Source organism: Eubacterium sp. 14-2 (assembly GCF_000403845.2).
Taxonomy (GTDB): domain Bacteria; phylum Bacillota; class Clostridia; order Lachnospirales; family Lachnospiraceae; genus Petralouisia.
In genome coordinates this window covers 2,086,466-2,201,808 of record NZ_KE159567.1, presented here as the reverse complement: position 1 = coordinate 2,201,808, position 115,343 = coordinate 2,086,466, and the positions used below count along the sequence as shown (strand labels likewise).

Below are 115,343 nucleotides of genomic sequence, written 5' to 3'. Positions count from 1 at the left end.
AAAGAGACAGGGGGATTATCCTGCCTTCCGTATCGAATTTTGCCGTTACTTCAACAAATACTTTTCTTGCCATATGCACACCTCAGCAGTGATATTTTTCCGGAAACGGACGCAGTTTAATTTCTGCAGAAAGATCCGGGATGGATTATGTGGTCTTCTTTTGGATTTAAGGAGGAAAGCTGCCTGTCAGAAAGCAGAAGGCCTTTCTGTACGGAAAAATAACCGAAACGGTTTCGGATGGCGTCTATGGTATGCTCCAGTGTTTCCTGTTTCTGAATGGCTGCCGGTTCCGGTAACAGGGAAAGCTGTTCATTTTCCTTTCGTGACAGATTGCAGGCACGGACACTGAGGGAACGGACAGGTTTGCCTGATATGTGACTGTGCTTATACAGCTCAAAAGACTTTTGAAACAGTGATTTTGCAGTCCTGTTGGGGAAGGCAAGCCTGCCCTGTCGCTCATAACTGCATAATTCATTGTCCCGGACGCCGATCTGCACTGTGCTGCAGACAAAATCATGTTCACGCATTCGTGCCGATACGCTTTCGCACAGTACCATAAATGTGATGCGGATATCCTCATCGGTAATAAGGTCACGAGGGGCAGTAGTGCTGTTGCCGATGGATTTAATCAGAGGCTTTGCGGCAATATCTGACACAGGAGAGGTATCCAGCCCATTGGCAGATATCCACAGCATGACACCGTTTTGGCCAAGAATGCTGTGCAGGAAATCCCGGTCTGCCCGGGCAAGGTCTCCGATTGTCCGGATATCGTATTTTTGCAGTTTTTTTTCTGTTGCAGGTCCTGCAAAGAGCAGATCTCCCACAGGCAGGGGCCAGACAATTTCCCGGAAATCTTCTTTTGTGATAACTGTTGTGGCGTCCGGTTTTTTCATATCGCTGCCCAGCTTTGCGAATATTTTATTGTAGCTTACTCCAACTGAAACCGTGACGCCCAGTTCAGCTTTTATCCGTTTCCGTAGTTTATCTGCAATTGTTTTTCCATCGCCGAACAGATGAGTGCTTCCGGTAACATCCAGCCAGCATTCGTCGAGACCGTATGGCTCCGCCTGATCGGTGTATTCGCTGTAGATTTCTCTGGCAATCTGTGAATATTTCATATACAGCTCATAATGAGGCGGTACAAACAGAATGTCCGGGCATTTCTGCCTGGCCATCCACAGAGGGTCTCCCGTGGCAACACCGCAGGCTCTGGCAGCATAGTTTTTCGCCAGTACAATTCCATGTCTGGCCTCCGGGTCACCGGCAACTGCCACGGGTTTCCTGGCCAGCGAAGGATGATACAAACATTTCACGGAAGCATAAAAATTATTTAAATCTGAGTGTAAAATAACTCTTTCCATAAAAACCTCCCGGATAACACAGAACATGTGTTTTGTGCTGTTTATTATATACCGGACCGGGCGGCAATGCTACCGGTAATTAATGGGGATAAAACCAGCTGTATCCGTACACAGGGAATTACATGGCGTATTCTTTTTTATAACAGGACTTTACACCGGACAGGCATTTTGGTATAATATGGGCAGTTATAAAATATGAAGAAAAGAGATGACGGGAAATGATGGTTTTTATAATTGGAGGCGTAGTGCTGGTTGCAGTGATTGTTGCAGTGATATCTTCTGTGGCCGGAGCAGTAGCCGGAGTGGTAGATGAAGATACGGAAGATTAAAATTTCTGAATACTGCATACAGAAATGATGGGAATTATCGTTATGAAATAATGGTAATTCCTTTCTTTGTCTTATAGGATTAGGATGTCAAAAGGGTGCGTCGCACCCGCTCTATAGCATATATTGATGTGCAAATACATTTGCAATAACAATATATGCTATGAGCGTAGCACCAAAGGTGCTTTTGACACCCTAATCCTTATAGGAAAGACCTTGTCAGATTATGCGCTGCAGAGATGACATTTACCGCTGCGCAGTCCGCTTACACGCGGAACAGGAGAACGGATGTTGAAAGAGCATATTATAGACAGAATTCAGCCGGGCAGCATAGCAGAGGAACTGGGAATAGAGCCGGGAGACGTGCTGGTGTCCGTCAATGACCATGAAATAGAAGATGTATTTGACTATCATTATTATACCGATGAAGAATATCTCACTGCCATAATCCGCAAAAAGGACGGAGAAGAGTGGGAGCTGGAAATAGAAAAGGAATACGAGGAAGATCTGGGCATTGAGTTTGAAAACGGACTGATGGACGATTACAGATCCTGCTGTAATAAATGTATTTTCTGCTTTATTGACCAGATGCCGGAAGGGATGCGGGATACGCTGTATTTTAAGGATGATGATTCCCGCCTGTCCTTTCTTCAGGGGAATTATGTGACCCTTACCAATATGAAAGAGCATGATCTGGAGCGGATTATCGCCTATAAACTGGGGCCCATTAACATATCAGTACAAACCACCAGTCCAAAACTGCGCTGCAAAATGCTGAATAACCGTTTTGCAGGAGAAGCCTTAAAAAAAATAGACCGGCTGTATGAGGCGGGAATTCCCATGAATGGCCAGATTGTCCTCTGCAGGGGAGTGAATGACGGGAAGGAACTGGAAAGAACCATTACAGATCTGATGAAATATATGCCGGTGATGGAGAGCGTGTCGGTGGTTCCGGTGGGACTGAGCAGATACCGGGAAGGGCTGTATCCTCTTGAGCCTTTTACAAAACAGGATGCCAGGGAGGTGCTGGAGCTTATCCACCGCTGGCAGGAGATATGTTTTGAAAGACAGGGGCTGCATTTTATTCATGCCAGTGACGAGTGGTACCTGCTGGCAGAACAGGAGCTTCCGCAGGAAGACAGGTACGATGGCTATCTGCAGCTGGAAAATGGTGTGGGAATGCTGCGGCTGCTGCGGCAGGAGTTTGCAAAAGCCCTGGCAGAAGCCGGCAGAAAAAAGGGCATGAAAGAATCCCGGAAGACAGATAAAACAGAGAAAATCACCATTGCAACGGGAGTTCTTGCAGCTCCCATTCTGCAGGAACTGGCAGAATCCTTTCAGCAGATATTTCCGGAAAAAGAGATACAGGTCATCCCTGTTGTGAATCATTTTTTCGGAGAACGGATTACGGTTTCCGGACTTCTGACGGGACAGGACATAATTGCACAGTTAAAAGGCAGAGTTTCAGGCAGCAGACTGCTTCTGCCCTGCAATCTCCTGCGCAGCGGCGAAGAGGTGTTTCTGGACGACATTACGCTTTCTCATCTGGAAAATGCTTTACAAGTGAAGACAGATATTGTAAAATCAAGCGGACAGGATTTGGTGTCGTGTTTGATGAGAGAGTTAGGAGAGTGAAATGAGTAAACCAGTAGTTGCAGTAGTGGGACGGCCCAATGTGGGAAAATCCACGCTGTTTAATGCTCTGGCCGGAAAGCGTATTTCCATTGTGCAGGATACGCCGGGAGTGACCAGAGACAGGATTTATGCAGATGTTACATGGCTGAATACAGCGTTTACCCTGATTGACACAGGGGGGATTGAACCGGAAAGCCAGGATATTATACTGTCCCGGATGCGGGAACAGGCTCAGATTGCCATTGATACAGCAGATGTGATTCTTTTTATGACGGATGTGCGCCAGGGGCTGGTGGACGCGGATTCCAAAGTGGCCGATATGCTCAGACGTTCCAGGAAGCCGGTGGTACTGGTAGTGAACAAGGTGGACAGTTTTGAGAAGCTCATGCCCGATGTCTACGAGTTTTACAATCTGGGAATCGGAGACCCGGTACCTGTTTCAGCCGCTTCCAAACTGGGAATCGGAGATATGCTGGATGAAGTTGTAAAGCATTTTCCCAAAGAATCCCAGGATGAAATGGAGGACGACAGGCCCAGAGTTGCCATTGTAGGCAAGCCCAATGTGGGAAAATCCTCCCTGATTAACCGGCTGGTGGGAGAAGAACGGGTGATTGTATCGGACATTGCGGGAACCACCAGAGACGCCATAGATACGGAAGTTATCTGGCAGGACAGGGAGTATGTGTTTATTGATACGGCAGGTCTGAGAAGAAAAAGCAAAATCAAAGAAGAACTGGAGCGGTTCAGTATTATACGCGCGGTGACGGCTGTGGAACGTGCAGACGTGGTGGTAATCGTCATTGACGCCACAGAAGGCGTAACCGAGCAGGACGCAAAGATTGCAGGCATTGCCCACGAGCGCGGAAAAGGAATTATTATTGCAGTGAATAAGTGGGATGCTGTCGAGAAGGATGACAAAACCGTTTATAAGCATACGGAGCGGATTCGGGAAATCCTGAGTTTCATGCCCTATGCGGAAATTCTTTACATTTCAGCAAAAACGGGACAGCGCACCAGGAAGTTATTTCAGATGATTGATGTGGTACTGGAAAATAATTCCATGCGGGTGGCTACAGGCGTATTAAATGAAATCATGTCGGAAGCAGTGGCCATGCAGCAGCCCCCCTCGGATAAGGGCAAAAGGCTGAAACTGTTTTATATTACGCAGGTTGCGGTAAAACCGCCCACCTTTGTGATTTTTGTAAATGACAGAGAGCTGATGCATTTTTCCTATACCAGATATCTGGAAAACCGCATCCGGGATGCTTTCGGATTTCAGGGAACCTCGTTAAAATTTATTATTCGGGAAAGAAAGGATGGGTAGCATGGTTGTAAACAGGATAATCTGTCTGGCCATCGGTTATATTTTCGGCCTGTTTCAGACAGGATTTATTTACGGGAAACTGCATCATATTGATATCAGGGAATATGGCAGCGGAAATGCGGGAACCACCAATACCCTGCGGACGCTGGGCTGGAAAGCAGGTCTGGTTACCTTTCTGGGAGATGCAGGCAAGGCAATTCTGTCCATGCTGCTGGCCTGGATTCTGTTTCATGAAAAGTATCCGGGGCAGGTAAGCCTTCTGGAAATGTATGCGGGACTTGGAACGGTACTGGGACATAATTTTCCTTTTTACATGAAATTTAAAGGAGGAAAAGGCATTGCCTGTACGGCCGGATTTCTGATTACCTTTTATCCGCCTCTGGCAATTCTGTGCCTGCTGGTATTTGTGGTGACAGTTGCGGTAACAAGATATGTTTCCCTTGGCTCCATTCTGGTATCTGTCTGCTTTTATATACAGCTGATTGTATTCGGACAGATGGGATATCTGTGGGTGGATAAGGAACTGCTGCCGGAAACTTATGTGGTGGGAGCAGTTTTCACAGTTCTGGCAATCTGGCGCCACCGGGCCAATGTGAAGCGTCTGCTGACCGGAACAGAAAATAAATTTTCCATCAGCAGGTCAGGCAGCCTGAACAAAAGCAAATAAACTTCCGCACAGACGCAGGATAAAGGAAGACGAAGAATCTCGCACAGGCGGGATTCTTTTTTCTTCTACAGGAAATACCCTGTCATACTAATAAATGAAAGTACCGTTTTTAAGGAGGAACCGTAATGCTGGAACCGGGAACCATTCTGGAAAACCGATATGAAATACGAAAGATACTGGGAAACGGGGGCTCTTCCCGTGTTTATCTGGCATATGACAGGGAAACATGCAGGAATCGGGCAGTCAAGGAACTGGACAGGTTTTCGCATGGCCGGATACATACCATGGAACATGGGGAAGCAGATCTGATACGGAAGCTGCAGTATCCCTATTTTCCGGAAATTGAAGAAGTGATGGAGCGGGAAGGACGCTGCTATATCGTGATGGAATATCTGGAAGGAGAAACCCTGGCTCAGGTTCTGGAGCGTTTGGGCCCTCAGCCCTGGCAGCAGGTGGTTGTCTGGGCAAAAGATATGTGTCTGGTACTGGGGTATCTCCATCACTGTCAGCCCCCTGTAATTTACCGGGATATGAAGCCGGCCAATATTATGCTGCAGTCCGGCGGAAATCTGCGGCTTCTGGATTTTGGAGCAGCTCTGGAGCTGTCAGGGCAGGAAACAACGGTCAGCCTGGGAACCAGAGGTTATGCGGCGCCGGAACAGCTTGCCGGGGAATCCGTGGACGCCAGGACAGATATCTATGGCCTTGGGGCCACCATGTATCATCTGCTTACTGGCCGGGATCCCTGCAGGTTTCCCTGCGGGCAGTATTCTGTCCGCCGCTGGAACCCCAGACTGCCCCGGAAACTGGCCGGAATTGTCCGAAAATGTACCCGTTCCCGTCCAAAGGAGCGGTACAGTTCCTGCGAGGCGCTGCGGGAAGCGCTGGAGCGTATCTGAAAATCACCTGCAGCTATTTCCTGCGGACAGTCCGGAAGAATCCGGGAAGGGAACGACAGTTTTAAACATACAATGGAAATCTTTGCAAATAAGAGAAAGTTATGGTACAATAATCAGGTTAAAAACAGAACATGTGTATCAAAATTTTGAAATAAAGTAAGGAAGGAAAATAAAATGGCAGAGAATCAGGAATACGGTGCCGGGAATATTACCGTATTGGAGGGACTGGAAGCGGTAAGAAAAAGGCCGGGCATGTATATTGGAAGTGTGTCCCGCAAGGGCCTGAATCATTTGATTTACGAAATTGTAGACAATTCTGTGGATGAACATCTGGCAGGATTTTGCGATACCATATCTGTAACACTGGAGGCAGACGGCTCCTGTACCGTGGAGGACAATGGCCGGGGAATTCCCGTGGGAATGCATGAAAAAGGCATGTCTGCGGCGCGGCTGGTGTTTACCACCCTCCATGCAGGAGGAAAATTTGACAATGACGCCTATAAGACCAGCGGCGGTCTTCACGGCGTGGGTTCCTCCGTGGTGAATGCATTGTCCACATATCTGGACCTGGAAGTATATCTGGGAGGAAAAATATATCATGACAGATATGAGAGGGGAAATCCGGTTCTGGAGCTGGATCAGGGGATGCTGCCGGTGACCGGAAAAACCAAAAAGACGGGAACCAGAATTAATTTCCTGCCGGATCCGGAAATTTTTGAAAAAACTCGTTTCAAGGAAGAAGATGTGAAAAGCCGCCTGCATGAGACGGCTTACCTGAATCCCAGGCTGACCATTATTTATGAGGACAGGCGGGGAGAGGTCACAGAACATCTGGAATTTCATGAGGAAGAGGGAATCAGCGGTTTTGTGAAAGACCTGAACCGAAAAGCGGAAGCTGTCCATGACGTGGTGTATTTTAAAGGGGAAAATGAAGGGATTACAGTGGAGGCTGCCTTTCAGTACATCAATGAATTCCATGAAAATGTGCTGGGGTTCTGCAATAATATTTACAATGCGGAGGGCGGCACCCATCTGACGGGATTCAAAACCATATTTACCACGGTCATCAACAATTATGCCAGAGAACTGGGAATTTTGAAGGAAAAAGATTCCAACTTTACCGGAGCGGACGTGCGCAATGGCCTGACAGCGGTGATTTCCATCAAACACCCCAATCCCCGGTTTGAGGGCCAGACCAAGACAAAACTGGACAACCAGGATGCGGCCCGGGTCACCGGAAAAATAACCGGAGAGGAAATACAGCTTTATTTTGACAAAAATCTGGAAAACCTGAAAAAAGTCATTGCCTGTGCGGAAAAAGCAGCCAAAATCCGAAAGACAGAGGAAAAGGCGAAAACAAACCTGCTGACCAGACAGAAATTTTCCTTTGATTCCAACGGAAAACTGGCCAACTGTGAAAGCCGGGATGCTTCCATCTGCGAGATTTTTATTGTGGAGGGAGATTCTGCCGGAGGTTCTGCTAAAACTGCCAGGGATCGGAATTACCAGGCAATCCTGCCCATTCGGGGCAAGATTCTGAATGTGGAAAAGGCCAGTATCGACAAAGTGCTGGCCAATGCGGAAATCAAAACCATGATAAATGCCTTTGGCTGCGGTTTTTCTGAAGGCTATGGCAATGATTTCGATATTTCCAGGCTGCGCTACGACAAGATTATTATTATGGCGGATGCGGACGTGGACGGAGCCCATATTTCCACCCTGCTGCTGACTTTGTTTTACCGGTTTATGCCGGAGCTGATTTTTGAGGGACATATCTACATTGCCATGCCTCCGCTGTACAAGGCCATCCCTTCCAGAGGAGAGGAAGAATATCTGTATGATGATATTGCGCTGGAAAAATACAGAAAACGCCATAAAGGCCCCTTCACCCTACAGCGGTATAAAGGTCTTGGAGAGATGGATGCAGACCAGCTTTGGGAAACCACCCTGAATCCGGAAACCAGGATTCTGAAACGGGTGGAAATCGAAGACGCCCGAATGGCCTCGGATGTAACGGAAATGCTGATGGGAACAGAAGTTCCGCCCCGGCGGGAGTTTATACATGAACATGCCCATGATGCGGAGCTTGATATATAGGCAGATGGAAAAATATTGTTTCTGAAACTGACAGTCTGCTCAGTTTGCTGAACATCTGCAGAAAGGAATTACCATGCAGGAAAAGGAACAGATTATCCGAACGGAATATTCGGAATTAATGCAGAAATCATACATTGATTATGCCATGAGCGTGATTATTGCAAGGGCATTGCCGGATGTGCGGGACGGTCTGAAACCGGTACAGCGCAGAACGCTTTACGATATGCACGAACTGGGCATCCGGTACGACAGGCCCTACCGGAAATGTGCCCGCATTGTGGGAGATACCATGGGTAAATACCATCCTCATGGAGACAGCTCCATCTATGAAGCCCTTGTGGTAATGGCACAGGAATTTAAGAAAGGACTGCCTCTGGTGGACGGACACGGAAATTTCGGTTCCATTGAGGGGGACGGGGCAGCGGCCATGCGTTATACGGAGGCCCGTCTGCAGAAAATCACTCAGGAAGCCTATCTTGCGGATCTGGATAAGGATGTGGTGGATTTTGTGCCCAACTTTGATGAAACAGAAAAGGAGCCTTCCGTTCTTCCGGTAAAGGTACCCAATCTTCTGATAAACGGAGCGGAGGGAATTGCAGTGGGTATGGCTACCAGTATTCCGCCCCACAATTTTTCCGAAGTGATTGAAGGAGTAAAAGCCTTTATGAAAAATCCGGACATCACCGCAGCAGAACTGATGGAACACATCAAAGGGCCGGATTTTCCCACCGGAGGCATTGTGGTAAATCAGTCAGATCTTCTTAAGATTTATGAGACAGGAACAGGAAAAATAAAAATCCGCGGGAAAGTGGAAATCGAGCAGGTAAAAGGGGGCAGGCAGCGGCTGGTGATTACGGAAATCCCCTACACCATGGTGGGGGCCAATATCGGAAAATTCCTGATGGATGTGTATAATCTGGCAGAGAGCCGGAAAACCAGTGATATCGTGGACATTTCCAACCAGTCCTCCAAAGAGGGTATCCGTATTGTACTGGAGCTGAAAAAGGGAGCGGATGTGGAAAATCTCTGCAACATGCTCTATAAAAAAACAAGGCTGGAAGATACCTTTGGCGTCAATATGCTGGCAGTGGCAGAGGGACGTCCGGAAACCATGGGACTTGTGCCGATTCTCCGCCATCATGTGAATTTCCAGTATGAGCTGGCCACCAGAAAATACAAAACCCTTCTGGCCAGGGAACTGGAGAAAAAAGAGGTGCAGGAAGGATTAATCAAAGCCTGCGACGTTATCGACCTGATTATTGAAATCCTCCGGGGTTCCAAAAATATAAAAGATGCCAGAGACTGTCTCATGAACGGAAATACGGAGAAAATAAAATTCCGTTACAAAGGCTCTGAAGCAGATGCCAGACAGCTTTGTTTTACCGAGCGTCAGGCCAATGCCATTCTGGAAATGCGGCTGTATAAGTTAATCGGTCTGGAAATTGAAGCATTGATGAAAGAGCATGAAACCACCCTTTCCAATATAGCAAAATATGAGGAAATTCTCGGCAGCCGAACCGCCATGGCCAAAGTGATTATCAAAGAATTAAACCGGTTCCAGAAGGAATACGGACAGGCCCGCAAAACTGCCGTTGAAAATGCCGGAGAAGCAGTTTATGAGGAAAAGAAAGCGGAAGAACTTCCGGTGGTGGTCCTGATGGACCGTTTCGGTTATGTGAAAACAGTGGATGTGTCCACTTATGAGCGGAACAAAGAAGCGGCAGATGGAGAAAACAAATACATTATTTCCTGTATGAACACAGACAGGCTCTGTATTTTTACCGATAAGGGACAGGTGCACACCGTAAAAGTTCTGGATCTGCCTCACGGGAAGTTCCGGGACAAGGGGACGCCTCTGGATAATGTAAGCAATTATAACAGCAATGAGGAAGCAATGCTGTTAGTCAGCAGCCTGAGCGGCCTTAAGGGCCGGAAACTTCTGTTTGCCAGCAGCGGCGGAATGCTCAAGCAGGTCAGCGGAGAAGAATTTGACATATCCAGGCGTACTGCGGCAGCCACTAAATTAAATGAAGGAGAAAAACTTCTTCTGGTACAGATCCTGGCAGAGGAAGAAGAGGAAACCATTGTCATGCAGACAGAAAAAAACATGTTTCTGCGTTTTCTGGCTTCCGATGTGCCGGAGAAGAAAAAAGGCGCTGTCGGCGTCCGGGGCATGAAAATTGACGAAAAGGACAGTCTGGCAGCAGTGTACCTGCTGGGACAGGAAGAAAGTACCATTACTGTGAAAGAAAAAGAAATTGCACTGCACAGGCTCAGGCTGGCCAACCGGGACGGGAAAGGCGTGAAGAAATAGAAGAAAGGAATAACACTGGAAATTTCCCGGCAGGTATGATAGAATTTTAACGTTGGTACGAATCAGGCGTCAGAAAATACGCAGGTTCGGAAAGTGAAAAGAAAAACACAGGTGGGGACATGGAAAAAGAAACAGATGTTATAATTGTGGGTACAGGAGCAGCGGGGCTGTTCTGCGCACTGCAGCTGCCGGAGAGAAAAAAGGTAACAGTCATCACCAAGGATGAAGTGGAAAACAGCGATTCCTTTCTGGCCCAGGGCGGAATCTGTGTTCTGCGGTCAGAGGATGATTTTGACGGATACTTTGAAGATACCATGAAGGCAGGACATTACAAAAACAACAGAGATTCCGTGGCAATGATGATTCGCAGTTCCGGTGAAATCATTGATTTGCTGCTGAAATACGGGGTGGAATTTGAGCGCAGGAACGGAGAACTGGTATACACCAGAGAAGGAGGCCACTCCAGGCCCAGAATCCTGTTTCATGAGGATATTACCGGTAAGGAAATTACCGGGAAACTTCTGGCCCAGGCGAAAAGCCGCGGAAATATTACGATTTACGAGCATACGGAAATGATAGACCTGCTCTGTAAAAATAATATTTGTTATGGTATAGCAGCAGTGGACAGCCAGGGAGAGATTCTGCCGGTCCGGGCAGAGCATACGGTGCTGGCCTGCGGCGGTATTGGCGGACTCTATCGCCATTCCACAAATTTTGCCCACCTGACCGGAGATGGGATTGCCCTTGCTCTGCGTCATAAAGTACAGCTTCAGGATGTGAATTTTGTACAGATACATCCCACCACTTTATATTCGGAAAAGCCAGGCAGGAGATTTCTTATTTCCGAGTCTGTCCGGGGAGAAGGAGCGGTTCTTTATAATGCAAAAATGGAGCGGTTTGTGGACGAGCTTCTGCCAAGAGACGTGGTGACAGCGGAGATTGAAAAACAGATGAAGGCAGATGGAAAACCTTATGTATGGCTGTCCATGGAGCATATTGCAAAAGAAGATATTTTAAGCCATTTTCCCAACATTTACCGGAGATGTCTGGAGGAAGGGTATGATGTGACAAAAGAGTGCATTCCGGTGGTACCGGGACAGCATTATTTTATGGGAGGCATTCAGTCGGATCTGGAAGGCAGAACATCCATGAAAGGTCTGTACGCAGTGGGTGAGACAAGCTGCAACGGTGTGCATGGAGCCAACCGGCTGGCCAGCAATTCCCTTCTGGAGAGTCTGGTATTCGCAAGACGGGCCGCTCTTGATATTGGTTTGGGGGAAATACCGGACGGTTCCGAAAACAGGGAAACAGGACATATGCTTAAAAAGGTTTCCGCAGCTCAGGAACCGGAAGAATGCCTGTTTCAGCCGGAAAATTACAGGGACATGAAAAAGCTGCGGCAGGAAAACAGAGAACTGGTGCAGAAAGAAATAGAGAGGATGAGAAAAGAATATGAACAACAGCATAACCATGAAATTAAATGCGGATGAACTGATTTTACAGGCGCTGAGAGAGGACATTTCCAGTGAGGATGTAACCACCAATGCTGTGATGCGGGGACCTCAGAAAGGAGAAGCACAGTTAATCTGCAAGCAGGATGGAGTGCTTGCCGGGCTGTTTGTATTCCGGCGTGTATTTGAACTGCTGGACGAAACAGTTTCTGTGGCATTCCATTTTACAGACGGTGACAGAGTGAAAAAGGGAGATTTGATTGGAACAGTAACAGGCGATATCAGGGCCATTCTGTCGGGCGAGCGGACAGCGTTGAACTTTCTGCAGCGTATGAGCGGAATTGCCACTTATACAAATTCCATTGCTTCTCTTCTGGAGGGGAGTAAGGTGAAGCTGCTGGATACCAGAAAAACCACCCCAAACATGCGTATTTTTGAAAAATATTCCGTTAAAATCGGAGGCGGTTATAACCACCGTTATAATCTTTCTGACGGAGTTCTGTTAAAAGATAACCATATCGGAGCTGCAGGAGGCGTAAAAGAGGCAATTCAGATGGCAAAAGAGTACGCGCCTTTTGTACGCAAAATTGAGATTGAATGTGAGACTCTGGAAATGGTACAGGAAGCTGTGGAAGCAGGAGCAGATATTATTATGCTGGATAACATGACTGTGGAGGAAATGCAGAAAGCCATTGCTGCAATTGACAAAAGAGCAGAGATAGAATGTTCCGGAAATGTGACCAGAGAAAACATTGAGCATTATATCTCTCTCGGCGTAGATTATATTTCCAGCGGAGCGCTGACCCATTCCGCGCCTGTTATGGATATTTCTCTGAAAAATCTTCATACGGTATAAACAGAGAGATAATCCGGAAAATTTTCATGGGATAAAAAGGAAAGAAAATGGAACAGGAGAGCAGATTATCGGACCGGATTGCAGACAGCGTTCTGTCCATGATTACAGTGGAAAAAAGGTTTTTGCCGGGAAGCAAACTGCCCAATGAGAACATACTTTCGGAGGAACTGGGCGTAAGCCGCACCACTCTGCGGGAAGCCATACGGATTCTGGCTACGGGAGGAGTTCTGGAAATCCGCCGCGGAAGAGGGACTTTTGTACGGGAAGACTTTAAAATCAACCGGCCGGAAGAACTGTCCTCTCTGAATCAGGCCAGAGTGAACGCCAGAGATTTGTATGAAATGCGTCTGATTTTTGAACCTGAGGCTGCCTACTATGCAGCTTTGCGGGCTACGGAAGAGGAAATTCAGCGGATTCTTGCGTTGGGAGCGGAAATTGAACAGCGCATACACCAGAAAAAAGACCGGACAGAAGTAGAACAGTCTTTCCACAAATCCATTGCGAAAGCAACCCACAACGAATTTATGAATCAGCTTATGCCGGTGATTTATGAGGGAATCAACAGGGGAGTGAGACTGTCAGAATCTCATGAAAAAGCAGTGCAGGCCACACTGGTGGACCACAAAATCCTGATGGATTTTCTGAAAGAACGAAATGGGGAAGGTGCAAGAAATGCCATGCGCATTCATATTCTACATGCCATGGAGCAGCTTCCCATGGAATAAAAATTAAGAAGTACAGCTGGCGGAAATGAAGTTTATTGCTCCATAATCCCCTTGCATACGTCAAAATGTGCAATCTCCTCAGGATTGAGGAAATTGCACATTTTGTTCTGTCAGGTTTTCAGTAAGGCTCTGTGGGCCTGCAGCGTTTTTGAAATGGTTTCAAGCAGCAGAGGAATGTCGATGGGCTTGGTGAGATGAGCATCCATGCCGCTTTCTCTGGACATCTGTTTGTCGCTTTCAAAAGCATCTGCGGACAGGGCAATAATGGGAATGCTGGACAGAGCCGGATCTTCCAGTCTGCGGATGGCTTTGGTGGCATCCCATCCGTTCATGCCGGGCATCTGAATATCCATCAGAACCAGGTCATAGTCGCCCGGAGAGGACTGTCCGACTTTTTCCACAGAAATACTTCCGTCCGTGACAGTTTCCACATGAAATCCCATTCCCTGAAGGATTTCCGATTCGATTTCCAGGTTGGCCATATTGTCGTCTACCAACAGGATTTTTTTATTCAGCAGGTTGGCGAATCCTTCTTCCGAATCTTCGGCGGAAAGAGGATGAGCCTGTACCCGGAACCGGAGTGTGATGGTAAATGTACTTCCTTCTCCTGGAATACTGTCAATCTGAATGTGTCCGCCCATCATTTCCACAAGATTTTTTACGATGGCAAGGCCCAGCCCGGTGCCATGAATACCGCTGAAGGTGGTGTTTTTTTCACGCTCAAAGGGTTCAAAAATATGTTTCAGGAAATCCTTATGAATGCCAATGCCGTTGTCCCGAACCGTAAACTGATAGACTGCGTAACCATTTGGAAATTTTTCCAGTTCTGTTACAATCAGATCCACTTTGCCGCCGTCTTCCGTGTAGGTAATGGCGTTGTTGGTCAGATGCATGAGTATCTGTTTCAGTTTTTCCTGGTCGCTGTAAATATCGGAATGTTTTACATCTGTGGTGTACAGATTGAATGTGATGTTTTTATCTGCCGCCAGAGACAGCTGATGCTCATGGGTATCCTGTACAAGATCGCACAGATTGCATTCAGATTCTGAAACACGGGTATCGTTGGACTCAAACCATGAGATTTCCAGTACCTTTTCAATCAGGCTCAGAAGCTGTTTGCTGGAATGTTCAATTTTATTCAGATAATTTTCAGTAGCTTCCCGGCTGTCAATATGTTTGCGGGCAAGGGTAGTAAAGCCGAAAATTGCATTCAGAGGTGTCCGCATGTCATGGGACATGTTGGAGAGGAATGTATTTTTGGCAGTAATTGCAAGATTGGCATTTTCCAGTGCATGTTCGAACATTTTTTTCTGTTCAATTTCCCGCCGGATTTCTTCATCAATTCTCCGGTAGCCCATTACAATCTGGGAAATGTGGTCTCTGCTGCTGACATTTACAATGCGAAGCTGCAGATATTGTATTTCTTCCTCCCGAAGAATACGGTAATTTACATAATAAGTCTTGTTATTCACCAGTTTTTTACGAATATATTCCGGTGCGGTTACTTTGATAACATTGTCCCTGTCTTCCGGATAGACCCAGGTATTGATGTAATCTGCGGTATACCAGTCGAAATCTTTTACCTGAAACTTTTTCTCAAACTGCCGCTCTGTCCGATCGCTCAGACGATAGGGCAGGATGCGGTTGGTATCCAGGTCAGCATAGAGAATAGATTCATAATTAACGCTGAGTCCTTCAATCACTTCCAGACGGCGCAGATGTTCCTGATTAATCAGTCTCCGTTCTTTGTCATATTCTTCTATCAGGGTCTGAAGTTTCTGTTCCCTCTGATTGGTTTCATTCAGTAAAATTGTCCGTTCCGTAATCTGCCGCTGTCTTTTTTCTGTGGCGTCTCCCAGAAAGACGTAGAAAATTCCTCCTATGGAATCAATATGTATGTAATGACCGTAATCTTCAATCCAGCGGATACTTCCGTCTTTGCGGGTAATCCGGTATTCCACATAGTCCAGGTCATACTGGCTGTCAGCAATCTGTTCCCGGATACTCTGTTCTACCATGTCCAGGTCTTCAGGATGTACGATACCCCGGAAAGAATTATCGGTCAGCTGTTTGAATTCTTTCAGTGTCTGGCACTGGAAAATCCGCAGCAGCGCCTTGTTGGCATAGATGATTTCTTCTCTGCCTTCTGCATGATAAATCAAAAATCCCCCAGGCATTTCATCCATAAAGTTTATTATTTCAAAAGCAGTTCGTGCGCTCTGGGAATCCAGTAAAGCAGGAAATTCTGTCTGTCGGCACTTTTCCATTAAATCTTCCATATCTATGTCGTGATTTTCCGGGATGCTCAGCAGATTCAGGATGTGTTCAATTAAGTTATGATTTATGTTCTGTTTGCTCATACTAACTCTCTCCCTGAATTTGTAATCCAAAATCATTCCATATTTTAGCATGTATTACAGGGAAAGTCAATGAAACGAAAGAAATGTTATACAACTGCATTGACAGCAGACAACTATGAAGGTATAATAAGCATAATGATCTTACCGGAATGTCATATATTTTAGTATTTTGCAGCAGGAGGATATTTTCTGTAAGAGAAAGAAAACAGAGAGAAAGAGGTAGAGAAAATGAGAAGTGACAATGTGAAAAAAGGGATGCAGCAGGCGCCCCATCGTTCCCTGTTTAATGCGCTGGGATTTACCAGAGAAGAAATGGACAAACCGCTGGTTGGAATTGTAAGCTCCTATAACGAGATTGTTCCGGGACATATGAATCTGGACAAAATTGTGAATGCGGTAAAGCTGGGAGTAGCGGAAGCCGGCGGAGTTCCGGTGGTATTTCCGGCCATTGCAGTCTGCGACGGAATTGCCATGGGACACACGGGAATGAAATATTCTCTGGTAACCCGTGATCTGATTGCAGATTCCACGGAATGTATGGCCCTGGCCCACCAGTTTGATGCGCTGGTGATGGTGCCTAACTGTGACAAAAATGTGCCGGGACTTCTGATGGCAGCAGCGAGAATCAATGTACCCACTGTATTTGTGTCCGGCGGTCCCATGCTGGCAGGCCATGTAAAGGGAAAAAAGACCAGCCTTTCTTCCATGTTTGAGGCAGTGGGCTCTTATGCAGCAGGCACCATGACAGAAGAGGATGTCTGTGAATTTGAGGAAAAGGCATGTCCTACCTGCGGATCCTGTTCCGGCATGTATACGGCCAATTCCATGAACTGCCTGACAGAAGCCCTGGGCATGGGCCTTCCTGGAAATGGAACCATTCCGGCAGTGTATTCCGACCGGCTTCGGCTTGCCAAACATGCAGGTATGGCAGTGATGGAAATGTACAGAAAAAATATCTGCCCCAGGGATATTATGACAAAAGAGGCTGTGTTGAATGCCCTGACTGTGGATATGGCTCTGGGCTGTTCTACTAACAGTATGCTGCACCTTCCGGCCATCGCCCATGAGATTGGTTTTGATTTTGATATCGGATTTGCAAATGAAATCAGTGAAAAGACGCCGAATCTCTGCCATCTGGCTCCGGCAGGCCCCACTTATATGGAGGATCTGAATGAAGCCGGGGGCGTTTATGCGGTGATGAACCAGCTGGCGGAGCTTAATCTGCTGAACACAGACTGTATGACGGTTACCGGACGGACCATGGGAGAAAATATCAGAGGCTGTGTCAACCGGAATCCGGAAGTAATCCGGCCCCTTGACAATCCTTACAGTAAAACAGGAGGCCTTGCTGTATTAAAGGGGAACCTGGCGCCGGAGGGAAGCGTGGTGAAACGCTCTGCAGTTGCACCGGAAATGATGGTACACGAGGGACCTGCCCGTGTATTTGACTGTGAAGAAGACGCTATTGCAGCCATCAAAGGCGGGAAAATTGCGGCCGGAGATGTGGTGGTAATCCGTTATGAAGGGCCGAAAGGCGGACCGGGTATGCGTGAAATGCTGAATCCCACTTCTGCCATTGCAGGCATGGGACTGGGTTCCACCGTTGCGCTGATTACAGATGGACGTTTTTCCGGAGCCAGCCGGGGCGCTTCTATCGGCCATGTTTCACCGGAAGCGGCAGTAGGCGGAACCATTGCGTTGGTGGAAGAAGGAGATATCATCAAAATCAATATCCCGGAAATGAAACTGGAGCTGGATGTACCGGAGGAAATCCTTGCAGAACGAAGAGCAGAGTGGAAGCCCAGGACTCCAAAAGTTACGGAAGGCTATCTGGCAAGGTATGCACAGATGGTTACCTCAGGGGCAAAAGGCGCGGTTATGAAAAAAGAACTGTAAAGGAGTCGGTATGTTAAGAATTGGATGTCATCTGTCTTCTTCCAGAGGCTTTCTGGCCATGGGAAAAGAGGCGGTGAAAATTGGAGCCAACACCTTTCAGTTTTTTACCAGAAATCCCAGAGGCGGAAAAGCCAGGGAACGGAATCCGGAGGATATTGCCGCTTATCTGGAATTTGCAAAGGAACATGGAATTGCACAGATTCTGGCCCATGCTCCCTATACTTTAAATGCCTGTGCAAAAGACGAAGGGCTGCGTCAGTTTGCATACGATATTATGTGTGATGATCTGAGCCGGCTGGAGTATTTTCCGGAGGCCATGTATAATTTTCATCCGGGAAGTCATGTGAAGCAGGGAGCAGAACGGGGCGTGGAACTGATTGCTGATATGCTGAACCGGATAAATGAAAAGGAATACCATGCCTGGATTTTACTGGAAACCATGGCGGGAAAAGGCACGGAAATGGGACGGAATTTTGAAGAACTGCGGGCGGTTATCGACCGTGTGGAAGACAGCAGCCGCCTGGGCGTCTGTCTGGATACCTGCCATGTGTTTGACAGCGGTTATGATATTGTAAATCATCTGGAAGAGGTAATAAAAGAATTTCAGAGGGTAATCGGTCTGGAGCGTCTGAAAGCCATGCATCTGAACGACAGCATGTATGGTCTGGAAAGCCATAAGGACCGTCATGCGAAAATCGGAGAGGGAAAAATTGGTCTGGAAACCTTTCGGGCCATTGTCACTCATCCCGCTCTGTGCAGCCTTCCTTTTTTTCTGGAGACGCCCAATGATCTGGAAGGATATGGAAGGGAGATTGCATTGCTCAGAAAAATTTCAGACAATTCATAAAAGCCATTACCGGAAGTTACATAACTTCCGGTAATAGTTTTTTCCAGGACTTGACTTTCTGAATTTTCCCATGTTATTCTTGGAATCAGAACTATATTTTTCCAGAATAAGAGGGAGGAAGTTGATGAAACGCAGGAAAACATTTTTTATGCTGCTGTTTTTCATGTTGGCGCTGCCTCTGGCGGCGAAGACCTTCGGCAGAGAAATGCGGGAAGTGCACGGTGCCCCACAGGAGCGGTACTATTATAACCAGCTTACGGAAGAAGGGAAAAGGCTTTATGATGCCATGTATCAGATGTATGAACAGGGCATTTTCAAAACCGGAACCGGAGATTATGACCTGGCAGCCAACCAGTGTGTGACAGGGGAACAGCTGGAAAGCTATGCCAGTGGAAACAACGGGCTGCTGTCTGCCATGGGAGCAGCCAGAGACGCCTTTTATGCAGATTATCCTGATATTTTTTATGTGGATTTTTCGTATCTTTCCCTGCGTGTGACCAGGGACGGAGGGGGAAATTATCATGCCTGGCTGGGATCCGGCAGAAGCAGCGACTATTATGTAAAGGGATTTGAAAACAGTCAGCAGGTGGAAGAAGCCATTGCGGCATATGAGGCCAGAGCAGAGGAGATTGCACAGGGGGCCAGGAGTCTTTCTGTAAAAGAGGGGGAGAATCTGACAGAGCAGCAGGTAAAGTATGTGCATGACGAAATTATACAGCACACCTCTTACCGGTTAGAAGACAGCTGCAAAAAGGAAAATGCGGGACATATCAGGACTGCCTACGGAGCTCTGGTCAAAGGAGAAAGCCTCTGTGAAGGTTATGCCAGAGCCATGAAATCCGTGCTGGACAGGCTGGGAATTCCCTGCGTGCTGGTTCAGGGCATGTATCAGCTCACCAGAGACCAGGGAGAACTGCATATGTGGAATTATGTACAGGTGGACGGTCAGTGGTACGGTGTGGACGCAACCATGGATGATCCTGTTGTTCCTGTGCCCAATGAGAACGGGAATGGCTTGGACGGGGGAGAAAGAACCATGTATCTTCTCGCAGGGGCAGATGTTATGGGCAGGCGCCATATACCCAACGGAGTTATGTCAGAGGCAGAGTTTGAATTTACATACCCTGTGCTGGAAGGACAGGGGCCTTTGTTTGAGGAAGTTGTAAACAGCAACGGTTTAACGGTCAGTTACAGTGAAGGAATGCAGTCTGGTCTTCCCACAGGAATATTTAAGGTGAGCTATCAGGGAATGGGGGCCTCCAAAGCCATTGAAACGGGCAATTATATCCTGATGAAAGAGACGAAATATTATGAGGAGTCGAAACGGTGGGAGTATGGAGAGTGGGCTTACTGTCTTCCGGATGTATATCCCAGCATGAACGATACGGAAACAGAGCTGACCATGTATGTGCCGAATGCTCAGTTTGTGGAATTTGCCGTGACCCGTGAAAATCCGGGAAATTATGACGGAAATAACGGGGGCAGTCTGGAGAATCTTACCTTTCATGGAGATCCCCTGTTATTTGAGGCGAGTTCTGAAAAACTTTTCAATCCCAATGGAACCTATACGCCGCCTCCTTATGTGCAGAAAGCAGAACCGGCCATGACCGGGAATCTGGAAATTGAAAAAACCCATCATCTGAAGATTACATATGACGATACGTTAAAACTTGCAGACGATGCTGCTGAAGCAGGTATTACCCTGTCTGTCAGAGAGTCAGATACCACTGCCATGCAGTATTGTAAAGTTGAGAATTTTACCTGGGACGGAGACAGGACGGTAGAGATGGATTTTACACCCAGTAAAATGTGGCTGGACAACAGTATTACCTATCGTTTTGGCCTTACCGGACTGGTGGGGACAGACAGTGGAAAAGTGCCGAATGCGTTCAGTTATTCAGCTGCTTACAGAAGCTGTATCTGTGCATATCGTACCAAAGGGTATTTTTATAATGTATGGGGAAGGCCGTCTCTTCTGGAACAGTCAGATCTTTCCTGCAAAAACTGGGAGAGCTGGGAGACAGAGGATGGATCAGGCCTTACACCTGAGATGGTAACCGGACTCACCCTGGTGGCTACCACAACCACCCAGGCACAGGCAGACGCTATGAACGAGCTGGTGGGAAGTACATTTCCGGGGGAACAGGTACTGAAAAGCGAGACATATAATATTAATTTTCTCACCTGTAAAAAGAATGTGGTACAGCTTGGAGATTCTGTTCGGGTTAGCGTTGGATTTCCGGCGGGATACGGGCCTTCTGATGAAGGAGTAACGTTTAAAGCCTGCCATTTTATCAGGAACAAAGCAGGAAAAATTGTCGGGGTGGAAGAAGTACCCTGTACGGTTACACGTTATGGTCTGGTAATCACATGTAAATCTTTCAGTCCTTTTGCCATTATGGCCGTGGAAGATAAAGACGATGGCAAAACTCCTGCCAAATCAGTGCTTGTAAGCAATACTGCAGGAGGCAGCATCACAGGGGCAGAAGAAGGAATTGTTACGCTGCAGCAGGGGGAGAGCCGTACATTTACCATTCAGGCGGCGGACGGATATGTAATAGACCAGCTTGTGGTGGGCAGTATCTGGCAGGAAATTACAGATAACAAATCCATGACCGTGGAGATTAATTATGATTCTCTGGAATCCGGAGACGTGATAGACGCAGCTTTTGCGGCGGAAAGCGTAAAAGCCAGAGAGGCACAGCGGGGGGAAACACCGGTACAGCCCCGGCCTGTTCCGGCGGAACTTCAGTTTTCTTCCAGAAAGATTACAGTGGCGGAAGGTCAGGGATTTGAACTTGCACCTCAGATTACGGAGAAGGAAGGAATTCACACTTATCAGTGGTATAAAGACGATGTGCCGCTGAATGGAAAAACAGGCAGGACACTGACCGTTTCCTCTGCTTCTGCCAGAGACGCCGGAACTTATACTCTGGTGGTGACCTCTGCTTCCGGAGCAGCAAAAGTTACATCTGCGGATGCGGGATGTAATGTGACAGTACAGGGACGGAGTCAGGAGCAGCCTGATCTCCAGCCGGGAATGAGTTCCCAGACAGTTACGCTGCAGACAGTGGAAGGGGTAAGTGTTTCCTCCGATACCACCAGCCGGGTAAAACTGAAATGGAAAAGCGTACCGGGTGCCCAGGGATATGAGGTGTTCCGCTATAATCCTTCCAAAGGCAGGTTTGTGAGGATTAACACAACAACGGGTCCTTCCTATACGGACAGAAAGAAAACTGCGGGAAAGGCATATCGTTATAAAGTCAGAGCATACAAAAAAAGCGGAGGCAGGACATATTATGGCAATTACTCCAAAGAATCCAAAGTGATTGTCAAACCAAAGTCGCCCACGAAACTGTCCCTCAAACGCCTTTCTGCCAAAAGTGTGGAGCTGTCGTTTAAACCGGTGAAGAATGCAAATACTTATCAGATCAGCCAGTATAACAAAAGCAGCAGAAAGTACAAACTGGCTTATCGGGTAAAATCAAAAAAACTGTACAAATATAATGCCAGAACGAAGAAATGGAAGTATCTGAAAAAAGTAAAAACAAAGAGCGGAAAGCTGGTGTGCAGTATCACAGGGCTGAAAACTTCAGATAAAAATCTGAGATTCCGCATAAGGACAGAATGTTCCAGATACAAATATAAAACCCAGTACAGTACATGGAGCAAAACAGTTACCGTGAAGTAACGGGACCATGGATTTATCCGGAGTGGGAACGGGAGTTCTCCTGAAGGTTATCAGCATTTGGGGAAATCAGAAAAAACACTTGAAGTTTTTCAGAACCCATGTTAAAATGAGTTCCATGCAAAAGCAATGAAGGTGTTAAGTAGAGAACTGTACTGCTTACAGAGAGAGAGGATCACCGGCTGCAAATCCTTTTAAGAGAAGACAGGAATCGAATTTCCCACCGGAGCTGCATATCTGAAACAGGTTTCAGGAGTAGGATATGACGTAGCCTGCACGTTACGCAGAAAGAGTGTCCGGTATCCCTGTATTCGGAAGAATGCAGCAGAAGGAAACCGGAAAATCAGGGTGGTACCGCGGAATATTTCGCCCCTGTGCAGTTCTCTGCACAGGGGGTTTTTTTATACTAATGTGGGCCTGCCCACTTTATAAAAAGGAGAATGATTATGAAAGAAAAGCTGGAACAGATTAAGACAGAAGCAGTCCGGGAGATTCAGAATTCTGACGGACTGGCAAAATTAAATGATGTAAGAGTTGCGTTTCTGGGAAAAAAGGGAGAGCTGACGGCTGTTTTAAAAGGAATGAAAGACGTGCTTCCCGAAGAACGCCCGATAGTGGGACAGCTTGTGAATGAGACAAGAGAAAGTATTGAAAAACTCATTGAAGAGACAAAAGCCAGGCTGGAAGCGGCAGAACGGGATCTGCGGTTAAAACAGGAAGTAATTGACGTAACCCTTCCGGCCAGAAAAAATCCTGTGGGACACCGTCACCCCAATACCATTGCCCTGGAAGAGGTGGAACGCATTTTTATTGGTATGGGATATGAAGTGGTGGAAGGCCCGGAAGTGGAATATGATTATTATAATTTTGAGGCTCTGAATATTCCGGCCAACCATCCGGCCAAAGACGAGCAGGATACCTTTTATATCAACGACAGGATTCTGCTCCGTACCCAGACTTCTCCGGTTCAGGTACGGGAAATGGAAAAAGGGAAGCTGCCCATCCGCATGATTGCACCGGGCCGGGTGTTCCGTTCCGACGAAGTGGACGCCACTCATTCTCCCTCTTTCCACCAGATAGAAGGGCTTGTGATTGATAAGCACATTACCTTTGCAGATCTGAAAGGAACACTGGCAGAATTTGCAAAACAGCTGTTTGGAGAAGAGACAAAAGTAAAATTCCGTCCCCATCATTTCCCCTTTACAGAACCCAGTGCAGAAGTGGATGTTACCTGCTTTAAATGCGGTGGAAAAGGCTGCCGGTTCTGCAAAGGCTCCGGCTGGATCGAGATTTTAGGCTGTGGAATGGTACATCCGAGAGTATTGGAAATGAGCGGCATTGATTCAGAAGAATATTCCGGATTTGCATTTGGAATGGGACTGGAGCGAATCGCACTGCTGAAATATGAAATTGACGATATGCGTCTGCTGTATGAAAATGACGACCGCTTTTTGAGACAGTTCTGAACCTGTCAGGATAAATTATTGAAAATCAGAGAAAGGAATCAATTATTATGAATACATCATTATCATGGATTAAGGCATATGTTCCGGAACTGGATGTGACCCCTCAGGAATACATGGACGCAATGACCCTTTCCGGTTCCAAAGTGGAAGGTTATGAGAAACTGGACCAGGATCTGGAAAAAATCATCATTGGACAGATTAAGAAAATAGAAAAGCACCCGGATGCAGATAAACTGGTAATCTGCCAGGTGGATGTGGGTGCCGGGGAAGACATACAGATTGTTACCGGAGCCCCCAATGTAAAAGAAGGACAGAAGGTGCCTGTGGTACTGGACGGAGGGCGTGTGGCAGGAGGCCATGACGGAAAGAAAACGCCCGGCGGCATCAAAATCAAAAAGGGAAAATTAAGAGGCGTTGCGTCAGAGGGGATGATGTGCTCCATTGAAGAACTGGGCTCCAGCCGGGAAATGTATCCGGAAGCACCGGAAGAAGGCATTTACATTTTCGGTGAAGATGCACCGGTGGGAGAAAGCGCTGTTCGTGCACTGGGACTGGACGATGTGGTGTTTGAATATGAAATCACGTCCAACCGGGTGGACTGTTTCGGAGTTCTGGGCCTTGCAAGAGAAGCGGCAGCCACATTTGACAGAAAATTTCAGCCCCCGGTGGTGCCGGAGACAGGAAACAGTGAAAATGCAGCAGATTATATCAAAGTTACGGTGGAAGATACGGAACTCTGTCCCAGATACTGCGCACGGGTGGTAAAAAATATCAAAATCGCTCCATCGCCGGAGTGGATGCAGCGGCGTCTGGCTTCCCAGGGGATCCGGCCCATCAATAACATTGTGGATATTACCAATTATGTGATGGAGGAATATGGCCAGCCCATGCACGCCTATGACCTTGATACCATTGCCGGAAAAGAAATTGTGGTAAGAAGGGCATCAGAAGGAGAGAAATTTGTGACTCTGGACGGACAGGAACGCACCATGGATGAATCCGTACTGATGATCTGCGACGGAGAAAAAGCCGTGGGAATTGCCGGAATTATGGGCGGAGAAAATTCCATGATTACCGACAGCGTACAGACCATGCTGTTTGAGGCAGCCTGCTTTGACGGTACAAACATCCGTCTTTCCAGCAAAAAAATCGGCCTGCGTACAGATGCTTCCGGAAAATTTGAAAAAGGTCTGGATCCCAACAATGCACTGGATGCCATCAACCGGGCCTGCCAGTTAATCGAAGAGCTGGGAGCCGGAGAAGTAGTGGGCGGTGTGGTTGACGTATACGGAAAAGTAAAAGAAGGCAGAAGAATTCCTTTTGATGCTCAAAAAGTCAACCGGCTGCTGGGAACGCAGATTTCAAAAGAAACCATGATTGGCTACTTTAAGAAAATCGATCTGGACTATGATGAGGAAAAAGACGAGGTTCTGGTACCCTCCTGGCGGCAGGATCTGGAATGTCTGGCAGATATGGCGGAAGAAGTGGCAAGATTTTACGGATATGACAATATCCCCACCACACTGCCCAACGGAGAAGCCACCACAGGAAAACTCTCCTTCAAGCTCAGAGTGGAGGAAGTGGCCAAAAATGTGGCTGAATACTGCGGGTTCAGCCAGGGGATGTCGTATTCCTTCGAGAGTCCGAAAGTATTTGACAGGCTGCTGATTCCAAAAGACAGCAGTCTGCGTACAACAGTGGTGATTTCCAACCCGCTGGGAGAGGATTTCAGCATTATGCGTACCATTTCCCTGAACGGAATGCTCACTTCCCTGTCCACCAACTACAACCGGCGGAATAAAAATGTACGTCTGTATGAGCTGGGAAATATTTATCTTCCCGGACAGGTGCCTCTCACAGAACTGCCGGAAGAACGAATGCAGTTTACCCTTGGCATGTATGGAGAAGGGGATTTTTATACCATGAAAGGCGTGGTGGAAGAATTTTTTGCCAAAGCAGGGCTTACCGGAAAAGAAATCTATGACCCTGATTCTCAAAAACCATTTCTTCATCCGGGCAGACAGGCCAATATTTTGTACCAGGGAAAGGTTCTGGGATATCTGGGAGAACTTCATCCCCAGGTGGCAGACAATTATTCCATCAAAGACCGGGTATATGTGGCCGTGATCGACATGCCGGAAATTGTAAAACTGGCCAACTTTGACCGAAAATATGAAGGGATTGCCAGATTCCCGGCAGTAACCCGCGATATCAGCATGGTTATGAAGAAAAATATTCTGGTGGGAGAAGTGGAGAAGATATTTGACGCCAAAGGAGGAAAATATCTGGAAAGCTATGAACTGTTTGACATCTATGAAGGAGCTCAGATTAAATCAGGCTGCAAATCTGTGGCATATTCTCTGACCTTCCGGGCAAAAGACAAAACACTGGAAGAAGCAGACTATGCGCCGGCGATGGAAAAGATTTTGAAAGAGCTGGAAGCACTGGGCATTGAACTGAGGAAATAAATCGTATGGATGTGAAAGATTTTTATTATGAGCTGCCAGAGGAACTGATCGCCCAGGATCCGCTGGAGGACCGTTCCGGGTCCCGTCTCCTGGTACTTCACAAAGAGACGGGAGAAGTGGAGCACAAAGGGTTTCGCCATATTGTGGATTATCTGAATCCAGGAGATTGTCTGGTGCTCAACAATACCAGGGTAATTCCGGCAAGGCTTTATGGAGAACGGGAGGGAACACAGGCCAGAATAGAGATTCTGCTGCTGAAAAGAAGAGAAAATGATATCTGGGAAACTCTGGTAAAGCCAGGGAAAAAGGCAAAACCCGGAACCAGAATTATGTTCGGCGGCGGCCTTCTGACGGGAGAAGTGTTAGAGATTGCGGAAGAAGGCAACCGGCTGATTCAGTTCACGTATGACGGGATTTTTGAGGAGATTCTGGACCGGCTGGGTCAGATGCCTCTGCCTCCCTACATTACCCATCCCCTCCAGGATAAGAACCGCTATCAGACCGTCTATGCCAGAGAAGAAGGATCGGCAGCCGCACCTACCGCCGGACTGCATTTTACACCGGAACTTCTGGAAGAAATCCGCCGGAAAGGAATTTCCATTGCGGAAGTAACGCTCCATGTGGGCCTTGGTACGTTCCGTCCGGTGAAAGCAAAACAGGTGCAGGATCATCATATGCATTCGGAATTTTATCAGATTGATGAGACAGCGGCCGGAATCATCAATGAAACGAAAAGCAGAGGCGGCAGAATTATCTGCGTGGGAACTACGAGCTGCCGTACCATTGAATCTGCGGTAAAATCTCTGCAGGCAAAAAAGCAGCAGGAGGGCGGAACCCCTTCAGAGGGAGTGGCAGTACAGGCAGGCAGCGGCTGGACAGACATTTTTATCTATCCAGGGTATCAGTTTCAGGTGCTGGACGGACTGATTACCAATTTTCATCTGCCGGAATCCACGCTGGTGATGCTGGTATCAGCCCTTGCAGGAAGAGAACAGGTTATGAAAGCCTATGAAACGGCAGTGCAGGAAAAATACAGATTTTTCAGTTTTGGAGACGCCATGCTGATTATCTGATCTGCCATGCCGGCAGGAGAGGAACAAAAGGGTGGAAGAATCTGCAGATTCTTTCACCGTCTGCCTGTTTGTGCAAAACCCACAGAGGGGAGGAAATTATGAAGAAAATCAGAATACGAAAATTTTTTATCTGTCTGCTGGCAGTTCTCTGCATTACAGCATCAGACTGTATGCCGGTGTATGGGGCAAAACTTCCGGCTTTGAAGGTAAAGGGAACACAGCTGGTAAATGATAAGGGGAAAACGGTTCAGCTCAGGGGAGTCAGCACTCACGGTCTGTCCTGGTATCCCCAGTATGTGAATCAGAAGGCTTTTTCCTGGATGAAGAAGAACTGGAAGATCAATACGGTACGTCTGGCCATGTATACCAGTGAATACAACGGATACTGCACCGGCGGCAAAGCCAACAGAAAGATGCTGGAGAAACGGATTGACCAGGGCGTGAAATGTGCCGCAAAAGCCGGACTGTATGTGATTATTGACTGGCATATTCTGAGTGACGGCAATCCCGGAACTTATGAAAAAGAAGCAGTGGCCTTTTTTAAGAAAATGGCTTCAAAGTATAAGAATTATACCAATGTGATTTATGAAATCTGCAATGAACCCAATGGAGGGACTTCCTGGTCAGATATCAGAACTTATGCCGGGAAAGTGGTAAAGGCCATCCGCTCCAGAGATAAAGATGCAGTGATTCTGATTGGAACTCCGAACTGGTCTCAGGACGTGGAGCTGGCAGCTCAGAACCCTGTCAGAGGAAAAAATCTTATGTATACCCTGCATTTTTATGCGGGAACCCACGGGGAATATCTGCGGCAGAAAGCTCAGGCGGCGCTGGATCAGGGGCTGCCCCTGTTTGTATCGGAATTCGGTATTTCCGATGCTTCCGGAAATGGGGCGCTGAACAAATCAGAAGGCAGCCGATGGATGAAGTTCCTGAACAGGAATAAAATCAGTTATGTGGGATGGAATCTTTCCAACAAAGGGGAGAGCTCCGCACTGATTAAGTCTGACTGCAGCAATACCTCCGGATGGAAAAACAAAGAACTGACTCCCTGGGGGAACTGGCTGGTAAAACAGTTCAGACAGAAATAAACTGCTTTGAAAAGCGTGGTTTTATGCACCGGAAAATGGAGCACTTGAAAAAATTTCCCCCAGATACAGCTCCCGGTAATAATCCAGCTCATCGGCAATAATTTCATCCAGCACCTGCATACCAAGGAGTTCTACAGGCGCCCTGTCATCCGTCAGAATTAAATTGCCGGATTGCCGGGGCGCCATCTGGCCCCAAACCGTTTCCATCATATCAGAAAGGGCTGCATCTGTCAGAGCTTTTCTTTCTGTTTCAAAAGTTTTCAGTACGTCAGGAGACTGGAATGCAAAAACTTCACAGTTGGTACCTCCGCTTACGGGAGCAGTATAGACATGTTCAAATACGGAACCCATGGTATCACAGAGATAATCGTTGATGGAATGTTCGGAACGGGATTTCATATTCATATTTACCACCATTACCCCGTGGGGAGCCAGATGTTCCCGGACTTCTGTAAAAAATTCCACGGAAGACATCTGAAAAGGAATGGTGATATCCTGATAGGCGTCCACCATAATCACATCATAGGTTTTATCGGAAGCAGCAAGGTAAGAGCGTCCATCGTAGACAGACACCTGAACAGAGTCCGGCAGTTCAAAATATTCCGAAGCCAGGTCAGCAATTTTTCTGTCGATTTCCACACCTTCAATGGAACAGCCTGGAAAATATTCACTGCAGTATTTTGCAAAAGTTCCGGTGCCAAGTCCCAGAATGAGGATACTGCCGGGGTTCTCAGCAGAAATGCCCGCCATCAGAGGAGCAGCCAGAGCGTAATCGTAATACATGCCGGTGAGCCTGGAATCCTTCATCAGGACAGACTGAACGCCAAACAGCACATTGGTGGAAAGAATCACAGAAGAATCCGATTCTTTTACCTGCAGATAATTGTAGATGGATTCGTCTTCCAGGGTAATATCCTGTTCCCAGAATGCAAAACTGTAACTGGAAGAAGTGAGGCCCAGTGTGAGAATCAGTACAGCTGTTAAAATGCATGTTACCATTTTTTTCCGCATGGAAACAAAATAGACAATACTGATAAGGGCCAGGACACCGGAAAAAATCAAAAAGGTGACGGCAGTTCCCACCGAGGGAATTGTCACAAAAGTAGGCAGGAATGTACCGATAATGCTTCCGATGGTGTTTAAGGCCCCAAGCTCACCCACGGTTTTTCCGTTGTTGTCAAGGCTGTTTACCGAATATTTTACCAGAGAAGGGGTAACAGTTCCAAGGAGTACGCAGGGAAAGGCAAACACAGCAAGACAGGCAGAAAGAGCTGCCCATACCAGAAAATTTCTGGTGACAAATGCTGCAAGAAGCAGAGAAATCCCCCCGATCAGATACCTTCCTGCAAAAGGAATCAGCGCAATCCAGACAGAGGCCAGAAGAAGCCTTCCATACAGCCTGTCCGGAGAGGAGGTTTTGTCTGCCAGACGTCCGCCCCACACATTGCCCAGAGCCATGGCAATCATAATGACGCCGATGATCACGGTCCATACAATCTGGGAAGAACTGAAATAAGGAGCCATCAGGCGGCTTGCGCCCAGTTCCACTGCCATCACGGACATGCCGGAGAAAAATTCTGTGACATACAGAAAATATTTGTTGCCTGAAATGTTTTTTTCGTTCATAAATTACCGCCTTTTATGATTATTTTGTATGGCAGGAGAAATATCCGTATGATAAAAAATATTTTTGAAGTTTATGAAAATAAAATTTCCATCCTGCGCATTCTTATTCTAACATAACCGGAAGAAAAATAGCAAAAATTTTTAAAATATTGTATAAAAGAAAAGAAACGGTTCATACTATTATCATCCGAACAGGACAAATCCCCCACTTGCCCTGAGCGGTAAAAGCAGAATGCTTTGAACCAAAGATAAGGTTAAATACTTATCCTCCCCTTTTTAAAATCCCCTGTAAGGCTTTGCCGGACGGGGGATTTTTTTCTTCTGCTTCACAAGTTTATAAAAAATTCCTTTGAAAAACCGCAGGAAATGGTTTATACTATGATAAGTATGTACAGTTCAGGTACAGAATAGAACAGTGGTAAAGGATGGTATTTAATATGGCATTATTAGAACAGTGGAAAGATATTGCATACAATCAGGAAACCAACAAGGGAGAACTTCAGAGATTCTGGCAGAGATATTTTCTTCTGGAGAAGGGTGTGTATGAGCAGCTGCTGGAAAATCCGGATCAGCCGGTGGAGGGAACAGTAAAGGAACTGGCGGAAAAATATGAACTGTCCATTATGGATATGACGGGATTTCTGGATGGAATTAATGACAGTCTGATTACCCCCAATCCAATTGAAGAAATGGAAGAGGACACCAGAGTGAGTCTGGCCTTTGACAAGGAAAAACTCTACAAAAACATGGTGGATGCAAAGGCAGACTGGCTTTATGAACTTCCTCAGTGGGAGAAGATTTATGACGAGGAAACCAGACACAGGTTGTATCTGGAGCAGAAGAAATCCGGTACAATTATAAAAGAAGACAAAATTTATCCCAATGATCCCTGTCCCTGCGGCAGTGGCAAAAAGTACAAAAAGTGCTGCGGAAGAAATAAATAAAAATCCCTTTACAGATGAGGGAAAAAGGATTATAGTAATAAAGAACTGAAACAGACAAAGCGCTGACAGGAAGAGTAAGCTGCGAAATGCCGGGTTTCTTCTATATATATTAGGAAGAAAAACAGGCAGAGAGAACCGTCGAAGAACAGATTTGCTGTTCGGGAGCTGGAAACGGTTTGGCAGGAAACAGCCGAAGACTACCCTTGAGCAGGCCAAAAGCCCGGTGACTCCGTTATCGTCAAAATGAGAGGCTTTGTTTTCAAAAATCCGGAAACGGAGCAAGCAGGGTGGAACCGCGTATATTACGTCCCATGCAGTACGACAGTATTGCATGGGATTTTTTATTCTATAGGAAATTCCTCTGGATTTCCTATAGAATAAAAGACAATTATCGCACTGCGGCGGAAAAGAAATATGTCACTAAAGTGACCCGCCGCAGGCGGAGAATCCTGCAAAGCAGGATTCTTTGGTCTTCTACAGGAAAGACCTTGTTACGCTAACGCGTGAAAGTGTCTTTCCTGTAAGATAAAAAACAATGATACGCAGGTCATCTGCCAGGAAAGGAGAAATTATGTGTAAGATAAAAAAATGGATGGAAACCTTAACAGATGTTGTGGAAATGACCAGAAAGGAGTATGTGCTGGCAATTACCACCAGCCTGCTGGGAGGAATTGTTATAGGTTATATCTTTGCACCCCGGCGTATGAAATATACTACCATTGGCAGTCACAATGGAAGTAAAAACAGAAATAACGGGAATGGGTACAAAGATGATTTCCCGGAAGAATGGGAAGAACCGGACGAGGAAGAAGACGTGGTTCATTTTAATTAGATAACAGAGGAGAATACCGAATATGAAGATTACATTAAAAGATGGTTCCGTGAAAGAATACAGCGAAGGAAAAAGTGTATATGAGATAGCGCTGGATATCAGCGAAGGCCTGGCCAGAATGGCATGCGCCGGGGAGGTGGATGGAGCCACCGTTGATTTGCGGACTGTCATTGACAGAGACTGTGAGCTGAATATTCTGACACAGAAGGATCCGGAAGGAATCCGCACAGTCCGCCATACCTGTTCCCATGTGCTGGCAGAAGCTGTAAAGCATTTATTTCCCAATGCAAAGCTGGCAATCGGGCCTTCCATAGACGAAGGATTTTACTATGATTTTGAGGCGGAACCCTTTTCCAGAGAGGATTTGGACAATCTGGAAAAAGAAATGAAAAAAATAATCAAAGCCGGAAACCGGCTGGAAAAATTCACCCTTCCCCGGGGAGAAGCCATTCAGTATATGAAAGACAGGGAAGAACCCTATAAGGTGGAACTGATTGAAGATTTGCCGGAAGACGCGGAGATTTCTTTTTATAAACAGGGGGAAGGATTTACCGATTTATGCGCAGGCCCTCATTTGATGAGCACAAAGCCCATTAAAGCATTTAAGCTGATTTCCTCTTCTATGGCATACTGGAGGGGAGATTCTGGTAAAGCCCAGCTTCAGAGAATTTACGGTACGGCCTTTGCTGCGAAGGAAGAACTGAATGCTTATCTGGAACACCTGGAGGATATTAAGAAACGGGACCACAACAAACTGGGCCGGGAAATGAAATTGTTTACCACCGTAGATGTGATTGGGCAGGGACTGCCTCTGTTAATGCCCAAAGGAGCCAAAATCATACAGACCATGCAGCGGTGGATTGAAGACCTGGAGGACAACGAATGGGGCTATATCCGGACCAAAACGCCTCTGATGGCAAAGTCTGATCTGTATAAGATTTCCGGTCACTGGGATCACTATACAGATGGAATGTTTGTGCTGGGAGAAGAGGAAAAAGACAAAGAAGTAATGGCGCTGCGTCCTATGACCTGTCCGTTCCAGTATTATGTATACAAGGCAGAACAGCATTCCTACCGGGATCTGCCTCTGCGCTACGGAGAGACTTCCACTTTGTTCCGCAACGAGGATTCCGGAGAAATGCACGGACTTACCCGTGTCCGTCAGTTCACCATTTCCGAGGGCCATCTGATTGTAAGGCCGGACCAGATGGTGACAGAATTTAAGAACTGTATTGCTCTGGCAAAGCATTGCCTGTCTGTGCTGGGCGTAGAAGAAGATGTGACGTATCATCTGTCCAAATGGGATCCGGAAAACAGGGAAAAATACATTGGTGAGCCGGAAGTCTGGGAAGAAACACAGCAGCATATGCGTGATATTATGAATGAACTGGGCATAGAATATACAGAAGAGACAGGAGAGGCTGCATTTTACGGGCCGAAAATCGACATCAACGCCAGAAATGTCTATGGCAAGGAAGATACCATGATTACCATTCAGTGGGACGCATTGCTGGCAGAGCAGTTTGAGATGTATTACATTGATCAGAACGGGGAAAAGGTTCGTCCTTATATTATTCACAGAACCTCCATGGGCTGTTATGAGCGGACACTGGCATGGCTGATAGAAAAATATGCCGGCAAATTCCCCACCTGGCTGTGTCCGGAACAGGTAAGAGTGCTGCCTATTTCCGACAAATATGAAGCGTACGCGGCAGAAGTGGAAAAAGAATTAAAGGCAAATGGTATTTTGTGCACCACAGACAACCGTTCTGAGAAAATCGGTTACAAAATCCGGGAAAGCAGACTGGAAAAAGTTCCCTATATGCTGGTAGTGGGACAGCAGGAAGAAGCAGATAAAACCGTATCTGTCCGCAGCCGGTTTGCAGGAGATGAGGGGGTAAAACCTCTGGGAGATTTTATCAGTCAGATCTGCCGGGAAATCCGCACAAAAGAAATCCGGAAAGAAGAAATTTCGGAAGAACAGAAAAAATAACAGGTACCAGGGATAACAGTATGAAATTTAATACAGCAGGCGGTGTATAAATCATTTTAAATTTTCCAATACTAATACAGCGGATACTGAGCCTGAGGGCCGGATGTTCCGCAGGATTGTTGTGAGTAAGAAAGGAGATTTAAAATGACTCAGTTAAAATGTTCTGTAAAAAACTGTATGTACAACGAAGAACACCTCTGTTCCAAAGGGGATATCACCATCGGCGGCCGTGATGCCTCCAGACCAAATGAAACCTGCTGTGAAAGTTTCCGGGAGAGAACAGACAGCATGACAAATGCAGTTACAGGCACTCCCAGCAGAGACATCAGTGTCAGATGCCAGGCAACCAACTGTAATTTTAATGAGAACTGCCAGTGCAGCGCCAGAGAAATCGGCATTGCAGGAAGCGGCGCCTGCAGCTGCGGAGAAACAGAATGTGCGAGCTTTGACTGTCATTGCAGATAACTGCGCATAAAATTCTTTTGCCGGAAATCAGTAAAATTCCGAACGTTTGGCCTGTGCTGCGTGGGCAACGGTGCAATTGTGTCTTAAATACAGGCAGATTATGGCTGAATTGTTTAAAAATTTGTTAAATTTCGAAAAAAATACTTGTATTATGGAAAAACAGGAAGTAGAATAAATCTGGAGCGAAAAATTCAGAATTCTTCTTCCTGTTTTAAGCTCAGGAAAAATACGAGGCCTGCCGGAGGAAGAGAACAGATATGTCTTATGGAGGACAGAAATGAGAAAGAAATCTCATATATCACTGGCAAAATATATTGTAGACAGCCTGGAAGAACAGGAACTCATGAAGCATAAAAAAGCATTTTATCTGGGCAGTATCCTGCCGGACTGTAAACCATCTTTTATTACGGTAAAGCATGAAATGGAAGGAACTTTTCCAAAAGTGCAGCATAATCTGGAAGAACTTGTGGAGAGACAGCGGAAAGATCAGATCAATATGCGTGTATTTTACCGGAATCTGGGAGAAGTGATTCATTATATTGCAGATTATTTTACCTTTCCCCACAATCCCCATTATCCCGGAACCCTGCGGGACCACTGTATTTATGAGGAACATCTGAAGAAAAGGTTAAAGGAATACATTCAAAGCGGAGAAGCAGAACGGAACAGTGCATGGATTCATGCTTCTGTGAGCAGCCTGAACAGTACGGAGGCCATTTGCAGATTTATCCGGAAAGCCCACGAAATTTATGTGAAACGGAAGAATTCTGTCGAAGAGGACTGTCTCCATATTGTACTGCTGTGCCATCAGGTGGTAGCGGCGGTAATCCGGCTGATCAAAGGGGAACAAACGCCCGGCGTACTGCCCGCAGCCAGTTAAAAAACAGGAGAAATGTCGAATAAAAGCAGTTTGTGTCGAAATGTCCTGTAAAAAAATGACGATTTTAGTTTGCTTTTTTCCCGTAAAAATAATACAATAAAGAAGGGGAAAGAGGAGCTATAGAAGATGAATCATCTATCGGAGCTGAAGAGAGAGATCGAAATTGTACGAAAGGAATTGGATGTAGCGGTCCAGGGCGATGAGTGGGCGCCGGAATGTTATCAGGTAAGCGTGCGGCTCGACGCACTCATTGAAGACTACATGCAATACGAAGAGAAAATTCGGCTGTTGAGCTACAGCTGAATCAGGGGGACAACAGAATATGGAAATGCCGGCAGCAGCCGGCGCCATTCCAGGAGAATGGGCAGCAGGGCCGGGGACGTACCGGCCCTTTTGCTGTACCGGGACAGGATACCACAGAAAATTGCCGGAAAAAGTGAAAAAAATATTGACATATGACGAAATATGATAAAGAATATAGAGTAAGACAATTAAGAAAATGAGGACAGTAATATGGGAATTGGAAAGACAAAACGAAAGCTCGTAAAATCAGTTGCAGAATTAAGAGATGCCGATTATTCCGCGGAACCGGAGCTGAGTGATATTTACCGGCGACTGGTAAATGGGAGAGAACAGTTTTCAGATGTTCTCAGAAAAAATATCCGTGCTGTGATGCAGATTAGTTCCCTTGATCTGACCATGCAGCATGAGACAGATAAGATTCTGGAAATTTCCCGGAACGTGGCCAGAGCTACCGAAGTTATTTTCGGAACCAGTACCGAACAGGGGGCAGTGGAAGGGCATAATTCTCTGGAAGAACTGACCAATACGATTATCCGGGTATCAGAAGATATGGAAGAAGTATACCGGAAAATTGAAGAAGGGCAGTCAGAACTGACCTTCATCCGGGATCTTTCCAGCAATGCCATTGAGATATCCAGAGAAATGCGCAAAGACATGGATGATCTGCTGGAAGTGATCAATAACATGAACGAAGTAATCGCGGGAATAGAAGCCATTTCCATGCAGACGAACCTGTTGGCTCTGAATGCGTCTATTGAGGCGGCAAGGGCCGGAAAATTCGGCAGAGGATTTGCTGTGGTGGCAGATGAAATCCGTGCTCTGGCAGAACAGACCCAGAAGCTCACAGGGGATATGGGAGAATTTGTGGAAGGTATCCGGGGTGCTTCCAGAAAGAGCGCCGGCAGTACCACCAATACCATAGAGGCTTTTGGAACCATGACGGAGAAGATTGGAACCGTGTGGGAGATTAATGAAGGGAATCAGAAGCGTGTATCCCAGGTCAGTGAAGCTGTCACTTCTCTGGCGGCAGTCAGCGAGGAAATCAGCAGTACCATGGCAGAAATGGAAAATCAGCTGAGAAACAGCACAGATTTTATGCAGCAGATAGGGAAAGAGCTGATGAGTGCCAAAGAACCGGTGGTGGAGATTGAAGGTACACTGGATGATGCGGTGAAACAGATGGGCAGGATGGCCGAAGATGCTTTTTTCCATTTGAAGAACCGGGAATTTGCCGACTATATTCAGACGGCCATTACAGCCCACAGGAACTGGATTACCAATCTGAAGAAAATGGTGGAAGAACGGGTAATTGTGCCCCTGCAGCTGGATTCTTCCAAATGCGGGTTTGGACACTTCTATTACTCCATCACACCGGACATTCCAGGCATACAGGAAATATGGGAAGCTCTTGGAGAAAAGCATCAGAAATTCCATGGATTTGGCTCAGAAGCCATACAGGCGCTGTTTGATGAAGATTATGCCAGGGCAGGACAGATTTGCAGGGAGGCAGAAGAATATTCCAGAGAGCTGATCTCTGATATGGAAAAAATTCAGCGGATTGCAGAAGACTGATGGTTATAACAGGAATACATACAGAGAAAGAAAATGAATTTTCATTTTCTTTCTCTGTTTTTTTGTCCGTGATTTATTCATTTTCCCTTTATTTTAAAGGTATTCAGAGGGATTTTTCATTCAGAGCCCACCGGAGCCCCGGAAATTTTCTATTGCTTTTTTCCCTGTGATGGGCTAGAATGGAATAAAAGTGGAGAGAAGTGGTAGAAAAGGGTGCTAAGTGGTGGATAAGTGGATAATAATGTGGAAAAATCCCACGAAACGACAAACCGCCCGGACCTGACTGTCAGAAGGTGATTTCTATGTTCATGGGTGAATACAATCACACAGTTGATACAAAGGGCAGACTGATAGTTCCATCCAAATTCAGAGAATTGCTTGGAGATGAATTTGTAGTGACAAAGGGACTGGACGGATGTTTATTCGTGTATTCCGGGGAAGAATGGAAACTTATCGAGGAAAAGTTCAGGGAAGTATCACAGTTTTCCAAAGAAGCCCGAAAATTTGCGAGGTTTTTCTTTGCAGGCGCAGCAAGCTGCGAAGTAGACAAGCAGGGGCGGGTACTGCTTCCGGCAGTTTTAAGGGAATTTGCCGGAATTGAGAAAGAGGTTGTTCTGGCAGGAGTTCTGAATCATATTGAAATCTGGAGTAAGGACAGATGGCAGGAGAACAATGAATATGACGATGTGGGAGAGATCGCAGAGCATATGGCAGGTCTGGGGCTTACCCTTTAATCCGGACAGTCCGGAAGACAGGAAAGTGTCCCGGCGTCTGCAGAGAGAAAAGAAGTGTTCACCAGACAGGAAAGGAAGTCCATGGAATTCAAACACAAATCCGTACTCTTAAAAGAGACAATTGAATATCTGAATATCAGACCAGACGGAATTTATGTGGATGGAACACTGGGCGGCGGCGGACATGCTTATGAAGTCTGCAAACGTCTGTCTCCCAAAGGCAGGCTGGTGGGAATCGACCAGGATGAGGATGCTGTAAAAGCGGCCAACCGAAGACTCTCGGAATTTGAAGACAGAGTACAGATTATCCGGAGCAATTACCGACAGATGCGGAGTGTTCTGGAATCCTGCGGAATCGGGCAGGTGGATGGAATTCTGCTGGATCTGGGAGTATCTTCCTATCAACTGGACGATCCGAAACGCGGCTTTACTTACCGTGTGGAGGAAGCACCGCTGGATATGCGTATGGACAAACGACAGCAGTTTACGGCCGGAGAGCTGGTTAATACTTACAGTGAAATGGAGTTATACCGGGTAATCCGTGATTATGGAGAAGATAAATTTGCCAAAAATATTGCAAAACATATTGTAGCAGCCAGGGCAAAGAAAGAAATAGAGACAACGGGAGAGCTGACTGAGATTATCAAAGGAGCAATTCCGGCCAAAGTACGAATGAGTGGAGGCCATCCGGCAAAGCGTACGTTCCAGGCCATTCGGATTGAACTGAACCGGGAACTGGAGGTGCTGGAGGAATCCCTGGGAGACATGACGGACATGCTCAGTCCCGGAGGAAGAATATGCGTTATTACCTTTCATTCTCTGGAAGACCGGATTGTGAAGAACTTTTTTAAGAAAAGTGAAAAACCATGTACCTGTCCGGATGATTTTCCGGTGTGTGTATGTGGAAAAGAATCGTTGGGAAAGGCAGTAACAAGAAAGCCTGTATTACCATCCGAAGAAGAAATTGAATATAATCCCCGCGCAAAAAGTGCAAAACTCAGAGTATTTGAAAAGCGCCGGGATATCAGGCAGAAAAGATTGGAGTGAAAACAGTGAGACAGCAGGGAAATACACCACGCAAGGAAAAAACTGTAAGCTATATAGATGGAAATACCGTAAGAAAAGTACAGCCCAACCCAGGAAGACGGAGTGAGGAAACTCATCAGGAATTTGTGGAACAGCAGAAGCTGAACCGGGAACAGCGGGAGCGGAAGCGGGCTCTGCGGGCAATGGCCAGGAGAAATCAGGAACGTGCCCTTCAGATGAGTCCGGGATATGTGCTGTTTCTGGCGGCGGCTACCATGATTATGGTGGCAGTTTCCGGTGTTTATCTGCACCTTCAGGCGGAACTTACCGGGAGAATCCGGCATGTGTCGTCCTTAAAAGGCGAGCTGCTGAATCTGAAAATGGATAATGATGCGGAGCAGAAAAGGATTGATAAATCAGTGAATCTTGAGGAAATCCGTAACAGGGCCACTGGAGAACTGGGTATGATTTACCCCTCCAAAGACCAGATTATTTATTTTGAGGTAGACAGTACGGATTATATGAATCAATATCAGGATATTCCGGCAGAATAATAGAAGCAAATCTCAATTCCGTACAAAGAAGGTAGGACTATTGGCAGAGAGAAAGAGAAGACCCGGAAAAAAGAAGGAACCCACGAAATTTTCCAGAAAAATGAAAAAGAAGCTGCTGGTAATGTTTTCATGCGTTATGGTAATGCTGTTTGCACTGATCGGAAGACTGACCTATATTGAACAGGTGAAAGGCGAGGAATATAAGAAGCAGGTGCTGAGTCAGCAGGGCTATGAGAGCCAGAGCATTCCTTTTCAGCGAGGGGAAATCCTGGATTCCAAAGGGACCGTACTGGCCAGCAGTGTGGATGTGTACAATGTGATTCTGGACTGCAGGCTGATCAATGAAGAAACTTATGATCTGGAAAGCAGGAAGAAAATAAAAAAATATGTGGAACCTACGGTGGAGGCTTTGCTCCAGTGCTTTCCGGATGTAACAGAAGAAGAGGTAATGGCTGCTCTGACAGAGAAGGCGGACAGTCGTTATTTTGTTTTGCGGAAAAAACTCCACTACGAAGAAATCCGGGAATTTCAGGAGCTGGAATCCAAAGTGGATAAAAAGGGAAAAAAGGTAAATCCCAATGTACAGGGCGTGTGGTTTGAGAAAGAGTACCAGAGAGAATACCCTTACGGTAATCTGGCCAGTAAGGTTCTGGGATTTACCACCTCAGGTAACGAAGGAATCGGTGGTCTGGAGGATTATTACAACGACGTTTTAAACGGGATTAACGGACGTCAGTACGGATTTCTCAATTCGGACAATAATTTTGAGAAAACCATCAAAGACCCCATTAATGGCAGAACCCTGATTCTTACCATGGACCTGAATATACAGAAGATTGTACAGGAGCGGATTGCAGAATTTCAGGAAGAACACCGGGACGAAGAACACGAAGGGCCGGGCAGTAATCAGACGGGCGTAATTGTAATGAATCCCCAGAATGGAGAAATTCTGGCCATGTCGGACAGTCTTGTATATGATTTGAACAATCCCAGAGATTTGTCCCTTTACTACACAGAAGAAGAAATCAATGGATTCAGTGAACAGGAACAGCTGGATAAGCTGAATAAAATCTGGCAGAATTACTGTATTACCTATACTTATGAGCCCGGTTCCACCACAAAGCCTTTTACAGTGGCTACTGCACTGGAAACCGGGAAGACCAGAGAGTGGTATGACTGCGACGGTGTGGAAAAAATAGGCGGCCACGAAATTCACTGTGTGCAGCGTTCCGGTCACGGACCTCAGACCATGGAAGAGTCACTGATGAATTCCTGCAACGATGCCATGATGGCCATGGCCTTTGAGGTTGGAAAAGAGGCATTTTACAAATATCAGAATATTTTCAATTTTGGCCTGCGCACCAACATAGACCTGCCGGGAGAAGCCAGAACAGATACTTTGATTTACACGGTGGATAATACCAATGACACTTCTCTGGCCACCAATGCATTTGGACAGAATTTCAATGTAACCATGGTACAGCTTGCATCTGCATTTTCTTCTCTGATTAATGGGGGCTATTATTACCAGCCTCATCTGGTGAAGAAAATTGTGGATGACAATGGAAATACGGTACAGTCTTTTGATAAGACGGTTCTGAAACAGACCATTTCCAGACAGACCAGCGACACCATCAAAGAATATCTGTACAAAACCGTGTCGGAAGGCACCGGAAAAAGTGCAAAAGTGGCGGGCTACTCCATGGGAGGGAAAACCGGTACAGCCCAGAAGGGAAACAGGGATGATAAGAAATATGTAGTGTCCTTTATTGGTTTTGCCCCGGTGGAAAACCCGGAGGTACTGGTCTATGTGGTAATTGATGAAGCGAATGTGATACTGGAAAAACAGAGCAGCGCCCTTGCCACAGAACTGGCAAAGAGAATTTTTACAGATCTTCTTCCTTATATGAACATATTCCAGGATGAAGAAACAGAAGAGCTGGAAAACCCGGAAGGAACAGAAGGTATGCCAGAGGGAGAAAATCCGGAAGGAAATGAAGGCGGAAATCCGGAAGGAAACGAAGGCGAAGGCACACCGGAAGGCGGAAATCCGGAAGAAAACGGAGGCGAAAACACACCGGAAGGCGGAAATCCGGAAGAAAACGGAGGCGAAAACACACCGGAAGGCGGAAATCCGGAAGAAAACGGAGGCGAAGGCACACCGGGCGAGGGACCGCCGGGACAGGGCGGAGAGGAAGGAGGAGCAGGCCAGCCTGAGAATCCGGGCGGAGACGAATATCCGGCAGAAGGAATACCGGAGGCCATGCCGGAAGGCGGTGAAGAAGCGCCGCCGGAAGAATAGAAGAAAAACAGTTCAGCAGGCGGACAGAGCTGTTGCTGATAAAAATGGTACATAACCTCATGATATCTGTAATAGATTATAGTAATTATAAACGTGAGGTTACTGTATGTTCCGTAATAAAACCTTTAACCGTAAGAAATTACTGGTTGTTTTTACCATAGTTATGCTGATTTTGTCCATTCTGGTGGGAAGGCTGGTATATCTGATGATTTTCTGCTCGGAATACTATGGGAAGAAAGCGGAGGACCTGCATGAAAGGGAACGGGATATCAAAGCGGCCAGAGGCAAAATTATTGACGCCACAGGAACGGTTCTGGCCACCAATCGGACGGTCTGTACGATTTCCGTTATTCACAGTCAGATAAAGGATCCGGAAGAAGTGATTCGCGTACTTACAAAAGAACTGGAACTGGAGGAAGCGGCTGTTCGCAAGCGGGTGGAAAAGGTAAGCTCCATTGAGCGGGTGAAATCCAATGTGGATAAAGAAGTGGGTGACCGTATCCGTAATTATGGACTGGCAGGGGTCAAGGTAGATGAAGATTACAAACGTTATTATCCCTACGGTACGCTGGCCAGCAAGGTTCTGGGATTTACCGGAGGGGATAACCAGGGGATTATCGGCCTGGAAGTGAAATATGAAGAGTACCTTAAGGGAAAAAGCGGAAAAATTCTGACTCTGACGGATGCGCGGGGCATTGAAATGGAAAATGCCGGAGAACGAAGGCAGGAACCTGTGGACGGGTATAACCTTCATGTAAGCCTGGACTATAATATTCAGATGTACTGTGAGCAGGCTGCAAAAAAAGTAATGGAAGCCAAGTCGGCAGACGGGGTTTCGGTAATCGTTATGAAGCCCGACAACGGCGAGATTCTGGCCATGGTAAATGTTCCGGAATTTGATCTGAATGACCCTTTTACACTTCCGGAAATGTCGGAGGAGGCGGAAAAGAATAAGCAGGATTTGCTGAATCAGATGTGGAGAAATCCCTGTATCAACGATACTTATGAGCCGGGTTCCGTATTTAAGATTATTACCACCGCATCTGCTTTTGAAGAAGGCGTAGTATCCCTGAGCGACCAATTTTTCTGTCCGGGATATAAAATGGTGGAAGACAGGAGAATCCACTGTCATAAAAGAACCGGCCACGGTTCCGAGGATTTTACACAGGGAATTATGAATTCCTGCAATCCAGTATTCATCGAGCTGGGCCTGCGGCTGGGCGTGGATAATATATACAAATATTTTGAGCAGTTCGGACTTTTAAGCCGGACAGGAATTGATCTTCCGGGAGAGGCAGCCACCATTATGCACAATAAAAATAATGTGGGGCCGGTGGAACTTGCAACGGTGTCATTCGGACAGTCTTTTCAGGTTACGCCCATTCAGCTTGCCACAACAGTTTCTTCCTTAATTAATGGAGGAAAACGGATTACGCCTCATTTCGGCGTAGCAGTAAAAGACGACCAGGGAGAACTGATTGAAACCCTGCAGTATGACGTGCAGGAGGGAATTGTCAGCAGTGAAACTTCTCAGGTACTGCGTACAGTGCTGGAAAAGGTGGTAGCAGAGGGAAGCGGAAAACGGGCTTTTATAGAAGGTTTTTCCATAGGCGGTAAGACAGCTACTTCCCAGACTCTGCCCAGAAGCGCCAATAAATATATTTCTTCCTTTCTGGGATTTGCTCCGGCAGATAATCCCCAGGTACTGGCGCTTGTGGTCATCAACAATCCCCAGGGGATTTACTATGGAGGCACCATTGCGGCGCCGGTGGTAAAAGAGATTTTTTCCAATATTTTACCTTACCTGGGCATTGAGAAGGAAGTGGATCCGGCCAAAAAGGAACAGGCACTTGAATAATGCATGGAAAGGTTTTATAATAAGCAGGATTGCAGAAACGCCCCTGCAGAGGGGCAGGTTTTGAGATACGATAAAAAAGAAAGATACGGTGAGAATAAAACATCGTAAAACAAAGAGGTGTAGAGAAAATGGAACAGAGAGTAATAGTTCCGGTGCTGATTGCGTTTGCAATTACGGCTGTACTGGGTCCGGTAGTGATTCCGATTTTGAAAAAATTAAAGGTAGGACAGACAGAGCGGGAAGAACTGAAATCCCATCTGAAAAAGGCAGGGACTCCCACCATGGGCGGCCTGATGATACTGGCTGGCATTGTGGTAACTTCCCTGATTTATGTGAAAGATTATCCAGAGATTCTGCCCATACTGTTTGTAACGGTAGGATTTGGAATTATCGGATTTCTGGACGATTATCTGAAAGTGGTACTGCGGCGCTCTGACGGACTTTTACCCTGGCAGAAGATGGCAGGACAGATTCTGGTGACCATTGTGTTTATTTACTATATGATTCGGTATACCCAGGGAGCTGAAAAAATGCTGATTCCCTTTACCGGTGGTTTTGAGCACGGAGTTTATCTGGATCTGGGATGGCTGGCAGCTCCTGTTATGTTCCTGGCCATTCTGGGAACGGTAAACGGGGCCAATTTTACCGACGGACTGGATGGCCTGGCTTCCAGTGTGACAGTGCTGATTGCAACCTTTTTCTCTGTGGTGGCCATCGGAACAGGCAGCGGAATAGAACCTGTGACCTGTGCGGTTGTGGGAGCTCTGCTGGGCTTTCTTCTGTTCAATGTGTATCCTGCCAGCGTATTTATGGGGGATACCGGTTCTCTGGCACTGGGAGGGTTTGTGGCTTCCACTGCATATGTGCTGCAGATGCCGATTTTTATCCTGATTGTGGCATTTATTTACTGGGCAGAGCTGCTGTCGGTTATGATACAGGTAACTTATTTTAAGAAAACAGGCGGAAAACGTATTTTCCGTATGACCCCCATACATCACCATTTTGAACTGGGCGGATGGTCTGAAACGAGAATAGTGGCAGTATTTTCCATTATCACTGCCATGTTGTGTCTGATTGGGCTGCTGGCTCTTTAGGAGGGATAGGATTGAACCTGAGTGGAAAGAAATTTTTGGTTGCAGGAACCGGTATCAGTGGAATTGCAGCGGCAGAGCTTCTGGTGAAACACCACATTCCGGTTGTATTATATGATGAAAACAGTCAGCAGAAGGAAGAGGAAATCCGGGGAAAATCTCCGGTATTGCAGGAAATTGCCATATTGCTGGGAGAACTGCCGGAGCACATACCGGAGGAATATGACATTGCAGTGTTAAGTCCGGGAATTCCCACCGATGCGCCTTTTGTGGAACGAATGAGAGCTAAAGGAATGGAAATCTGGGGCGAGATTGAGCTGGCCTGTGCTTTTGAGCGGGGCCGGATTCTTGCCATTACCGGAACGAATGGAAAAACCACAACCACTTCTCTGCTGGGAGAAATTTTAAAACATGCCGGTCTGGATGTAAAAGTGGTGGGAAATATCGGGGTTCCCTATACAGGCCTGGCGGCAGATACCAGGGAGGAATCTGTAACAGTGGCGGAGATCAGCAGTTTTCAGTTAGAGACCATACATGAATTCTGTCCTCAGGTTTCTGCGATTTTAAATCTTACACCGGATCATCTGAACCGACATTATACCATGGAAAATTACTGCCGGATCAAAGAGCGGATTACTGAAAATCAGAAAGAAGATCAGTTCTGCGTTCTGAATTACGAGGACGAAAGGCTGCGGAAATTTTCAGAACAGGTAAAAGCCAGAGTTATATTTTTCAGCAGCAAAAGGAAGCTGGAGGAAGGTTATTATCTGGAGGGAGAAACGATTGTTCAGGCCTGGAACGGTATCCGAACGCCGCTGTGCGGCATTGGGGAACTTCAGCTTCTGGGCAATCACAATTATGAAAACGTAATGGCGGCCGCGGCCATGGCAGCCGCAGTGGGCGTTTCTCTGGAAAAAATAAAAGAAGTTCTGGTTACTTTTACAGGAGTGGCGCATAGAATAGAGTATGTGGGGATGAAAAAGGGGGTTCGTTTTTACAACGATTCCAAAGGCACAAATCCGGATGCCGCCATTCAGGCTGTCCGGGCTATGAAATGGCCTGTTCTGCTAATTGGAGGAGGTTACGATAAAGATTCTGAATATGATGAGTGGATTCATGCATTTGAGGGAAAAGTAAAGAAGCTGGTGCTGCTGGGAGCTACCAGGGAGAAAATCAGGGACACGGCAGTCCGTCTGGGTTATCCGGAGCAGGATATTATCTTAACAGACAGTCTGCAGGAAGCAGTCAGCACATGTGTGGATTATGCAGATACCGGGGATGCAGTGCTGCTTTCTCCGGCCTGTGCAAGCTGGGGAATGTTTCGGAATTATGAAGAACGCGGGGATATGTTCCGGGAACTGGTAAAGGCCCTGGAGAGGTAACAGTGAAAATAAGTTGTTCCGGCAGTTAAAGGCCGATATTTAACCCGCGGAGTAATAAGTCAGGAGTGCCGATATGGGTAGAGAAAGAAAGACGGACAAAAGACAAAAAAATATCCGCTATTTTGACTATACGCTGTTGTTGATTGTGTTTTTTCTGATATGCTTTGGTCTTGTCATGTTGTACAGCACAAGTGCTTATAACGGGCAGTTAAAATTTAAAGATGGTGCATATTATCTGAAAAAACAGCTTGTGGCAGATATTTTAGGTGTCATTGCCATGCTGATTGTGGCGAGAATTGATTATCGTGTCTGGAAAAATTTCTGGCTTCTTGCTTACATAGCGGCCTTTGGTCTCTGTACGCTGGTACTTTTTATAGGAGATACCATTCAGGGCGCAAAACGATGGCTGGATTTGAAGGTGGTCAGTTTTCAGCCTTCCGAGCTGGCAAAACTGGCAGTCATTGTGTTCCTGGCCACGATTATCAGCCAGATGCCCCGGCAGATGGGGAAATTTTCTTCTCTGATAAAAGTAATGGTAATTGTGCTGCCCATGGTTGCCATTGTGGCTACTGAGAATTTAAGTACAGCTATTATCATACTGGGAATCGCCATTTCCATGGTGTTTGTGGCCAGTCCGAAATATATGCAGTTTTTTGTTGTGGGAGCGGCAGTGCTTGTTTTCGGCGCCGCCTTTATCATGTTGGAATCCTATCGTGCGGAACGTCTGCAGATCTGGCTGGACCCGGAAAGCCATGCGAAGGGATATCAGACCCTGCAGGGCCTGTACGCCATCGGCTCCGGCGGCCTGTTCGGCAAGGGCCTTGGCGGCAGTATGCAGAAACTGGGATTTGTGCCGGAGGCCCAGAATGATATGATTTTTTCCATCATCTGTGAAGAGCTGGGCCTGTTTGGGGCTGTCAGCGTGATTTTACTGTTTGTGATTATTATCTGGCGTTTTATGGTAATTGCCAGCAATGCTCAGGATTTGTACGGGGCGCTGCTTGTAACGGGAGCCCTCGCCCATATTTCCATACAGGTTATTCTGAATATTGCCGTTGTGACCAACACCATACCAAATACAGGAATTTCCCTGCCCTTTATCAGTTATGGAGGAACCTCGGTGGTGTTTCTGCTGGCAGAAATCGGACTGGTGCTAAGTGTTTCCAGGGGAATCCATCTGGAACAGGAGTAATATATGGGAAAAGGAAGAAGAAAAAAGAAGAACTGGCAGTCTGCGGGGCTGACCTTTCTTATCATTTTGTTGCTGCTGGCCATCGGAGCGCTGATTGTCACAAAAGTATTTACCGTGGAAAAAGTAAAGGTTACAGGAAATGAGCATTATCCGGATGAAACAATCCGGGAATGGATGCTGGATGATGAATACTGCTGGAACAGTCTGTATGTGTATTTTAAGTATAAATTTGTGGAACCAAAGGAAATGCCTTTTGTGGACAATATGGAGATTTCTCTGAAATCTCCCCACACCCTGGAAATTACAGTCCAGGAAAAGGCATTGCTGGGACGGGTCTATATTGATACTCTGGGGCAGAATGCCTATTTTGACAAAGATGGATTTGTGGTGGAAATGTCCTCGGAGGTAATTGAAGGAGTGCCGAAAGTAAGCGGACTGGATGTGGAGCAGATTGTACTGTATGAAAAACTTCCAATTAAAGGGAAAGATATTCTGAAAAATCTGCTGTCCCTGACACAGATGCTGAAAAAGTATGAGCAGGTACCAGATAATATCAAATATGGAGAAGAAGGAAACTATGTTCTGAATTACGGCGATATTACAGTTCTGATCGGACAGGCCCGAAAACTGAATGAGAAGGTGGTGCGGCTTTCCTATATTTTGCCGGAACTTCAGGGCAAGAAGGGAACACTGCATCTGGAAGGATGGACGGAAAATACCACAGATATTACCTTTGAAGAAGCGAAATAACAGTTCAGACGCGCCATGCGCAAAGGCGCTTACAGGGCATTCCCGCTGCCATGCAGCTAACTTTGCTTATTACGAGGCGCTCCGTCCATAGCCGTTCCCATGCATAAGCATGCGAGCATGCTATGCTCATGTGCCGGCTATGGCTGAACTGTTACAAAAAAATTCGCAAATTTCAAAAATGTTATTGATTAATTCCCGAAAAAATTATACTATATAGTATAAGAGTTTAAAGTGGGATTAAATAGAAAGAGTTCATATAGAGGACAAAAGGAGGAAGAACCTTGCTTGAAATAATGACGACAGAGGCAGATTCCAGTGCAAAAATCATCGTAATCGGTGTGGGTGGAGCTGGAAATAATGCAGTCAATAGAATGATTGAGGAAAGTATCGGTGGTGTTGAGTTTATTGGAATCAATACGGACAAGCAGGCATTAACGCTCTGTAAGGCACCTACTCTGATTCAGATCGGCGAGAAGCTCACCAAAGGGCTTGGAGCGGGAGCCCAGCCGGAGATTGGAGAAAAGGCCGCAGAAGAGAGTATTGACGAACTGACTGCCGAGATTAAAGGTGCGGACATGGTATTCGTTACCTGCGGAATGGGCGGCGGAACCGGAACAGGAGCAGCGCCGGTGGTTGCAAGGATTGCAAAGGAAATGGGCATCCTGACCGTCGGAGTTGTGACAAAGCCTTTTAAGTTCGAAGCAAAAGCCCGTATGGTCAATGCCATGGGCGGTATTGAGAGGCTGAAAGCCAGTGTGGATACGTTGATTGTGATTCCCAATGACAAGCTGTTGGAAATTGTGGACAGACGGACTACCATGCCGGATGCCCTGAAGAAGGCCGATGAGGTATTACAGCAGGCAGTACAGGGAATTACGGATCTGATTAATGTACCTGCCCTGATTAATCTGGACTTTGCAGATGTACAGACTGTCATGAAGGATAAAGGAATGGCACATATCGGTATTGGTATGGCTAAAGGTGATGATAAGGCTACGGAGGCTGTGAAGCTGGCAGTGGCAAGTCCGCTGTTAGAGACCACCATTACCGGGGCGTCTCATGTTATTATCAATATTTCCGGGGATATTTCACTGATGGATGCCAATGATGCGGCCAGCTATGTGCAGGATCTGGCAGGAGACAATGCGAATATTATTTTCGGTGCGAAATTCGACGAGACCATGGCAGATGAGGCAATTATCACAGTAATTGCTACCGGGTTAGAAGATGCGGCTGCAGCGCCAAAAGTAATGTCAGGAATGAAGTATTCTCAGACTGCAGCGACCAGAATGCCGGCTGCAACAAGAGCTTCATCCAACAGCCTGGGAACAGCGGCGCGTCCGGCTAATCCTTATGGTACTGCTCAGTCTGCTGCTGCCAGCAGTAATCTGGGAGTTACCGCATCCACTCTGGGAATTCAGAGACCCAGAAAGCCGGAGAGCAGTGTACCGGAACGGGATATCAAGATTCCGGAATTTTTGAAAAATACGAGAAAATAAAAGATACATAGTTTTACTTCACCGGCTGAATGCGGATACAGAATCTGTATTCAGCCGGTGAAGTAACAGATACAGTGGAAGCTGCTGCATGAACGAGTTCCCTCCCTGCCTTTTCCCGATGGGAAAGGCGGGGAGGGAATTTGTGGATGGAGCAGTTTTTTATTCTACAGGAAATACCTTGTCACACTAAAGTGCGAAAGTGTCTTCCTATAGAATAAAAAAACAATGATGCGCAGCTCGCGGGGTTGATGTTTATTGCTGCGCAATCCGCTCGCGCGCGGAGAATGCGCATGGCGCATTCTTTTTTATTCTATAGGAAATGCCTTGTCACGCTAATGTGTGAAAGTATTTTCTGAACAATTTCTCAATATTGTTAAAAAAATAACAATTCAGTATTGACAAAAAATTAACAATCTGTAAAATAGAGTATGAGAAATGTATTTTTTTCAGTACAATCCTGTATCAGGTATGCAGTCACTGGAGAGTGAGTGCAGGGGTAACTGTAGTAATATGAAATCAGAAATTAAGACAGGGGGATTTTACCATGGCTACAGAAAGAAAAGATATGTATCTGCCGGAAAGAGAATTTGTGGAACAGGCGAATATACAGAGCCGTGCAGAGTATGAGAGAATGTGGAAACAGTCCATTGAGGATCCTGAGACATTCTGGGGTTACATTGCCAAAGATTTTCACTGGTTCAAGCCCTGGGTCAAAGTGTACCGGGGTGAACCGGAAATCGGGGATAATGAATGGTTTATAGGCGGAAAGACGAATATTTCCTATAACTGTCTGGATGCTCAGATTGAAAAGGGAAGAGGAGACAAGGTTGCCCTTCTGTTCCAGGGAGAACCGGAAGCGGACTGTAAACGTTTTACCTATAAAGAGCTGCTGAAACATGTATGCCGGTTTGCAAATGTACTTAAGAAAAACGGTGTGAAAAAAGGTGACCGGATTGCCTTATATCTGCCCATGATCTGGCAGCTTCCCGTGGTTATGCTGGCCTGTGCCAGAATCGGTGCGGTACATACGGTGGTATTCGGCGGATTTTCTGCTGAGGCTCTGGCAGACAGGATGCTTGCCTGCGGAGCCAAGAAACTGGTAACCACCAATGGTTACTGGCGCGGCGGGAAAAAGATAAATGCCAAGGCAAATGTGGACCGTGCATGTATGTTATGTGCCAGTGCAGGACTGACCATTGACGATGTATTTGTGGTAGACCGAATGGTGGATTTTGACGTGCCCTATATTGTGTATCGCGATACTTCTCTTTCCAAAGAACTGATGCTGGAAGAAATTTCAGATTTCTGTCCGGCAGAGAAAATGGACGCGGAAGATCCGCTGTTTATTATGTATACCTCAGGTTCTACCGGAAAACCAAAAGGAACTTTGCATACCACAGCAGGTTATATGGTTTATACTTATACCACATTTAAGTATATTTTTGACTATAAAGAAGAGGATGTGTTCTTCTGTACTGCGGATATCGGCTGGATTACAGGCCATTCCTACATTGTATACGGCCCTCTTTTAAACGGTGCCACCACAGTGCTGTATGAGTCCGTTCCAACGTATCCGGAGCCGGACCGGTTCTGGCATATTATTGATAAATTTAAAGTAACCACGTTTTATACTGCTCCCACTGTTATCCGTTCTCTGATGAACAGGGATATCAAATGGGTGGAAAAGCATGATTTATCCAGCCTCAGGCTGCTGGGGTCTGTGGGAGAACCCATCAATCCGGAAGCATGGCAGTGGTATTACCACTATGTAGGCCATGATCACTGTCCCATTGTGGATACCTGGTGGCAGACAGAGGCGGGAGGCATTCTGATTTCCGCAATTCCGGGAGCCATGGGACTGAAACCGGGAAGTGCGGCACTGCCGTTTTTTGGAGTAAAACCGGTGATTCTGCGGGCGAGAAATTCCGGCGATGAGCCGGCAGAAGAGGCAGAGGTAAATGAAAAAGGAGAGCTGTGTCTGGCGTCCAACTGGCCTGGAATCATGCGGACTCTCTACGGAGAACCGGAACGGCATATCAGCGGATATTATACGCAGCAGCCGGGATATTTCTTCAGCGGTGACGGTGCATACAAAGATGAAGACGGATATTTCTGGATTACCGGAAGAATTGATGATATTGTAAATATTTCCGGACACCGCCTGGGTACCGCAGAGGTGGAAAAGGTACTTTGCTCCCATCCCGGTGTGGTGGAAGCCGCAGTGGTGGGATATCCCCATCCGGTAAAAGGAGAAGATCTGTACGTTTATGTGGTTACCTCTGCAGAATGGGAAGGAAATGACGCACTGCGCGATGAACTGAAAAATCTGGTAAGGCAGGAAATCGGGCCCATAGCCATTCCGGGTAAAATCCAGTTTGTCCAGGAAATGCCGAAAAACCGCTCCGGTAAGATTGTGCGGCGTATCCTTCGTAAGATTGCTTCAGGAGTGGGAAATGAAATTGACGCTTCCATGCTGAACATTCTGGCAGAGCCAGGTATTGTGAAAATAATTGATAAGGAACGTATTGTATAGAAACAAAGTGGGCAGGCCCACTTCAGCTCCCCTGACGCCTCACTCATGAGGGGCCTGGACACTTTGTGCGCCGAGCACAATTGCGAAGCAATATGTTACCTCTTGTGCGAGTGCGCATATTATTTTTATCTTATAGAAAAGATACTTTCACACTTTAGCGTGACAAGGTCTTTCCTATAAGATAAAAAAATTCTGCTTTGCAGGATTCCCCGCTTCACGCGTTAGCGTAACAGAGTCTTTCCAATAGGATAAACAAACCCCCGCATTTTGCTGCGGGGGTTTTTGCATGGAACGTTTCTGCTGTTTTGCAGTAAGTACAGTTTTATATCATAAATTCTGATTTTTCTGTCAGATTCTGTAAAAGAATTTTTCCGGAAGAGGACAACGGTTTGACAAAAAAATCTCCGGTTTCATCTTATACTGTAGGGTATCAGGCTCAGCCTGGGGAAATATCAGACAAGGAGGGAGCGGGTGGAATATGAACTGTATGCAGACGTCTGGTTTCTGACAAATTTTCTTATGGACAGCCTGGCCCTGGTTCTGGCAGGTAAACTGATGCGTCAGCCGGTTCGTCCGGGAAGACTGCTGCTGGGGAGTTTTACAGGGACAGCCGGATCCATGCTTTTTTTTCTGGGGCTGGAAAACTATACCCTGTACCGGATTTGCGTCCATTTTCTGGTAAATCCCCTGATGGTGTATCTGTGTTACCGAAGCAGGAAAAAGGAATTTTTATGTCAGTGGGCCATTACTTATGTGGCATATGTTCTGCTGGGAGGCGTATTGTCCTTTAGTATGGTCGGCAGAAAAGGAAGCGGATATTTTCTGGTCTGCCTGGCGGGGGCTCTGCTGTTTCTTGAGGCAGCCGGGAGGGCGCTGAGACATGTAAAAGGAGAAAAAGAGACTCTTTATGACCTTCTTCTGGTAACCGGAGAAGGAAAACTTTCTGTAAAGGGTTTTTACGATACGGGAAATCTGCTGACAGATCCTCTGGGGAATCGGCCGGTACATATTATAAAACGGGAAATCCTGCAGAGTCAGATACAGAAAGAACAGCTTCTCACGAGACTGATTCCCTATCATTCACTGGGACAGGAATCCGGACTTCTGGAAGCGGTGACTCTGGAGGGAATGTACATTGTCAGAGAAGGATGTCCTCTGTACCTGAAAAAGCCCGTATTCGGTCTTGCAGATGAAAAGCTGTTTCAGGATGACAGATGTGATGTGATATTAAATGGAAAATCCATGGAAAATTAAAGGAGGAAAATTATGTACATAAAAATTGCAATACCGCGGCATTTTCATCTAAAGCTGATACCCAGCCTGCGCAGTCTGCTGATGATGAAAAAAGGGGATGTCCACTATATCGGAGGAGCGGAAATTCTGCCGCCGCCGCTGGAAGCGCGGGAGGAAAACCGCTGTATTCAGATGCTGGACGGAGAGGAATCGGAACGGGCTAGAAGCATTCTCATTGAGCATAATCTGCGGCTGGTGGTGTACATAGCAAAGAAATTTGACAATACAGGCATCGGAGTGGAGGATTTGATTTCCATCGGAACAATCGGCCTGATTAAAGCTATCAACACCTTTAATCCCACCAAAAATATCAAACTGGCCACCTATGCTTCCCGTTGTATCGAAAACGAAATTCTGATGTATCTGCGGCGGAATAACAAGACCAGAATGGAGGTATCCATTGACGAGCCTCTGAATGTGGACTGGGACGGAAACGAACTTCTTTTGTCGGATATTCTGGGAACAGACGAGGATATCATTTATCGTGATATTGAGACAGAGGTGGAGAAAAATCTGCTGAAAAAGGCAGTGGCAAAACTTTCTGAACGGGAACGGGCTATTGTGGAACTGCGGTTTGGGCTGAACCACGCCCAGGGAGAGGAAATGACCCAGAAAGAGGTTGCAGACCTTCTTGGTATTTCCCAGTCCTATATTTCACGTCTGGAAAAAAAGATTATGAAACGTCTGAAAAAAGAAATCGTAAAATTTGAATAAATGTGGTAAAATTTATCATGAATACAAATTTATACAAAGGAGATGGTAAAGTGAAACTTGAATTTTTGGGGGCTGCCCATGAGGTGACAGGAAGCTGCCATTATGTGCAGATGGGAGATGTCAACCTGCTGGTGGACTGCGGAATGGAGCAGGGAGCAGATTTATATGAAAATCAGGAGATACCGGTAAATACGGCCGAGATTGACTATGTGCTGATTACCCATGCCCATATTGATCATTCCGGTCTGCTGCCGCTTCTGTACAGCCATGGATTTCGGGGGAAAGTCTATGGCACCAGAGCAACCGTGGAACTGTGCAATATTATGCTGAAAGACTCGGCTCACATTCAGATGTTTGAGGCGGAATGGAAAAACCGGAAGGCAAAGCGTGCAGGACGGCCTCTGGTGGAGCCCATGTATACCATGGATGACGCAGTGGGGGTACTGGAGCATTTTATTCCATGTGAATATGGGGAAATAATTACCCTTTGTCCGGAAATTACCATTCGATTTGTGGACGCGGGCCATCTTCTCGGTTCATCCAGCATTGAAATCTGGGGAACAGAAGAGGGAAAACAGGTAAAACTTGTATTTTCCGGTGATGTGGGACACGGCAACAAGCCCTTAATCCGCAATCCCCAATATATTCGGGAGGCCGATTATGTGGTTGTGGAATCCACCTATGGAGACCGTCTCCATCAGGATCCGCCGGATTATGCAAAAGAACTTGCACAGGTGTGCAAAGATGCATTTACCAGAGGAGGGAATGTGGTGATTCCGGCTTTTTCCGTGGGCAGAACACAGGAAATGCTGTATTTTCTGCGGAAAATCAAAACGGAGAGCCTTCTGCCGGAATTTGAGGATTTTGAGGTGTACATAGACAGCCCTCTGGCAGTGGAGGCCACCAGCATTTTTCATAAAAATGTGAAAGAATGTTTTGATGAGGAGGCCCTGGAACTGGTGCGCAAAGGGAAGAACCCCATTAGTTTTCCGGGACTTAAGGTGGCTGTTACCAGTGATGAATCCAAAATGATTAATTTTATTGAAAAGCCCATTGTAATTATTTCTGCTTCCGGTATGTGCGAGGCAGGACGGATTCGCCATCATCTGAAACATAATCTCTGGAGAAAAGATTCCACGATTCTTTTCGTAGGTTATCAGGTACCGGGCACCCTTGGAAATATGCTGCTGAACGGAACAAAAGAGGTAAAGCTGTTTGGTGAAACGATTGAGGTTCATGCAAAAATCCAGAATCTGGCCGGAATCAGCGGACACGCAGACCAGCAGCATCTGCTGGAATGGGTGAAGGCCTTTGGGGAAACGCCCAGACGGGTGTTTGTGGTACATGGGGAAGACAGTGTGTGCGACACCTTTGCTTCTCTGATTACAAAGGAAACAGGGCTTACGGCCACAGCTCCCTACAGCGGAGACATTTATGATCTGGAAAAAAATGTCTGTCTGGCAGAAGGAAGCCGGGAAAAGAAAGTACGGCAAGCAAAAGAGGCCCATGGAGTTTCCAATGTTTTTGCAAGGCTTCTGGCGGCCGGAGAACGTCTGCTGGCAGTTATCCGCAAATCAGAAGGACGGCCAAACAAAGAGCTTGGAAAGTTTGCAGACCAGATTAATTCTCTCTGTGATAAGTGGGAGTGACAGAGAGATAGTTTTTCATATTTTTTAATGCAGATTTTTCCAGTCTGCTGACCTGGGCCTGGGAGATGTGGATTTCTTCTGCCACTTCCATTTGTGTTTTGCCTTCAAAGAATCGCAGCCTGATGATATAATTTTCCCGCTCATTCAACCGTTTCATGGCGTCACTTAAGGAAAGTTCTTCCACCCAGGTTTCTTCTTTATTTTTTTTGTCACTGATCTGATCCATCACATACAGGGTGTCTCCTCCGTCGGTATAAACCGGGTCATAGAGGCTGACAGGACACTGAATGGCGTCAAGGGCAAATACGATATCCTCTTTTGGAATGTCAATTTCTTTTGCAATGTCTTCAATGGTAGGTTCCCGGGAAAGCTCTTTGGACAGCAGCTCTCTGGCATGGATTGCTTTGTACGCGGTATCCCGCAGGGAGCGGCTTACCCGGATGGAATTGTTATCCCGCAGGTAACGCCTGATTTCACCGATAATCATGGGAACTGCATAGGTGGAAAATTTTACACCGATATCCGGATTGAAATTGTCAATGGATTTGATCAGCCCGATGCATCCGATCTGGAACAGGTCGTCCACGTTTTCATTACTGTTGGAAAAACGCTTGATTACACTTAAAACCAGACGGAGATTACCCTTGATATAAGCCTCGCGGGCTTCCATATCCCCCGCCTTGATGCGGGAAAATAAATCGCTCTTTTCTTCCTCTTTTAATACGGGGAGTTTTGCAGTGTTGACTCCACAGATTTCTACTTTATATGCAGCCATGATGTTACCTCCGGAAAGTTTTGATGTATTAAAAGAATGTACTTAATTTGCTACTTTTATTCATGAAATTTTCATGGTATAATGTACAGGAGAGCAATGAGCAGTGTCTGAACCTGCAAAAGCAGATGTGTCATGCCGGCATGAGTACAGTTGTCTTTTTACAGGTTCGGACAGGGTGAAAGCCCGTGAGCGAGAGAAGCTCAGAGGCTCACGAGCTTGGCACAGCGAGGTTGAAAGATAACCGAAGAATTTGTTGTTAGGAGACAGATAACGATGAAAGATGCCATTGATAAAAGAAATGAACGGGAGAGAATTGCCAGAAGTATTGTAAAACGCAGGAATATCGTGTATATTTCCAAAGAGGAACTGGAACGCAGGAAGCAGGAAGAAGCCAGACAGCAGGACAGGGAAGCGGCAGAACAGCTTGCAAAACGACTGAGAGAAGATGAGGATAAGAAAAATGCCGGTGAAATAGAGCGGCTTCTGGCAGAACAGAAAATGCTGGAGGAGCAGCTGGCAACAGGAATGGATGCCACCGGAAAACATCCCATGGATGATATAACACAGGAAAGAGTAGAGGCGATTTTAAGTGAAAAAAGCAGGCAGCTGCAGGATATTATTTCTGCCAGCAGTATTACGCTGGCACAAAAAAGTGAGCCGGTGGAGGTATCTGTACCGGAAACAGATCAGGGGGATGTCCCCGGAACAGAAACAGACATTGAGGAACCTGATATTTCAGCTCTGGAAGCAGATATGGGAGAAACTTTATCAGCTGGAGAAATGGGGCAGGCGGAGCATATTCCGGTAGAAGGGGAACCGCAGGAACTGCCGGCTGAGATGTATCAGGAAGAACTTCCGGTAGAGGAACAGGAAAATATGAGTGCTCCGGTTTTGGAGCCGGAGGAACTAAAGGAGCCGGCAGGGGGAGGCTTTGGTGAAGAACCGGAGCCGGCAGAGAAGGGAGAGGCAGAATTATGAAGCAGTTAAAGGATGGAACGGAAACTGCCCGCGATAATGAGAAAGACTGTAAAAACGTTTCCCTGAGCGAAACCTGGCCCCAGGACGCTCAGAATGAGCTGGAAGAGTTCATTGAGCAGCAGGGTATTTATATCCGTCAGTAAGGCATGTGCGTTGTGGCTGTCTGTGTGCCGCTGAATCCTGAGTCTTTCTTCCGGGCGGTCAGGAATGCTTTTGGAGAAAACCCGTAAAATTTGCGGAATGCCCGTAAAAATGTGGAGTAATCGGAAAATCCGCACAGGGAAGAAGCCTTTAAAACGGGTGTGCCCTCCTGAATCAGGTCTTTGGCATGTAACAGACGTTTCTGCTGAACATAGGCGTGAAGGGTATATCCGGTATGTTCTTTAAATTTGTGCATCAGATAATATTTGCTCACATAAAATTGACGTGACAGTGTTTCGTTGGACAGATCTTCGCCCAGATGCAGACTGATGTAAGTCAGAATGTCAGCAATCTGCCTGTCATACCTGGAAGCGGAAAAGTCTGGCTGGGAGATTTCCGGCAGAAAGATACGGTTCAGATATACCATAAACTGCAAAAAATATGCCTGACTCAGAGCTTCATGACCAAATTCCGTACTGGTGAGAGAGGATTCAAGCTGCTGCAGGATCGTCTGCATGTCTGCCTGCAGACGATGATTCAGCCGAATCAGATTAAATCTTTTTTCAGTTGCTGTAGTAAAGCAGCGGGACAGGTCACAGGAACGGTCTTTCTGCTCCCGGATAAAGTCCGGCTGCAGCCAGATCACAACACGTTCGTATGCGGTGCCGGGGTCAATAACCGGCTTGTGAATGTCGTGGTTGTTAATTAGAAGAATATCCCAGGGCTTAAGGTCATAAGCCTTTCCCTCTACAAAGTAGGTAACATTCCCGGATAAAAATATGATAATTTTGTTAAAATCATGGTAATGGAATTCAAATTCCTGATTCTTTTTTTCTTTTAAATGAAACAGACGGAAATTCTGATGAAGATATCCGGTCTGTTTTTCTTTTTTTTTCTGTGATACAGCATTCATATTGCGTTCTCCTCAAGCCAGTGTCATCCGTGCTCCTCCCGCATAGCGGGCCCCACCTCAAGCCAGTGTCATCAGGGCTCCTCCCGCAAGCGGGCCCCACCTCAAGCCAGGGTCATCAGGGCTCTTCCCGCAAGCGGGCCCCACCTCAAGCCAGTGTCATCAGGGCTCCTCCCGCAAGCGGGCCCCACCTCAAGCCAGTGTCATCAGGGCTCCTCCCGCAAGCGGGCCCCTCCTCATGACAGATTATACAGCACTTTTTGCAGTATTTCAAGCAATATATTTACTGTTATATGCGAAAAGAAAGAGATAAAATAAGTTTATAAAAAAGGAAGGGTATGAATTCTCACGTTCCGGCATATGCTGAACAGGAAAGAAAGGGTGGAATGTATGGACAGTATTACATTGAAAAAATACCATGGTCTGGGAAATGACTATCTGGTACTGGATCCTAACAAAAATGATCTGGTGCTGCAGACAAGAAATATTGAGATGATCTGCCGGAGGAATTTCGGTGTGGGTGCGGATGGGTTACTGTATGGGCCGATTATGGAAAATGGAAAGATAAAAGTACGCATTTTTAATCCGGATGGTTCTGAGGCGGAAAAGAGCGGAAATGGCGTACGGATTTTTGCAAAATATCTGCTGGATGCAGGATATGTAAAGGAAAGAAAGTTCAGCCTGAATACTCTGGCAGGAGACGTGGAAATTGAATTTGTGAAAGAAGACGGAAGCCTGATGCGGGTGAATATGGGAAAACCGGTGTATGCTGGACAGGAAATGCCTCTGACTGGTCTGCAGGGTGAAATTGTAAATGCTCATCTGAGATTTCATGACAATGATTACAACACCACCTGCCTGTCTGTGGGAAATCCCAACTGTGTGATTATGATGGAAGAAGTGACGCCTCAGAAAGCGAAATCCCTGGGACCTTATGTGGAAGAAGCAGAGTATTTTCCCAATCGTACCAACATGCAGATATGCAAAGTAATTGACCGGAAAAATATTGCCATTGAAATATATGAACGAGGTGCAGGCTACACGCTGGCTTCCGGAACCGGAGCCTGTGCGGCGGCGGCAGCGGCAAAGCGGATGGGACTGACAGACGATAAAGTGACGGTGCACATGCAGGGAGGAGATCTTCTGATAGAAATGGAGGAAGATGAAACCATTTACATGACAGGGAGCGTGGGAACAGTGGGAACTGTCATTCTGGCAGAAAACTTTTTTGCCTGAGGGACAGCTGAAATCTGCTGAGATGAAGATTTCCTTTTCATCAGAAATGAGAGGATAGTAAAAGTCTGTTTTTTATTGAAAAATGTGGTTATGCGGCGGGTGAATTTGTTGCAAAGAGGCCCGGCCCAGGCGGAGAATCCTGCAGAGCAGGATTCTTTTTTCTTCTATAGGAAATTCCTCTGGATTTCCTATAGAAGAAAAAAACAATGATGCGCAGCTTGCGGAAATGAAGTATTGCTGCGCAAAACAGATAGTAATAGAGAAAAATATGTGTTAAGATAATAAGGCAGATATCCGGCAGTATATATGCGGGACGAGACAGGAGGGGTGAATATGGGCCTGCTTTGGGAGCTTTTTTTCACATTTTTTAAAATCGGCATTTTTACTTTCGGCGGAGGATATGCCATGATTCCCCTTATTGAGCACGAATGTGTTGAAAAAAGGTTATGGATTACTTCTGATGAAATGATGGATATTACGGTTATTGCTGAATCCACGCCCGGACCTGTGGCAATTAATTGCGCAACCTATACGGGATATAAAAGAGCAGGAATCAAAGGGGCAGTCAGTGCAACCATTGGAATTGTACTTCCTTCATTTGTCATTATTCTTCTGATTTCCACATATATGGACCATCTGCTGAAGTATGAACCGGTGGTAAAAGCCTTTAAAGGTATCCGTGTGGCAGTGGGAGTCCTGATAGCCCAGGCTGGTCTGACAATGATAAGAAAGACAATGAAAAGAACATCTCATAAATATATAAGCCTGGGGATTATCACCGGATTTTGTATGCTGGTAATGGTATTGAATATGTTACAGATAAAATTTTCAACCATATATTTCATTATATTTGCAGGTTTTTCCGGGTTTTGTATATGCAGTCTGGCAGAAAAGAGGGCGGAAACATGATATATTTACTTCTTTTTACAGAATTTTTAAAAACAGGTCTGTTTTCTTTCGGCGGAGCATATGGGGCCATTCCTGTTATACAGGAGATGGTCTTAAAAAATGGCTGGATGGATGAAGCAGCATTTGCCGATATGATTGCGGTCAGCGAGTCAACGCCAGGCTCCATTATGGTAAATGCCGCAACATACATCGGAAACAGCCAGGCAGGATTTTTCGGAGCATTCGTTGCAACGACAGGCGTGGTACTGCCGTCATTTGTAATCGTACTGCTGCTTGTTGCTCTGTTTCAGAAGCTGATAAAACACCACAGAGTACAGATGGCTTTAAAGGGTATAAAATTGTGTCTTATGGGTGTTATTACAGGGACAGGCTTATATATGTCAGGTTCAGTGGTTCTCATATCTGAAGGAGAGGAAATGATGGATTACAGGGCCCTGTTTGTGCTAATTATACTGGTGGTTTTTTCAGCAGCCTTTTTCCTGAAAAAGAAACAGACAGTTTCTCCCATATTGCTGATTGCAGTTTCCGCAGTAATGGGATGTGTCCTGTTTTAAATAAATTTACTGAGAAAGTTTTTGATGCTCTTTTCATCCTGACTGTTCTGTGGTATATTTTCAATAGCGTATGCTGATTTGATTTTTGAAAGGAGAGTGATGTATTTACAGGGAAATCTGGTTCTGTGGAGACTGTCAGCAGGGGAATAATGAGAAACTATGGGCAGGAGTGAATGGGGATGGTGCACTGTAACGGGAGAAGTACAATAAAATAAGAAGAAACAGTAAAAAAGTGGGTGACATTTTCCCTGCTTTTTGTTATGATATAGGAAATTAGTTACATTTTATGGAATGCAGCCCTCCGGAAGAGAAAAAGGGGCGTTTTCATAAGCAATAAGAGTTACAGGAGAGATTTTATGGAAAAGATATTGGATGTGATCAGCAAACAGGTGATGGAGGCCTTAAAGGCCTGCGGTTACGACGAAAAATATGGTAAGGTGACGTTGTCTAACCGGCCGGACCTCTGTGAATACCAGTGCAACGGCGCCATGGCTGCCGCAAAGGAGTACAAATGTGCTCCCTTTCAGATTGCAGACAGAGTGGCAGAGCAGTTACAGGGCAATGAGATGTTCGAATCAGCAGAATCGGTAAAACCGGGATTTTTAAATCTGAAAGTAAGCCCGGAGTATCTGGCAGAATATCTGCGTCAGATGGAAGCGGACGAACAGCGGCTGGGCTGCAGTAAATGTGAACATCCCAAAACCATTCTGATAGATTATGGCGGACCGAATGTGGCAAAACCCCTCCATGTGGGACATCTGCGTTCAGCCATTATCGGGGAGAGTGTGAAACGGATTGGACGGTTTATGGGCCATAATATGATTGGCGATGTACATCTGGGGGACTGGGGCCTGCAGATGGGGCTGATTATTACAGAATTGAAGGCGCGTAAACCGGAACTTGTGTACTTTGATGAGAACTATACGGGGGAATATCCCGAAGAACCGCCCTTTACCATTTCTGAACTGGAGGAAATCTATCCTGCTGCCAGTGGGAAATCCAAAGAAGACGAAGCCTATAAGGAAGCGGCCATGGAGGCGACTTATGAGCTGCAGCATGGCAGAGCAGGTTATGGCGCGTTGCTGAACCATATTTTAAATGTGTCCGTCAGCGATCTGAAGCGCAATTATGAAAATCTGAATGTATCCTTTGAATTGTGGAAGGGAGAATCTGACGCCCAGCCTTACATTCCGGATATGGTGGAGAAAATGAAAAAAGACGGATACGCCTATATCAGTGAAGGGGCGCTGGTGGTGGATGTGAAGGAAGATACAGATACCAAAGAGATTCCTCCCTGTATGATTTTAAAGTCAGACGGAGCTTCTTTGTATAATACCACTGACCTTGCCACCATAGTATGGCGTATGCAGGATTACCGTCCGGATGAGATTATTTATGTGGTGGACAAGCGGCAGGAACTGTATTTTACCCAGGTATTCCGCTGCGCAAGGAAGACAGGACTGGTGGGGCCGGAAACGGAACTGACTTTTCTTGGCTTCGGCACCATGAACGGGAAAGACGGAAAGCCCTTCAAAACCAGAGAAGGAGGCGTAATGCGTCTGGAGTATCTGGTGTCCGGTATCAACGAGGAAATGTACAAAAAGATTGCGGACAATCACACGGTAGAGGAAGCGGAAGGCCGGGAAACGGCAAAAACAGTGGCGCTTTCTGCCATCAAGTACGGAGATTTGTCCAATCAGGCTTCCAAAGACTATATATTTGATATTGAAAGGTTTACTTCCTTTGAAGGAAATACGGGACCTTATATACTTTATACCATTGTACGGATGAAATCCATCCTGAAAAAATACCAGGAGTTACGGGAACTGCCGGAACATGCCGCAATCCTTCCACCTCATTCTGACAGTGAGAAATCACTGATGCTGGAGCTTGGCAAATTTAACGGTATGATGGAAAATGCATTTGAGGAAAAAGCGCCTCATAAGGTGTGCGCATACATTTACGACCTGGCAAATGCTTTTAATCATTTTTATCACGAAACGAAAATTATGGCGGAACCTGACGAAATGATACAGGCAGGCTATATAAAATTACTGGAGCTGACAAAAAAAGCGCTGGAAATCTGTATTGATGTACTTGGCTTTGAAGCGCCGGAAAGGATGTAGAATTATGAAGAAATATGACGTAACAGCACTGGGAGAATTATTGATTGATTTTACTTATACCGGAGAATCTGAACAGGGGAATTCCCTGCTGGAGGCCAATCCGGGCGGAGCGCCCTGTAATGTACTGGCATTGCTGAACAAATGTGGAAGAACCACGAATTTTATTGGCAAGGTTGGAAAAGACCAGTTTGGTTATCTGCTGCGGGATACGCTGGAGGATTTGAAAATCGGTACAGCAGGCCTTTGTTTTGATGAAGAAGTGAAAACCACCCTTGCTTTTGTAAAAACTTTTGAAAACGGAGACCGGGATTTTGCATTTTACCGGAATCCGGGGGCAGATATGATGCTGACGGAAGCAGAAGTGGATGAGGAGCAGATTAAAGACAGCCGGATTTTCCATTTTGGAACGTTGTCCATGACCCATGAAGGGGTGTGCAGAGCCACAGAAAAGGCGGTGAATGCCGCAAAGGACAACGGAGTTCTGATTTCTTTTGACCCGAATCTTCGGATTCCCCTCTGGAAAGATCTGAGTCTTGCAAAAGAAAAAATGGAATACGGTCTGAGTAAATGTGATGTATGTAAGATTTCTGAAGAGGAAGTGGAATTCCTGACAGGAGAGAAGGACATTGAAAAGGGAGCAGGGATTCTCCGGGAAAAATTTCCGGTAAAACTGTTTCAGGTAACAGCAGGTGCAGAGGGAAGTTATGCATTTTATAAAGATCTGGTGGTGTATAAACCCAGCTTTAAGTTAGGGGGGACCATTGAGACTACCGGAGCGGGAGATACCTTTTGCGGAAGTATCCTCCATGGACTGTTGTACCGGGAGATTGACAGCCTGACGAAAGAAGACCTGGAGCAGATGCTGACTTTTGCAAATGCGGCGGCTTATCTGGTTACCACCAGAAAAGGAGCCATTCGTTCCATGCCGGAGACGGATGAAGTACATAAAATTATAAACGAAAATACATAAGCAGCAGAGGAGCAGCGTTGAAAATTATCAGGCCTGTAAGAACCGGAAATAAATGAATTCCAGCAAAAGCAGTGCAGTCAGGGAGTGCTTATGATTACGATTAAAGAAATTGCATCGATATTGGGAATCAGCCCTACAACCGTGTCAAATGTTGTAAACGGGCATACAGAGAAAATGTCTCCTGCCACAAGGCAGAGAATTGAGGAGGCACTGATACAGTATGGGTTTCAGAAAACTGTTCATCGGGAAGAGTACGGAAAGGCGTTGAAGCTGATATCGGTGGATTTCTGTCTTCGATACAAGGAAAGTGTTTTTACGGATCCGTTCTGTGCGGAACTGTTAAACGCTATATGCATGAAGCTGCAGGAATACGGCAGGTATCCGGTCTGCGGAATTCCCAAAGATGAGCAGGATATTTTTCATAAACTGCAGGCCCGCAATATAGAAGGGGGGATTGTGATTGGATTTGACCCCTGGGAATGTCAGGAATTTGCAGGAAGAGTAGGAAAGCCTCTGGTGTATATTGACTGCGGAGAGGGAGAATATGACAATGTTGGAATTGCAGATTATGAAGGCGGAAAACGGATTACGGAATTCATGCTGAAGCAGGGACACCGTAAAATAGCCTTTTTCTGTGACAGGAAAAATCCGGTATCCAGCACCTTTGAGCGGTTCCGGGGATATTGCGACGCTCTGGAAAGTTACGGCATTACCTACAGCAACAAAGACTACTATTATCTGCCTGCAGGCAGAAATCTCAGGCGGGAAGCGCTGCGCAATTTTGCCCTCAGGTCCAGAAAAGAAGGATACACAGCCGTGTTTGTGGTATCAGATTTACTGGCCAACGAAGCCATCAGTATTTTTTTCGGAGAGGGGCTGAAAGTACCGGAGGATATTTCTGTGGCGGGGTTTGATGATAATATTTATGCCCGGCTGAGCAGGCCCATGCTTACTACAGTCCGTCAGTCGGTGAAGGAAAAAGGAGAAGAGGCAGTGAAACTTCTGGTACAGAGAATCCGGGGAGAGGAGATTATTGCCAGGTCATTTAAGCTCCCGGTGGAGCTGATTGTAAGGGAAAGCATACGGAATATTAATTAAATCAGGGCCGAAGGGCCTGTATGAAAAAGGAATCCTTTTATAAAGGATTCCTTTTTTGTATAAAATATACATAAAGACTTTATTAAATTTGTATAAAAAATTGGTTATGCACATAATATGTTGCAAAACAAAACATAACTAAATAAAATTAGCAATGCAAAGAGCAAGGTTCCAACAGAAAATTTGTTTAAAAAGACGAGGAGGTAAAAAATGGCAAAGAAAAAGAAAAAAGTAATGGCATTATTCCTTGCTGTGACAATTGTCTCAGGGCTTTTGCTTGGCGGATGTGGCGGCAAAAAGGATGATGCAGACGGAAAGGTTGTGATCGAGCTGGTCCACTACAAACCGGAAGCAGTGGACGTATTTGAAGCACTGGAAGAGAAATTTAATGCGACTCACGACAACATTAAACTGGTGATTGATTCGCCGAACGATGCCATGGTTATTCTGAAGACAAGATTTATCCGGGAAAACAATCCTGATATTATCGGAATTGGCGGAGATATCAACTACTCCAACTTCCTGGATGCAAAAATGCTGATGGACATTTCTGATTTTGACGGTCTTTCAGACATCAAGGAGAATTATCTTACTACAAATAAAGATCTGGAATATGTTCCTCAGGAAGGCGTTTATGCAGTGCCTTACATGGCGAACGCGGCAGGTGTTCTCTATAACAGAGATATGTTTGAAGAACACGGATGGCAGATTCCAACCACCTGGGAAGAGTTCAACCAGCTCTGTGAAACGATTCAGGCAGAAGGAATCCAGCCGCTTTATTTCGGATATAAGGACACCTGGACCTGTCTTGCACCATGGAATGCCATTGCAGTAAACCTGTGCAGCACAGACATTGCATATCAGGTAAACAGCGGTAACGCCACATTTTCAGAAGCATATGAAGAAATTGCAGTGAAAGATAAAGAACTTCTGAAATACGGACAGTCCGATCCGGTGGCATACAGTTACAACGATGCATGTACCGCTTTTGCAAGAGGACAGTCAGCCATGTATGTAATTGGTAATTATGCAATCCCCCAGATTAAATCCGTAAATCCGGATATGAACATTGACTCTTTTGTATTCCCGGCAAGCAGCAACGCAGAAGAAAACATCCTGAATTCCGGTAACGACCTGATGTTCTGCGTGATGGAGGACTGTGAACATAAAGAAGAAGCCTATGAAGTATTAAGATTTCTGTTGGAAGACGAAAATATTCAGGATTACCTGAACGACCAGAGTGCAGTACCGTGTAAGAAAGGTGATTTTGAGATTGCTCCGGAACTGGACGGCATGAAAGAGTACATAGAAAATGGAATCGTTGCGGACTATCAGGACCACCATTATCCCAGTGAGATGGCGGTAGACGCCATGATTCAGACTTATCTGTTCGATAACAGCAGCAATGCACTGGACACCTTCCTTACCAGATTTGACAAAGAATGGGTAAGATATAATAAAGATATTATCAGTAAAGTGCAAAAATATCAGGAAAAGGGGGAATAGACCATGGGAAACGAAGGAAAGAGAGATAAATTGTGGACGAAAAACGATAAGATTTTTCTTGGAATGCTGATTCCTGTGTTGATTCTGTTCTTTCTGTTCAACACCCTTCCATTATTAAAGGGTTTTTATTACGGTCTTACCAATTACAAAGGCTATGGCGATTATGACATGGTAGGCCTTCGGAACTTCAAAGATTTATTTACAGACCTGCGTGTGGGCAAATCCTATCTGTTTACGTTTAAGTATGCAGTAGTTATGACCATTGCAGTTAATATTATCAGTTTAATCCTTGCTCTGGGATTAAATCGTGAAATACGGGGAAAAAGTACGTTACGAGGAATTTATTTTGTACCGAATATATTGGGAGGACTGGTTGTAGGTTATATTTTCAGCTTTGTATTTACATACATCCTTCCGGCAGTGGGAGAAGCAACCGGAATCGGTTTTCTTCAGAACAGTATGCTTGCAAGTACCAAAACCGCATGGATTGCCATTGTGATTGTAGGTGCATGGCAGGGAATAGCAATGAATACGATTATTTACATATCAGGACTGCAGACCGTTCCGGCAGAAGTGTATGAAGCGGGAATGATTGACGGTGTCAGCGGATGGAAAAAATTCTGGAGCCTTACCTTCCCGTTGATTCTTCCGTTCTTCAGCATCAACCTGGTGCTCTGTATGAAAAATGCACTGATGGTATTCGACCAGATCATGTCTTTGACAAAGGGCGGTCCGTCTCAGAGTACAGAATCCATTTCCTACCTGATTTACAACAACGGTATGAGCGGCGGACAGTTCGGTTTCCAGAGTGCGAACGCATTTGTATTCTTTATAGTAATCGTAGTAATTTCGTTCCTGCAGATGAGATTCTTAGGAGGTAAGGAGGAGCAGTTATAATGGGAAAAAAAGATAAAGGAAGCGAAGGAGCAGTCGGCGGCAAGGCCGTGAATAATATAATCAATATACTTTTGGCAATTGGCTGTCTTACCATATTATTTCCTCTTTATATGACAGTTATCATTGCTTTTAAGAAACCTTCGGAAATGACCAATGACGTGGCAGGAGCCCTGGGATTCCCCTCAAGCTGGAGTTTCAGCAATTTTACAGAGGCAATGCGCGTAACAGATTTCTGGCGTTCTCTGGGCAACAGTTTGCTGCTTACCGGCGTAACAGTTATTATCTGTATCCTGCTGCATTCTCTGGCAGGTTATGTAATCGGAAGAAAAATGGCGAAACTGAAAGTGTTTAAGGTATCCTACTTCTACATTGTAAGCGGTATGTTCGTACCTTTTGCAGTGCTGATGATGCCTCTGGTAAAACAGACTTCTCAGTTTGGGATTGCAAACCGTTTTGGTGTTATCGTGTTGTATGTGGTATTCTTCATGCCCATGAACATTATGCTGTATTCCGGATACCTGAAAAATATCCCCATGGCGCTGGAGGAAGCAGCCTGCGTGGATGGTGCGAGCATATGGCAGACTTACTGGAAAATTATTTTCCCGAACATGAAGCCCATGCATGCAACAGTAGCAGTGCTTACTGCAATGAGCACATGGAATGATGTTATGACTCCGCTGGTTATCATGTCAGGAAGCGATGTCAATACCCTTCCGCTGGCACAGCTGAATTTCCAGTCACAGTTCGGAACCAACTACAACCTGGCATTTGCATCTTATCTGCTGGCATTGCTGCCGATTCTGGTTTTCTATATCATTTGCCAGAAACAGATTATCAACGGTGTTGTAAACGGTGCAGTAAAATAAAAACAGAATAAAGGAATATACGGTATGGACTTAAAAAACAGCTATTACGAACTTTATGGAAGAAATGAAATTACCGAATACCGCTGGGGACAGTTAATGTCCATCCTGGAACATGCCGCAAAAACCCGTCCGTCTGCCCTGAAAAAGGCAGACGGGAACGGGAATGACTGGTATCAGTCGGAAAAAATGGTTGGCATGATGCTTTATGTGGACCGGTTCAGCAACAATCTGGAGGAATTCGAGAAACGGATTGACTATATTGCAGAACTTGGGATTACTTATGTGCATTTCATGCCACTTTTAAAATCCAGGGAAGGCAACAATGACGGAGGTTATGCGGTATCAGATTACCTGATGGTGGACGATAAATTCGGAACCATGAAGCAGCTGGAACGGGTAATGAAGCTCCTGAAGGCAAAAGGAATCCGCACCTGTATTGATTTTGTGCTGAACCATACGGCAAAAGAACATCTCTGGGTACAGAAATACAGGGAGGGAGATCATGATTATGACGATATGTATTTTATGTTTGATGATGATACCATTCCCAAAGAGTATGAAAAATATATGACGGAAATTTTTCCCGGAGTGGCTCCTGGAAATTTCACCTGGTATCCTGATATTCAGAAGTATGTAATGACCAGGTTTTATGAATTCCAGTGGGATTTGAATTACAGAAATCCGCAGGTGTTTAACAAAATTGTGGAAGTAATGCTTACCCTTGCCAATAAAGGCGTTGACATTTTCCGTCTGGATGCGATACCATATATGTGGAAAGAACCGGGAACCCCATGTATGAATCACCCCAATGTACATAAACTGCTGGGCATGATGTATGAGATTGTACAGCAGGTATGTCCCGGCGTGGTATTTCTGGGAGAGGCTATTGTGGAGCCTTATGAGATTGTGAAGTATTTTGGAAACCAGGAAATGAAGGAATGCAACGTAATGTATAATGCCTCCTTCATGGTATTGCTCTGGAATTCCCTGGCCACCAGAGATGTACAGCTGATGGAACGTTCCCTTTCCATTGATTATGGGATTCCGGACAGCGGTACATGGATTAATTATGTACGCTGTCATGATGACATCGGATGGGGATTTGAAAAGGAGATTCTGAAGAATCTGGGGCTGGATCCGGAGCTCCATAAACAGTATATCATACAGTTTATGGAAGGGAGATATCCGGGCAGCTTTGCCACAGGGGAACTGTATGAATATAACCCGGTGACACAGGATGCCAGAAACAGCGGAACACTGGCTTCCATGTGCGGGTTAGAGCAGGCTCTGCGGGAGAAACACATGTACAAAACAGAGCTTGCAGTAAAAAGGATTCTCCTGCTCCATGCCATGGTAATTTCCTATACGGGAATTCCGTTGCTTTACAGCGGGGATGAAATCGGGCAGCTCAACGACTGGGGCTATAAGCAGGTGCCGGAACATGCGGCAGATTCCCGTTGGCTTCACCGGGGTGTGATGGACTGGGAAGCAGCAGAGAAACGCACGGATTTTGCCACAGTTCAGGGACAGATTTTTACGAAAATACGAAATATGATAGAGATTCGCAAATCCAGTGAATTATTCAGCTCCGAATATCGGGCAGTTCCGGTGAAAACCGGAAATCCGGCAGTATTCTGTTTTCATAAGGCAGATAAAATGCTGGTGCTTGCAAACTTTTCAGAGCAGGAGCAGTGGGTGGATTCCAGTGCATTTGACTGGTTTGGTCTGCCCGGAGAAATGCAGGACCTTATTACCGGAAGATATGTCAGATCTTATAACAACCGGGTACAGTTAGGTCCCTATGAATATCTCTGGCTTGTGTGAATTTCCGGTATCCCAGACAATCCATATCCCATTTTCCGGTTGCGGTGTATTCGTTATCATTATTACGATTAGAAAGGCAAGTTAATTTATGGCAATTATTATCAAAGACAATGTATTTACCCTTCAGACCAGAAACAGCACGTATCAGATGAAGGCAGACAGCAAGGGCGTCCTTCTGCACACCTATTATGGGAGCAGGACGGACGAGACAGATTATTCCTATATGATATCCATGGCAGACCGTGGATTTTCCGGGAACATTTATGAAGCCAGAGAGGACAGAACCTATTCTCTTGATTTTCTGCCTCAGGAATTTCCGGTGCGGGGAAGCGGAGATTACCGGATAAGCTGTATGTATGCGGATCTGGGAACCGGTGTCAGGGACTGCCTTCTGTTTTTTGACAGTTACCGGACGTTTCATGGGAAGTATGGACTGGAAGGCCTTCCGGCAATGTTTGCTTCTGAGGAAGAGCCGGTTGACACACTGGAAATAATTTTAAAGGACAGCCAGGAAGAATTTTATCTGCATCTGTATTATGGAGTGTTTGAAGAACACGATATTATTACAAGAGCAGCAATGGTGGAGAACAGAACAGACCGGGAAATACGATTGTCAAAAGTTCTGTCTGCCTGTCTGGACATGGATCACAGCGGCATGGATCTGATTCATTTTTACGGACGTCATGCGGGAGAGCGGGAAATGGAGCGGGTTCCTCTGTTTCACGGTGTTACGGAACTGAGAAGTACCCGCGGGACTTCCAGCCATCAGCATAACCCCTTTGTGATTCTTGCGGAAAAAAATACCACGGAAGAACTGGGGGACTGCTATGGATTTTCCCTGCTGTACAGCGGCGGATTCCATATGCATGCCGAAGTGGATCAGTTTCATCAGACCAGACTGGTAATGGGCATTGATGATTCCGTATTTACCTGGAGCCTGCAGCCAGGAGACTGTTTTACAGCGCCGGAAATTGCCATGGCTTACAGCAATAAGGGACTGTCTCAACTGTCCCATTGCTACCATAACGGTTTTCAGAAAAATTTAATCCGGAGTAACTGGAAGGATAAAAGACGTCCCGTTCTGGTTAATAACTGGGAAGCTACTTACTTTGATTTTAACGCGGAAAAGATTCTGAAAATTGCTGAAGAGGCGGCAGAGCTGGAACTGGATATGCTGGTGCTGGACGATGGCTGGTTTGGAAAACGGGACGACGATTATTCAGGCCTTGGGGACTGGTATGTGAATGAGGACAAGCTGGGCTGTTCCATGAAAGAACTGGCGGACAAAGTCAATGAACTGGGACTGATGTTCGGCTTATGGTTTGAACCGGAAATGATTTCAGAAGACAGTGATCTGTACCGGAGTCATCCGGAATGGGCCATGGTGGTTCCCGGCAGGAAGCCTGTTCGGGGAAGATCTCAGCTTGTTTTGGATATGAGTCGTGAGGATGTGAAAAATTATATTAAAGAACGGTTGTTTGACATACTGGATTCTGCCAATATCCAGTATGTGAAATGGGATATGAACCGCTCTGTGGCAGCGGCCTACAGCGCACTTCTGCCCAGAGAGCGGCAGGGAGAACTGCGTCATCGGTATGTACTGGGCCTTTATGAAGTAATGGAGGCCATGCTGGAGCGCTATCCGGATTTGCTGCTGGAAGGCTGCAGCGGAGGCGGAGGCAGGTTTGATGCCGGAATGCTCTATTATGCGCCTCAGATCTGGTGCAGTGACAATACAGACGCAATTGAACGTCTGAGTATTCAGTACGGAACGTCTTTTGGTTATCCCATGTCTTCCGTATCTGCTCATGTGTCTGTATGCCCGAACCATCAGAATGGAAGGGTAACGCCTTTTCAGACAAGGGGAATCTGCGCCATGCAGGGAACCTTTGGATATGAGCTGGATTTAAGTAAAATGACAGAGGATGAGAAGACGGAGGCAAGAGAACAGATACGCACATTTAAGAAGCGTTACCGCTTATTCCAGTTTGGGGATTATCACAGAATTACCTCTCCCCTGGAAAACCGTGATTTCACTGCCTGGGAATATGCGGATAAGGATGGAAAAGAAGCATATCTTGGTGTGGTTTATACCGATTTGCACGGAAATCCGGCTGCCCAGTCTGTGAAATTCCGGGGACTGCGCCCGAAAGGGGTTTATTCCATGTGGAAAAACAATGAACCTGCAGGGACTTTTACCGGGGCTGCACTGATGAACGGCGGAGTTCTTCTGCCCGTTCCGGTGGAAAATTATGATTCCTGCCAGATTTATATTTGTCTGGAAGGAGCAGAAACGGAATAAGTTTGAAATGCATATGAAACAGGGATACTGCAAAAGGGAGTGCGGTATCCCTGTTTTTATTCTACAGGAAATTCCTCCGGATTTCCTGTAGAATAAAAAACGATGATGCGCAGCTCGCGGGGGCGATGTTTATTGCTGCGCAATCCGCTCGTGCGAATAGAAAATGTTACTGCGTGACCGCACTCGGCGCAGCAAACCGTCCAGGTCCCTCATGAGTGAGGGATTCAGGGAGCCCCTGCGGACCTGTCCGCTTTGTTCTCTTATAGGAAAAAAATTTGTCACGCTAACGCGTGAAAGTATCTTTCCTATAAGAGAAAAATAATATGCGCACTCGTGCGAATAGAAAATGTCACTGCGTGACCGCACTCGGCGCAGCAAACCGTCCAGGTCCCTCATGAGTGAGGGATTCAGGGAGCCCCTGCGGACCTGTCCGCTTTGTTATCTTACCGGAAATATTCAGGCGGGAAAGGCCATGCAACAGATTGTTGCTGGCGTATCCGGCAGAAACGTGATAGGATGAAAACAGCAAATTTAAGAAAGAAGGGCCGGATAATGAGTTGGAGAGAGGAAAATGCTTCAGGGCAGGAACTGCCAAAAGAACAGGAAATGGTTCAGAGCCTGGGGAAAAAAATAAAATATTTTCGGGAACAGAAACCTTATACCCAGTCGGAACTGGCAGAGAGGCTGGCAGTGACCAGGCAGACGGTGTCCAGCTGGGAGAGAGACAGGACGCTGCCGGATGTGTATATGCTGCAGCAGATTGCAGCTTTGTATGGTATGACGCTGGATGAATTTATGGAGGGAACAAAAGAAGCAGAAGTGACCATGCCGAAAACACCGGGACGTCTTCTGGCTGCCACCGGAGCGGTAATATTCGGATATCTGGTTGCCGGCGGAATGACGGGACATCTGTATGTGGATTGTGTGGTAATTATGGTAATCATCGGCGTCTTTATCCAGTTATTTCTGCATTTGTTTTTTTCAGGCAGCGTAAAAACAGGGAATTTTTCCATGCTGGCAGGGTACGACGGCAAAGTGGAATATAATCTGGAAGAAGTGAAAAAAGTGCTGATTCAGATGGATGTCCATATCAGCTGTATTTCTTTCGGAACCATATTGTTGTTTGGAATCTCCGCATTTCTGGAAGAAAGCAGATGGGAACTGACAGAGATCATTCTGATTTTTGCCTATTGTGTGGATTTGTGCGTGGTACCGGTATTTTACAATTACCGCAGTATAGACAGAATACTGGTAAGAGAGCTGGACAGACGTATTACAAAGGCGGGATACTTTTCTGTTGTCTGTTTTCTCGTACAGGTGCTGGGCTTTGTGGCTGTTACTTTTGCAAAAACAGAGCTGCGCAATATGCAGAATAATTCCCCGGAATCTGTGGGATATATAGGATGGACCCTTCTGTTTCTGGTGATTGTCGTAGCAGAACTGCTGTACGAACAGCACCGGGTAAAAAAGAAAATTACGGAAACCGGAAGTTACCGGCCAGGAACGGTATTCTGGCTTGGCACAGTTTCAGCCGGGGCAGTGACGGTTCTGATGTTTTTCAGGTAGGATTTTTCATAATAAAAATTTCAGGATGAATGTTTTTCCTGTAAAATGACATGCATATTTGGTGAAAAAAAGCGGAAAATAATTTTGACAGGCAATGTTGCACATGACAGAGTTAATATTGCCTGATACAGACAAGCGAAAGGAGATTTCCATGAACCAGATATCAGAAAAAGAATTATCCGCTTTAAATGATTTGCTTACCGGTGAGGAGCTTCTGATTAAAAAGTTTCAGGTGCTGGCAGACAACTGCAGCGATTCGGAAATAAAGGCAAAATTTACTGAAATTTCCAATGAACACAAGGAGCATTTCCGTTCCCTGTATTCCCAGTTAAGTTAAGCACCCCGGAGAATGCCTGTGTTTAAAGTCACAGGATGAAGGAAATCATGAGAAAAGGAGAAAAATCATGCAGCAGTCATTTTATTCAGAAAAAGAAATGTTTGCGGATGCGCTGACCGCAGAAAAAACAGCCACAACCTTGTACAATACCTTTTCCAATGAATGTGTTCATGACAATGTGAGAAACGCCATTCTGGACTGTCTGGAGAAAGAGCACAACATCCAGAACGAAGTGTTTGGCATGATGCATGAGAGAGGCTATTATCCAACGCCCTCTGCCGAGACACAGAAAGTAGACGAAGCAAAACAGAAATTTGGACAGTGTATGCAGAACTTTTAGACAGAGAATGCCGGAACAGCAGAAATTATGTTCCGGTATTCTTTTTTATTGCTATTTAAAACTATATATTGTATAATGGTTACTGTTTAAATGGGTGCCATGTACTATGAAACGGAATGGCAGGTACCGAAATTAATCATGTATCATGTGCCGAAAGAACGAAGCTCGGCCAAAAGGAGGCAGTGTTATGCGTCAGCCTGATGAGGCGGTAAGTGAGCTGATTCATGAGCAGATTACAGAAGAACAGCAGGAGAGTATATTACAGAATCAGCAGAGGAAGCTGGAACAGGACAAACGGGAGTTTGAACGTGAGAAGAAAGAGTTTTATCTCAGGAAAAGGATGGAAGAAAAACGTCTTGCAGAGGAGGCCCGGCTGTTTCAGATGAAATGGAAGATACTGGAGAGTGAATTGAAGAAAGTTACCATGGAAAAACAGGAGATGGACAGAGAGAAAGAACAGTTCGGCAGAAGAACCGGAGGATTTTATTCCCAGGCGGTGTCTGGCAGTTCGGAAGCGGGAATGTTTTTTTCCGGTGTGAACAATGAGCTTGCCTTAAAGAAACGCTATAAGGAACTGATTAAGATTTACCATCCCGATAATCTTGCAGGGGATACCGGTACCCTTCAGATTATCAACAAGACCTATGATATATTGAAGAAACAGTTTTCCGCATAGAAGACAGAGAACTGCTTTTGTTCAGCAGAGGTACATCGGGAGGAACAGATATGAAGCAGCAGGAAATCATGAAAGTTTTGCAGGAGTACCATACCCCTGCATATGTGTTTGATCTGGACGCACTGGCCAGACGTCTGAAAAAAATTTCATCTGCTCTGAAACAGGATAAGATGGATTTGTGCTATGCCATGAAGGCAAACCCCTTTTTAACAGGGGCCATGGAACCTTTTGTGGAGCGGTTTGAGGTATGTTCTCCGGGAGAATTCCGGATCTGTGAGCGGGAGAAGATTCCCGTGGAACGTCTGGTGATTTCCGGCGTCAATAAAGAACCGGAAGATATTCTGCGGATTGTAACAGAGTATCAGGGCAGAGGGATTTTTACCATTGAGTCCCAGCAGCAGCTGAAACTGCTGTCAGACTGTGCCCGGAAAACGGGATATCATATAAAGGTACTGGTACGCATCAGCAGCGGCAACCAGTTTGGTGTGGACAGGGAACTGGCCATGCATATACTTACTGAGCAGGAAAAGTATCCGGAGCTTTCTTTCCAGGGGATCCAGTATTATTCCGGTACCCAGAAAAAGAGCCTTTCTCTGACAGAACAGGAGCTTAAGAGCCTGGATGAATTTTGTCAGGAAGCGGAGGAAAAAGGGCATACGGTGAAGGAACTGGAATACGGGCCGGGATTTTGTGTGCCTTATTTTCAGTCGGATTCGGAAGAATGCCTGGATGAACTGCTGGAAGAATTTCGGAAACTGGTCCGGAATATGGAATTTGGCGGGAAGATCACACTGGAAATGGGAAGGTTTCCGGTGGCGGACTGCGGCAGCTTCCTGACCACCATTGTGGACCGGAAAGACACCCAGGGACAGATTTATGGTATTGTAGACGGAGGAATCCATCATCTGAATTACTATGGACAGACCATGGCCATGAAACTTCCCCATGTGCAGCATATCAGCAGAGATGCCGCAGAAAACCAGGCAGAGGAAAAATGGAACCTGTGCGGTTCTCTTTGTACATCAGCAGATGTGATTGTGAAACAGTTTCCGCTGATCGGCGGAAAGGTGGGAGATGTGCTGGTATTTGAACGGGTGGGCGCCTATTCGGTAACAGAGGGAATCAACCTGTTTCTGAGCAGAGATCTGCCGAAGGTGCTGTTTTATTCTGATGAACAGGGAATACAGCTGATACGGGATACGCAGGAAACAGACAGAATCAACAGCGGTAACTTTTAACACATGGTAAGGATAATTGCAACCGTCAGGTTACAGGCATTATCTTAATGTATGACAACAGGAAAGGAAGAAAATATGGAAAAATTACTGGAAATTTTAGAAGACATTCAGCCGGATGCAGATTTTGACACCTGTGAAACACTCATTGATGACGGAGTTCTGGACTCCTTTGCAATTTTATCAATTGTAAGTGAGCTGCAGGAGGAGTTTGGAATTTCCATTACTCCCGCAGACATTATACCGGAAAATTTTAATTCTGCCAGAGCACTGTGGGCCATGGTAGAGAGACTGCAGGACGAATAGGAGCGGAGGCAGTTCTATGTCATTGATTTCTATGGAATTTACGGTGTTTGTGCTTTTTTCCGCGGCGGGGTATTATCTGATACCCCGTAAATACCAGTGGATGTGGCTGCTGGGATTCAGTTACGTTTATTATATCAGCGGAGGAATCCGGGCTGCCTGTTTTCTGCTGTTTACCACAGTGACTTCCTGGCTGGCCGGCATCGGAATGGAAAAGGTTTCCGGGCAGGAAAAGGACCGGAAAAAAGCAAAACAGAAAATGAGGCAGATTGTGGCATGTGCCCTGATTCTGAATTTTGGAATCCTGGGAGTATTGAAATATACAAATTTTGCCATTGACACCGTCAATCATCTGGCCGGTGCGGAACTTGACATGATGCAGCTTTTGCTGCCTCTTGGAATATCCTTTTATACCTTTCAGTCCATGGGGTATATTCTGGACATATATTGGGGCAGGACGAAAGCGGAACATAATCTGTTCCGTTTTGCTTTGTTTGTATCATTTTTTCCCCAGATTCTGCAGGGGCCTATCGGCAGATTCAGCAGTCTGAGCACTCAGCTGTATGAGAGCCATTCTTTTGACCGGAAGCGTACGGAGCAGGCGGCGCTGCGGATTTTATGGGGATATTTTAAGAAAATGGTGATTGCGGACAATGCGGTGATTTTTGTCGATGCCATTTTTGACCACCCGGATATTTTTGACGGGCTTGGCGTGGTGGGCGTGCTGGCATACAGCATACAGCTTTACTGTGATTTTTCCGGCGGTATGGATGTGGTAATCGGAATCGGGGAACTGTTCGGCATAAAACTGGATGAAAATTTCTGTCGTCCCTATTTTGCAGTTTCCATTACGGATTTCTGGCACCGCTGGCACATTACCCTTGGAACCTGGATGAAAGACTATGTATTTTACCCTGTGTCTCTGTCCGGCTGGATGAAAGGGTTTTCCGGATTTGCCAGGAAAACATTCGGAAAACAGACCGGGCGTACCCTTCCCATCTGTCTTGCCAATATCATCGTGTTTCTGGTAGTGGGAATCTGGCATGGCGCAGCCTGGAAATTCATCATATATGGACTTTACAACGGACTGATTATTGCTTTCAGCGGCCTGATGGCCCCTTCTTACCGGAAATGGAAGCAGGCCCTTCATATATCCGGAGACAGCAGGGGATTTCATCTGTTTCAGATAGCAAGGACATTTATTCTGGTAAATATCAGCTGGTTTTTTGACCGGGCGACAGATGTGCCCTCCGCTCTGCTCATGATGAAAAATACACTGACTCGTTTTGATCTGCGCCAGATTCTGGATCCAGGCATTGAGATTGGGGAGGCCAGCGGGACTACTTATACCATAATAACCCTTGTGGTGATTCTGGGCGGATGCCTTCTGGTGTTTGCTGTAAGTCTGCTGGAGGAACAGGGAAGGAAGCTGCCGGAAATTTTTGAGAAACAGCACTGGCTGGTAAAGTCTGCAGTTTATCTGTGTCTGATTCTGGCGTTGCCGGCGCTGGGACAGCCTTCCGGAGAGGCAGGAGGATTTATCTATGCACAGTTTTAGGAAAATCAGAATACCGGCAGCAGTGGTTCTGCTTCTGCTGGCGGTAAATCTGGGACTGAATTATATCCTGATACCGGCCAGCTATGTGAATTTCATGATTCATAAAGGGGTCAGCCAGGCCCATGACACGGTGTTTTTAGGAACTTCCCATGGGCTGAACGGAATCAGTCCCAAAATTGTGGAGGAGCAGAGCGGAGAGAAAGCCATTAATCTGTGTATGGGAGGGGAGTACCCAAGAGATGCATATTATCTGCTGAAAATGGTCTGTGAAAAAAGTGTGCCGAAAACCGTAGTGTATGAACTGGATTTTGGCTACTGGTGTACGCCGGAAGGACAGAGAGGGGATTTTAACCGTATTTATTATGAAATGCCCTGGTCTTTGGTAAAGGCAGAGTACCTGCTGGCCAAGGAGTGGAAGCTGGATTTCCGGGCAGTTCTGTTCCCCTGGTTCTATTATCGGGGGCAGTTTCGGGATGTGAAGAAAATTGTGTCCCTTAAACAAAGCAGGGAATACCGAGATCATGAAGAGGCAGTTTTTCAGCTGGACGGATATGGTTATATGGACGGATTTATGCGCAACCGTCCCATACCGGGAGAGAAGCCGGAAGATAATCTGGTACTCTGGAATGAAGAGGAGCGAAACGAAGATTCTTTTCGGTATTTTGAAAAAATGGCAGATTTCTGTAAGAAAAAGGGAATCCGTCTGGTGGTTCTGACTACTCCGGTTCCTGGAGCAGCCCTGGATAAATATGGGGAAAATTTTCAGGAGGCAGATACCTTTTTTACGGAATATCTGGAACAGATGGGGATTGATTACTGGAATTACAACCGCCCTGGAACCAGAATTGAGAATTTTGATGACAGTCTGGATGCTTTTACGGATTATGAAGGACACATGAGTGCGGGGCAGGCCGAGGCATTCAGTGTACAGTTGGTGGAGGATATTTTATGAAAAAAGCAGCAGATGTAATAAAGGAAAGTATCAGAAAAATTCTGGGGATTATGGTACATGATTTAAAAAAAATATTTACCAATCCCATAGCAGCCATTGTGGCAGTGGGCGTATTGATTCTGCCTTCACTGTACGCCTGGTTTAATATCAGGGCAAGCTGGGACCCTTATGGAAGTACCAATAACCTGGCAGTGGCGGTGGCAAGTGTGGACGAAGGAACCACTGTTCAGGGTATGGAGCTGAATATTGGCGACAGCATTATTGAAAGTCTGACGGGAAATGATCAGATCGGGTGGAAGTTTACAGATCAGGATGAGGCTGTGGCCGGGGTAAAGAGCGGCAAATACTACGCTGCGGTGGTGATACCGGAGGATTTCAGTCAGGATATGACCAGTGTGCTCAGGAAAGATATCACAAGGCCTCAGATTGAGTATTATGTCAATGAAAAAAAGAATGCCATTGCGCCGAAAATTACGGACAAAGGAGCCGGTGCTATTCAGCAGCAGGTGAACGAGACTTTTATTTCCCAGGTTGTGACCGTGATGGGTGAAACAATGATGAAGATTGCGGAAGGCGTTTCTGAGGCTGAAGGGAAAATAGACGAAAAGCTCTTTGAAAATGTGTCTTTGTCCGATAATATTCTGTCGGTGGAACATGCCATAGAGACCATGAAGAACCTGAATGTATCCATTGACAGCCTGGTGGGGACCATTGATGCTTTCGGCGAGACTTCAGAAGCCCTGGACAGCCTGGTGGAGTCCTTAAGAACCACCATTCAGATTACGGATGAAAGTTTGTCGGAGCTCAGGGACAGTCAGGAGGATTTCCGGAAAAGTGAGTCGCTGGAACATATTTCCGGCGCAACTCCCGGCGTGTATGACACGGTTTTGGATGGGGTAAACAACAATCTGGATAATCTCATCAGCCGGCTGGAAGTTCTGGAAAAAAATCTGGACGAGGATTCTCAGTCAGCGCTGGCAGCTTTGTCAGCCATGAAAAATCAGATTGCAGGAATCAAAAATATTAACAGCGGACTGATTGATATTTTGAAGGGGAATTCCCTGTTATACAGCCTGCAGGGGGTAAAGGAGCTGGTGGGAAAACTGGAAGAGGCCAATACCTCTCTGACAAAAGCGGAATCTTCCATTGACCGGGCCATTCAGCTCCTGAATGAGGACAAGGACGCATCCGAGTCTGTAAGGCAGCTTCGGGATGAGCTGAATGAGGCTGCAAATGCCATGCATACTGCCCTGGAGGGGTATCGGAATCTGGTGCGCGGAGAAATGGAAGGCATTGTGTCAGATATGAATGGAAAGCTGGCGGCTATCCGCTCAGAACTGGCTTCTGTAAAATCTCTGGCGCCCATAGCGGATAACACCATAAAAAGTGCGGGTACTGCCATGGATTCTCTGGGCAGCTCCATGGATTCTGTGGCAGAAGTGCTGAAAAGCTCCAAAGAACTGGTTTCCTCCGGAATCACCAGTCTGGAAAATGTGAAAGAGGTACTTAAGAAAGTCCAGGAAGGATCTGAAAAGAGCCTGGTAGACAGTCTGAAAGAATTCCTTCTGGAAAAATTTGGAGTGGATCTGGACGAATACGACAATACGCCGGAAGCTATCGGCAGTTTTCTGTCCTCTCCGGTAGAGCTGAACACGGAGAAGGTTTATCCTATTGCCAATTACGGCTCTGCACTGTCGCCTTTTTATTCCATACTTGCCATGTGGGTAGGCGGACTGGTGCTGGTTTCCATTCTGAAATGCAAGGCAAAGGATGATGAAACTCTGGCAGTCAGCAAATACAGGCCTTTTGAACTGTACATGGGACGTTATCTTATTTTCATGATATTTGCGATTTTGCAGAGTGTGATTATCTGTCTGGGAGACCTGTACTGGCTGAAAATTCAGTGTCTCCATCCCGGACTGTATATTTTTGTGGGAGTTGTGGCAGGTATTGTATTTTCCAATGTGATTTATACCCTGACCATTACTTTCGGGGATGTGGGAAAAGCTGTCGCAGTAGTCCTGCTGGTGCTGCAGGTGGCGGGAGCAGGCGGAACCTTTCCCATTGAAGTCACACCTGGTTTTTTCAATAAAATCAATCCGTTTCTGCCGTTTACCCATGGGATGAACGCCATGCGGGAAGCCATTGCGGGATTTTATGGGAATACTTATATCGTCAGCCTGCTGAAACTGTTTGTATATTTCCCCATTTTCTTCCTGTTCGGTACGGTATTCCGCACACCGCTGATTAAGCTGAATAACTTTTTTGAAGAACATCTGGAAGACACGGGAATTATGTGAGAAAGACACGGAGATTATGGAAAGTCAGACATGGAGGAGTTTATATGAAATGGGAAAAATACACCATTCAGACCACCACCCAGGCAGAGGATTTTGTCAGCAGTATGCTGGCTGACCTGGGAGTGGAAGGGGTGCAGATTGAAGACAATATCCCTTTGTCAGCGGAAGATAAGGAAAAAATGTATATTGACATTCTTCCGGAACTGCCGCCGGATGACGGAAAGGCACAGGTAAGTTTTTTTCTGGAGACCGGACAGGAACATGGGCCTCTGTTAGAGCAGATAAAGGAAGAACTGGAATCCCTGCGTCTGTTTGTGGAAATTGGGGAGGGAACCATTGCCCAGGGAGAGACAGAAGACAAAGACTGGATTAATAACTGGAAACAGTATTTTAAGGCCTTTACCATTGAAAATATTCTGATTAAACCCACCTGGGAGCCCTTGCCGGAATATGCAGACGGCCACATTCTGATTGAGATAGATCCGGGCACCTCTTTTGGAACAGGAAAACATGAGACTACTCAGCTCTGTATCAGACAGCTGTGCCGTCATCTGAAAGAGGGGGACCGGGTGCTGGATGTGGGCTGCGGAAGCGGTATTCTCTCCTTGGTCTGTCTGAAACTGGGAGCGTCCCATGTGACCGGGACGGATATTGACCCCATATGCATACAGGCTTCCCTGGATAATCGGTATCTCAATCGCCTGCCGGAAGAAAACAGCCGGTTTTTGCAGGGAAATCTCATAGAGGACAGCACATTGCAGGAACAGGTTGGACAGGAGTATGATATTGTGGCTGCCAATATTCTGGCAGATGTGATTATTCCCCTGACGCCGGTAATCCCCCATCATCTGAAAAAGGGCGGGATTTATATTACCAGCGGTATTATTGACTTTAAGGAAGAAGCAGTAAAAGACGCCATTCAAAATGCAGGACTGACCATTCTGGAAGTGACCCGTCAGGGAGAGTGGGTCAGCATTACTGCTGAAAACAGGTAGACAGGAGAGAACTATGTTTCAGTTTTTTGTAGCACCGGAGCAGATCGGAGAAAAAGAAGCCTTTGTAACAGGAAGCGATGTGAACCATATTCGGAATGTACTTCGCATGAAACCGGGGGAACAGATGCGGATCAGTGACCAGCAGGGCAGAGATGTTCTCTGCGAGATTTCTCAGGCAGACGGGGAAAAGATTACCCTTAAAATTTTAAAGTCCTGTGAGGGCACGGAGCCTCCGGTGAAAATCACCCTGTTTCAGGCGCTGCCCAAGGGAGATAAGATGGAGCTGGTGATTCAGAAGGCTGTGGAGCTGGGGGTCAGTGAAATCATTCCGGTGGCCATGCGTAACTGTGTGGTGAAGCTGGATAAAAAGCGGGCGGAAAATAAATGTATCCGCTGGCAGGCCATTGCAGAAAGTGCGGCAAAGCAGTCAAAACGAAGTATCATTCCCAGGGTGGGACCGGTACACACCTTTGAAGAGGCGGCAGAATATGTCCGCACCATGAATGTCCGTCTTCTTCCCTATGAACAGGAGCGGGGGATGGCCCATACCAGGAAGGTGCTTGGAAATCTCGAAAAGGGGGCGTCCATCGGAATCTTTATCGGGCCGGAGGGCGGGTTTGCTTCCGGAGAGATTGAGATGGTAAAGGATGATATGGAGATTATTTCTCTGGGAAACCGCATACTGCGTACGGAGACAGCCGGAATGGCAGTTCTTGCCATGCTGGTTTATGAAATGGAGGATTAAGATGGGAGCATATTTTGATAATGCGGCCACCACCCGCTGTTCTGACGGGGCAAAAGCACGGATTATTCAGGCATTGTCGGAGGATTACGGCAACCCTTCCTCTCTTCATACAAAAGGAATGGAGGGGGAAAATCAGATTCGGAAAGCCAGGGAACAGATCTGCAGGACGCTGAAATGTAAGGAATCAGAACTGATTTTTACTTCCGGCGGAACAGAATCCAATAATCTGGCTATTTTGGGTGCGGCCATGGCAAACAGACGCAGAGGGATGCATCTGATTACCACGGAGGTGGAACATCCGGCAGTATCTGCTCCCATGAAATTCCTGGAAGAACAGGGGTTTACCGTTACCAGACTGAAAGTGGACCGGGACGGGCTGATATCTCCGGAAGAACTGGAGCAGGCCATCCGGCCGGAAACCATTCTGGTGTCTGTGATGTATGTCAACAATGAGATTGGAGCTGTGGAGCCTGTAGAGGAGGCAGCCAGGGTGATTCACAGAAAGAATCCGGAAACGCTGTTTCATGTGGACGCCATTCAGGCTTATGGAAAATATCTGATTTATCCAGGCAGACAGGGCATTGATCTGATGTCAGTCAGCGGCCATAAAATTCACGGGCCAAAAGGCGTGGGTTTTTTGTATGTCCGGGAAAAAACCAGAATAAAGCCGGTGATTTACGGTGGAGGACAGCAGAAGAATATGCGCTCCGGGACAGAAAACGTACCTGGAATCGCGGGACTTGGGCAGGCTGCCCAGGAAGCCTGTGAAATGCTGTCAGAAAAACAGGAGTATATGTATCAGCTGAAAGAGAGATTTCTGGCAGGACTGGAGGGACTGGAGTGGGCCCATGTGAACGGAAGAACCGGACGGGACAGCGCCCCTCATATTATCAGTCTCAGCGTGGACGGTGTGCGCAGCGAGGTGCTTCTTCATGGACTGGAAGAAAAAGGGATTTATGTATCTGCCGGAAGTGCCTGCGCATCCAACAAACCAGCCCCCAGCGGTACCCTGCAGGCCATTCACGTAAAACGGGAATACCTGGATTCTACCATACGAATCAGTTTCAGCGGAGAGAATACAATAAACGAGGTGGACGAATGCCTGGATGTTTTAAAGAGTCTGGTTCCCATGCTCCGGAAATACACCAGACATTAGAAAACCGGGATGGGAGGAATACATGTTTAAAGCATTTTTAATAAAATACGGAGAAATCGGCATTAAGGGAAAAAACCGCCATCTGTTCGAGGCCGCCCTGGTACAGCAGATAAAATATGCGCTGAAACCGGTGGAAGGAGAATTTTCCATAACCAGAGAACAGGGACGGATTTATGTGGAAGCACTGGGGGAGTATGATTACCAGGAAACACTGGAGCATCTTAAGTGTGTGTTTGGGATTGTGGGGATCTGCCCTGTGGTGATTGTGGAAGATGAGGGATTTGAAAAGCTGGCAGAGGATGTGATTTCTTATCTGGATCACCGTTATCCCGATAAACATATGACGTTTAAGGTACACACCCGCCGGGCAAGAAAAAATTATCCGCTGTGTTCCATGGAGGCAAATGCATTGCTGGGCGAACGGATCCTTGAGGCCTTTCCGGAAATGAAGGTGGATGTACACCATCCGGATATTCTGGTGAATATTGAAATCCGAAAAAAAATCAATCTCTATTCAGAAGTGCTGCCGGGGCCGGGAGGAATGCCCGTGGGTACCAACGGCAAGGGTATGCTGCTGCTGTCCGGAGGAATCGACAGTCCTGTGGCAGGGTACATGATTGCAAAACGCGGAGTAAAAATTGACGCTGTTTATTTTCATGCACCGCCTTATACCAGTGAACGTGCAAAACAGAAAGTGGTGGATCTGGCCAGAATTGTGGCGAAATATGCGGGGCCCATTTATCTGAAAGTGGTGAATTTTACAGATATCCAGATGTATATTTATGAGCAGTGTCCCCATGAGGAGCTGACGATTATCATGCGCCGCTATATGATGCGGATTGCAGAGCATTTTGCGGAAGAAACAGGTTCCCTGGGGTTGATTACTGGAGAGAGTATCGGGCAGGTGGCAAGTCAGACCATGCAGTCTCTGGCGGCCACAGACGAAGTTTGCAGATTTCCGGTGTACCGCCCGTTGATTGGATTTGACAAACAGGAGATTATTGCCGTTTCAGAGAAAATCGGCACTTATGAGACGTCGGTTCTGCCTTATGAAGACTGCTGTACGATTTTTGTGGCAAAACATCCGGTTACAAAACCCAGTCTGAAAGTAATCAGGCGTTCGGAAACTCATCTGAAAGAAAAGATTGATGAAATGGTACAGACTGCCATTGAGACAGCGGAGACGATTATAGCAGAATGATTGTTGCTGTGAAGAGAACGGGACAGGTTATTCTGACACACCGGATGGGGCACTTCTTCTGGAAAAGGGGAAATTCCCACATAAAAACCCCCATGGATTCATGGGGGACACCGGTGTATCTCAGATTAAACCAGATATGGCTTTAAGGCTTCCATAATCTCATCTACTTCTGACTCTGCATGGATTGCCAGGTCAATGGGCTTGGAAAGGTCAAGGCTGAAAATACCCATAATAGATTTTGCATCAATCACATATCTTCCGGAAATCAGATCGAAATCGAACTCAAACTGAGAAATGGCATTTACGAAAGATTTCACCTTATCAATGGAATTTAAAGAAATCTGTACTGTTTTCATGTAAGAACCTCCTTTATAATACCTGCCCCAGGGATCATATCCGGTAAATACAGGTAATTATTTGAAATATTTTCTATTATACTACCGTCTTTCATGAAAAAAGTCAATGGTACCATAACCAATTTCACAAATAAATGCAACAGGTTTTTCGGCAATTTGCCCTTGAGAGAGGCCTGTCAGCAGAGAGAAAAAGAAAGGGTTTGTAATATGAGAAAAGCAGCGTTGCACAATCTGGGATGTAAAGTAAATGCGTATGAAACGGAAAGCATGCGCCGGATTCTTACAGAAGCCGGATATGAGATTGTTCCTTTCGAGGAGCCGGCAGACGTTTATGTAATCAATACCTGTTCCGTTACAAATATGGCAGACCGGAAATCCAGGCAGATGCTTCACCGTGCCAGAAAAAGGAACCCGGACAGCGTGGTGGTGGCGGCAGGCTGTTATGTACAGACCTCAAAAGAACATGCCCAGGAGGATGAAGCCATTGATATTCTGATAGGAAATAACAGAAAACATGAACTGGCAGGTTTGCTGGAGCGTTTTTTTTCAGAAAGGGAAAAACAGAAAAAAGAGACACAGCCCGCACAGGAGGAAAAAGAATCCTCCTGCGTTCTGGTGGAAAACATTGCAGAAGAAAGGATTTACGAGGAGTCTGGCGTAAACTGGGCCGGAGAGCACACAAGAGCCTTTGTAAAAGTACAGGATGGCTGTAATCAGTTCTGCAGTTACTGCATTATCCCCTATGCGAGAGGAAGAGTGAGAAGCAGGAACCTGGAAAATGTCCTCCGGGAAGTGGAATCTCTCGCCGCCAACGGATACCGGGAGGTGGTGCTGACAGGCATCCATCTGAGTTCCTATGGAACAGACCAGAGGCAGCCGGACTCTTCGGCAAAGGAAGAAGTCAGTCTGCTGACCTTGATTCAGAAAGTCCATGAGATACATGGAATTGACCGAATTCGTCTGGGATCTCTGGAGCCGAAAATTGTGACAGAAGAATTTGTCCGGAAGCTGTCAGAACTGCCGAAGCTCTGCCCCCATTTCCATCTGTCGCTGCAGAGCGGCTGTGATGCCACTTTAAAGCGAATGAACCGGAAATATACCTGTGCAGAGTACGAAGAAGGGTGCAGACTGCTGCGGAAGTATTTTACACATCCTGCTGTTACCACAGATGTAATTGTTGGGTTTCCAGGAGAAACAGACGAAGAATTTGAAATCACGCGAAAATTTTTACAGAAAATCGGATTTTTTGAGATTCATATTTTCCGATATTCCCGCAGAGAGGGAACTCCTGCGGCCAGAATGGAACATCAGATCCCGGAGCAGGTGAAAGCCGGGCGAAGCGATGTGCTTTTTACAGATCTGTCCCGGATGAACCGGGAGTTTCTGGACTGGTATCAGGGACGGGAGCTGGAAATTCTCATGGAAGAAGAAATATCTGTGGAGGGGAAAAGATATTTTCTGGGACACACAGAGGAATATGTGAAAGCTGCGGTTCAGCTGCCGGACGAAGCAGAGTGGAATCTGGAAAATAAACTGGTGAAGGCCAGAGCTGTGTCAGTGCTGACGGAGGATGTGCTGCTGGCAGAACTTACGGAAGGAGAGTAAGTTTTAGCAGTTGAGATGTTTCCCGCATGAATGGGTACATCATACAGCCTGTGGAGAAATTTAAAAAAATTGAAAAAAGTGCTTGACTTTCTGGTGCATTGTATGTATAATGAATTTGTTGAGTTTTGGAGAACAAAGTCAAAGTATGGCTCGTTGGTCAAGCGGTCAAGACGCCGCCCTCTCACGGCGGAAACAGGGGTTCGATTCCCCTACGAGCTGTTAAGCTATAATTGAATAGCCCAACCCGAAAAAATACTGGAAACCTTAATTTTATGTGGTTTGCAGTATTTTTTTGTCTTTTCAGAATAGACAAAATGCCGGAAATGCCTGAAAACAGGCACTTTCGGCATTTCGTACAGATAAATGACAGCCGCGTCATAACAGGTGAAGTTTCCTCCCGGACCTGCCGGACGGATGGCCCTGTTAATTTCCCAGGAGCCCTTTCACAATCAGAAACAGTATTAATACAGGCAGGATAAAGGTCAGATAAGGACGGATCCATGCAGGCAGCTTCATGCCGTTGCCTGTATTGGCCTCCGCTCTGTAATTTTCAAAGCCCCAGCCGAACCGTGCCACACAGAACAGAAGGTAGCAGAGAGAACCGATGGGCAGTATCAGGTTGCTTACCAGAAAGTCCTCCAGATCCAGAACGGTACTGCCTTCTCCAAGAGGCTGCAAAGCAGACCACAGGTTATAGCCGAATACACAGGGCAGAGATAAAAGGATAATAGCCCCAAGGTTGATCAGACAGGACTTTTTTCTGCTCCAGTGAAACAGATCCATACCACAGGAAATGATATTTTCAAACACGGCCAGTATGGTGGAGAAAGCAGCAAAGGTCATGAAGACGAAAAACAGCGTGCCCCAGACACGTCCGCCGGCCATTCCGTTAAATACATTGGGCAGGGTGACAAAAATCAGTTTTGGTCCCATATCCGGACTGATACCGAAAGCAAAACAGGCGGGAAAAATAATCAGGCCGGAAACAAGAGCCACGAAAGTGTCCAGGATGGCAATATTGACAGATTCGCTCAGGAGCCGGTGGCTTTTGTCAATATAGCTGCCGAAAATTCCCATGGCGCCGATTCCAAGGCTAAGGGTGAAAAATGCCTGATTCATGGCTGCGGTAATGGTTTCCCATACGCCCACTTCCCTCATTCGCTGTAAATCCGGCAGCAGATAGAATTTCAGCCCTTCCAGACTGTTTTCCAGTGTACAGCTATGTACTGCCAGAAGAATGATAATGGCAAGCAGCATACTCATCATAACTTTGGTGATTTTCTCCACACCTTTCTGCAAACCTCTGGAACAGATGAAAATGCCGGCGGCCACAATGATAATCATGGCAGATGCCAGAATCCGGGGACTGGAGAGCATATCCTGAAACATCTGTTCCACCTGTCCGGCATCCTTACCATGAAATTTACCGGTGAGCATCTGATAGAAGTAATAAAGCATCCATCCTGTTACCGTGGTGTAAAACATCATCAGAAGATAGTTGCCGGCCATGCCAAGATAACCGTTCAGATGCCATTTGTGCCCTGGTTTTTCCAGTTCCTGAAAACTTCTGACAATGCTTTTCCTGCTGGCCCGGCCTACGGCAAATTCCATGGTCATAACCGGAACGCCCATGACAATCAGGAAAAACAGATAGAAAAGGACGAAGATACCTCCTCCGTACATGCCGGCCACATAAGGAAACCTCCATACGTTGCCGATTCCGATTGCACATCCTGCGGACAGTAAAATAAATCCAAGACGGGAACCTAATTTTTCTCTTTCCATTATTCTGTATCGACTGCAGAAACAGTGTCTGCAGCCATTTTCTCCTTCCATAATATTTTCAGAAAAATTCAGGTTTCAAAAAGGTACGCGGTACAAAAGCTGTTACGTCGCCTGAATTTCACTTATAATCATCCTGCATATTGTCTGCAGGAATGAAACAATAATGTTACCTATTATAGCATAAATGAATAAAAATGGAAATAAATTTTTGCTCTCTCCGTTAAAATTGCAGACATTTCCGGGAAGCACGTTGACTTTTTTATGAAAATGTATTAAAACAATAATAAAACGGCATAGATAGAATTTGCCAAAAACACTGCATAATGAGGAAATAAAATGGCGAGTATCAGAGAAGTAGCACAGGAAGCAGGAGTAGGAGTGGGAACCGTATCCCGTGCCCTGAACGGTTCCGGTTATGTTTCATCCGAGACAAGGAAAAAAATTGAAAAAGCAGCCAGAAAGCTGAATTATACACCAAATGAACTGGCAAGAAATCTTTACCATAACAAAACGGGAATTGTAGGAGTGATTGTACCGGATCTGAATCACCCTTTTTTTGCTTCCCTGGTGAAATATATTGAAATGGAATTATATGAGCAGGGCTACAAAACCATGATCTGCAATACAGTAGGAATCAGCAGACGGGAACAGGAATACCTGGATATGTTAGGGCGGAACATCGTGGACGGGATTATCACAGCCTCCCATGGACTGGAAGTGGAAGAGTACCGCAAACAGGTTAAACCCATTGTTTCCATTGACCGGGATCTGGGCCCCCGGATTCCCCTCATAGGCTGCGATCATGCAAAGGGCGGAAAACTGGCGGCGGAACTGATGCTTAAGGCGGGCAGGAAGAAAATATACCTGGTTTCCGGAGTTTCCCCTAACGTTATGGCAAATGACAGGTACCTTGCTTTTATCCAGAGGATGGAGGGAACGGGAGTCACTGTTCTCAGGGAAGTCATGGAATGGAATATATTTCACTGGGATGCACACTATAAAATGGCGGAGGAAATATTCCATAATTATCCGGATATTGACGGAATATTCGGAGGGGATCTGGCTGCCATCGCCTGCCTGAACATGGCGCAGAAAAGAGGCCTGCGGATACCCCAGGATATTTCCATAATCGGTTTTGACGCCACTGAGCCTTCTAATATGGTATATCCACGGCTGACTGCAATTCGGCAAAACGTAGAATTATTGGCAGAGGTTTCCGTAAATACCCTGCTGGATATCGTGGAACAGCGAAAAAATGTGCCCCATCGGCTGATTCTGGACGTGGAAATTCAGTCCGGAGGAACGACATAATGGGAATTTTTTAGTGAAATTGTGAAAAAATCAAAAACAAAATTTAGTGAAAATAGATAAGAAAGAAGATTTTGTACAAAGTGCACAATACAAAATCTTCTTTTTTTGTTGCCAGAGGAAAAAAGGCTGAAAGATAATTGACAAATGTTTCGTTGTATACTACAATCTATACATGGAACGGGTTCCATAAATAAATGAAATAGTTTCATATAAATAAAAATATATTATTGATATATAAGAAATATATTATATGGAACCGGTTTTACACAGTGAAAAATTTGACAGCAAATGTATGGAGCATTTGCTGAGAGAAAGGAGGAAACAGATGAATACGGGAGCTTATACAATGCTGGAGATATTCGCAAAGGCATTGCAGACGGGCGGAAAGGTTCAGGTGATTTCCAAAGGAAGCAGGCAGCAGGAGACTTCCGCCGCAGACGAGAATCTGCTGACGTCAAAACAGGGTTCGGGAAACTGTCAGGAGATACCGGTAGAGCCTGGGTATTACAGATGGCTCAGGGTACCTGTGGAGAAAGATACGGAATATGAAATCCTTTGTGAAGCATGCAGGATTTCCCTCTGTTATCTCAGCGGATGTGAGAATATTCTGGAAACCGGGGTCTGTTATCTGGAACAGGAAAAGGAAAGCGGCAGATTTGTAAAAGGCAGACAGAAGGAACAGTACGATTCCCCTGTTCGGGAAGCATATCATTTTTCACCCTGGAAAAACTGGCTCAATGACCCCAACGGGCTGTGCTGGTTTCAGGGATATTACCATTTGTTTTATCAGTGCAATCCCCACAGCCAGCAGTGGTCCCAGATGTACTGGGGGCATGCGGCAAGTAAAGACCTGATTCACTGGGTTCATCTTCCGGTTGTACTGGAACCGCAGGAAGAGATTTTAAAAAACCCGGAAAAATTAAAGGGAGGAGCCTTTTCCGGCTCTGCAGTGGTGCAGGGAGACGAGGCGGTATTTTTTCTGACCCGAAGTATCGGCCCTCACATTGACAGCCAGGAGACACTGCAGCAGCAGTGGATGACAAAGAGCGGCGATATGCTGGAGTTTGCAGAAGAAAAACTGGTGATTGACCGGCCGCCTCAGGGGGCGTCCTTTGATTTCAGGGATCCCAAAGTAGTAAAAGCAGAAGGAAAATGGTATATGGTTCTGGGAAGTGCTCTGGAAGGAAAAGCGGCTGTTTTACTGTATGAATCAGAGGATCTGGAACACTGGAACTATACCGGGCCGCTGCTTGTGGAACAGGAAGATGGTATTCGCTGTATAGAATGTCCTGATTTTATGGAACTGGACGGGAAAGCTCTGGTGATTGGAGCGCTGATGCACCATCATGATTTCCAGGGCAGATATCAGATGTGCAGATATTATACAGGAGAATTTCAAAACGGCGTATTTACAGAAGAGAACAGAGGATGGTTTGATTTCGGCAGCAATTGTTATGCAATGCAAAGTTTTGAGCACCAGGGCCGCAGAATCAGTATTGGATGGATTTCTGATTTTTATGAGGAACATCTGGAACTGGAACAGGGAGCCTGCGGAAGTATGACAATTCCCAGAGAAATGCATATTCAAGGCAACCGGCTGTATCTGACGCCGATAAAGGAAACAGAATCTCTGAAAGCAGAGGGTCTGTATAAAGGGCATGGAGAAAATGTCTGCCTGAAGGAAATTCATCCGAATGCGTACAAAGCGGAACTGGAATTTGAGGATAATGTTCCGTTTTCTCTCCAGCTGGGAGGAGATGCGAAGCGAAAGATTTTGCTTATTCATGATGAACTGGGGCTGCGCCTGCAAACGAAAGGGGTAAAAAGCGAACCTGTTTTATTTCCGGCAGAGGTTGATAAAGTGGAAAAGCTGGAGATTTTCACAGACCGCAGGACGGTGGAGGTTTATGTAAATGACGGCGAAGCAGTGGGGACGAAATTATTTTATGATATTAAGGACAGCGGGTGTTTTATATTGCATGCAGAGACGCCGGCATGTGTTAAAAATGTGGAAATATTCCGTATGAAATCCATATGGGAGTAACAGGAGCGAGGTATCCGTCCTGAAATTCAGATGGGCGGGACGGAATTTTTCGTATGGAATCCATCTGTAAGGGAACAGGAAAGGAGCGGAAAAATGCGAAAAAGAGTAATTGCAGCATTACTTGCGGCTGCTGTGGGATCGGGGATGTTCACCGCTGCCGGCTGCGGCAGAACACAGGAGCGGGTGAACGAAGACGGGGAATCGGTCATTACCGTATGGAGCCCCAGTGACGAACCGGCCATTGAAGAATGGTGGGTGGAGAAAATTGAGGAATTCAATCAGGCCCATGAGGGGGAAATTGAACTGCGCAGAGAAGCCATTGTGCGTGCGGATTCTTACGCATATGAAGATAAGGTCAATGCGGCCATTACCTCCAATGACCTGCCGGATATCCTGTATGTAGATGGGCCGAATGTATCTATTTATGCGGCAAATGAAGTAATTCTGCCGGTGGATGACTTCTTTTCCCAGGAGGAATGGAGTGACTTTCTTGATTCCTCCAGGCAGCAGAATACATACGATGGAAATATTTATGCGGTAAGTGCAACGGAAAGTTCCGTGGCGTTGTATTACAATAAGGATATGCTGGAGGCGGCGGGGATTTCCGTGCCGGAGCGCATGGAAGAGGCGTGGACCTGGAGTGAATATTATGATGCAGCGAAAAAACTTACAAAAGACGGAGTGGTGGGAACAAATATTATCATGGATAAGGGAGAGGGGCTTTCCTATGTGCTGGAACAGTTCTGGATTTCCAATGGAACGGATTTTGTCAACGAGGACGGAAGCTCGGCCGAAGGCTGTCTGAACAGTCCGGAAGGTGTGGAAGCAGCAGAATTTTTAAACAGTCTGATTCAGGAAGGGTATGCCAATATTGACCCTATTCAGAAAGAATTCCATAACGGGAAAGCGGCAACCATGCTGGGCGGTTCCTGGGAAGTGGCGACACTGGAAAAGGATTATCCGGATCTGAACTGGGGTGTTACCTGGTTTCCGGTGGCTGACGAAGACGGGGTGCCGACTTCTCCAACCGGCGACTGGGCAGCGGCCGTTACAACGAATGTTCAGGACATGGATGCAGTCAGGGAGGTTATGGGCTTTCTTTTTTCAAAAGAAAATGTGACTTCCTATGCACAGGCAATTTCAAAGCCTCCCACCAGAAATTCCAGTTATGACGTACTGCCGGAATACAACGAATATCCTCGTTCTGTTTTCAGGGAACAGCTGATGGAAACCGGACATCCGAGACCCAGAACGCCTTCTTACAGTGTACTGACGGCAGAATTTGCAGAAGCAATGCTGAATATTTTTACCGGCGCAGATCCGCAGGAGGCTCTGGATGCAGCGGCAGCGGCCATGAATAAAGATTATGAAAAATATTATGCACAGGATTAACAGAGAAGGGGGAATGGCTATGAAGAAATCAGTCAATAAAGCAAGTGAAAGAAAGGCGGCTTATTTTTTTGTGATTCCGGCAGTTGCTCTGCTGGCAGCATTTTTAATCTATCCGTCTCTGCAGACCGTTCGATATGCTTTTACCGACTATAATATTATGCGTCCGGACCGGATTGTGTTCTGCGGTTTTAACAACTTTGCAGAGCTGTTTCAGGATGAAGATTTTTGGATTGCAGTAAAAAATACCATATATTTTACAGTGCTGGTGGTGCCCTTTCAGACAGTTCTGGCATTGTCTCTGGCTCTTTTGATCTCTTCCAGAAGAAGAGGCGTGTCTGTTTTTCGGGCAGCATATTTCAGCCCTCAGGTAACCTCCATGGTAGTTGTGGCAATCCTCTGGACCGTAATGTACAATACCAGCCCGGACAGCGGCCTGTTAAATGCTCTGCTGGTGAAACTGGGACTGGAGCCCTGTGGATTTCTGAACGATCCGAAGACAGCGATGAATTCCATTATTTTCATGTCTGCATGGCAGGGAGCGGGATACCAGATGATGATTTTTCTGGCCGGCCTGCAGGGAATTTCCAGAGAGCAGTATGAGGCGGCTTCCATTGACGGAGCAGGGAAGATACAGAGCTTTTTTTATGTAACGCTTCCGGGCCTGAAAAGTGTTATCCAGTATGTGGTGATGATTACTGTAATTCAGGCAATGAAACTGTTTACCCAACCTTATGTTATGACAAAAGGCGGTCCCCGGAATTCCACCCGTACGCTGGTATATTATATTTATGAACAGGGCTTCCAGAAGAGAAACTTTGGATATGCCTGTGCTGTGGCGGCTGTTTTCTTTGTGATTGTTATCAGCCTTTCACTGGGGATGAAGAAAATTATCAAAGCGGAATAGAGCTGAAAGGAGGATTCTTATGACGAAGAGAAAAACATTTGAAAATATTGCGTTTTATCTTGGCAATACACTGGTTGCACTGATTTTTGTATCACCGCTGATCTGGATGATTTCGTCTTCCCTGAAGCCGGAATCGGGGATTTTCAAGGGGCTGAATTCACTGTCCACTTTTTTTCCAAAAGGGGCTTCCTTTAACAACTATATCGAAGTGTTCCAGAGAATTAATATGTGGAAATTTATTGGAAACAGCCTGTTTTATGTGCTGATTATTATTGTGCTGGATCTTCTGGTGAATTCCATTTGCGGGTATGCACTGGCAAAATTTGAATTCCGGGGAAAAAATCTCCTGCTGACCCTTGTAATCAGCCTGATGGTATTTCCGGCAGAGGCAATTATGCTTCCCATGTACCGGGAAATGGCAGATCTGGGCTGGATTAATTCATGGGCTTCTCTGATTTTTCCTTTTGTGGCAAAATGTTTCAGCATTTATATGTTCCGTCAGTTTTTTCTGGGCGTACCCAATGAATTGCTGGAGGCTGCATCCATTGACGGGTGCGGGCCTGTGCGGACATTTTTCAGGGTGGTTATGCCCATATCCGGAACCGTGTATGCCACTGTTTTTATTCTGGACTTTGTAGCTCACTGGAATGACTTTATGTGGCCTCTGCTGGTGGTGACAGGAGAAGATAAACGTACTATTCAGCTGGCAATCCAGACTTTTTTCGGCTCCAAACCCATCAATTACGGGCCGATTATGGCGTCCCTTACCATTTCTGCCATTCCGATGCTGATTATGTTTATTTTTCTGCAGAAATATTATGTGGAAGGCATTGCGTCTACCGGAATTAAGGGATAAAAAAATCCTGCTTTGACTCCTGAATCTGCAGGGTTTTCAAATTGCAACAGAAGAAATAATGAAAGGAGCGTTTAAGTTGGAGGGCAGGGGATTTCAGATTTTGGAAAAGGCAGTTGCACTGATAAAACTGAATTTTTTGTGGGTGGTATGTTCACTTCCTCTGATAACGGGAGGAGCTGCTCTCTGCGCTCTGCACGTTATGGCTGTAAAGATTCTGAAAGAGGAGGAAGGCTATGTGGTTCGTGGGTTTTGGGAGGTATATCGGAAAAAGATGAAATTGTCCATGAAGTTGTGGATACCATTTTTTACCGGCGGAATAATCCTGTGTCTGGATTATCTGTTCTGGAGGAATACAGAAGGGGATTTTGCCGGAGCTATGAGAGGATTTGTCTGTGTTTTGTCCGGTCTGTGGCTTGTGCTGGCAATGTATATGTTTCCCCTTGCTGCAAGAATGGACACAAAGGCAGGAGTGGCCTGGCGCAATGGAATCCTTCTGATGTTCAAATATCTCCCCCAGTCTCTGTATCTTCTGTTTTTTACCGTCCTGTTTCTTACGGCCGGACTTTTATGGACGCCTGTGTTTTATGTGGTTTTGCTGGCCGGCGGTTCACTGCTGGCTGTGGTCCATGGGAAGATGCTGCTGTGGATCTTTGAGAAAGAGCGGATTTTGTGAAAATTATATTGGTGTATGGAAATATGGAACACAGAGAACTAAGGCCCAGCCATAAACTGTAACTGGAACATGCAGCAGTTCCTTCCGAATCTTTGCAAAAAAACTGGAAATAACCGTTAATTTCTCTTGCAATTCATTCCGTGAAGTGCTATCATAAATACGATAACATGATAAACTCAGACTTGAGAGTGGGCTTTTGTCCACTCTCAATTTTATGTGCAGGGGACCGCAGGATATCATCTGAACATGTGTGTCCGGAAGCTGAGTGGAAAGAAGGTGTGAAAATGTCAAGAAGAGAGATTTATGAGCAGCGTACCGAGGAACTGCTGCTTCCGATTATAGAAGAGTATCAGTTTGAACTGGTGGATGTGGAGTATGTAAAAGAAGGCGGGAACTGGTATCTGAGAGCCTACATTGATAAAGAAGGCGGAATTACCGTAGATGACTGTGAGGTTGTCAGCAGAAGGATGAGCGCTCTGCTGGATGAACAGGATTTTATCGAAGAATCCTATATTTTTGAGGTGAGTTCTCCCGGACTGGGAAGACCGCTGAAGAAAGAGAAGGATTTTAAGAGAAGTCTGGGAAAGGAAGTGGAGATCAGGACTTATCGGGCCATAGATAAAGAAAAAGAATTTTACGGTGTCTTAAAATCATATGATGAAACTACGGTAACCATAGAGGTGGAGAATCAGGAAGAGAAGGTATTTGCAAAGACAGACATTGCATTAATCCGTCTGGCTTTCGATTTTTAATACAAACGTTTCAGGAGGGTAAAGAAATGAACAATGAATTATTGGAAGCGTTGAATATACTGGAAAAGGAAAAAGATATCAGTAAAGATACTTTGTTGGAAGCAATAGAAAATTCGCTGATTACCGCATGTAAAAATCATTTTGGCAAATCAGACAATATCAGGGTCAACATCAATCCGGAAACCTGTGAATTCCATGTGTATGCGGAAAAGACAGTGGTGGAGGAAGTGGAAGACAGTGTGCTGGAAATCAGCGTGGCCAATGCCAAAATGATCAATTCCAGATATGATGTGGGAGATATCGTCAATATTGAGGTGAAATCCAGGGAATTCGGACGTATCGCCACCCAGAATGCCAAGAATGTGATTCTTCAGAAAATCCGGGAGGAAGAGCGGAAAGTGCTCTTTGATCAATATTACGGAAAAGAAAAAGATGTGGTGACCGGGATTGTGCAGCGGTATGTGGGAAAAAACATCAGTATCAATCTGGGTAAAGTAGACGCCATTTTAAGTGAAAATGAACAGGTGAAAGGCGAGGTATTCCAGCCCACGGAACGGATTAAGCTCTATATTCTGGAAGTGAAATCCACCTCAAAGGGTCCGAAAATTCTGGTTTCCAGAACCCATCCGGAACTGGTGAAGCGTCTGTTTGAGTCAGAAGTGACAGAGGTAAAAGAAGGAATAGTGGAAATCAAAAGCATTTCCAGAGAGGCCGGAAGCAGAACCAAAATCGCAGTCTGGAGCAATGACCCGGATGTGGATCCGGTGGGAGCCTGCGTGGGACTGAACGGAGCCAGGGTGAATGCCATTGTCAGCGAGCTGCGGGGAGAAAAAATAGATATTATCAACTGGAGCGATAATGCGGCAATGCTGATTGAAAATGCTTTAAGTCCTGCAAAGGTTATTTCTGTTATTGCAGACGCGGAAGAAAAGACGGCCAGAGTGGTGGTGCCGGATTACCAGCTGTCACTGGCAATCGGAAAAGAAGGACAGAATGCAAGACTTGCCGCAAGGCTGACCGGGTTTAAGATTGACATTAAAAGTGAGACTCAGGCAAGAGAAGCCGGTGACTTCATGGATTATGAAAATGAATATGAGGAATACGAGGAAGAGGAGTATTACGAGGAAGAACCGGAGTATGAGGGAGAGCCGGAAGAATCAGAGTATGAAGGAGAACCGGAGTATGAGGGAGAGCCGGAAGAATCAGAGTATGAGGAAGAGCCGGAATACGAAGAGGAAGCCGGATACAGAGATGATTCGGAATATGAAGAAGAGGGGAATGGAAATGACTAAAAAGATTCCCATGCGCCAGTGTGTGGGCTGTGGTGAAATGAGAAGTAAAAAAGAACTTCTGCGTGTCATCCGGACCGGGGAAGATGAAATTCTTCTGGATGCAACCGGAAAGAAAAACGGGAGAGGCGCCTATCTGTGTCCCAACGGAGAATGTCTGGGAAAGGCTCTGAAGGGAAGAGGGCTGGAACGTTCTCTGAAAATATCCATACCAAAGGAAATAATTGAAAATCTGACAAAGGAGATGGAAGCCATTGCAGCAAGATAGAATTTTATCCATGCTTGGGCTGGCGGCGAAAGCGGGGAAAATAGCAAGCGGGGAGTTTTCCACGGAAAAGGCAGTGAAATCCCATCAGGCATTTCTTGTGATCGTTTCCGCAGAAGCGTCGGAAAATACGAAAAAAATGTTTCGAAATATGTGTTCTTTTTATCATGTTCCAATGTATCTCTATGCTCCGAAAGAGACATTGGGCCATGCCATCGGCAAAGAGTACCGTGCCAGCCTTGCAGTATTGGATGAAGGATTTGCCGCAAACCTGATAGAAAAGTTGAAAATAGCAGATGAAACGGAATAACGGAGGTAGCAACATATGGCAAAAGTCAGAATATATGAAATTGCAAATGAATTGAAAATACAATCCAAAGATGTAATTGAGTTTCTGAAAGAGAAAAATATTATAAAAAAGACAGCAAGCAGCGCCATAGAAGATGACGTAATTGATATGGTGAAAAAGAGATTTAACGGAGGAAAGACAGACAGTTCGAACCCGGTAGCGGGAAAGAAAAAAGAGGAATCACCTGAAAATGTTCCACCGAAGGGCGAAATATCTGAAAATGAAACGGTAAAAGGAGATGCAGTCAAAGCAGTGAAAACAGAAACCGAAAAAACGGAAGCAGGAAAAGAGGAAGCGGAACGTCCCAGAAAAAAATCCAGCATTACAGCTGTATTTAATCCTCAGAACAGTAAGACAGCGCCCAGACGTCCGGCCAGACCTCAGGGAGAGAGAGGAGCAAGGCCCCAGGGGGAAAGACCGGCCAGACCCCAGGGGGAGAGGGGAGCAAGGCCCCAGGGAGAAAGACCGGCCAGACCTCAGGGAGAGAGAGGAGCAAGGCCCCAGGGGGAAAGACCGGCCAGACCTCAGGGAGAGAGAGGAGCAAGGCCTCAGGGAGACCGGAACAACCGACCCCAGAACGGAGAAAAAAATATCCGGGCTCAGGAAGAACGGGGAACCAGACCTCAGGGAGACCGGAACAACCGACCTCAGGGAGACCGCGGAAACCGTTCTCAGGGAGACCGGAACAACCGACCTCAGGGAGACCGGAATAACCGACCTCAGGGAGACCGGAACAACCGACCTCAGGGAGAAAGAGGAGCGAGACCTCAGGGAGATCGTAACAACCGTCCCCAGGGAGACCGGAATAACCGACCTCAGGGAGACCGGAATAACCGCTCCTTCCAGAATGGGCGCCCTGGTCAGAAGAATCGTTTTGAACAGGAAATTCATAAGATGAATCAGAACGCACCGTCATCCTCCATGGAAGAAACCAGAGGAAAAGAAAGCCGGGAGCGTGAGAACCGCAAAGGAGGCAATCAGCGTCATGAAAAAGAGCTGATGGGAAGAAAAAAAGAACGTTTTGACAATCTGGAGAAGAAAACAAGAGGCAAAAAACCTCAGCAGCCTCAACAGTCTCCGAAAAAAGAAGAAGAAACCATTAAGACCATTACCATTCCGGAAAAGCTGACGATTCGTGAACTGGCTGACCGCATGAAAATTCAGCCTTCCGTTATTATCAAAAAGCTGTTTTTACAGGGAAATATTGTAATGGTCAACAGTGAAATTGATTTTGCAGCGGCAGAGGAAATTGCGCTGGAATTCAACTGTATCTGTGAGCAGGAAGAAAAAATAGATGTGATAGCAGAACTGCTGAAAGAAGAGGAAGAAGATGTGGCCGTTCAGGAAAAACGTCCTCCGGTTGTGTGTGTAATGGGACATGTGGATCATGGAAAAACTTCTCTGCTGGATGCGATCCGGGATACTCATGTCATCGACCGGGAAGCAGGAGGCATCACTCAGCACATCGGCGCTTATATGGTAGAGTGTAACGGAGAAAAGATTACATTTCTGGATACACCGGGCCATGAAGCATTTACTGCAATGCGTATGCGCGGAGCCAATGCAACGGATATTGCCATTCTCGTGGTGGCTGCAGACGACGGTGTTATGCCTCAGACCGTGGAGGCTATCAGCCATGCAAAAGCGGCAGGAGTGGAAATTATCGTGGCAATTAATAAGATTGATAAGCCCAGCGCCAATGTGGAACGGGTGAAACAGGAACTGGCGGAATATGAGCTGATTCCCGAAGACTGGGGTGGAAGCACTATTTTTGTGCCGGTATCCGCACATTCCCACGAGGGAATTGACACATTGCTGGAAATGATTCTGCTGACAGCGGAAATCTGTGAATTAAAGGCAAATCCCGGACGGAATGCAAGAGGTCTTGTGATTGAGGCACAGCTTGACAAAGGACGGGGTTCCGTAGCCACCATTCTGGTACAGAAAGGTACGCTGAAGGTAGGACAGCCGGTGGCCTGCGGAAGCTGTTACGGAAAAGTAAGAGCCATGATTGACGACAAAGGCAGAAGAGTAAAGGAAGCAGGACCTTCCACACCGGTGGAAATATTAGGATTGAATAATGTGCCCAATGCCGGGGAAATCTTTGTATGTACAGATTCTGAAAAAGAAGCCAAGAGTTTTGCGGACACCTTTATTTCCGAAGGACGTGAGAAAATGCTGGAAGAGACCAAATCCAGAATGTCTCTGGATGATCTGTTCTCCCAGATTCAGTCCGGAAATATCAAGGAGCTTCCCATTATTGTGAAAGCGGACGTACAGGGCTCCGTGGAAGCTGTAAAGCAGAGTCTTGTAAAACTTTCCAACGAAGAAGTTGTGGTAAAAGTCATCCATGGAGGCGTTGGTGCCATCAACGAATCCGATGTAAGCCTTGCTTCCGCTTCCAACGCTATTATCATTGGCTTCAACGTACGTCCTGACGCCACTGCAAAAGCAACTGCAGAGCGGGAAGGCGTGGATATGCGTCTGTATAAAGTAATTTACAATGCCATTGAGGACGTACAGGCAGCAATGAAAGGTATGCTGGATCCTGTATTTGAGGAGAAGGTACTGGGCCATGCAGAAGTGCGTCAGATTTTCAAAGCATCCGGTGTTGGAAATATTGCAGGCTCCTATGTGCTGGACGGTGTGTTCCAGAGAGGGTGCAAGATACGCATTTCCAGAGGGGAAGAACAGATTTTCGAAGGAAATCTGGCGTCCCTGAAGCGGTTTAAAGATGACGTGAAGGAAGTAAAAGCGGGCTATGAATGCGGCCTGGTATTTGAAGGCTTCAATGATATTCAGGAACTGGATGTGGTAGAGGCGTATACCATGGTGGAAGTGCCCCGTTAGAAAGGCAGAATATGAGAAAGAACAGCATTAAAAATACAAGAGTCAATGAGGAGGTCCTGCGAGAACTGAGCAATATTATCCGGGGAGAAATCAAGGATCCCAGAATCAATCCCATGACCTCCGTGGTGGCAGTGGAAGTGGCACCGGATCTGAAAAGCTGCAAAGCGTATATCAGCGTACTGGGAGACCAGGATTCACAGGACAGTACGCTGGCCGGCTTAAAAAGTGCGGAAGGTTATATCCGCAGCAGACTGGCCCGGAATATCAATCTGCGCAATACGCCGGAAATCCGGTTTGTACTGGACCAGTCCATTGAATACGGTGTCAATATGTCAAAACTCATTGACGATGTAAACAGTCAGCAGGAACCGTAGAAGCAGAAACAGACAGGAAGGATCAGCTTTGGGCTGACAGGGAGAAAACAGCATGAAGGATTTAGCGTCAGAACTGGCCCAGGTAAAAACAGTTGCCATTGCCGGGCATATAAGACCGGACGGGGACTGTGTCGGCTCCTGCCTGGCAACCTACAATTATATTACTGCCTGGTTTCCCCAGACAGAAGCAGACGTGTATCTGGAGCCTATACCCAATATTTTTAAATTTCTGAGCCATGCGGACCGGATACATCACACCTGCGAAAGTGACAGAACCTATGACCTCTGCATTGTGCAGGACTGCGGAGATGCCGCCCGTCTGGGAGCAGCAGTGAAATATTTCAATACAGCAAAAAAGACCATCTGCATCGACCACCATGTGAGCAATGACAGCTTTGCAGATGAAAATTATGTTTTTCCTGAAAAAAGTTCCACTTCGGAACTGATTTTTGAGCTGATAGAAGAAGAGAAGATTACAAAGGAAATTGCAGAATGCATCTATGTGGGCATCGTGCATGACACCGGAGTATTCCAGTATTCCAGCACCTCTGCCAGAACCATGAATATTGCCGGGATTCTGATGGAGAAGGGAATCAGTTATACGAAAATCATAGACGAAACCTTCTATACCAAAACCTTTGAGCAGAATAAGATTCTGGGACAGGCCCTTTTAAACAGCAGGCGTTATCTGGAAAATCAGGTGATTGCCGCAGCAGTTACAAAGGAGGAAATGGAGCGTTATCAGGTGCTTCCGAAACATCTGGACGGGATTGTCAGCCAGCTTCGGGTGACAAAAGGCGTGGAAGCAGCCATATTTCTCTATGAAAATGAAGACGGTTCCTGGAAAATCAGCATGCGCTCCAATGAAAAAGTGGATGTGGCCCGGATTGCTGTGAAATATCAGGGCGGCGGACATGTCCGGGCGGCCGGAGCCACCATGGAAGGCAGCAGCCAGGAGGTAATCGGAACACTCTGTGAAGAAATAGAAAAGCAGCTTCAAAGAGAGGAGCCGGCAGGAAAAGAATTGTGTCAGAAGGACTCTGATACACAGGAAGAATCATGGCAGGGAGCAGGGGAAGCATGATAAACGGAATCATCAATGTATACAAGGAAAAAGGATATACGTCCCATGATGTGGTGGCAAAACTCCGGGGAATTCTGAAACAGAAAAGGATTGGCCACACAGGAACCCTTGACCCGGAGGCAGAGGGAGTTCTTCCGGTCTGCCTTGGCAGAGCCACCAGGGTCTGCGATATGCTGACAGAAAAAGACAAAGTGTATGAGGCCGTGCTGCTGCTGGGAAAGACAACGGATACCCAGGATATGACAGGAACAGTTCTGGAAGAAAAGCAGGTAACCTGTTCTTCCGGAGAGGTGCTGGAAGCAATCGCAGGATTTACCGGTACGCAGGAACAGATTCCGCCCATGTATTCCGCCCTGAAAGTAAATGGAAAAAAACTCTGTGATCTGGCCAGGGCCGGAATCGAAGTGGAGCGAAAGCCCAGAGAAATTACGGTATTTTCCATCCGGGTTCTGAAAGAAGAACTTCCCGAAGTACAGATGCAGGTGCACTGTTCCAAAGGAACTTATATTCGTACTCTCTGCCATGACATAGGGCAGAAACTGGGCTGCGGCGGCTGCATGAAATCACTGCTGCGCACCAGAGTGGCAGAATTTGAATTAAAAGATGCAGTCAGGCTGGCGGAAATAGAAGCCCAGGTACAGGCGGTCAGAGGTCGGGAGTCTCAGAAAGAGCTGACCGGAGCGGATCTGCCGGGACTGGTAAAAAATACGGACTGTGTTTTTCTTCAGTATCCCTGTTCAGCAGTGAAAGGAGAATTTTCCAGACTGTTATACAATGGAAATGCACTGAAACCGGAGTGGCTGACAGAATGGCACAAAGAATATCAGCAGACGATTCTGCGCCTTTATGATGAAAATCAGTTGTTTGCAGGAATTTACCGCTGGGATGAAAAAAGAAAGGAACTGAAGCCGGTTCGGATTTTCATGGACCTGTCCTGAGGAGGAAACGCACATGGAATACATAAAGCAAAGCATCACGTTTGAAATCAAAGAGCCTTCGGTGCTGTCTCTGGGAAAGTTTGACGGACTTCATCGGGGTCATGAACTGCTGATGAACTATATGGCGGAAAAAAAGAGAGAGAATCAGGAATTAAAGGCAGTGATTTTTACCTTTGACATACCGCCCAGGGAGCAGCTTCAAAATGCGCCGGCTCAGGTATTGACCACCAATCAGGAGAAAGTAAAACTTTTTGAGAGTATCGGTATTGATTATCTGATTGAATGCCCTTTTACAAGAGAAATCATGTGCATGGAGCCGGAGGAATTTATTGACCGGACGGTAACCGGACTTCATGTGAAATATATGGTGGTGGGGACAGATTTCCGGTTCGGACATAAACGCCGGGGAGATTACCGGATGCTGGAAGCATACGCTTCCAGGTATGGATATGAACTGAAAGTGGTGGACAAGATACAGGAGGAAGGCAGAGATATCAGCAGTACATTTGTGCGAGAAGAAATTTCCGCAGGAAATATGGAGAAAGCAAACCGGCTGCTGGGATATGAGTTTTTTGTGGAAGGAACGATTTTACACGGGCGAAAGCTGGGCAAACCGGTTCTGGGCATTCCAACCATCAACCTGCAGCCTCCGTCAGACAAACTGCTGCCGCCTTTTGGAGTGTATCTTACAGTGACGGAATATCAGGGACTGGAATATCCGGGCATTACCAACGTGGGGTGTAAGCCCACTATCCAGGGAGAGAATCCGGTGGGAGTAGAAACCCATCTGTTTGATGTGTCAGAGGATATGTACGGGGCTCAGGTAAAGGTGAAGTTTTTAAGCCGGGTACGGAAAGAACACAGGTTCGATAGCCTGGATGCGCTGAAACTTCAGATGGAACAGGATATTTTATACGGAAGGAAATATTTTGATACACATCGTATCATCCGCAGGGATTAACCGGGTGATACCGGAGAAACCAGAGACTTGGCAGCAGGATTTGATTTGCCGGCTGCGGGAATGAAAAAGGGAGAATACCATGGAATTAATAGTAACATTGCTTGGAGGTCTTGGACTGTTTTTATTTGGTATGAGCTTTATGAGCCAGGGCCTGCAGAAAGCAGCGGGAGCAAGGCTCAGGACCATATTGGAGGCAATGACAAAAAATAAAATCATTGCGGTGCTGTTCGGGGCCCTGTTTACAGCGATTATTCAGTCCTCAGGCGCTACTACCGTTATGGTGGTCAGCTTTGTAAATACCGGAATTATGACGCTGGCTCAGTCAGTGGGGATTATCTTTGGAGCCAATATCGGTACCACGATTACTTCTCAGCTTGTGGCTTTTAACCTGACCGGAGTTGCTCCGGTGATTCTTTTTGTGGGTGCGGTTTTTATGATGTTCGGAAAGCGGCCCATGGTGAAAAAAGTCGGAGAAGTTATTCTGGGGTTCGGCGCACTGTTTCTGGGAATCAGTATGATGAAGGATGCCATGTCGGGGCTGCGGGAGTATCAGAATGTGCTGAATATTCTGGCCAGTCTGGACAACCCGATTCTCGGAATTCTGCTGGGAACGGTGATTACGGTCATAGTTCAGAGTTCCTCGGTAACGGTCAGCATTCTGCTTCTGATGGCGAGCCAGGGGCTGGTGTCCCTTCCGGTCTGCTTTTATGTGGTTCTGGGATGTAACATCGGTTCCTGTACCCCGGCGGTGCTGGCCAGCCTGGATGCCAAGAAGGACGCCAGGCGGGCTGCCCTGATTCATGTGATGTTTAATGTATTCGGTATGGTAATTATCGGCATTCTGATGGCATTTGGAATGAAACAGTTTGAATCCTTTATTTTACATATTTCAGGGGCAGATGTAGGACGATGCGTGGCTAATGCGGACACTCTGTTTAAAATTTTCCAGACCATTGTATTTCTGCCTTTTTCTTCCCAGTTTGTGGCGCTGACCAGGCGGCTGATACCGGGGGAGGATGTGGAAAACAAAGAATACCAGCTTCTCTATATCGGGAAACAGAATATTTTCTCGCCTTCCACTGCAGTGGTGGAAACTACGCAGGAAATTGAACGGATGGGAACCATGGCCCGGCAGAATCTGGATCTTGCGGTAGAAGCCTTTTTTGAAGGAAATGAAGAAAAAATCGCCAGGGTTTACGAGACGGAAAAACAGATTGATTTCCTGAGCCATGAACTGACAGATTATCTGGTAAAAATCAACCAGCTTCAGCTCCCCGTTGTGGATGCGAAGCGAATCGGCGGTCTGTTTCATGTGGTCAGCGATATCGAGCGAATCGGGGACCATGCGGAAAACATTGCGGATTTCGCCGTGAAGTGTCTGGAGGAACATCTGGATTTTACCAGAAAAGGGGTCAGGGAAATCCAGGAAATGCATCGGAAAACCATGGTCATTCTGGAAAAAGCCATGGAAATGTTTGTTACGCTGGATGAAAAGAACCTGCCGGATATTCTGGAACTGGAAGACGACATCGACCATATGGAGCGCGAGCTGCAGCAAAATCATGTGAAGCGGATGGCAAAAGGAAAGTGCTCCCCCATGTCCGGTATTATTTTTACGGATCTGGTTACGGGACTGGAGCGTGTGGCAGACCACGCTACCAATATTGCTTTTTCCATTCTGGATAAAGACCCGGAGGAAAAAAGAGGGTAAAATATTACAGAACTTTTCCAGATTTCAGAGGGGAAAGTATTGCAGAATTTTGCCGGATTTCAGAAAAAGGTATCACAGAGGGCTGTTGTAAAATAGCCGCTATATACAGGATATGGCATTCGAATCCCAGGGATTTCAACCATATATTGTATATGAGCTGCATTTTGCAACAGCTCTGTTTTTGTGGATAACTGACACTGTGATAAGATGTAATGTGGATAATGACTGTGATTTTCTACAAATATTACATAAATATTACGACAATCTTGACAATGCAATTTTCAGTTGATATAATTGCAGATGTAAAGAAGAGGACAGGCAGCCGGGGAGATGTATCAGGCAGCGGCCAGTTCGTGATAACAGGAAAATAAGCAGGTAACTGAAGATAGAAAATTGTCCGGGAGGTCAGAAATGAAGAACAGATTCAGAAGAGTAATCGCAGCGTGTATGTCAGGAGCAATGGTTTTTGGGATGGTTCAGATGCCGGTGGAAGCAGCCAGTGTGGACGCGGGAATTACCGCCATGCTCAGTGAAAGCCTTACTACAGGACTGGACGCAGGCCTGGTGGAAGAACCGCAGGTTCCGGCAACGGTATGCGGCTATACCAATCTCGGAATTGCACAGGTGGAGAATCATCTGAATATCCGGGAGGGCGCCGGAGAAGAGTATGATCTTGTAGGAAAATTACCGGTGGATGCCGGATGCGAGATATTATCCCAGGAGGGAGAATGGTTTCAGATCCGGTCCGGAAAAGTAACCGGATATGTAAAAGGTGAGTTTCTGCTGACCGGTCAGGAGGCCGCAGACAGAGCAGATGAGGTGAAGTCGATTGTTGCAACTTCCGTAACCCAGACATTGAATGCGAGAGTGGAGCCCAATACGGACTGTTCTATCTGGACCATGATTGCAGAGGGAGAAGAACTGCAGATGGTGGAAGACCAGGGCGAGTGGCTGAAAGTGGATGTGGATGGTGACGAGTGTTATGTGGCCAGAGAATTTGTGGAACTGTCAGAGCAGCTTCCCAAAGCAATGACCATGACAGAGATTCGCTATGGAGAAGGAATATCCGACGTGCGTGTGGATATGGTTCAGTATGCATGTCAGTTTGTGGGAAACCGTTATGTGTGGGGCGGGACAAGCCTGACCAACGGTGTGGACTGTTCCGGATTTACCATGCGTATTTATGAGAAATACGGTATCTATCTGCCTCATTCCTCCAGCGCTCAGTCAGGATACGGCACAAGAATTGATTCTTCTGAGGCAAAACCGGGAGACCTGTTCTTCTATGGAAATGGCGGCGGCATCAACCATGTTGCAATGTATATCGGAAACGGACAGGTAGTACATGCAAGTTCTGCCAGAACAGGAATCAAGATTTCCAATGCATTCTACCGTACCCCGGTCTGTGTTACAAGACTGATCAGTGATTAAGAATAAAAAGTATATACGTTACAGTAAAAGAATCCTGCTTTGCGGGATTCTTTTTTCTCTTATAGGAAATTCCGTTGGATTTCCTATAAGAGAAAATAATTATCGCTCTGCGGCGGAAAAGAAATATGTCGCTAAAGCGACCCGCCGCAGGCGGAGAATGCGCATGACGCATTCTTTTTTATTCTGCAGATTCACTATTGATAATCATTATCATTTAGAGTATAATAGCTGTGAGTAAAGAGGATATCTGGAAGAGAAAGAATTGAGGAACAGTATATGACAATTGTAGACGGAATGATAGACGGCACTTATATTGTAACAGACATTTCCATGGAGGGCCCCATTATGAGGCGGCTGGAATCACTGGGTATCAACAGCGGGACCAAACTGCGGCTGATGAACCGGAAGCGGAACGGAACCGTGATTATCAAGGTGCGGGGTACCCGCTGGGCAATCGGAAAAGATATTGCAGGGGGGATTCTGGTAAATCCCGCAGAAGGGGAGGATGCAAATGGAAGTAATTAGAGTTGGATTTGTGGGAAATCCCAACTGCGGGAAAACCACGCTGTTTAATGCATATACCGGAGCAAACCTGAAAGTGGCCAACTGGCCCGGTGTGACGGTGGAAAAGGTGGAAGGAGAAACCATATACGGAGATCAGAAACTGAAACTGATTGATTTACCAGGAATTTACAGCCTTACTTCTTACTCCATTGAAGAAAAGGTTTCCAGGCGGTGCATTATGGAACATGAGGTAGATGTAATTATCAATGTTGCAGATGCTTCGGCACTGGAGCGGAATCTCTATCTGACCATGCAGCTTCTGGAACTGGGCAAACCGGTGATTCTGGCGCTGAATATGATGGATATTGTAGAAGAACGGGGGATGGAAATTGATTTGCACCGCCTGCCGGAAATGCTGGGCGGCATTCCTGTAGTACCTGTTTCGGCCAGAAAAAGAACCGGGCTGGATGTGCTGCTCCATGCGGTGGTACACCATTATGAGGAAATGCACCGGCCGGAGATTGTTACTTACCGGGAGGACATAGAAACAAAAATCTGTTTGCTGGAGCAGGTGCTGAAAGAAACCTATCAGATTCCGGAGAATATCCGCTGGTACGCCATCAAGCTGCTGGAGCAGGATGAAGAAATCACGTCTCTTTATCCGGTGGTACTGCCGGAGGTGCTGGACAGAAGCTATGAGAAAGATATTATCAATCAGAAGTACGATTACATAGAAGAAGTCATGGAGGACACGTTATTCTATAAATCTGAAAAAGCGGCTTTTACCGATAAGGTGGATGAAATACTGACCCACCCCATATGGGGGATGCCCATTTTCTTTGGTGTGATGGCAGTGGTATTTTTCCTGACTTTTTTTGTGGGAGATACCCTGAAAGGAGGGTTTGAGGTATTACTGGAATCCGGTTCTGACGGAATGCTGCACCTCCTGGAAAAGATGGGCGTGGCCCCTTGGATGATTTCTCTGGTGGTGGAGGGAATCATTGCGGGCGTCGGAGGGATTCTGACATTTCTTCCCAACATTTTTATTTTGTTTCTGGCCCTTGCTTTCCTGGAGGACAGCGGATATATGGCAAGAGTTGCTTATGTAATGGATGGGCTGATGGGTTCGCTTGGCCTTTCCGGAAAAGCATTTCTGCCCATGGTGCTGGGATTTGGATGTACCGTTCCTGCCATTATGGCTACCAGAGCGCTGGAAAAAGAATCGGACCGGAGACGGACCATATTGATTACACCTTTTATGTCCTGTTCTGCAAGACTTCCTGTTTATGTATTGTTTGCCGGAATGTTTTTTGGCAAATATGCGGTTTTTGCAGCAATATCCATGTATTTTCTGGGCATGGTGATTGCAGTTGTGACTGCTCTTGTGATTCACCGGATAGAAACCCACACCGAACACCACACACTTTTGATTGAGCTGCCGGAGTACAAAACTCCCAATGCCAGAACCATTGCAGTTTATGTGTGGGAGAAAGTCAAAGACTATCTGACGAAAGCGGGAACCACAATTTTTATTGCGTCAATTATTATCTGGTTTTTGCTGAATTTCGGGGTTCACGGTATGGCAGATGAAGTTTCAGAGAGTTTTGGAGCGGTGCTGGGACGCTGGATGGAACCTGTGCTTGCCCCGGCGGGGTTGGGTATGTGGCAGATTGGAGTGGCGCTGATTTCCGGAATTTCTGCAAAAGAAGTGGTGGTAAGCAGTTTCTGTGTGTTGTTTGGAATTGGAAATGTAAATTCGGCGGCAGGTATGGCTTCCCTTACCGAACAGCTGGCAGAAGCAGGATTCGGTCCCCTGAATGCGTACTGTATGATGATCTTCTGTCTGCTCTATGTGCCGTGTGCGGCTACCATCGGAACAGTCAGAAAAGAAACCGGTTCTCTGAAATTTACATTAAAAATGCTTTTGTTTCAGCTTGCGGTTGCCTGGCTTGTGGCGGTTCTTGTATATCAGGTGGGTTCTTTTTTGTGAAAAATGGAGAAATATCGTATTTTCTGAAATATGAAGGAAAATCCTCTTGCAGGGAAGAACCATACAGTGTTAAAATATTGACAAACAAAAAAAGAGAGAGGTAAATAGGATGTTCGCTGATGAAAATGTAATTCGAATCAAACATGATGTGCTCTATGAAGTTGCAAAACTGGCATTTGCCGGAGAACTGGATACAAAAAGAGATCACATTGCACTGGAACTGATACCGGGGCCCACGCCAAAGTTCCGCTGCTGTATCTACAAGGAGAGAGAAATCATCCGGCAGAGAGTCCGCCTGGCAGAAGGGAAGGCGCCAGGAGTTGCGGATGACGGAAATGTAATTCAGGTTATCAGCTCTGCCTGTGAGGACTGTCCCATTTCCAGTTATACCGTTACGGAAAACTGCCAGAACTGTATTGGAAAGGCATGTATCAATGCCTGCAAATTCGGTGCCATTGAAATGGGCAGAGAACGCTCCCATATTGATGCATCCAAATGTAAAGAATGCGGAAAATGTGCACAGGCCTGTCCTTACAATGCCATTGCCCACCTGAAGCGTCCCTGTAAATACAGCTGTCCTGTGGATGCCATTACATATGATGAGCATGGAATTTCCATTATCGACAAAGAAAAATGTATTCGCTGCGGAAAATGCATTCACAGCTGTCCCTTTGGTGCCATCGGCTCCAAGACCTTTATTGTGGATGTGGTGGAAGCACTGAAGTCCGGCAAAAAAGTCTATGCCATGGCAGCTCCTGCCACAGAAGGCCAGTTCGGCGCGGATATCACCACAGCAAGCTGGAAGAAAGCCATGAAGGAACTGGGATTTGAAGATTTCTATGATGTGGGTCTTGGCGGAGACATGACAGCCGCTTATGAGGCAGAAGAATGGGCGGAAGCATATCAGGAGGGCAAAAAGAAAGTGACTTCCTGCTGTCCGGCTTTTGTAAATATGGTACGCCTTCATTATCCGCAGCTGGCAGACTGTGTATCCACCACAGTTTCCCCCATGTGTGCAGTTTCCCGTCTGATTAAGGCAAAAGAACCGGATGCAGTAACCGTGTTTATCGGGCCCTGCCTTGCGAAAAAATCAGAGGTTGTGGATCAGAAGATACCTGGAAATGCAGACTATGTACTGACCTACAGTGAAATTCGTGCCATTATGAAAGCAAAAGACATAAAACTGGAGCCCTGTGAAAATGACGACCAGATTTCTTCTGTTTACGGCAAACGGTTTGCAAACTCCGGAGGAGTTACCGGAGCAGTGCTTCAGAGCCTGAAGGAATCCGGCCATGAAATTGATGCGAAAGTGTGCAAAGCCAACGGAGCGGCAGAATGTAAAAAAGCGCTGCTTCTCTTAAGAGCAGCAAAACTGCCGGAAGATTTTGTGGAAGGCATGATCTGCGACGGTGGATGCGTGGGAGGCCCGAGTGCATTCAACGACCAGATATCATCCAGAAAGAATCGTGATACACTGATTTCTCAGGCCGACAGCCGGGGAATTCATGAGAATCTGGGAAATTACGATATGGACAGTTTCTCCATGCATCGGGAATAAAAGAATCTGAAAACGGAACCGGAAGGTACCCTGCCTGTGGAATGAGCCACAGACAGGGTACCTTTTTTCTTCTATAGGAAATTCCTCTGGATTTCCTATAGAATACAAAATAATATGCACAACTCACCCGGAGAGAGAATCCTGCAGAAAAAGATTCTTTTATTCACAGATATATTGCCGAAATCAGAAAAAATCCTGAGAAAAATCAGGAAAAATCTTCCATTTTGAAAAAAAAGATGTATAATTAGGACTATAATAGGAAAGAAGTCCTGATTATTGTGAGGGAAGGAGGGGAGATATTTATCAGACACATAAATTTTGTGTTGTTTTGAGGTAAGTAATTATTATTAAGGAGGTATGGGAAATGAAAAAGTCAGGAAGAAAATTACTGGGAGTCTTGCTGGCGGCATCCATGACTGTGGCAGCGGTATTTCCGATACAGAGCGTCATGGCAGCGGAAACTGGCAGAGAAGCTGAACGTGTGGAAAAAAAGGAATCATCAGAGGAAAAATGGATGGAGGAAACTCCGGAGAAGGTACAGCAGCCTGCAAAACAGCAGGAAGAGGCAGGAAGCGGAGTTTCCGAAGAAATTCAGATGGAAGAGACAGAGTCTGTTGTGCCTCTGTCTATGGAAGAGACAGAGCCTGTCATGCCTCTGTCTGACGGATACGATATTAACCAGCCGGTAATCGAAAGGTTTGAGCTGGAAGAAAACGGCCGGACACTGACAGAAAAGGATACCCTTCATTTTAAGCTGTGGGCTTACGACGCAGACAGTGATATCAGTTCTGTATATGTTGAAGCAGGTGGCCACAGAATAGATTTACAGAAAAGTGAGGAAGAAAAACTGTATACTGCAGAGTGTCCCTGCAGTTCTTTCAAAAATGGAACAGTTAGTATCACTGAAATCCGGGTGGAAGACAGGGCGAAAAATTATACAGAGGCAGATGTGCATGACGATAATTACAATTGTCTTTACTATGTTATAGTACAGAATACAAAACCTGCAGAAAAAGTTTCTGTCACTGATTTTCAGATTCAGACCAGTGCTTCCGGTGAAGACGGGGCATTAGTGCCAGGCGATACAGTAACCTGTTCTGCCCGCGTGACCTGTGAAAACGGAAAGGTGAGAGATGGACGAATGAAAATTGGTACCATTGGGGCCAAAGTTTACCATACAGAAGAAATGAGCATGACTTACAACGAAGAAAGTCAGACTGTGACAGGTATATATACTATAAAAGATACCACGTATCCTTCCGAATGGAGCTGGGAATATATCACGGTTACCACGCAGTCCGGGAAAGGCAGTAAAGTTCGTCCGGATAAAAGTTTGAAGTTTACAGTAGTTCAGGAGAACTTTGATACGGAAGACCCGGTGATTGAGAGTATCACCCTTGACAAAAACGGAGAGATGGTAACAGTCGGGGATAAAGTTACCGTTACCGTAAAAGTAAAAGAAGAAAACCCGCGGAGTTTGGGGCGTGTGTATTATACATCAGCAGATGATTACAGAAAGAAAGGCTATACCAGTCTGTACTGGAAAGAAGAACTGGGAGCCTATCAGGGGATAATTCCTATTACAAAGGAAACCTACCCGGGCAGATGGAATATCACAAATCTGGAAGTCAGGGATATACATGGACATACAACTCGTCTGAAAGATTTTCAGGAAGATTTTGAGACAGTATATCCCTGGTATTATACCGTAGACCCGGATGGGTATTATGAGGATAATAAGGCGCCGGTGATTAAAAGCATCACCCTTGATAAGAATAACCAGTGGGTTCAGCCGGGAGATACCCTGACTCTGACCGTGAAAGTGGAGGAAGAACATCCTTCCAGGAATGGATATGCATATTTCTATCCTCAGGTATCGAATGTTTCAGGATATCAATATGTGGATTTGCAGTTTCATCCCGACACCATGGAATATACAGGGACGATTCCCATTACAGAAGATACCTATCCCTGTGAATGGATGATGACGGATCTGCGTATAGAGGACCAGAACGGATACAAAACCAATGTATCACAGTACATAGAGGACTGGTATGCAACGTATCCATTTTACTACCGGGTGAAAACCAGAGATACCTACCGGGAAGATTACCGGGATGTAACATTTACGTTTTATGGTCTGGCGCTTCAGGAAGACGGCAGTTATCA

The 115,343-nt window shown here is 46.2% G+C and carries 93 protein-coding genes, 1 tRNA gene, 1 pseudogene and 1 other annotated feature (1 of these 96 cut by a window edge); of the genes and pseudogenes, 87 read left to right on the top strand and 8 right to left on the bottom strand.

Annotated elements, in window-relative coordinates:
• A protein-coding gene (locus tag C805_RS17155; RefSeq protein ID WP_016215194.1) for a hypothetical protein crosses the window boundary here: on the bottom strand, nt 1–73 show its beginning. 167 nt of this gene lie to the left of the window's left edge; the window shows 73 of its 240 coding nt (coding positions 1–73); the start codon lies at nt 71–73; its stop codon lies off the left edge, out of view.
• 43 nt (nt 74–116) lie between these two features.
• Nucleotides 117–1,361: a DNA polymerase Y family protein gene (locus C805_RS17150; RefSeq protein WP_016215193.1), complete on the bottom strand. Its 1,245-nt coding sequence runs from the start codon at nt 1,359–1,361 to the stop codon at nt 117–119.
• Nucleotides 1,362–1,975: 614 nt separating this feature from the next.
• Between C805_RS17150 and C805_RS17145 the strand changes: the two genes are divergently transcribed.
• From C805_RS17145 to C805_RS17105, 9 genes are all read left to right on the top strand, one after another.
• Nucleotides 1,976–3,322, top strand: a complete 1,347-nt coding sequence (locus C805_RS17145; RefSeq protein WP_016215191.1) for a DUF512 domain-containing protein — start codon at nt 1,976–1,978, stop codon at nt 3,320–3,322.
• Nucleotide 3,323: 1 nt separating this feature from the next.
• Nucleotides 3,324–4,646: a ribosome biogenesis GTPase Der gene (der, locus tag C805_RS17140; protein ID WP_016215190.1), complete on the top strand. Its 1,323-nt coding sequence runs from the start codon at nt 3,324–3,326 to the stop codon at nt 4,644–4,646.
• Nucleotide 4,647: 1 nt separating this feature from the next.
• A complete protein-coding gene (gene plsY / locus C805_RS17135) occupies nt 4,648–5,313 on the top strand; it encodes a glycerol-3-phosphate 1-O-acyltransferase PlsY (protein WP_016215189.1) in 666 nt (221 codons plus the stop codon).
• 125 nt (nt 5,314–5,438) lie between these two features.
• Nucleotides 5,439–6,212 carry a serine/threonine protein kinase gene (locus C805_RS17130; protein ID WP_016215188.1) on the top strand — a complete coding sequence of 258 codons (774 nt, stop codon included), beginning with the start codon at nt 5,439–5,441 and terminating at the stop codon, nt 6,210–6,212.
• 174 nt (nt 6,213–6,386) lie between these two features.
• On the top strand, nt 6,387–8,309 hold the full coding sequence (locus C805_RS17125; RefSeq protein ID WP_016215187.1) for a DNA gyrase/topoisomerase IV subunit B: 1,923 nt from the start codon (nt 6,387–6,389) through the stop codon (nt 8,307–8,309).
• Between the two features lie 73 nt (nt 8,310–8,382).
• Nucleotides 8,383–10,623 (top strand): DNA gyrase/topoisomerase IV subunit A, encoded by a 2,241-nt coding sequence (locus C805_RS17120; RefSeq protein ID WP_016215186.1) that lies wholly within the window; start codon nt 8,383–8,385, stop codon nt 10,621–10,623.
• A gap of 119 nt (nt 10,624–10,742) precedes the next feature.
• The gene (locus C805_RS17115; protein WP_016215185.1) at nt 10,743–12,113 is read left to right on the top strand and encodes an L-aspartate oxidase; all 1,371 of its coding nucleotides are present in this window, start codon (nt 10,743–10,745) and stop codon (nt 12,111–12,113) included.
• On the top strand, nt 12,076–12,930 hold the full coding sequence (gene nadC / locus C805_RS17110) for a carboxylating nicotinate-nucleotide diphosphorylase (RefSeq protein WP_016215184.1): 855 nt from the start codon (nt 12,076–12,078) through the stop codon (nt 12,928–12,930). The genes C805_RS17115 and nadC overlap by 38 nt, the downstream gene beginning before the upstream one ends.
• A 47-nt stretch (nt 12,931–12,977) precedes the next feature.
• A complete protein-coding gene (locus C805_RS17105) occupies nt 12,978–13,655 on the top strand; it encodes a FadR/GntR family transcriptional regulator (RefSeq protein WP_016215183.1) in 678 nt (225 codons plus the stop codon).
• A gap of 110 nt (nt 13,656–13,765) precedes the next feature.
• On the opposite strand, the gene C805_RS17100 is transcribed toward C805_RS17105, so the two are convergent.
• The gene (locus C805_RS17100; RefSeq protein ID WP_016215182.1) at nt 13,766–16,015 is read right to left on the bottom strand and encodes a hybrid sensor histidine kinase/response regulator; all 2,250 of its coding nucleotides are present in this window, start codon (nt 16,013–16,015) and stop codon (nt 13,766–13,768) included.
• Between the two features lie 228 nt (nt 16,016–16,243).
• Here C805_RS17100 and ilvD point away from each other — a divergent pair, with 228 nt between their 5' ends.
• From ilvD to C805_RS17065, 7 genes are all read left to right on the top strand, one after another.
• Nucleotides 16,244–17,911 carry a dihydroxy-acid dehydratase gene (gene ilvD, locus C805_RS17095; RefSeq protein ID WP_016215181.1) on the top strand — a complete coding sequence of 556 codons (1,668 nt, stop codon included), beginning with the start codon at nt 16,244–16,246 and terminating at the stop codon, nt 17,909–17,911.
• 10 nt (nt 17,912–17,921) lie between these two features.
• Nucleotides 17,922–18,758, top strand: a complete 837-nt coding sequence (locus tag C805_RS17090; protein ID WP_016215180.1) for a deoxyribonuclease IV — start codon at nt 17,922–17,924, stop codon at nt 18,756–18,758.
• Between the two features lie 124 nt (nt 18,759–18,882).
• On the top strand, nt 18,883–22,449 hold the full coding sequence (locus C805_RS17085; RefSeq protein WP_016215179.1) for a transglutaminase domain-containing protein: 3,567 nt from the start codon (nt 18,883–18,885) through the stop codon (nt 22,447–22,449).
• A 117-nt stretch (nt 22,450–22,566) separates the two neighbouring features.
• Nucleotides 22,567–22,823: a binding site (T-box leader), on the top strand.
• 69 nt (nt 22,824–22,892) lie between these two features.
• Nucleotides 22,893–23,912, top strand: coding sequence for a phenylalanine--tRNA ligase subunit alpha (gene pheS / locus C805_RS17080; protein ID WP_016215178.1), 1,020 nt, complete (start codon nt 22,893–22,895; stop codon nt 23,910–23,912).
• Between the two features lie 47 nt (nt 23,913–23,959).
• The gene (gene pheT / locus C805_RS17075; RefSeq protein ID WP_016215177.1) at nt 23,960–26,380 is read left to right on the top strand and encodes a phenylalanine--tRNA ligase subunit beta; all 2,421 of its coding nucleotides are present in this window, start codon (nt 23,960–23,962) and stop codon (nt 26,378–26,380) included.
• 5 nt (nt 26,381–26,385) lie between these two features.
• Nucleotides 26,386–27,453, top strand: coding sequence for a tRNA preQ1(34) S-adenosylmethionine ribosyltransferase-isomerase QueA (gene queA / locus C805_RS17070; RefSeq protein ID WP_016215176.1), 1,068 nt, complete (start codon nt 26,386–26,388; stop codon nt 27,451–27,453).
• A 98-nt stretch (nt 27,454–27,551) separates the two neighbouring features.
• Complete coding sequence (locus C805_RS17065) at nt 27,552–28,544, top strand: glycoside hydrolase family 5 protein (protein ID WP_016215175.1); 993 nt, start codon at nt 27,552–27,554, stop codon at nt 28,542–28,544.
• Between the two features lie 21 nt (nt 28,545–28,565).
• Here the strand turns inward: C805_RS17065 and C805_RS17060 are convergent, their stop codons facing one another.
• Nucleotides 28,566–30,170, bottom strand: coding sequence for a spermidine synthase (locus tag C805_RS17060; protein ID WP_016215174.1), 1,605 nt, complete (start codon nt 30,168–30,170; stop codon nt 28,566–28,568).
• A 437-nt stretch (nt 30,171–30,607) separates the two neighbouring features.
• Between C805_RS17060 and C805_RS17055 the strand changes: the two genes are divergently transcribed.
• The 22 genes from C805_RS17055 (at nt 30,608) to C805_RS16960 (ending at nt 55,736) form a co-directional block, all read left to right on the top strand.
• Nucleotides 30,608–31,114: an SEC-C metal-binding domain-containing protein gene (locus C805_RS17055; protein ID WP_016215173.1), complete on the top strand. Its 507-nt coding sequence runs from the start codon at nt 30,608–30,610 to the stop codon at nt 31,112–31,114.
• 571 nt (nt 31,115–31,685) lie between these two features.
• Nucleotides 31,686–31,946 (top strand): hypothetical protein, encoded by a 261-nt coding sequence (locus C805_RS17050; protein WP_016215172.1) that lies wholly within the window; start codon nt 31,686–31,688, stop codon nt 31,944–31,946.
• A 22-nt stretch (nt 31,947–31,968) separates the two neighbouring features.
• Entirely contained in the window at nt 31,969–33,939 is a 1,971-nt protein-coding gene (thrS, locus tag C805_RS17045; protein ID WP_016215171.1) for a threonine--tRNA ligase, read from the top strand.
• 144 nt (nt 33,940–34,083) lie between these two features.
• On the top strand, nt 34,084–34,404 hold the full coding sequence (locus C805_RS17040; RefSeq protein ID WP_016215170.1) for a DUF1540 domain-containing protein: 321 nt from the start codon (nt 34,084–34,086) through the stop codon (nt 34,402–34,404).
• A gap of 277 nt (nt 34,405–34,681) precedes the next feature.
• On the top strand, nt 34,682–35,284 hold the full coding sequence (locus tag C805_RS17035) for a zinc dependent phospholipase C family protein (protein WP_016215169.1): 603 nt from the start codon (nt 34,682–34,684) through the stop codon (nt 35,282–35,284).
• Nucleotides 35,285–35,410: 126 nt separating this feature from the next.
• Nucleotides 35,411–35,587 (top strand): aspartyl-phosphate phosphatase Spo0E family protein, encoded by a 177-nt coding sequence (locus C805_RS25930; RefSeq protein ID WP_016215168.1) that lies wholly within the window; start codon nt 35,411–35,413, stop codon nt 35,585–35,587.
• 19 nt (nt 35,588–35,606) lie between these two features.
• Nucleotides 35,607–35,753, top strand: a complete 147-nt coding sequence (locus tag C805_RS26425; RefSeq protein WP_016215167.1) for a hypothetical protein — start codon at nt 35,607–35,609, stop codon at nt 35,751–35,753.
• Nucleotides 35,754–35,797: 44 nt separating this feature from the next.
• Nucleotides 35,798–37,159 carry a methyl-accepting chemotaxis protein gene (locus C805_RS17030; RefSeq protein WP_016215166.1) on the top strand — a complete coding sequence of 454 codons (1,362 nt, stop codon included), beginning with the start codon at nt 35,798–35,800 and terminating at the stop codon, nt 37,157–37,159.
• 302 nt (nt 37,160–37,461) lie between these two features.
• On the top strand, nt 37,462–37,893 hold the full coding sequence (gene mraZ, locus C805_RS17025; protein ID WP_016215165.1) for a division/cell wall cluster transcriptional repressor MraZ: 432 nt from the start codon (nt 37,462–37,464) through the stop codon (nt 37,891–37,893).
• Between the two features lie 81 nt (nt 37,894–37,974).
• Entirely contained in the window at nt 37,975–38,940 is a 966-nt protein-coding gene (rsmH, locus tag C805_RS17020) for a 16S rRNA (cytosine(1402)-N(4))-methyltransferase RsmH (protein ID WP_016215164.1), read from the top strand.
• 5 nt (nt 38,941–38,945) lie between these two features.
• Nucleotides 38,946–39,473 carry a hypothetical protein gene (locus C805_RS17015; RefSeq protein ID WP_016215163.1) on the top strand — a complete coding sequence of 176 codons (528 nt, stop codon included), beginning with the start codon at nt 38,946–38,948 and terminating at the stop codon, nt 39,471–39,473.
• A gap of 40 nt (nt 39,474–39,513) precedes the next feature.
• A complete protein-coding gene (locus C805_RS17010) occupies nt 39,514–41,775 on the top strand; it encodes a penicillin-binding transpeptidase domain-containing protein (protein WP_016215162.1) in 2,262 nt (753 codons plus the stop codon).
• A gap of 106 nt (nt 41,776–41,881) precedes the next feature.
• Nucleotides 41,882–43,633 carry a peptidoglycan D,D-transpeptidase FtsI family protein gene (locus C805_RS17005; protein ID WP_016215161.1) on the top strand — a complete coding sequence of 584 codons (1,752 nt, stop codon included), beginning with the start codon at nt 41,882–41,884 and terminating at the stop codon, nt 43,631–43,633.
• A 128-nt stretch (nt 43,634–43,761) separates the two neighbouring features.
• Nucleotides 43,762–44,727, top strand: a complete 966-nt coding sequence (mraY, locus tag C805_RS17000; RefSeq protein WP_016215160.1) for a phospho-N-acetylmuramoyl-pentapeptide-transferase — start codon at nt 43,762–43,764, stop codon at nt 44,725–44,727.
• A gap of 11 nt (nt 44,728–44,738) precedes the next feature.
• A complete protein-coding gene (gene murD / locus C805_RS16995) occupies nt 44,739–46,106 on the top strand; it encodes a UDP-N-acetylmuramoyl-L-alanine--D-glutamate ligase (protein ID WP_016215159.1) in 1,368 nt (455 codons plus the stop codon).
• Nucleotides 46,107–46,179: 73 nt separating this feature from the next.
• Nucleotides 46,180–47,298 (top strand): FtsW/RodA/SpoVE family cell cycle protein, encoded by a 1,119-nt coding sequence (locus tag C805_RS16990; RefSeq protein ID WP_016215158.1) that lies wholly within the window; start codon nt 46,180–46,182, stop codon nt 47,296–47,298.
• A 3-nt stretch (nt 47,299–47,301) separates the two neighbouring features.
• Nucleotides 47,302–48,048, top strand: a complete 747-nt coding sequence (locus tag C805_RS16985; RefSeq protein ID WP_016215157.1) for a cell division protein FtsQ/DivIB — start codon at nt 47,302–47,304, stop codon at nt 48,046–48,048.
• Between the two features lie 281 nt (nt 48,049–48,329).
• Nucleotides 48,330–49,547, top strand: a complete 1,218-nt coding sequence (gene ftsZ, locus C805_RS16980) for a cell division protein FtsZ (RefSeq protein ID WP_016215156.1) — start codon at nt 48,330–48,332, stop codon at nt 49,545–49,547.
• A gap of 544 nt (nt 49,548–50,091) precedes the next feature.
• On the top strand, nt 50,092–52,080 hold the full coding sequence (gene acs, locus C805_RS16975; protein ID WP_016215155.1) for an acetate--CoA ligase: 1,989 nt from the start codon (nt 50,092–50,094) through the stop codon (nt 52,078–52,080).
• Between the two features lie 471 nt (nt 52,081–52,551).
• Nucleotides 52,552–53,334 (top strand): sigma-E processing peptidase SpoIIGA, encoded by a 783-nt coding sequence (locus tag C805_RS16970; RefSeq protein WP_016215154.1) that lies wholly within the window; start codon nt 52,552–52,554, stop codon nt 53,332–53,334.
• Between the two features lie 12 nt (nt 53,335–53,346).
• Nucleotides 53,347–54,087, top strand: a complete 741-nt coding sequence (gene sigE / locus C805_RS16965) for an RNA polymerase sporulation sigma factor SigE (protein WP_016215153.1) — start codon at nt 53,347–53,349, stop codon at nt 54,085–54,087.
• Between the two features lie 50 nt (nt 54,088–54,137).
• Complete coding sequence (locus C805_RS16960; protein WP_016215152.1) at nt 54,138–55,736, top strand: MBL fold metallo-hydrolase RNA specificity domain-containing protein; 1,599 nt, start codon at nt 54,138–54,140, stop codon at nt 55,734–55,736.
• Here the strand turns inward: C805_RS16960 and sigG are convergent.
• Entirely contained in the window at nt 55,708–56,511 is an 804-nt protein-coding gene (gene sigG / locus C805_RS16955) for an RNA polymerase sporulation sigma factor SigG (protein ID WP_016215151.1), read from the bottom strand. The genes C805_RS16960 and sigG overlap by 29 nt on opposite strands.
• A gap of 273 nt (nt 56,512–56,784) precedes the next feature.
• Here sigG and C805_RS25345 point away from each other — a divergent pair, with 273 nt between their 5' ends.
• The gene (locus tag C805_RS25345) at nt 56,785–57,489 is read left to right on the top strand and encodes a hypothetical protein (RefSeq protein WP_016215150.1); all 705 of its coding nucleotides are present in this window, start codon (nt 56,785–56,787) and stop codon (nt 57,487–57,489) included.
• Nucleotides 57,486–57,632, top strand: a complete 147-nt coding sequence (locus tag C805_RS26420) for a hypothetical protein (RefSeq protein WP_016215149.1) — start codon at nt 57,486–57,488, stop codon at nt 57,630–57,632. Before C805_RS25345 ends, C805_RS26420 begins: the two co-directional genes overlap by 4 nt.
• On the opposite strand, the gene C805_RS16950 is transcribed toward C805_RS26420, so the two are convergent.
• Complete coding sequence (locus C805_RS16950; RefSeq protein ID WP_016215148.1) at nt 57,626–58,543, bottom strand: AraC family transcriptional regulator; 918 nt, start codon at nt 58,541–58,543, stop codon at nt 57,626–57,628. The genes C805_RS26420 and C805_RS16950 overlap by 7 nt on opposite strands.
• A gap of 387 nt (nt 58,544–58,930) precedes the next feature.
• On the opposite strand from C805_RS16950, the gene dapF reads away from it, so the two are divergent.
• The 24 genes and pseudogenes from dapF (at nt 58,931) to thiI (ending at nt 86,192) form a co-directional block, all read left to right on the top strand.
• Nucleotides 58,931–59,776: a diaminopimelate epimerase gene (gene dapF / locus C805_RS16945; protein WP_016215147.1), complete on the top strand. Its 846-nt coding sequence runs from the start codon at nt 58,931–58,933 to the stop codon at nt 59,774–59,776.
• Nucleotides 59,777–60,109: 333 nt separating this feature from the next.
• Nucleotides 60,110–60,685, top strand: a complete 576-nt coding sequence (locus C805_RS16940) for a chromate transporter (protein ID WP_016215146.1) — start codon at nt 60,110–60,112, stop codon at nt 60,683–60,685.
• Complete coding sequence (locus tag C805_RS16935; RefSeq protein WP_016215145.1) at nt 60,682–61,239, top strand: chromate transporter; 558 nt, start codon at nt 60,682–60,684, stop codon at nt 61,237–61,239. The genes C805_RS16940 and C805_RS16935 overlap by 4 nt, the downstream gene beginning before the upstream one ends.
• A gap of 356 nt (nt 61,240–61,595) precedes the next feature.
• On the top strand, nt 61,596–63,365 hold the full coding sequence (gene argS / locus C805_RS16930) for an arginine--tRNA ligase (protein ID WP_016215144.1): 1,770 nt from the start codon (nt 61,596–61,598) through the stop codon (nt 63,363–63,365).
• Nucleotides 63,366–63,369: 4 nt separating this feature from the next.
• On the top strand, nt 63,370–64,335 hold the full coding sequence (locus tag C805_RS16925; protein WP_016215143.1) for a carbohydrate kinase family protein: 966 nt from the start codon (nt 63,370–63,372) through the stop codon (nt 64,333–64,335).
• A gap of 90 nt (nt 64,336–64,425) precedes the next feature.
• Nucleotides 64,426–65,433 (top strand): LacI family DNA-binding transcriptional regulator, encoded by a 1,008-nt coding sequence (locus C805_RS16920; protein WP_016215142.1) that lies wholly within the window; start codon nt 64,426–64,428, stop codon nt 65,431–65,433.
• Between the two features lie 210 nt (nt 65,434–65,643).
• Nucleotides 65,644–66,939, top strand: a complete 1,296-nt coding sequence (locus C805_RS16915) for an ABC transporter substrate-binding protein (protein WP_016215141.1) — start codon at nt 65,644–65,646, stop codon at nt 66,937–66,939.
• Between the two features lie 3 nt (nt 66,940–66,942).
• Complete coding sequence (locus C805_RS16910; protein ID WP_016215140.1) at nt 66,943–67,836, top strand: carbohydrate ABC transporter permease; 894 nt, start codon at nt 66,943–66,945, stop codon at nt 67,834–67,836.
• A complete protein-coding gene (locus C805_RS16905) occupies nt 67,836–68,702 on the top strand; it encodes a carbohydrate ABC transporter permease (protein ID WP_016215139.1) in 867 nt (288 codons plus the stop codon). The genes C805_RS16910 and C805_RS16905 overlap by 1 nt, the downstream gene beginning before the upstream one ends.
• 24 nt (nt 68,703–68,726) lie before the next feature.
• Nucleotides 68,727–69,659: pseudogene (locus C805_RS27565) on the top strand (alpha-amylase family glycosyl hydrolase); the annotation flags it as partial.
• 955 nt (nt 69,660–70,614) lie between these two features.
• Nucleotides 70,615–72,828, top strand: a complete 2,214-nt coding sequence (locus C805_RS16895; protein ID WP_016215137.1) for an alpha-galactosidase — start codon at nt 70,615–70,617, stop codon at nt 72,826–72,828.
• Between the two features lie 552 nt (nt 72,829–73,380).
• Nucleotides 73,381–74,394, top strand: a complete 1,014-nt coding sequence (locus C805_RS25340; protein ID WP_016215136.1) for a helix-turn-helix transcriptional regulator — start codon at nt 73,381–73,383, stop codon at nt 74,392–74,394.
• A gap of 151 nt (nt 74,395–74,545) precedes the next feature.
• Complete coding sequence (locus C805_RS16890) at nt 74,546–74,731, top strand: ferritin family protein (protein WP_016215135.1); 186 nt, start codon at nt 74,546–74,548, stop codon at nt 74,729–74,731.
• A 67-nt stretch (nt 74,732–74,798) separates the two neighbouring features.
• A complete protein-coding gene (locus C805_RS16885; RefSeq protein WP_016215134.1) occupies nt 74,799–75,071 on the top strand; it encodes a spore coat protein in 273 nt (90 codons plus the stop codon).
• Between the two features lie 187 nt (nt 75,072–75,258).
• Complete coding sequence (locus C805_RS16880) at nt 75,259–75,747, top strand: hypothetical protein (protein WP_016215133.1); 489 nt, start codon at nt 75,259–75,261, stop codon at nt 75,745–75,747.
• 50 nt (nt 75,748–75,797) lie between these two features.
• The gene (locus C805_RS16875) at nt 75,798–76,985 is read left to right on the top strand and encodes a diaminopimelate decarboxylase family protein (RefSeq protein WP_016215132.1); all 1,188 of its coding nucleotides are present in this window, start codon (nt 75,798–75,800) and stop codon (nt 76,983–76,985) included.
• Nucleotides 76,986–77,060: 75 nt separating this feature from the next.
• The gene (locus C805_RS16870; protein WP_016215131.1) at nt 77,061–77,288 is read left to right on the top strand and encodes an acyl carrier protein; all 228 of its coding nucleotides are present in this window, start codon (nt 77,061–77,063) and stop codon (nt 77,286–77,288) included.
• A gap of 16 nt (nt 77,289–77,304) precedes the next feature.
• Nucleotides 77,305–78,843: an MBOAT family O-acyltransferase gene (locus tag C805_RS16865; protein WP_016215130.1), complete on the top strand. Its 1,539-nt coding sequence runs from the start codon at nt 77,305–77,307 to the stop codon at nt 78,841–78,843.
• Nucleotides 78,830–79,795: a hypothetical protein gene (locus C805_RS16860; RefSeq protein ID WP_016215129.1), complete on the top strand. Its 966-nt coding sequence runs from the start codon at nt 78,830–78,832 to the stop codon at nt 79,793–79,795. The genes C805_RS16865 and C805_RS16860 overlap by 14 nt, the downstream gene beginning before the upstream one ends.
• Nucleotides 79,792–82,095: a YhgE/Pip domain-containing protein gene (locus C805_RS16855; protein ID WP_016215128.1), complete on the top strand. Its 2,304-nt coding sequence runs from the start codon at nt 79,792–79,794 to the stop codon at nt 82,093–82,095. Before C805_RS16860 ends, C805_RS16855 begins: the two co-directional genes overlap by 4 nt.
• Nucleotides 82,096–82,139: 44 nt before the next feature.
• Nucleotides 82,140–83,090, top strand: a complete 951-nt coding sequence (gene prmA, locus C805_RS16850) for a 50S ribosomal protein L11 methyltransferase (protein ID WP_016215127.1) — start codon at nt 82,140–82,142, stop codon at nt 83,088–83,090.
• Between the two features lie 13 nt (nt 83,091–83,103).
• Nucleotides 83,104–83,835 carry an RsmE family RNA methyltransferase gene (locus C805_RS16845; protein WP_016215126.1) on the top strand — a complete coding sequence of 244 codons (732 nt, stop codon included), beginning with the start codon at nt 83,104–83,106 and terminating at the stop codon, nt 83,833–83,835.
• 1 nt (nt 83,836) lies between these two features.
• Nucleotides 83,837–84,991, top strand: a complete 1,155-nt coding sequence (locus C805_RS16840) for a cysteine desulfurase family protein (protein ID WP_016215125.1) — start codon at nt 83,837–83,839, stop codon at nt 84,989–84,991.
• Nucleotides 84,992–85,013: 22 nt separating this feature from the next.
• Complete coding sequence (gene thiI / locus C805_RS16835) at nt 85,014–86,192, top strand: tRNA uracil 4-sulfurtransferase ThiI (RefSeq protein WP_016215124.1); 1,179 nt, start codon at nt 85,014–85,016, stop codon at nt 86,190–86,192.
• Between the two features lie 125 nt (nt 86,193–86,317).
• Here thiI and C805_RS16830 read toward each other — a convergent pair whose 3' ends face one another.
• On the bottom strand, nt 86,318–86,548 hold the full coding sequence (locus C805_RS16830; protein WP_016215123.1) for an HPr family phosphocarrier protein: 231 nt from the start codon (nt 86,546–86,548) through the stop codon (nt 86,318–86,320).
• A 207-nt stretch (nt 86,549–86,755) separates the two neighbouring features.
• Here C805_RS16830 and mtaB point away from each other — a divergent pair, with 207 nt between their 5' ends.
• Together mtaB and C805_RS16820 are read left to right on the top strand one after the other, a co-directional pair.
• Nucleotides 86,756–88,153, top strand: coding sequence for a tRNA (N(6)-L-threonylcarbamoyladenosine(37)-C(2))-methylthiotransferase MtaB (mtaB, locus tag C805_RS16825; RefSeq protein WP_016215122.1), 1,398 nt, complete (start codon nt 86,756–86,758; stop codon nt 88,151–88,153).
• A 147-nt stretch (nt 88,154–88,300) separates the two neighbouring features.
• Nucleotides 88,301–88,372 (top strand) — tRNA-Glu (locus C805_RS16820).
• Nucleotides 88,373–88,576: 204 nt separating this feature from the next.
• Here the strand turns inward: C805_RS16820 and C805_RS16815 are convergent.
• Nucleotides 88,577–89,938, bottom strand: coding sequence for a sodium-dependent transporter (locus C805_RS16815; RefSeq protein WP_196811072.1), 1,362 nt, complete (start codon nt 89,936–89,938; stop codon nt 88,577–88,579).
• A gap of 336 nt (nt 89,939–90,274) precedes the next feature.
• Here C805_RS16815 and C805_RS16810 point away from each other — a divergent pair, with 336 nt between their 5' ends.
• The 21 genes from C805_RS16810 to C805_RS26760 form a co-directional block, all read left to right on the top strand.
• Entirely contained in the window at nt 90,275–91,249 is a 975-nt protein-coding gene (locus C805_RS16810) for a LacI family DNA-binding transcriptional regulator (RefSeq protein ID WP_016215120.1), read from the top strand.
• A 250-nt stretch (nt 91,250–91,499) separates the two neighbouring features.
• The gene (locus C805_RS16805) at nt 91,500–93,293 is read left to right on the top strand and encodes a glycoside hydrolase family 32 protein (RefSeq protein WP_022751201.1); all 1,794 of its coding nucleotides are present in this window, start codon (nt 91,500–91,502) and stop codon (nt 93,291–93,293) included.
• Nucleotides 93,294–93,386: 93 nt separating this feature from the next.
• On the top strand, nt 93,387–94,685 hold the full coding sequence (locus tag C805_RS16800) for an ABC transporter substrate-binding protein (protein ID WP_016215118.1): 1,299 nt from the start codon (nt 93,387–93,389) through the stop codon (nt 94,683–94,685).
• A gap of 19 nt (nt 94,686–94,704) precedes the next feature.
• Nucleotides 94,705–95,589 (top strand): carbohydrate ABC transporter permease, encoded by an 885-nt coding sequence (locus tag C805_RS16795; RefSeq protein WP_016215117.1) that lies wholly within the window; start codon nt 94,705–94,707, stop codon nt 95,587–95,589.
• Between the two features lie 19 nt (nt 95,590–95,608).
• Nucleotides 95,609–96,445 carry a carbohydrate ABC transporter permease gene (locus C805_RS16790; protein WP_016215116.1) on the top strand — a complete coding sequence of 279 codons (837 nt, stop codon included), beginning with the start codon at nt 95,609–95,611 and terminating at the stop codon, nt 96,443–96,445.
• Between the two features lie 58 nt (nt 96,446–96,503).
• Entirely contained in the window at nt 96,504–97,118 is a 615-nt protein-coding gene (locus C805_RS16785; RefSeq protein WP_031201181.1) for a YesL family protein, read from the top strand.
• Nucleotides 97,119–97,402: 284 nt separating this feature from the next.
• Nucleotides 97,403–97,870 carry a ribosome maturation factor RimP gene (gene rimP / locus C805_RS16780; RefSeq protein WP_016215114.1) on the top strand — a complete coding sequence of 156 codons (468 nt, stop codon included), beginning with the start codon at nt 97,403–97,405 and terminating at the stop codon, nt 97,868–97,870.
• A gap of 26 nt (nt 97,871–97,896) precedes the next feature.
• Nucleotides 97,897–99,162: a transcription termination factor NusA gene (gene nusA, locus C805_RS16775; RefSeq protein ID WP_016215113.1), complete on the top strand. Its 1,266-nt coding sequence runs from the start codon at nt 97,897–97,899 to the stop codon at nt 99,160–99,162.
• On the top strand, nt 99,155–99,427 hold the full coding sequence (gene rnpM / locus C805_RS16770) for an RNase P modulator RnpM (protein ID WP_016215112.1): 273 nt from the start codon (nt 99,155–99,157) through the stop codon (nt 99,425–99,427). The genes nusA and rnpM overlap by 8 nt, the downstream gene beginning before the upstream one ends.
• A complete protein-coding gene (locus tag C805_RS16765; protein ID WP_016215111.1) occupies nt 99,414–99,734 on the top strand; it encodes a L7Ae/L30e/S12e/Gadd45 family ribosomal protein in 321 nt (106 codons plus the stop codon). The genes rnpM and C805_RS16765 overlap by 14 nt, the downstream gene beginning before the upstream one ends.
• A gap of 15 nt (nt 99,735–99,749) precedes the next feature.
• Complete coding sequence (gene infB / locus C805_RS16760; protein ID WP_016215110.1) at nt 99,750–102,623, top strand: translation initiation factor IF-2; 2,874 nt, start codon at nt 99,750–99,752, stop codon at nt 102,621–102,623.
• An 11-nt stretch (nt 102,624–102,634) separates the two neighbouring features.
• The gene (gene rbfA, locus C805_RS16755) at nt 102,635–102,997 is read left to right on the top strand and encodes a 30S ribosome-binding factor RbfA (protein WP_016215109.1); all 363 of its coding nucleotides are present in this window, start codon (nt 102,635–102,637) and stop codon (nt 102,995–102,997) included.
• Between the two features lie 52 nt (nt 102,998–103,049).
• On the top strand, nt 103,050–104,081 hold the full coding sequence (locus tag C805_RS16750; RefSeq protein ID WP_016215108.1) for a DHH family phosphoesterase: 1,032 nt from the start codon (nt 103,050–103,052) through the stop codon (nt 104,079–104,081).
• A complete protein-coding gene (gene truB / locus C805_RS16745; RefSeq protein WP_371197637.1) occupies nt 104,057–105,019 on the top strand; it encodes a tRNA pseudouridine(55) synthase TruB in 963 nt (320 codons plus the stop codon). Before C805_RS16750 ends, truB begins: the two co-directional genes overlap by 25 nt.
• A 13-nt stretch (nt 105,020–105,032) precedes the next feature.
• Nucleotides 105,033–105,980 (top strand): bifunctional riboflavin kinase/FAD synthetase, encoded by a 948-nt coding sequence (locus tag C805_RS16740; protein ID WP_016215106.1) that lies wholly within the window; start codon nt 105,033–105,035, stop codon nt 105,978–105,980.
• Nucleotides 105,981–106,059: 79 nt separating this feature from the next.
• On the top strand, nt 106,060–107,691 hold the full coding sequence (locus tag C805_RS16735; protein ID WP_016215105.1) for a Na/Pi cotransporter family protein: 1,632 nt from the start codon (nt 106,060–106,062) through the stop codon (nt 107,689–107,691).
• A gap of 411 nt (nt 107,692–108,102) precedes the next feature.
• Nucleotides 108,103–109,122 (top strand): C40 family peptidase, encoded by a 1,020-nt coding sequence (locus tag C805_RS16730; protein ID WP_016215104.1) that lies wholly within the window; start codon nt 108,103–108,105, stop codon nt 109,120–109,122.
• A gap of 276 nt (nt 109,123–109,398) precedes the next feature.
• Complete coding sequence (locus tag C805_RS16725; RefSeq protein WP_016215103.1) at nt 109,399–109,647, top strand: FeoA family protein; 249 nt, start codon at nt 109,399–109,401, stop codon at nt 109,645–109,647.
• Nucleotides 109,628–111,616 carry a ferrous iron transport protein B gene (gene feoB / locus C805_RS16720; protein ID WP_031201170.1) on the top strand — a complete coding sequence of 663 codons (1,989 nt, stop codon included), beginning with the start codon at nt 109,628–109,630 and terminating at the stop codon, nt 111,614–111,616. The genes C805_RS16725 and feoB overlap by 20 nt, the downstream gene beginning before the upstream one ends.
• Nucleotides 111,617–111,725: 109 nt before the next feature.
• Complete coding sequence (locus tag C805_RS16715) at nt 111,726–113,174, top strand: 4Fe-4S dicluster domain-containing protein (protein ID WP_016215101.1); 1,449 nt, start codon at nt 111,726–111,728, stop codon at nt 113,172–113,174.
• 364 nt (nt 113,175–113,538) lie between these two features.
• A partial coding sequence (locus C805_RS26760) for a hypothetical protein (protein ID WP_016215100.1) occupies nt 113,539–115,343 on the top strand: 1,805 nt, incomplete at its 3' end.

What these genes read in the sequence shown, in the direction of transcription:
- C805_RS17150 (WP_016215193.1), bottom strand. Translation starts at nt 1,361, where the DNA reads ATGGAAAGAGTTATTTTACACTCAGATTTAAATAATTTTTATGCTTCC.
- C805_RS17145 (WP_016215191.1), top strand. Translation starts at nt 1,976, where the DNA reads ATGTTGAAAGAGCATATTATAGACAGAATTCAGCCGGGCAGCATAGCA.
- der (WP_016215190.1), top strand. Translation starts at nt 3,324, where the DNA reads ATGAGTAAACCAGTAGTTGCAGTAGTGGGACGGCCCAATGTGGGAAAA.
- plsY (WP_016215189.1), top strand. Translation starts at nt 4,648, where the DNA reads ATGGTTGTAAACAGGATAATCTGTCTGGCCATCGGTTATATTTTCGGC.
- C805_RS17130 (WP_016215188.1), top strand. Translation starts at nt 5,439, where the DNA reads ATGCTGGAACCGGGAACCATTCTGGAAAACCGATATGAAATACGAAAG.
- C805_RS17125 (WP_016215187.1), top strand. Translation starts at nt 6,387, where the DNA reads ATGGCAGAGAATCAGGAATACGGTGCCGGGAATATTACCGTATTGGAG.
- C805_RS17120 (WP_016215186.1), top strand. Translation starts at nt 8,383, where the DNA reads ATGCAGGAAAAGGAACAGATTATCCGAACGGAATATTCGGAATTAATG.
- C805_RS17115 (WP_016215185.1), top strand. Translation starts at nt 10,743, where the DNA reads ATGGAAAAAGAAACAGATGTTATAATTGTGGGTACAGGAGCAGCGGGG.
- nadC (WP_016215184.1), top strand. Translation starts at nt 12,076, where the DNA reads ATGAACAACAGCATAACCATGAAATTAAATGCGGATGAACTGATTTTA.
- C805_RS17105 (WP_016215183.1), top strand. Translation starts at nt 12,978, where the DNA reads ATGGAACAGGAGAGCAGATTATCGGACCGGATTGCAGACAGCGTTCTG.
- C805_RS17100 (WP_016215182.1), bottom strand. Translation starts at nt 16,015, where the DNA reads ATGAGCAAACAGAACATAAATCATAACTTAATTGAACACATCCTGAAT.
- ilvD (WP_016215181.1), top strand. Translation starts at nt 16,244, where the DNA reads ATGAGAAGTGACAATGTGAAAAAAGGGATGCAGCAGGCGCCCCATCGT.
- C805_RS17090 (WP_016215180.1), top strand. Translation starts at nt 17,922, where the DNA reads ATGTTAAGAATTGGATGTCATCTGTCTTCTTCCAGAGGCTTTCTGGCC.
- C805_RS17085 (WP_016215179.1), top strand. Translation starts at nt 18,883, where the DNA reads ATGAAACGCAGGAAAACATTTTTTATGCTGCTGTTTTTCATGTTGGCG.
- pheS (WP_016215178.1), top strand. Translation starts at nt 22,893, where the DNA reads ATGAAAGAAAAGCTGGAACAGATTAAGACAGAAGCAGTCCGGGAGATT.
- pheT (WP_016215177.1), top strand. Translation starts at nt 23,960, where the DNA reads ATGAATACATCATTATCATGGATTAAGGCATATGTTCCGGAACTGGAT.
- queA (WP_016215176.1), top strand. Translation starts at nt 26,386, where the DNA reads ATGGATGTGAAAGATTTTTATTATGAGCTGCCAGAGGAACTGATCGCC.
- C805_RS17065 (WP_016215175.1), top strand. Translation starts at nt 27,552, where the DNA reads ATGAAGAAAATCAGAATACGAAAATTTTTTATCTGTCTGCTGGCAGTT.
- C805_RS17060 (WP_016215174.1), bottom strand. Translation starts at nt 30,170, where the DNA reads ATGAACGAAAAAAACATTTCAGGCAACAAATATTTTCTGTATGTCACA.
- C805_RS17055 (WP_016215173.1), top strand. Translation starts at nt 30,608, where the DNA reads ATGGCATTATTAGAACAGTGGAAAGATATTGCATACAATCAGGAAACC.
- C805_RS17050 (WP_016215172.1), top strand. Translation starts at nt 31,686, where the DNA reads ATGTGTAAGATAAAAAAATGGATGGAAACCTTAACAGATGTTGTGGAA.
- thrS (WP_016215171.1), top strand. Translation starts at nt 31,969, where the DNA reads ATGAAGATTACATTAAAAGATGGTTCCGTGAAAGAATACAGCGAAGGA.
- C805_RS17040 (WP_016215170.1), top strand. Translation starts at nt 34,084, where the DNA reads ATGACTCAGTTAAAATGTTCTGTAAAAAACTGTATGTACAACGAAGAA.
- C805_RS17035 (WP_016215169.1), top strand. Translation starts at nt 34,682, where the DNA reads ATGAGAAAGAAATCTCATATATCACTGGCAAAATATATTGTAGACAGC.
- C805_RS25930 (WP_016215168.1), top strand. Translation starts at nt 35,411, where the DNA reads ATGAATCATCTATCGGAGCTGAAGAGAGAGATCGAAATTGTACGAAAG.
- C805_RS26425 (WP_016215167.1), top strand. Translation starts at nt 35,607, where the DNA reads ATGGAAATGCCGGCAGCAGCCGGCGCCATTCCAGGAGAATGGGCAGCA.
- C805_RS17030 (WP_016215166.1), top strand. Translation starts at nt 35,798, where the DNA reads ATGGGAATTGGAAAGACAAAACGAAAGCTCGTAAAATCAGTTGCAGAA.
- mraZ (WP_016215165.1), top strand. Translation starts at nt 37,462, where the DNA reads ATGTTCATGGGTGAATACAATCACACAGTTGATACAAAGGGCAGACTG.
- rsmH (WP_016215164.1), top strand. Translation starts at nt 37,975, where the DNA reads ATGGAATTCAAACACAAATCCGTACTCTTAAAAGAGACAATTGAATAT.
- C805_RS17005 (WP_016215161.1), top strand. Translation starts at nt 41,882, where the DNA reads ATGTTCCGTAATAAAACCTTTAACCGTAAGAAATTACTGGTTGTTTTT.
- mraY (WP_016215160.1), top strand. Translation starts at nt 43,762, where the DNA reads ATGGAACAGAGAGTAATAGTTCCGGTGCTGATTGCGTTTGCAATTACG.
- C805_RS16990 (WP_016215158.1), top strand. Translation starts at nt 46,180, where the DNA reads ATGGGTAGAGAAAGAAAGACGGACAAAAGACAAAAAAATATCCGCTAT.
- C805_RS16985 (WP_016215157.1), top strand. Translation starts at nt 47,302, where the DNA reads ATGGGAAAAGGAAGAAGAAAAAAGAAGAACTGGCAGTCTGCGGGGCTG.
- acs (WP_016215155.1), top strand. Translation starts at nt 50,092, where the DNA reads ATGGCTACAGAAAGAAAAGATATGTATCTGCCGGAAAGAGAATTTGTG.
- sigE (WP_016215153.1), top strand. Translation starts at nt 53,347, where the DNA reads ATGTACATAAAAATTGCAATACCGCGGCATTTTCATCTAAAGCTGATA.
- sigG (WP_016215151.1), bottom strand. Translation starts at nt 56,511, where the DNA reads ATGGCTGCATATAAAGTAGAAATCTGTGGAGTCAACACTGCAAAACTC.
- C805_RS25345 (WP_016215150.1), top strand. Translation starts at nt 56,785, where the DNA reads ATGAAAGATGCCATTGATAAAAGAAATGAACGGGAGAGAATTGCCAGA.
- C805_RS26420 (WP_016215149.1), top strand. Translation starts at nt 57,486, where the DNA reads ATGAAGCAGTTAAAGGATGGAACGGAAACTGCCCGCGATAATGAGAAA.
- C805_RS16950 (WP_016215148.1), bottom strand. Translation starts at nt 58,543, where the DNA reads ATGAATGCTGTATCACAGAAAAAAAAAGAAAAACAGACCGGATATCTT.
- dapF (WP_016215147.1), top strand. Translation starts at nt 58,931, where the DNA reads ATGGACAGTATTACATTGAAAAAATACCATGGTCTGGGAAATGACTAT.
- C805_RS16940 (WP_016215146.1), top strand. Translation starts at nt 60,110, where the DNA reads ATGGGCCTGCTTTGGGAGCTTTTTTTCACATTTTTTAAAATCGGCATT.
- C805_RS16935 (WP_016215145.1), top strand. Translation starts at nt 60,682, where the DNA reads ATGATATATTTACTTCTTTTTACAGAATTTTTAAAAACAGGTCTGTTT.
- argS (WP_016215144.1), top strand. Translation starts at nt 61,596, where the DNA reads ATGGAAAAGATATTGGATGTGATCAGCAAACAGGTGATGGAGGCCTTA.
- C805_RS16925 (WP_016215143.1), top strand. Translation starts at nt 63,370, where the DNA reads ATGAAGAAATATGACGTAACAGCACTGGGAGAATTATTGATTGATTTT.
- C805_RS16920 (WP_016215142.1), top strand. Translation starts at nt 64,426, where the DNA reads ATGATTACGATTAAAGAAATTGCATCGATATTGGGAATCAGCCCTACA.
- C805_RS16915 (WP_016215141.1), top strand. Translation starts at nt 65,644, where the DNA reads ATGGCAAAGAAAAAGAAAAAAGTAATGGCATTATTCCTTGCTGTGACA.
- C805_RS16910 (WP_016215140.1), top strand. Translation starts at nt 66,943, where the DNA reads ATGGGAAACGAAGGAAAGAGAGATAAATTGTGGACGAAAAACGATAAG.
- C805_RS16905 (WP_016215139.1), top strand. Translation starts at nt 67,836, where the DNA reads ATGGGAAAAAAAGATAAAGGAAGCGAAGGAGCAGTCGGCGGCAAGGCC.
- C805_RS16895 (WP_016215137.1), top strand. Translation starts at nt 70,615, where the DNA reads ATGGCAATTATTATCAAAGACAATGTATTTACCCTTCAGACCAGAAAC.
- C805_RS25340 (WP_016215136.1), top strand. Translation starts at nt 73,381, where the DNA reads ATGAGTTGGAGAGAGGAAAATGCTTCAGGGCAGGAACTGCCAAAAGAA.
- C805_RS16890 (WP_016215135.1), top strand. Translation starts at nt 74,546, where the DNA reads ATGAACCAGATATCAGAAAAAGAATTATCCGCTTTAAATGATTTGCTT.
- C805_RS16885 (WP_016215134.1), top strand. Translation starts at nt 74,799, where the DNA reads ATGCAGCAGTCATTTTATTCAGAAAAAGAAATGTTTGCGGATGCGCTG.
- C805_RS16880 (WP_016215133.1), top strand. Translation starts at nt 75,259, where the DNA reads ATGCGTCAGCCTGATGAGGCGGTAAGTGAGCTGATTCATGAGCAGATT.
- C805_RS16875 (WP_016215132.1), top strand. Translation starts at nt 75,798, where the DNA reads ATGAAGCAGCAGGAAATCATGAAAGTTTTGCAGGAGTACCATACCCCT.
- C805_RS16870 (WP_016215131.1), top strand. Translation starts at nt 77,061, where the DNA reads ATGGAAAAATTACTGGAAATTTTAGAAGACATTCAGCCGGATGCAGAT.
- C805_RS16865 (WP_016215130.1), top strand. Translation starts at nt 77,305, where the DNA reads ATGTCATTGATTTCTATGGAATTTACGGTGTTTGTGCTTTTTTCCGCG.
- C805_RS16860 (WP_016215129.1), top strand. Translation starts at nt 78,830, where the DNA reads ATGCACAGTTTTAGGAAAATCAGAATACCGGCAGCAGTGGTTCTGCTT.
- C805_RS16855 (WP_016215128.1), top strand. Translation starts at nt 79,792, where the DNA reads ATGAAAAAAGCAGCAGATGTAATAAAGGAAAGTATCAGAAAAATTCTG.
- prmA (WP_016215127.1), top strand. Translation starts at nt 82,140, where the DNA reads ATGAAATGGGAAAAATACACCATTCAGACCACCACCCAGGCAGAGGAT.
- C805_RS16845 (WP_016215126.1), top strand. Translation starts at nt 83,104, where the DNA reads ATGTTTCAGTTTTTTGTAGCACCGGAGCAGATCGGAGAAAAAGAAGCC.
- C805_RS16840 (WP_016215125.1), top strand. Translation starts at nt 83,837, where the DNA reads ATGGGAGCATATTTTGATAATGCGGCCACCACCCGCTGTTCTGACGGG.
- thiI (WP_016215124.1), top strand. Translation starts at nt 85,014, where the DNA reads ATGTTTAAAGCATTTTTAATAAAATACGGAGAAATCGGCATTAAGGGA.
- C805_RS16830 (WP_016215123.1), bottom strand. Translation starts at nt 86,548, where the DNA reads ATGAAAACAGTACAGATTTCTTTAAATTCCATTGATAAGGTGAAATCT.
- mtaB (WP_016215122.1), top strand. Translation starts at nt 86,756, where the DNA reads ATGAGAAAAGCAGCGTTGCACAATCTGGGATGTAAAGTAAATGCGTAT.
- C805_RS16815 (WP_196811072.1), bottom strand. Translation starts at nt 89,938, where the DNA reads ATGGAAAGAGAAAAATTAGGTTCCCGTCTTGGATTTATTTTACTGTCC.
- C805_RS16810 (WP_016215120.1), top strand. Translation starts at nt 90,275, where the DNA reads ATGGCGAGTATCAGAGAAGTAGCACAGGAAGCAGGAGTAGGAGTGGGA.
- C805_RS16805 (WP_022751201.1), top strand. Translation starts at nt 91,500, where the DNA reads ATGGAACCGGTTTTACACAGTGAAAAATTTGACAGCAAATGTATGGAG.
- C805_RS16800 (WP_016215118.1), top strand. Translation starts at nt 93,387, where the DNA reads ATGCGAAAAAGAGTAATTGCAGCATTACTTGCGGCTGCTGTGGGATCG.
- C805_RS16795 (WP_016215117.1), top strand. Translation starts at nt 94,705, where the DNA reads ATGAAGAAATCAGTCAATAAAGCAAGTGAAAGAAAGGCGGCTTATTTT.
- C805_RS16790 (WP_016215116.1), top strand. Translation starts at nt 95,609, where the DNA reads ATGACGAAGAGAAAAACATTTGAAAATATTGCGTTTTATCTTGGCAAT.
- C805_RS16785 (WP_031201181.1), top strand. Translation starts at nt 96,504, where the DNA reads ATGAAAGGAGCGTTTAAGTTGGAGGGCAGGGGATTTCAGATTTTGGAA.
- rimP (WP_016215114.1), top strand. Translation starts at nt 97,403, where the DNA reads ATGTCAAGAAGAGAGATTTATGAGCAGCGTACCGAGGAACTGCTGCTT.
- nusA (WP_016215113.1), top strand. Translation starts at nt 97,897, where the DNA reads ATGAACAATGAATTATTGGAAGCGTTGAATATACTGGAAAAGGAAAAA.
- rnpM (WP_016215112.1), top strand. Translation starts at nt 99,155, where the DNA reads ATGACTAAAAAGATTCCCATGCGCCAGTGTGTGGGCTGTGGTGAAATG.
- infB (WP_016215110.1), top strand. Translation starts at nt 99,750, where the DNA reads ATGGCAAAAGTCAGAATATATGAAATTGCAAATGAATTGAAAATACAA.
- rbfA (WP_016215109.1), top strand. Translation starts at nt 102,635, where the DNA reads ATGAGAAAGAACAGCATTAAAAATACAAGAGTCAATGAGGAGGTCCTG.
- C805_RS16750 (WP_016215108.1), top strand. Translation starts at nt 103,050, where the DNA reads ATGAAGGATTTAGCGTCAGAACTGGCCCAGGTAAAAACAGTTGCCATT.
- truB (WP_371197637.1), top strand. Translation starts at nt 104,057, where the DNA reads ATGGCAGGGAGCAGGGGAAGCATGATAAACGGAATCATCAATGTATAC.
- C805_RS16740 (WP_016215106.1), top strand. Translation starts at nt 105,033, where the DNA reads ATGGAATACATAAAGCAAAGCATCACGTTTGAAATCAAAGAGCCTTCG.
- C805_RS16735 (WP_016215105.1), top strand. Translation starts at nt 106,060, where the DNA reads ATGGAATTAATAGTAACATTGCTTGGAGGTCTTGGACTGTTTTTATTT.
- C805_RS16730 (WP_016215104.1), top strand. Translation starts at nt 108,103, where the DNA reads ATGAAGAACAGATTCAGAAGAGTAATCGCAGCGTGTATGTCAGGAGCA.
- C805_RS16725 (WP_016215103.1), top strand. Translation starts at nt 109,399, where the DNA reads ATGACAATTGTAGACGGAATGATAGACGGCACTTATATTGTAACAGAC.
- feoB (WP_031201170.1), top strand. Translation starts at nt 109,628, where the DNA reads ATGCAAATGGAAGTAATTAGAGTTGGATTTGTGGGAAATCCCAACTGC.
- C805_RS16715 (WP_016215101.1), top strand. Translation starts at nt 111,726, where the DNA reads ATGTTCGCTGATGAAAATGTAATTCGAATCAAACATGATGTGCTCTAT.